Raw genomic sequence first — 108558 nt, 5'->3', positions numbered from 1 at the left:
CGCAGGCGCGGCAGCAGGGGCGGTGACGACCGGTGGCACAGGCGCCTGCTGGGCCGGTGCCGGCACTGCGGCAGCGGTAGCAGCAGGTGCCGGGCTTGCCGGTGCCGGTTCGGCGGCGGCAGGCTGCTCGGCAGCGCCCTGCTCCAACGGCAGCGGCGCGCTCTCAGGCTGCTGGCCAGCGGAAACAGCCTGGTCTTCAGGCTCATCGAGCGGGTGAATCTGGGTGGTACCGTCGGCGCTTTCGACTTCGACGTGCTCCAGGGCGATCTTGGCCAGGTCCTTGCCACGCAGGCTGCCCTGGTCCTGCCACCAGACGAAGCCGCCGCCGACCACGGCCACCAGCAGCAGCAGGCTGACGCCGCGCAGGATATTGTGCGACAGGCGCACCGGCTCTTCGATACGGCCCAGCGAGTGCACGTCGCTACCTTTGGCGTGGGTGCCGGTGTAACGGTCGAAGGCCTCCACCAGGGCAGCCTGGTCCAGGTCCATCAGCTTGGCATAGGCGCGGATATAACCACGGGCGAAGGTATGCCCCGGCAGCTTGTCGAAGGCGCCGGTTTCCACGTGGTTCAACGAACTGACAGTGAGGTTGAGCTTGCGGGCCACCTCGGCTTGTGACCAGTCCCGGTTCTCACGGGCCTGACGCAAAAGCTCACCGGGGTTCTGGCCAGGCGCTACTGCTACTTCGGGATGCGCGGCTTTCATCGTTGCTCCGACAGGTATTGCTGATATTCCGGCGTACCGGGATAAAGTCGTTGTAATTGCTGGCCCAGCTCGGCCAGTGTGCCCTGCTCGTCGAATACCCTGGCAAGGCGGCTGCCCAGCAGCAGGCTACGGGCATCGTGGTCGCTCAACTGGCTGAAACGATCGTAGTAGTCCCGGGCCGGCACATAATGCCTGTTTTCGTAGGACAACTCAGCCATTTCCAGCAACGCTTTCGGTTGCCGCTGGTTGAGTTGCAAAGCTTTCAGCAGATACGCATGCGCCTGGTCGCGGCGCTCGAGCTTCAGAGCCGTCAGGCCCAGGTTCTCGTACACGCGTGAGCGCTCAGGATACAGGGTATCGGCGCTGGCCAGGCGAAACATCTGCTCGGCCTCGGCAAATTGCCCCTGAGCATAAAGGAAACTGCCGTAATTGTTGCGAATTCGCGTATCGCCCGTGCGTGCGTGCAGCGCCTTGCGAAAGTGCGTTTCGGCCAGCGCCGGCTCGCCTTCGGCCTGGAAGACCAGCGCCAGGGCGGCGTGCGCGTCGGCATCACCGCCATCCAGGGCCAGGGCCTTGCCCAGCGGCGCCTTGGCCTGCTCGGTCAAACCCTGTTGCAAATAACCTAGCCCAAGCTGCACATAGGCCCGCCCCGCCTCTGCCCTGCCCTGGCGGCTGGCCAGGGGGTCGCTCGCGCCGCCCGACACGCAGCCGGCCAGCAGCGAAAGCGCAAGGATCGACAGCGCGGCGCGCAGGCTCATGGGCAAGGTCCCGGTCAGTGGCTGGCGGGGCTGTCTTGCAGCTCGGCGTCCGCGGACAGCTGGCGCACAGCGATGTAGCGCTCGCTGCGGCGGGTGCGGTCGTTGACCTGACCGACCAGCTGACCACAGGCAGCGTCGATGTCATCACCACGGGTGGTGCGGGTGGTGACGTTGAAGCCACCGTGGTGCAACAGGTCCTGGAAGCGGCGGATGGCGTTGTTGCTCGGCCGCTCGTAGCCGGAGTGCGGGAACGGGTTGAACGGGATCAGGTTGATCTTGCATGGCACGTCGCGCAGCAGCTCGATCATTTGCGCAGCATGCTCCGGCTGGTCGTTTACATCCTTGAGCAGGGTGTACTCGATGGTCAGCACGCGCTTGCCACCCAGGGTGGACATGTAGCCCATGCACGATTCCAGCAGCATCTTCAGCGGGTACTTCTTGTTGATCGGTACCAGCTTGTTGCGCAGTTCGTCGTTCGGTGCGTGCAGCGACAGGGCCAGCGACACGTCGATGTGCTTGGCCAGCTCGTCGATCATCGGCACCACGCCCGAGGTGGACAGGGTGACGCGACGCTTGGAAATGCCATAGCCCAGATCTTCCATCATGATCTTCATGGCGGCGATGACATTGTCGAAATTCAGCAGGGGTTCGCCCATGCCCATCATGACCACGTTGGTAATGGCGCGGTCGATCTTGGCCGGAACGGTCCCGAAGGATTTGTTGGCAAGCCACACTTGGCCGATCACTTCGGCGGCGGTGAGGTTGCTGTTGAAGCCTTGCTTGCCGGTGGAGCAGAAGCTGCAGTCCAGGGCACAGCCGGCTTGCGACGACACGCACAGGGTGCCGCGATCGTCGGTGGGGATGTAGACGGTTTCGACGCAGCTGCCGGAGGCAACGCGGACCACCCACTTGCGGGTACCGTCGGCGGAAATGTCTTCACTGACCACTTCCGGGCCCCGAATCTCGGCAACGGCCTCGAGCTTTTCGCGCAAGGCCTTGCCGACATTGGTCATGGCGGCGAAATCGTCGACGCCAAAGTGGTGAATCCATTTCATGACCTGACCGGCACGAAAACGCTTCTCTCCGATCGACTCGAAGAATTTTTCCATTTCCTGCAGGGTCAGGCCCAACAGGTTGATCTTGCCAGTCATGTCACTCATGGAATCACCCAAGACCTGCTTCGCTTAGCGAATGCGGTCGCACAGCTCGGTAGCGGAGAAGAAGTAAGCGATTTCGCGGGCAGCCGAAGCTTCCGAGTCGGAACCGTGAACAGCGTTTTCGTCGATGGAAACGGCGAAGTCAGCACGGATGGTGCCAGCGGCAGCTTCTTTCGGGTTGGTGGCGCCCATCAGTTCGCGGTTGGCCAGAACGGCGTTCTCGCCTTCCAGAACCTGAACGATGACCGGGCCGGAGGTCATGAAGGCAACCAGGTCACCGAAGAAGCCGCGCTCTTTGTGCTCGGCGTAGAAGCCTTCGGCTTCGGCTTTGGACAGTTGCTTCATTTTCGAAGCGACGACGCGCAGGCCGGCTTTCTCGAAACGAGTGGTGATCTCGCCGATGACGTTCTTGGCAACGGCGTCAGGCTTGATGATGGAGAAAGTACGTTGAACAGCCATGGAAAACTCCAGAAAAATGAGTGTTGCGAAAAATTAAACCCGCGAATTATACGCGGGTTCCAGGGGATTGCCTAACCTGCAGGACGCGTTCAGTCGGCTTCTTCGATCCAGGCCGCCTGGATGGCCTCGAGCACTTTCTCACCGCCGCGTGACGGATCGTCGCTGAATTCTGGCAAGGCCAGCACCCAGCGGTGCAGATCGACGAAATTCACATAACGAGGATCGACTTCCGGCTTGCTTTCTGCAAGCTGGATGGCGATCTCAAGTACATCAATCCATTTCAGGCTCATGGGGCAAACCTCAGTGCGGCGCTTCGGCGGCGTGGTTGAGCGAATACTTGGGGATCTCGATGACCAGGTCCTGGTCAGCGACGACCACCTGGCAGCCGAGGCGCGATTGAGCCTCCAGGCCCCAGGCCTTGTCCAGCATGTCCTCTTCCAGCTCGTCGGCTTCTTCGAGCGAGTCGAAGCCCTTGCGCACGATGCAGTGGCAAGTGGTGCAGGCCTTGACGCCGCCGCAGGCGCTTTCCATCTCGATGTGATGGTCGTGGGCCAGCTCCAGGATGTTGGTCCCGGGCTCGACTTCCACGGTCAGCCCTTCGGGGCAGAACTTCTCGTGCGGCAGGAATGTCACCAGCGGCATCGGTTACTCCTCGATCTCATTCAGGTTGCGCCCGGCCAGTGCGGCTTTGACCGTCGAATCAAGGCGACGGGCGGCAAATGCGTCGGTCACCTGCGACAGACGCTTGGTCTGTTGCTCGATGGCTGCGCCATCGGTGCCGGCCAGCAAATCACGTAGTTCTTGCATCTGGAATTCGATGGCGTCGCGCTCGTCACTGCTGAGCAGGCGCTCGCCGTCGGCGTCCAGGGCGCCCTGTACCGCTTCGAGCAGGCGCTCGCCGTCCACCTGGTGCTCGCGCAGCTGGCGGGCCTGCTTGTCGGAACCTGCGTGTTCGAAGGAATCCTTGAGCATGCGGGCGATTTCGCCGTCGGTCAGGCCGTAGGACGGCTTGACCTGGATGCTGGCTTCCACGCCCGAGCCCAGTTCGCGGGCGGCGACGCTGAGCAGGCCGTCGGCGTCGACCTGGAATGTGACGCGGATTTTTGCCGCACCGGCGACCATGGCCGGGATGCCACGCAGCTCGAAGCGCGCCAGCGAGCGGCAGTCGCTGATCAGCTCGCGCTCGCCCTGCAGCACATGGATCATCATGGCCGACTGGCCATCTTTATAGGTGGTGAACTCCTGGGCACGCGCCACCGGGATGGTGGTGTTGCGCGGGATCACCTTCTCCATCAGCCCGCCCATGGTCTCGAGGCCAAGCGACAGCGGGATGACATCCAACAGCAGCAGCTCGCCACCTTCGCGGCGGTTGCCGGCCAAGGTATCGGCCTGGATGGCGGCACCGATGGCCACCACCTGGTCAGGGTCGATCGAGGTCAGCGGGGCGCGGCCGAACAGTGCTCCGACGGCTTCACGCACACGCGGTACACGGGTCGAACCACCGACCATGACCACGGCGCTGACTTCTTCCAGCTCGATACCGCTGTCACGCACGGCGCGACGGCAGGCCTTGAGGCTGCGGGCAACCATGGGCTCGATCATGGCTTCGAAGCCGGCGCGGCTCAGCTCGCCCTGCCAGGTGCCATGGCTGACGCTGACCACGTCGGCGTCGGTCAGGGCTTCCTTGGCGGCGCAGGCGGTCTGCAACAGCGCGCGCTGGGTGGCCGGGTCCAGGTCGGACGACAGCCCGGCCTGCTCGATGATCCAGCCAGCGATGGCGTGGTCGAAGTCGTCACCACCCAGGGCGGTATCGCCACCGGTGGCCAGCACTTCGAATACGCCGGCGGTCAGGCGCAAAATGGAAATGTCGAAGGTACCGCCGCCCAGGTCATAGATGGCCACCACGCCTTCGGCGTTCTGGTCCAGGCCATAGGCCACGGCAGCGGCGGTCGGCTCGTTGAGCAGGCGCAGCACGTTCAGGCCGGCCAGGCGCGCAGCGTCCTTGGTGGCCTGGCGCTGGGCATCGTCGAAATAGGCCGGCACGGTGATCACCGCCCCCACCAGCTCACCACCAAGGGTGGCTTCGGCACGCTCGCGCAGCACCTTGAGGATATCGGCGGACACTTCCACCGGGCTTTTCGGCCCCTGCACGGTGTCGATGAACGGCATGTGCGACTCACCGCCAACGAAGCGGTACGGCAGCTGCTCGCCCAGTTGCTTGACGTCGGCCAGGCCGCGCCCCATCAGGCGCTTGACCGACAGCACGGTGTTCAGCGGGTCGCTGGAAGCGGCATCGCGTGCAGCCTGCCCCACTTCGTTGCGCCCTTCGAGGTAGCGCACCGCGGACGGCAGAATGACGTTGCCCTGCGCGTCGGGCAGGGGCTCGCTACGGCCGCTGCGCAGTGCGGCGACCAGGGAGTTGGTGGTACCCAGGTCGATCCCCACCGCCAGGCGGCGCTGATGCGGCTGAGGGCTTTGACCGGGTTCGGCAATCTGCAGTAGGGCCATGCTTATCTGAATACCTTAGGTGCCATCACGGGCAGCACCGGGTTAATCGTCGAGGCGCTCTTCCAGTTGGCGCACTTCTTGGGCGAGCTTGTCGAGGAACTGCATGCGGCGCATCAGGCGTTCGGCCTTGTCGCGCTCGCCTGGGGCGTCCCAGCAGGCGGCAAAGTCCTCGTTCAGTGTGTCCTGGGCGACCTTCAGGCGCTTCTTGAACACGGCCACGCCATCGAGGTCGGCTTCGTCCTGCAGTTCTTCGAGCTCTTCACGCCACTGCATCTGCTGCAACAGGAAGTCAGGGTCGTGGACCGTGACCTCCTGAGGCACTTCGTGGCCGCCGATGGCCAGCAGGTAGCGGGCGCGACGCGGCGCACTGCGCAGTGTCTGGTAGGCGTCGTTGAGGGCCGCGGACTTTTCCAGCGCCACGCGCTGCTCGCGCTCGGAGGCGTCGGCAAAGCGGTCGGGATGGACTTCGCGGGCCAGCTCGCGATAGCGAGTGGCCAGCTTGTCGAGATCCAGGCGGAAGCTTGGCTGGAGGTCAAACAATGCGAAATGACAAGGAGTACCCACAGCCAGCCTCAAACGTTGAAGCTTTCGCCGCAGCCACACTCACCGCGCACGTTGGGGTTGTTGAACTTGAAGCCTTCGTTCAACCCTTCCTTGACGAAGTCCAGTTCGGTGCCATCGAGGTAGACCAGGCTCTTGGGATCGATGATCACCTTGACGCCATGGTTCTCGAACACCTGGTCTTCGTCCGCCAGCTCGTCGACGAACTCCAGCACGTAGGCCAGGCCCGAGCAACCGGTGGTGCGCACGCCCAGGCGAATGCCTTCGCCCTTGCCGCGCCCTTCCAGGGAACGCCGCACGTGGTTGGCGGCGGCTTCTGTCATGCTGATAGCCATCAGGACTCCTTACCTCGCAACAGGCGACTTAGATCAAGCCTTTCTTCTGCTTGTAATCGCGTACGGCTGCCTTGATGGCATCTTCGGCGAGTACCGAGCAGTGGATCTTGACCGGCGGCAACGCCAGTTCTTCGGCCAGCTGGGTGTTCTTGATGGTCTCGGCTTCGTCCAGGGTCTTGCCCTTCATCCACTCGGTGGCGAGGGAGCTGGAAGCGATGGCCGAACCGCAGCCGTAGGTCTTGAACTTGGCGTCTTCGATCACGCCCTGCTCGTTGACCTTGATCTGCAGGCGCATCACGTCACCGCAGGCCGGCGCGCCGACCATGCCGGTACCGACGTCCGGGTCTTCGGCGTTCATCTTGCCGACGTTGCGCGGGTTTTCGTAGTGGTCGATGACCTTTTCACTGTATGCCATGGTGCAATTCCTTCCTCATCAGGGAGCCGCTCTTGCCGGCGACTGCTTAGTGGGCGGCCCACTCGATCTTGGAGATGTCAACGCCGTCTTTGTACATGTCCCACAGCGGCGACAGCTCACGCAGTTTGTTCACGGCCTCGCAGACTTTCTGCGCGGCGTAGTCGACTTCTTCTTCGGTGGTGAAGCGGCCGAAGGAGAAGCGGATCGAGCTGTGCGCCAGCTCGTCGTTGCGGCCCAGGGCGCGCAATACGTAGGACGGCTCGAGCGACGCGGAGGTGCAGGCCGAACCGGACGATACGGCGATGTCCTTCAGCGACATCAGCAGCGATTCGCCTTCGACGTAGTTGAAGCTCAGGTTCAGGTTGTGTGGTACGCGGGCAGTCTTGCTGCCGTTGACGTACAGCTCTTCGAGGTCCGAGACCTGCTTGAAGAAGCGGTCGCTCAGGGCCTTGATGCGTACGTTTTCCGCGGCCATTTCCTGCTTGGCGATGGCGAAGGCTTCGCCCATGCCGACGATCTGGTGGGTCGGCAGGGTGCCCGAACGCATGCCGCGCTCATGGCCACCGCCGTGAATGATGGCTTCCAGGCGTACGCGCGGCTTGCGGCTGACGTACAGCGCGCCGATGCCTTTCGGGCCGTAGACCTTGTGCGCCGAGAACGACATCAGGTCGACCTTCAGCTTCTGCAGGTCGATTTCGACCTTGCCGGCCGACTGTGCGGCGTCAACGTGGAACAGCACGCCGCGCGAGCGGGTCAGTTCACCGATGGCGGCGATATCGTTGATCGAGCCGACTTCGTTGTTCACGTGCATCAGCGAAACCAGGATGGTGTCGTCGCGCAGCGCCGCTTCGACCATGGCCGGGGTGACGATGCCGTCTTCGCCTGGCTCGAGGTAGGTGACTTCGAAACCTTCACGCTCCAGCTGGCGAGCGGTATCCAGGACCGCTTTGTGCTCGATCTTGGAGGTGATGATGTGCTTGCCCTTGGTCTGATAGAAGTGCGCGACGCCCTTGAGTGCGAGGTTGTCGGACTCGGTGGCACCGCTGGTCCAGACGATTTCGCGCGGATCGGCGTTGATCAGTTCGGCAACCTGGCGACGACCGTTCTCGACCGCTTCCTCGGCTTTCCAGCCAAAGACGTGGGAGCGCGAAGCCGGGTTACCGAAGTTCCCGTCGACCAGCAGGCAGTCGGCCATCTTCTGGGCCACGCGTGGGTCGACCGGGGTGGTCGCGGAGTAATCGAGGTAGATCGGCAACTTCATTTGTCTCTCCTATCAGGCGGTGGCGTCGCTCGTCGTCCCGGTGGGATCAATCGACGGCGGACGTCTCAATCTTGTCCAGCTGGGCGGTTCGGCCTGCGACACGACGCAGGTCCTGACGCTGGGCAACTTCCTGCACCTCACGGCGCATGACAAGGTCGGCCAGGCTTATACCGCTGAGGAATTCATGGATCTGCTGGCTGAGGTCGCACCACAGGTGGTGGGTCAGGCAGGTGTCACCGGCATGGCAGTCCCCGAGGCCCTGGCAACGGGTGGCATCGACCGATTCGTTGACCGCATCGATGATCTGGGCCACCTGGATGGTTTCCATGCCCCGCGACAGCTGGTAGCCACCGCCTGGACCACGCACGCTGGAGACCAGGCTGCTGCGGCGCAGCTTGGCGAACAGCTGTTCCAGATAAGAGAGGGAAATGCCCTGGCGCTCGGAAATGTCGGCCAAAGACACCGGCCCATGCTGCGCGTGCAACGCCAGGTCGAGCATGGCGGTCACGGCGTATCGGCCTTTGGTAGTCAGTCGCATGGCTATTGGGTACCACGGGAGTTACAGGATGTGAGCGAGTATGCGATTCCCGAGCATTTAAGTCAACTATTAGACCTAGTGCTTTAGTCGGGTTTGCATCGGGGAGGCGGGCGCGATTGTAGCAGACAGGGGGCGTGAGCACACGCCCCGTATGTCACCATGATTTCAGCGCGGCGCAATCAATGCGACTGAGTGTCGCGCTGAGCCACCTGGGCGACTTCCGTGAAGTCATCTTCCGGCAGGGCCGGCAGTTCCTTGGCGCAGTAATCGCTGCCCATCTTGGTCAGGGCGCCGCACATGCCCTCCAGCCGCTCGTCGACTGCCTGCAGGTGGTCGAGCATCTGGCCGATGGCACGGGCCACCGGGTCGGGCATGTCGCCACTGACACCATAGGCATCGAAGCCGATCTTCTCGGCCATGGCCTTGCGCTTGGCCTCGACCTCATTGTCTTCGCTCTTGACGATGATTCGCCCAGGGATGCCGACTGCGGTGGCGCCGGCCGGCACTGCCTTGGTCACCACCGCATTGGAACCGATCTTGGCCCCGGCGCCGACGGTGAACGGGCCCAGCACCTTGGCCCCCGCCCCTACCACCACGCCGTTTTCCAGGGTGGGGTGGCGCTTGCCCTTGTTCCAGCTGGTGCCGCCCAGGGTCACGCCCTGGTAAAGGGTGACATCGTCGCCGATCTCGGCAGTTTCGCCGATGACGATGCCCATGCCGTGGTCGATGAAGAAGCGCCGGCCGATGGTGGCGCCGGGGTGGATCTCGATGCCGGTCAGCCAGCGACCGAAGTTCGATACCAGGCGGGCCAGCCACTTGAAATCACGCTTCCACAAGGCATTGCCCAGGCGGTGCAGCCAGATGGCGTGCATGCCCGGGTAGCAGGTCAGCACCTCGAAGGCGTTACGCGCAGCCGGGTCACGGTGGAATACGCTTTGAATATCTTCACGCAGGCGTTCGAACATCTGTCAGTCCTTCCGTTTATGCGGCTCGCCCCGGACCACTTTCTGGGTCTCGGTGAGGATGCCGCGCAAAATGCTCATTTCCGAACGTTCGACCGCCACCCGCCCATACAGCCGGCGCAGGCGCGGCATCAGGTGCTTGGGCTTTTCGGGGTCGAGAAAGCCGATACCGACCAGGGTCTTTTCCAGGTGGTCGTAGAACAGCTCCATTTCGTCCATGGTCGCCAGCTCGCTGGCGTCAACCTTCTCGACCTTGCCCGGCGCTGCACCGGCGGCCAGCCAGGCCATGCGCACCTCGTAGGAGAGCACCTGGACAGCGGCGGCCAGGTTCAGCGAGCTGAAGTCGGGGTTGGAGGGAATGTGCACGTGGAAGTGACATCGCTGCAGTTCTTCGTTGGTCAGGCCGGCGTGTTCACGCCCGAACACCAGGGCGATTTCCTCGCCACCATTGGCATGCTCCACCGCCTTGGCCCCGCACTCGCGCGGGCCGATCAGCGGCCAGGGGATGCTCCGCTCGCGGGCGCTGGTGCCCATCACCAGGTTGCAGCCGACCAGCGCCTGCTCGAGGCTGTCGACCACCTGGGCGTTGTCCAGCACATCGTCGGCACCCGAGGCTCGGGCACTGGCATCCACGGCGGGGAACTCTTTCGGCTGCACCAGCACCAGACGCGACAAGCCCATGTTTTTCATGGCACGTGCAGCGCCGCCGATGTTGCCGGGGTGGCTGGTATTGACCAGAACAACACGAATATTTTGCAGCAAGGTGTTGTGCTCACAGATGCAGGAATCAGGGCCTTCGATCTTACAGAACCGACAGACGTAACGCCATGAAAGCAAATGTGACACTTCTGCCGCCGAAGTTTTCTGCTAGAATGATCGGCTTTCTTCTTTAACATCTCCAGGTGACCCGCCCATGCAGCCTATGCTGAATATCGCCCTGCGCGCCGCTCGCAGCGCCAGTGAACTGATTTTCCGCTCCATCGAACGCCTGGATAGCATCAAGGTCGATGAGAAAGAGGCCAAGGACTACGTCTCCGAAGTCGATCGCGCCGCCGAGCAGAGCATCGTCAACGCCCTGCGCAAGGCCTACCCGAACCACTCCATCCAGGGCGAGGAAACCGGCCTGCACGCGGGTAGCGGCGAAGAAGGCAAGGATTACCTGTGGATCATCGACCCGCTGGATGGCACCACCAACTTCCTGCGTGGCATCCCGCACTTCGCGGTCAGCATCGCCTGCAAATACCGTGGCCGCCTTGAGCACGCCGTGATCGTCGACCCGGTTCGCCAGGAAGAATTCACCGCCAGCCGTGGCCGTGGCGCCCAGCTCAACGGCCGCCGCCTGCGTGTCAGCTCGCGCACCAGCCTGGAAGGCGCCCTGCTGGGTACCGGCTTCCCGTTCCGTGACAGCCAGATGGCTGACCTGGACAACTACTTGGGCATGTTCCGCGCCCTGACTGGCCAGACCGCCGGCATCCGCCGCGCCGGCTCCGCCAGCCTGGACCTGGCCTACGTGGCCGCCGGCCGTTTCGACGCCTTCTGGGAGTCGGGCCTGTCCGAATGGGACATGGCGGCCGGCGTGCTGCTGATCCAGGAAGCGGGCGGCCTGGTGAGCGATTTCAACGGTGGCCACGACTTCCTCGACAAGGGCCATATCGTTGCGGGCAACATCAAGTGCTTCAAGGCCGTGCTGACTGCTATCCAGCCGCACCTGCCAGAGAACATGAAGCGCTAAGCGCGGATTGCCGGCAAACAAAAAAGCACCCCTCGGGGTGCTTTTTTTATGCCTGTGGCTTTGCATTATCTGTGCAGGCCTCTTCGCGCCACAGAAATGGCACCAGCCTCGAGGGCAGCGCTATACCTGTGGGAGCGGGCAAGCCCGCGAAGAGGCCGGCTCAGGCAACACAAATCACTGCCCGGCTTCGCTCAGGATCAGCTTGCCATTCTTGTCCAGCGGAATGGTCGACCCGGGCTCGTGATCCATCTTCACCTGCCCCACCTTGTCGCCAATGGTGTACTTCACGTTGTAACCCACCACTTTCTCACTGATGTCGTTGACCGTATTGCAGCGGGTTTGCGTGGTGGTGTAGGTGTCACGCTCCTGCATGCCTTCCTGCACCTTGTTACCGGCATAACCACCACCGACCGCACCGGCCACGGTGGCGATCTTCTTGCCGCTACCACCACCAATCTGGTTACCCAGCAGGCCACCGGCAATGGCACCCACCACGGTACCGGCGATCTGGTGCTGGTCCTTGACCGGCGCCTGCCGCGTCACGGCTACGTCCTTGCAGACCTCACGGGGGGTTTTTACCTGTTGTTTGATCGGTTGCACGTCGGTGACCTGCGCATACTCAGGCCCCTTGTTGACCAAGCTGTAGGTCGCGACAGCACCTCCGGCAGTCACACCGACAGCACCCAGTACCGCACCCACAAGCATTGATTTGTTCACATGAAACTCCTGATCATAACCCGCGGGTCCGACCCGCCTTCTCCCAGCCTTGGAGTAAAAAAAAAGGCGCGAGTTCAACACTCGCGCCTTTTTGGCCGCCAAACGGCGTGGAGCACGCCTTACGGCCGGTCGTCCACACCGTCGGTCTTGGCCGGCGGGATCAGGTCTTCACTGCTCAGGTTCAGCCAGATCAGTACCACGTTGGCGATATAGATCGACGAATAGGTACCGGCCATGACGCCGATGAACAGAGCCAGCGAGAAGCCGAACAGGTTGTCACCACCGAAGAACAGCAGCGCGGCAATGGCCAGCAAGGTAGAAACCGAGGTGGCGATGGTCCGCAGCAGGGTCTGGGTGGTGGAAACGTTGATGTTCTCGATCAGCGAGGCCTTGCGCATGACGCGGAAGTTCTCGCGCACCCGGTCGAACACGACGATGGTGTCGTTCAGCGAGTAGCCGATGATCGCCAGTACCGCCGCCAGCACCGTCAGGTCGAAGGTGATCTGGAAGAACGACAGGATACCCAGGGTCACCACCACGTCGTGGATCAGCGAGACGATCGCGCCCACGGCGAACTTCCACTGGAAGCGGAAGGCCAGGTAGATAAGGATGCCGCCCAGTGCCAGGAGCATGCCCATGCCACCCTGGTCGCGCAGCTCCTCACCCACCTGCGGGCCTACGAACTCGACACGCTTGACCTTGGCCGGGTTGTCGCCACCGGCCTTCTGCAGGGCTTCAGCTACCTTGTTGCCCAGCTGCGGGTCATCGCCCGGCATGCGCACCAGCAGGTCGGTGGTGGCGCCGAAGCTCTGCACCACCGCCTCGTGGAAGCCGGAGTTGACCAGCTCGGCACGCACCGCCTTGAGGTCGGCCGGGCGCTCGTAGGTCAGCTCGATCAGCGTACCGCCGGTGAAGTCCAGGCCGAAGTTCAGGCCCTTCTGCCACCAGCTGAACAGCGCCAGCACGGTGAGGAGCACGGTAACGGCGAACGCGACATTGCGCACGCCCATGAAGTTGATGGTTTTCATCGCAGCTCCCTCAAACCCACAGCTTCTTGATGTCACGCCCGCCGCAGGTCAGGTTGACCATTGCACGGGTCACCATGACGGCGGTGAACATCGAGGTGAAAATCCCGAGGGACATGGTGACCGCAAAGCCCTTGACCGGGCCGGTACCCATGGCGAACAGGATGCCGCCGACCAGCAGGCTGGTCAGGTTGGCGTCGATGATCGCGGTGTAGGCGCGGTTGAAGCCTTCATGAATGGCTCGCTGCACCGACATGCCGGCGTTCAGCTCTTCGCGGATACGCGAGAAGATCAGCACGTTGGCGTCCACCGCCATACCCATGGTCAACACGATACCGGCAATACCCGGCAGGGTCAGGGTGGCACCCAGCAGCGACATCAGCGCCAGCAGCAGGACCATGTTGCCCGCCAGGGCAATGGTGGCGATCACACCGAAGGCGCGGTAGATGGCGATGATGAACAGCGAGACGAACAGCATGCCCCACAGCGACGCATCGATACCCTTGGTGATGTTGTCGGCACCCAGACTTGGGCCGATGGTACGTTCTTCAGCGAAGTACATCGGCGCAGCCAGGCCACCGGCACGCAGCAGCAGGGCCAGTTCGGACGATTCGCCCTGGCCGTTCAGGCCGGTGATGCGGAACTGGCTACCCAGCGGCGACTGGATGGTCGCCAGGCTGATGATCTTCTTCTCTTCCTGGAAGCTCTGGACGGCAACGTCCTTCTCGACGCCGTCGACGGTCTGCTTGACATAGCGGGTGACCGGCTTCTGCTCGATGAAGATCACCGCCATGCTGCGGCCGACGTTGCTGCGGGTAGCGCGGGTCATCAGCTCGCCACCGTGGCCATCCAGGCGGATGTTCACCTGCGGGCGACCTTGCTCGTCGAAGCTGGCCTGGGCGTCGGTTACCTGGTCACCGGTGATGATCAGGCCGCGCTCGACCGCGGCGGAACGGCCGCCCTCACGGAACTCGAACACCTCGGTAGTGGCCTTGGACGCGCCCGGCTCGGCGCCGAAGCGGAACTCCAGGTTGGCGGTTTTACCCAGGATACGCTTGGCTTCGGCAGTGTCCTGCACGCCTGGCAGCTCGACCACGATGCGGTTGGCGCCCTGGCGCTGTACCAGCGGCTCGGCCACACCCAGCTCGTTGACCCGGTTGCGGACGGTGGTGAGGTTCTGCTTGATCGAGTATTCGCGGATCTCGGCGACTTTCGCCTGGGTCAGCGCCAGACGCAGCACGGCGAGCTCGTTGCGCTCGGTGGTGGTCAGGTCGAAGTCATTGAAATTCTTGCGGATCAGGGCACGAGCCTGTTCGCGGGTAGCATCGTCAGCGAAGCCCAGCATGATGCCGCCATCCTGCTGAGGCAGGCTGCGGTAGCGGACGCGCTCTTTGCGCAGCAAGGTCTTGACCTCGCCTTCGTAGACTTTCATGCGGGCGTTCATGGCCTTGTCCATGTCCACTTCCAGCAGGAAGTGCACACCACCGGACAGGTCCAGGCCCAGCTTCATCGGGCTTGCGCCCAGGTTGCGCAACCATTGCGGGGTAGTCTGGGCCAGGTTCAGGGCCACGACGTAATCATCGCCCAGTGCCTTGCGCACTACATCCTTGGCTGGCAGCTGGTCTTCCTGATTGGTCAGGCGGATCAGCCCGCTGCCCTTCTCACCCAGGCTAGCGCCCTTGACGGCGATCTTGGCATCGCCCAGCGCCTTGCTGACGCGATCGAGGTCGGCCTGGTTCACCTGCAGCGCCGAGCTGGCACCACTGATCTGTACCGCCGGATCATCCGGGTAGAGGTTGGGAGCGGAATAAATGAAACCGACCACCAGTACCAGCACGATCAGTGCATATTTCCACAGAGGGTATTTGTTCAGCATCACGCCGCCCGTTCAAGACGCGGGGCGCGTTGCGCGCCCCGACTGGAAAGAAAAACCGGTAACTCAGATAGCCTTGAGCGTACCTTTTGGCAGGGTGGCCGCGATGGCACCCTTCTGGAACTTCAGCTCGACGTTGTCGGAAACTTCCAGTACCACGAAATCATCGGAAACCTTGACGATCTTGCCGGCGATGCCGCCGTTGGTGACAACTTCGTCACCCTTCTGCAAGTTGCTCAGCAGGTTCTTCTGCTCTTTTGCACGCTTGGCCTGCGGGCGCCAGATCATCAGGTAGAAGATGACCAGGAAACCGACCAGGAAAATCCACTCGAAGCCGGTACCGGCTGGGCCGGCGGCGGGTGCTGCGGCGTCCGCGTATGCGGCGGGGATCAAGAAGCTCATTGGGCACTCCTAATGTAATTTTCTAATAATGGATGCGGACAGTCAGTCCAAAGGCGGCACAGGAAGCCCGCGCTTGGCGTAGAAGGCGTCGACAAAGGCGGCCAATTTACCCTGTTGAATAGCCTCGCGTAAACCGGCCATCAAGCGCTGGTAATGGCGCAAGTTGTGGATGGTATTCAGCATGCTGCTCAGCATTTCGCCGCACTTGTCCAGGTGATGGAGATAGGCGCGGGAGAAGTTGGTGCAGGTGTAGCAGTCACAGGTCGGATCCAGCGGCGAATCATCGTGGCGATGGAACGCATTGCGGATCTTGATCACCCCTGTATCGACGAACAGATGACCGTTGCGCGCGTTACGCGTCGGCATCACGCAGTCGAACATGTCGACGCCGCGGCGCACACCCTCAACGAGATCTTCCGGTTTGCCTACCCCCATAAGGTAACGAGGTTTGTCAGCAGGCATCTGGCCCGGCAGGTAATCCAGCACCTTGATCATTTCGTGCTTGGGCTCGCCCACCGACAGGCCACCAATGGCCAGGCCGTCGAAGCCGATGTTTTCCAGGCCTTCCAGCGAGCGCATGCGCAGGTCCTGGTACATGCCGCCCTGGACGATACCGAACAGCGCCGCGGTGTTGTCGGCGTGGGCGTTCTTCGAGCGCTGGGCCCAGCGCAGCGACAGCTCCATGGACGCGCGCGCCACATCGTGCTCGGCCGGGTACGGGGTGCACTCGTCGAAGATCATCACCACGTCCGAGCCCAGGTCACGCTGCACCTGCATCGACTCTTCCGGGCCCATGAACACCTTGGCGCCATCGACTGGCGAGGCGAAGGTCACGCCCTCTTCCTTGATCTTGCGCATGGCGCCCAGGCTGAACACCTGGAAGCCACCGGAGTCGGTGAGGATCGGGCCTTTCCACTGCATGAAGTCGTGCAGGCCGTTGTGCTTCTTGATCACCTCGGTGCCCGGGCGCAGCCACAGGTGGAAGGTGTTGCCCAGGATCATCTCGGCGCCGATGGCCTCGATGTCGCGCGGCAGCATGCCCTTGACCGTGCCATAGGTGCCCACCGGCATGAACGCCGGCGTTTCCACGGTGCCGCGTGGGAAGGTGATGCGGCCACGACGGGCCTTGCCGTCGGTGGCCAGCAGTTCGAAGGACATTCGACAGGTGCGACTCATGCTTGATCCTCGGGCCCGCGTGGCGCCGGATTGCGGGTGATGAACATGGCATCACCGTAACTGAAGAAGCGGTACCCCTGCTCGACCGCCGCCGCGTAGGCGGCCATGGTCTCGGGGTAGCCGGCGAAGGCCGAGACCAGCATCAGCAGCGTGGACTCCGGCAGGTGGAAATTGGTGACCAGCGCGTCGACCACATGGAACGGCCGGCCCGGGTAGATGAAGATGTCGGTGTCGCCGCTGAAGGCCTTGAGCACGCCATCGCGCGCGGCGCTCTCCAGCGAACGCACGCTGGTGGTGCCGACCGCGACCACTCGGCCACCACGGGCGCGACAGGCCTCGATGGCATCGACCACATCCTGGCCCACTTCGAGCCACTCTTTATGCATGTGGTGGTCTTCGATCTTGTCGACCCGCACCGGCTGGAAGGTGCCCGCGCCCACGTGCAAGGTGACGAAAGCCCGCTCGACGCCCTTGGCGGCGATCTTTTCCAGCAGCGCCTCGTCGAAGTGCAGGCCTGCGGTGGGCGCGGCGACCGCACCGGCACGTTCGGCGTACACCGTCTGGTAGCGCTCACGGTCAGCACCCTCGTCCGGGCGGTCGATGTAGGGCGGCAGCGGCATGTGGCCGACGCGGTCGAGCAGCGGCAGCACCTCTTCGGTGAAGCGCAGCTCGAACAGCGTGTCATGGCGCGCGACCATTTCGGCCTCGCCGCCGCCATCGATGAGGATGACCGCGCCTACCTTGGGCGCTTTGCTGGCGCGCACATGGGCCAGCACCCGATGGCTGTCGAGCACGCGCTCGACCAGCACTTCCAGCTTGCCGCCGGAAGCTTTCTGGCCGAACAACCGCGCCGGGATCACCCGGGTGTTGTTGAACACCATCAGGTCTCCGGGGCGCAGATACTCGAGCAGATCGGGGAATTGCCGGTGCGCCAGCGCGCCGCTCGGTCCATCGAGGACCAGCAGACGGCTGCCATGGCGCTCGGCCAGTGGGTGGCGGGCGATCAGGGAATCGGGGAGTTCGAAGGAAAAATCGGCGACGCGCATGATGATGTTCGGTTCGGCAGGGCCGGGAAGTTTAGCCCAATGTGTGAAAATTGACCATGAAAGCCGATTGACCGACCAGCGGTGGCTCTCTATACTGCGCGCCACATGCCCTGATGGCGGAATTGGTAGACGCGGCGGATTCAAAATCCGTTTTCGAAAGGAGTGGGAGTTCGAGTCTCCCTCGGGGCACCAAGATCCGAAAAAAACCGACCTTATGGTCGGTTTTTTTGTGCCTGCGATTTCTTCAAGCGACGCCACTCCCTGTAGGAGCGGCCTTGTGTCGCGAAGGACCGCACAGCGGCCCCAAGGTTCTGACAGTCACCTCAATTCCGCAGCAAATCTTTAAGATTTCCCCTCCTCCCCGTAGTCCATTTCCCAAACATACTCCCTGCCCCTTCCAAGCCATTGCGGTGCTCTGGATCGCATCCTAGTCTCGGCCTGTCGTTGCCATTTCAAGGACCGGCTTTGACAGGCGATCCAGTAACCCCCCATCACTAGAGCGCAGATCAGTAAAGACTCAACAGAAAGTTTCACAATGTGCAACTTTCTGTGCATCGAACAATTTATGGTTCTACACTTTATTTCAATAACCGTGACTTTTTGTAGAACCACCACCATGCGCGATCTCCAACCCTTACGTCGCCTCCATAGGGGCCTGCAGCAGCTAGCTACTGCGCAACGCTACCTGTTCACCCCCGCCGATATGCGGGCCCTGCTACCAGACCTCTCCGACAGTGCCTACCGCACCGTACTGAGCCGTGCCGCCAACGACAGCACCTTGATCCGACTCTGCCGTGGCCTTTACCTCTACACCCCGGCCAAACCCAACCAAGGGCTGGTCCTGTACCACGCTGCCGCACGCCTGCGAGCGAACAACCTGAACTACATCAGCCTGGAGTCCGCCCTCAGCGACGCCGGCGTGATCTCGCAGGTCCCCCTGAATTGGCTAACCCTCATGTCATCCGGACGCACTCAGACCATACGTTGCGGAACATTCGGCACACTTGAGTTCATCCACACCAGGCGTAAGGCCACCGACCTTCAGGGCCAGGTTGACTATGACGAGCGCTGCCGACTATGGCGCGCCAAGCCTGCCCTTGCCCTCGCAGACATGAAACGCGCCAAGCGCAGCCTGGACCTGATTGATTGGGAAATAGCCAATGAACTTGTTTGACCAGCTCGTCCAGCAGGCCCTCACCAACACGCCCGACCTGGCCCCGTTGCAGGTGGTCGTGGAAAAGGAACTGCTGCATCACGACATCATGCGGATCCTGAGCGAAACAGGTCTGTTGCAGGACCTCTGCTTCATTGGGGGAACATGTTTGCGGACTTGCTACGGCTCCCGACGGCTCAGTGAAGACCTCGACTTTACGGGCGGTGCGGATTTCAAACGGGAGGATTTTGCTGCGCTGAAGGAGAACCTCATAGCAAGCCTGAACGACAAGTACGGGCTACAGGTGGATGTAAGCGAACCTACGCGGGAGGAAGGCAATGTGGACACATGGAAGCTACGCGTGCAAACACGTCCCGAAGCACGAAGCCTGCCAGCGCAGAAAATCCATATAGATATCTGTGCAATCCCTTCCTACCAGCCTAGGCCGATGACCTTGTTAAACCCTTATGGGGTCGACATGGGAACCGAAGGATTGATCGTCAAGGCGCAAAGTCTTGAGGAAATCTTCGTTGATAAGTTGCTGGCATTTGCGCTGCGACGGGGCCGTATCAAGAATCGAGATCTTTGGGATATCGCCTGGCTCAGGCAGCGGGCGGTGACGCCCGCTTATGAACTTGCCGAAAGAAAGCTTGGTGATCATGCGACCACTGTTGAAGTATTCCTTCAGCAGGGTGAGGAGCGGGTGGCCAGTTTGGGGCAGGAGCAGACACAGCGAGATTTTCAGAAAGAGATGCGCAGGTTTCTGCCGCTGCAGGTTGTAACGCAGACTGTCGATAATCGGGCGTTCTGGGAGTACGTCGTACAGACGGTAAGGGACCATTTCAGCGAGTTGCGGACGCATCTCGGCCACAAAGGTCGCGATGGAGGCGACTTGACATTCCTGATGTGAATTTTCTGGAGATTCATATTCAGGGGCTGTGTTCAATGGCTCTCTCCCCCTGCGCACTTTATTGAGATGAAAAGCAGGCCGCCGAGAGGGGGGTAAGCGATCCTAGGCACTCGTTTTGATTTTGGTTTTCCTTGACGAGACGCAACGAGGCGGACCAGGATTCCTCTACCCATGCTAGGTTTGAACAGTGGAGGTTCAGAGTGCAAGGTGTCAGAGTCGAGATACCAAGAGAAACGGTGGTTCGGCGTTATATGCCGCTGAACATATTTCAGAAAAACCGACCTTATGGTCGTTTTTTTTTGCCCGTCCGGTCAGCGCCAGCGATCCAGCTGCCCCTGGGCACGGCTGCTGAAAATCGTCAGCAGCTCGCTCAATGTATGCGGTGACGGTTCGGCAGTGCGGGTCACCGCATACAAGGTGATCGGCAATGCCGGGGCCAGCGGACGAACCGCGGTCGCCCCAGGCGCCGCGCCAAGGGCGGTGAAGGGATCGATCACCGCCAGCCCAGCACCGGATTCGACCATCGCTCTGGCCAGTGAATAGGTTTGCACCGCGATGCTCACCCGTGGCGGCGGCTCCACCGCCTTGAGGTAGCTTTCGAGGCGCACCGACAGCGGGTCGGCGCTGGACAGCCCGATCATGGGCGCACCGGCCAGTGCCGCCAACGGCAGCGGCTTGCCTTCATCTTCCAGCGGCCAATAACCTGCCGGTGCCAATGCCACCAAAACCCCGCTGGCCAGCGCCTGCGCCTTGAGCGCTGGGTGATCTGGCTGTTGCAGGGTCAGGGCGACATCGATCTCCCGCATCAACAGGTTCTGCACCAGTTCGCGACTGTGGGCGCTGGACAGCTCGCAGGCGATATCCGGATAACGCTGGGTCCATTCATGAATGGCCGGCGGCAGCAGCGACAGGGCCAGTGCCGGGGTCGCACCGATCCGCAGGCTGTGGCCCGGCGCGCGACGCAGGCTTTGCGCCAGGCGTCGCACCCCTTGCAGGCTCTCCGTGACCTTGTCGACCTCACGCTCCAGCTCCAGCGCTTCGGGCGTGGGCTGCAGCTTGCCGCGCACCCGCAGGAACAACGGAAAGCCCAGTTGCTGCTCGGCGTGCTGCAGCACCTTGGTCACGGCAGGTTGGGAAACGTGCAGCAACTGTGCGGCACCGCTGACCGAGCCGGTCTGGCGGATGGCCTGGAAAATCTCGATATGGCGAAGGCGCATGGCAAGTCCATAACCTTTGTTTATGGCTCAGCGATCTTTATTCATTTTTCGCCACCTGTCACCTGGCCCTAACCTCAGCCTCGTTCCAACCACGACCAAGGACTGACATGGCTCAGCATGTTTGCATCATCGGCGGTGGCGTCATTGGCCTGTCAACCGCTTACGCACTGGTACGCGACGGCTTTGACGTGACGCTGATCGAGGCTCGCGATTCGTTGGGCAGTGAAACCAGCTTCGCCAACGGCGGCCAGCTGTCCTATCGCTACGTGGCGCCCCTGGCCGACGCAGGTGTGCCATTGCAGGCCCTTGGCTGGATGCTGCGCGGTGAATCGCCGCTGCGATTGCGCCCGCGCTTCGATCGTGCGCAGTGGCGCTGGATGGCAGCATTCCTTGGGGCTTGCCGCTCCTCGGTCAACCGCGCCAACGCCGGCCATCTGCTGCGCCTGGCACTGCTGAGCCAGTCGACCTTGCAAGCCTGGCGTGAGGAAGACGGTCTGGGTGGTTTCAACTGGCGACGCAACGGCAAGCTGGTCACCTTCCGCAAGGCCAGCAGCTTCGAGCATGCGCGCAAGAACCTTGCCGCCCCCCAGCAACAACAGGTGCTGTCGCACGCCGACTGTGCCCGTCTGGACCCAGCGCTGGCGGAGGCGCCCTTTGTCGGCGCCATCTATACCCCGGATGAAGAAGTCGGCGATTGCCACAGCTTTTGCCAGCAACTGGCGGCGCGCTTGCAGGCGTCGGGACGCTGCAAGTTCCGCCTGGGCCAGGCGGTGTCCGGAATTCGCCATGCGCATGGCGTAGTGAATGCGATTGAACTGGACGACGAAGTGCTGCCGGTGGAGCACCTGGTGGTTGCGGCCGGCCATCGCAGTGCGTTGCTGGCACTGCCGGGCATCGACCTGCCGCTGTATCCGCTGAAGGGTTATAGCCTGACAGTACCGATCGGCGCCCAGCACCGGGCGCCGGACCTGAGCATCACCGACTACGACCGCAAGATCGTCTACGCCCGGATCGGTGACCAGTTGCGCGTGGCGGCGATGGTCGACATTGTCGGTTTCGATCCGTCGCTGGACCCCAAGCGCCTGGCCTTGCTCAAGCGCCAGGCCCGCGAGACCTTCGCCAATGCCGGTAATTACGACTACGCCATCGAATGGGCGGGCATGCGTCCGGCCACGCCTAGCGGCGTGCCGCTGCTGGGCGCAACGGCGTATCGCAACCTGTGGCTGAACCTTGGCCATGGTGCGCTGGGATTTACCCTGGCCTGCGCCAGCGCACGTCTGCTGAGTGAACTGATCGGCCAGCGCCGCCCCTCCATCGACCTGCAGGGTTTCACCGCCCGTGCGGCTGGTGGAAGTAACCGTACTGCAGCATGTCTCTGATCCCCTCACCTACAACGGAGAATAACAATGCGAAAAATCACGTTGATCGGCTGCACCCTTGGCCTGTTGCTAACCACCCAGGCCCATGCTGACGAAGCAGCGCTGGGGCCTACCCTGAGCAAGATTGCCAGAGCCAACAGCATTACCTTGGGCTATCGCGATGCTTCAGTACCGTTCTCCTATGTGGGCGACCATTCGGGGCAACCCATGGGCTACTCGGTAGACCTGGCGAACAAGATCGTCGAGCGGGTACAGCAGAAGCTCGCATTGCCCCAGCTCAAGGTGAAATACAACCTGGTGACATCGCAAACCCGCATTCCGCTGGTACAGAACGGTACCGTTGACCTGGAGTGCGGCTCGACCGGCGTCACCGCAGAGCGCCAGAAACAGGTGGCGTTTTCCTATGGGTTCATCTATGTCAAAGGCCAGTTGCTGACGGCCAAAGACAGCGGGATCAAGAGTTTCGCCGGCCTGCGCGGCAAGAATGTGGTGACCACCGCCGGCACCACCAACGAACGCTATCTGAAAAGCTACAACGTCGATAACAAGATGGACATGTACGTGATCAGCGCCAAGGACCACGGTGAAGCCTTCCAGATGTTGCAGTCCGGCCGTGCGGCGGCGTTCTACATGGACGATGCGCTGCTCTACGGAGAACGCGCCAAGGCCCGTGATCCGCACAACTGGGTGGTGGTCGGGGAAGAGCAGTCGCGGGAAATCTACAGCTGCATGGTGCGCAAGGATGACCCGCAGTTCCTCGCGCTGGTGAATGCATCGCTGGGCGAACTGTACAAATCAGGGGAAATCAACGGGATCTACAAGCGCTGGTTCGAACAGCCGATACCGCCTAAAGGCCTGAACCTGGAGTTCCCGATGACCAGCGAACTCAAGGCCATCTTTGCCAAGCCGGTGAGTGACCCGCTGGAGTAGCATCCAGACGACCAGCCCCTCTGGCTCACGGCCTCGCCAAGTACTGGAGGCAATGGCCTCAGCCGCTCCGACCGCGCCTTGTTGCCAGCGCAGGAATGACCTGCGATGAAGCTGACCAACCGCCCCGTTCAGCCCTCCGAAATCCCTGTTCTGCTAGCGGGGAACTACATGGGGCTGAACGAGGAGGTCGACACCCAAGGCACGAATGACTTTCAGCACAGTGTCAAAGCGTGGTTTTGCGCCTGGACTGAGTGCCTTGTACAGACTTTCCCTTCCCAACCCACTCTCGGTGGCGATCTGCGTCATTCCCCCGTGCGCGAGCGATATGGCCAAGTGCCCGAATTATTTCCTCGGTATCGCCATCTGCGAGGACCTGACTAAGGTACTCAGTGATGGCCTCATCACTACTCAACAAGGCCGCCATATCAAACGGGATCAACTTTTCGCTCATTTCACACCCATTCAAGTGTTGAAGCGGCCCACTCTGTCGCCTTACCCCTTATATGGGAACTCAGGCATTTCCCATAACGGGGTCAGACTTTTCTCTTCAAGGTCATAAAAAACCTGCAACACTCAACATCCGAACCTTCGCCGCGCCTCGACGTCCGATCCTGCATCACCCGCGTTTCGAGGTCCCCCGCGTGAAAGACATCATCACCCGCAAGTACCGCCTGGTCGTGAAGACCGTCGGCTACATCGGCTGGTCGTTGTTCTGGCTGCTGATCTGGGATGTGCTGGTCACTATCGATTTCATGCTGTTCTTCAACAGCAAGTTCACCCTGCCACTGATCCCGTTGACCTTGCTGGGCTCGGCGCTGGTGGTGCTGGTGAGCTTTCGCAACAGCAGCGCCTACAACCGCTGGTGGGAGGCGCGCACATTGTGGGGGGCGTTGGTGAACAGTTCACGCAGCTTCGCGCGGCAGGCGCTGACCCTGATCGATGACCCAGATGATGGCCTGAACCCGATCAAGGCTACCCTGCTGCGCCGGCATATCGCCTATGTGAACTGCCTGGCGGCACACTTGAAGGGCGAGCGCTGCCCGGATGAACTGATGGCGTTCATCCCGCCTGCGGAATTCGAGCGGCGCAACCGTTCGAACAATTTCGCCAACGACATCCTGAGTGGTTCGGCGGCGTTGCTGGCGCGGGAATACCAGGCCGGGCGACTGGACAGCATTCGCCTGGCAAGGCTGGAGTCGACGCTGGTGGACCTGTCCAATGCCCAAGGTGGCATGGAACGGATCGCCAATACGCCGCTGCCCTACCCTTACGTGTACTTTCCACGGCTGTTCATCACCCTGTTCTGCCTGATCGTACCGGTGGGGCTGGTGGAATCGCTGGGCTGGTTCACGCCGCTGGCTTCGACGGTGGTGGGCTTCATGCTGCTGGCCATCGAGCGGATCGGGACGGACTTGCAGAGCCCGTTCAGGTTCAGTGAGCATCAGATCCAGATGGACAGCATTTGCGAGACGATCGAGCGGAACCTGGAGTCGATGCAACGGGAGGCGCAGTGTGGGGAGTTGGCTTAGTGCCAGACCTCAACGGCCCTATCGCCGGCAAGCCAGCTCCCACAGGGGCCGTGGAATCCCGTGACCTTGCACCGTACCTGTGGGAGCTGGCTTGCCGGCGAAAGGGCCGCAACGCGGCCCCGGCTATCCATCAGGCCCGCACATAGCGCTGGCGCAACACATCACTCAACGCGTCCACCAGTAACACCAGCACCAGCATCCCCATGATCACCGTGCTGGCCTGGGCCTCCTGGAACAGGCTCAAGGTGGTGTACAGCATCTGCCCCAATCCACCTGCACCGACAAACCCCAGCACGCTGGCCATGCGGATATTGTTCTCCCACCGATACAGGCTATAGGCCAGCAACTGCGGCCACAGATTGGGCAAGGTGCCAAAGCAGAATGCCGCCACCTGGCTACCGCCCTGCAAGCGGATGGCCGCCGCCGGCTCCGGCGGTGCGTTCTCCAGCGCCTCGGCAAACAGCCGCCCCAGCACGCCAGCGGTGTGCAGCGCCAACGCCAGGGTACCGGCATTCGGCCCAAGCCCGGCCGCCAGCACCGTCAGCGCGGCCCACACCAGTTCCGGGATGGCCCGCAGGGCATTCAGCAACAACCGCGCACAGGCCTGCAGCGGCCAACCGAAACGGCCAGCGGCCGGCAGCGCCAACAGCATGCCCAGCAGCATGGCCAACAAGGTGCCCAGGCCGGACATGGCCAAGGTTTCCAGCGCCCCGTGCGCAACCGCGCGCAGGTGCCCGGCAGACAGGTCCGGGTGCAGGAAACGCCCGGCATATTCGCCCATCTGCCCCAGCCCGCCGTTGCCGACCAGCGCCTGCAAGTCCAGCTCCAGGTATGTGAACGAGGCCATCACCGCAGCCACGATGGCGCCTAACACCAGCCAATTGATGACCCGGTTCATGCCAGCCTCCAACGCAGGAAGCGGCTGAGCAGGTCGGCCAGCATCACCAGGACCAGGAACGTCAGCAGCATGCTTGCCACTTCCGCTCCAGCGAACATGCGCATCGACAGGTCGATCTGTTGCCCCAGCCCACCAGCACCGACAAAGCCCATCACCACCGAGGCGCGTACGGCGCACTCCCAGCGGTACACGGTGTAGGACACCACTTCGGACACCGCACTGGGCAGGATGCCGTAGAAAAACGCAGCCAGGCGGCCACTACCCGCCTGCAGCAAGGCATGCGCCGGGCGCTGGTCGACCGACTCGAAGATCTCGGCATAGACCTTGCCGAGCATGCCGCTGTAGGTGATGGCAATGGCCAGTACGCCCGCCGTCGGCCCCAGCCCCACGGCCCGCACGAACAGCAACGCCCAGACGATTTCCGGCACACTGCGCAGGAAAATCAGCAACCAGCGCACCGGCAGGCGCAGCAACCGCGACCATAACCCGGCGCAACCGCCACGGGAGGCTGCGCGTAGCGACAGGGCACGGCTGGCCAGCAACCCGGCAGGGACCGCCAGCAGTAACGCCAACGCCATGCCGGCCGTGGCCACGGCCAGGGTCTGCAGGGTGGCTTCATACAGCAGCGAAAGGAAGTCGGCATCGTGTGCCGGTGGCCAGAAGGCACTGGTGAAACTGGCGATCTGCTGGCGGTTCTCTGCCTGCAGCAGCACCCCGGGGTTCAGTTCGCTCAACCGGATGCCAGGCCACAGAACCGCCACCGCCAGCAGGGTCAGCAGCAACCGCGGCAGCAGCGCCGGGTCGCGGGCATCAAGCTTCAGCATCGCGGAATCTGCACGGTCAGGGTCGGCCCCTGGCTTGGCGGTGAAGCCAGTTGTTCGTTGGCGTACAGCGCATCCAGCAACTGCTCGGTCACCGCTTGCGCCGGGCAGTCGAACGCCACCTGCCCTTCGCGGATACCAATCACCCGCGGGAAGTGCGCCAGCGCCAGGTCCACGGCATGCAGGCTCGCCACCAGGGTCACGCCATTGGCCTGGGCGTGGCGGTTGAGCAAGGCCAGGCTGTGGTCGGCCAGCACCGGGTCCATGGCCGACACCGGCTCATCGGTCAGCAACACCTGCGGCCGCTGGTACAGCGCCCGGGCAATACCCACCCGCTGCAACTGGCCACCGGACAATTGCCCGCACTGCACGAACAGTTTGTCGGCCAGGCCCAGCTCGGCCAGGGCTTGGCGCGCCCCCGGCACATCACTGGGGTACAGCAGGTTGAGCAGGCCGCGCAGCACACTCCACTGCCCCAGGCGGCCGGCCAGCACCGCCGTCACCACCCGCTGGCGCGGTGGCAAGGGCGGTGCCTGGTGCACCAGGCCTACCCGCGCACGCAGGCGCTGGCGGGCCCTGGCGGACAGCGCCCAGGGCTGTTCGCCGAGCAGCTCCAGGCGCCCGCTGCTGGGCTGGACGGCGGTCGCCATCAGGTGCAGCAAGCTGGACTTGCCCGCGCCCGAAGGCCCGATGATGGCGACGCGCTCGCCCTGGCCGATGCTCAGGCTCACGGCATCAAGCGCACGCACCTGGCCATGGCGCAGCCCGGTCCCGTGCAGATGAATAGCCACGTTGGAAGCCACTGTCGATGTCACTTGAGCAGGCCGGCCTCGCGTGCAGCCTGTTCGGTGCCCACGTAGTTCTCAGGTTTGGTCTCGATGAAGCGGCTGGCGGCCTGCAGGTCGAGGATCGCCTTGTGCTCCGGGTTGGCCGGGTCGAGGTCGAGGAAGGCTTTCTTGATCTTCTCTTTCAGCGCCGGGTCCATGTTGCCGCGCACGGTCCAGTTGTAGTCGAAGTAGGTCGGGGTGGTGGCGAACACCTTCACCTTGGCGGTATCAACCTTGCCGGCATCCACCAGCTTCTGCCACACGCTGGCGTTGAGCACGCCGCCATCGACCTTGCCGGCCTGCACCCAGGCCACGGTGGCATCGTGGGCGCCGGAGTAGGCAACGCGGCCGAAGTAGTCTTCAGGCTTGATGTTGTCCTGCTTGAGCATGAAGTAACGCGGCATCAGGCTGCCCGAGGTAGACGAGATGGAACCGAAGGCAAACGACTTGCCCTTGAGGTCGGCCAGGCTCTTCACGTCGGGGTTGGCGGTGATGAACTTGGAAGTGAACTGCGCATCCTGTTCACGCTGCACCAGCGGCGTGGCGGCAGGGTCCTTCAGGTGCACCTGCACGAAGGTGAAGCCCCCCAGCCAGGCCAGGTCCAGGCGGTTGGAAGCCAACGATTCGACTACCGCCGGGTAATCGGCCACCGGCACGAACTTCACGTCCATGCCCAGCTGCTTGCCCAGGTATTCGCCCAAAGGCTTGAACTTGCGCTGCAGTTCGGTCGGTGCTTCGTCAGGGATGGCGCTGACCCGCAGGGTGTCGGCAGCCTGGGCGACAACGGCACAGCAAGACAGCACGAGGCCGGCGGCGAGCGCCAGAGGGCGTTTGAGCATGGGGTGTTCTCCGGTTCAATAGCGGGGAAAGGCCGGCTTATGCGCCGACGACGGGAATTATAAGAGGCACAGGCGCAAAGGCCAGCTTTGCTACAATCGCGCATCAAATTGACCTCCTGAGGTGCACATGAGCGAGCCGATTCGCCTGACCCAGTACAGCCATGGTGCCGGCTGTGGCTGCAAGATCTCCCCCAAGGTGCTGGATGTGATCCTCGCTGAAAGCGGCGCCCAGGCCCTGGACCCGAAACTGTGGGTGGGCAACGCCTCGCGCGACGACGCTGCCGTGTACGCGCTGGATGACGAGCGCGGCGTGGTCTCGACCACCGACTTCTTCATGCCGATCGTCGATGACCCGTACGACTTCGGCCGCATCGCCGCCACCAACGCCATCAGCGACATCTACGCCATGGGCGGCGACCCGCTGATGGCCATTGCCATCCTCGGCTGGCCGGTCAACGTGCTGCCGCCGGAAGTGGCCCGCGAAGTGATCCGCGGTGGCCGAGCGGTATGTGCCGAAGCCGGCATCCCGCTGGCCGGCGGCCACTCCATCGACGCGCCCGAGCCGATCTTCGGCCTGGCCGTCACCGGCGTGGTCAGCAAGCGCCACCTCAAGCGCAACGACACCGCCAGCGCAGGCTGCCACCTGTACCTGACCAAGCCACTGGGTATCGGCATCCTCACCACCGCCGAGAAAAAGGCCAAGCTGCGCACCCAGGACCAGGGCCTGGCTCGCGACTGGATGTGCACCCTCAATACCCCCGGCAGCCGCTTCGGCAAGCTTGACGGGGTCAAGGCCATGACCGACGTCACCGGTTTCGGCCTGCTCGGCCACCTGGTGGAACTGGCCGAAGGCAGTGGCCTTACCGCACACCTGGACTATGCCGCCGTCCCGCGCCTGCCCAGCGTCGACCACTACCTGGCCGAGGGCTGCATCCCCGGCGGTACCCTGCGCAACTTCGACAGCTACGGCCACAAGATCGGCGCCCTGAGCGACGACCAGAAGCACCTGCTGTGCGATCCGCAGACCAGCGGCGGCCTGCTGGTGGCGGTTACCCCGGAGGGTGAAGCCGAGTTCCTGGCGGTGGCCGCCGAACTGGGCCTGCAGCTGGCGCCGATCGGCAAGCTGGTCGAGCGACAGACCCACGCGGTCGAGGTGATCTGATGCGCCCCGACTGCACCGACTTCCGCCAGTTGTTCCTCGACGACGTGCCGATGATGGACATGCGTGCACCTGTCGAATTTGCCAAGGGCGCCTTCCCCGGTGCCGTAAACCTGCCGCTGATGAATGACCAGGAGCGGCAAAAGGTCGGCACCTGCTACAAGCAGAAGGGCCAGGCTGAAGCCATCGTTCTGGGCCACAAGCTGGTCAGCGGTGAGATCAAGCAGGCACGCCTGGAGGCCTGGGCAAAGTTCGCCGAGGATCACCCGGAAGGCTACCTGTACTGCTTCCGTGGCGGCCTGCGCTCGCATCTTGTGCAGAAAGTGCTGCGCGATGAGAAGGGCATCCACTACCCCCTCGTCGAGGGCGGCTACAAGGCCATGCGCCACTTCCTGCTGGAGACTACCCAACAGGCGGTCGCGCAATGTGATTTCGTGCTCGTGGGCGGCCTGACCGGCACCGGCAAGACCGATGTGCTGCACCTGCTGGACAACGAGCTGGACCTGGAGGGCTACGCCAACCATCGAGGTTCCAGCTTTGGCAAGCGCGCCACTGCACAGCCAGCGCAGATCGACTTCGAAAACAGGCTGGCCATAGACGTGTTGAAAAAACGCGCCCGGGGTATCGAGCAGTTCGTGCTGGAAGACGAAGGCCGAATCGTGGGCAGCTGCACCGTACCGCTGGAGTTGTACCAGGGCATGCAGCAATACCCGCTGGTGTGGCTGGAAGACAGTTTGGCCAACCGCGTGGAGCGTATCCTGCGCGACTACGTGATCGACCTGAGCGCCGAGTTCGTCAGCCTGCATGGTGAAGAAGATGGCCTTCGACTGTTTGCCGAAACGCTTCTGCAGAGCATGGGCAGGATTCACAAGCGCCTCGGCGGCGAGCGCCATCAGCGGCTGTCGGAAATCCTGCGACAGGCGCTGGAAGAACAGCAGCGCAGTGGTTCGGTGGAGTTGCACCGGGTCTTCATCGAAAGCTTGCTGAGCGAGTATTACGACCCGATGTATGCCTACCAGCGTGCAGCGAAAGCAGAGCGTATCGAGTTTGCCGGGGATGCGGTGGAAGTGCGCGAGTACCTCAAAGCCCGGGCGCTGCGCGAACCGCGCAAGTAAAAACGGGGCCGCTTCGCGCCCCATCGCCGGCAAGCCAGCTCCCACAGGTATTGCACTGCCTGACAGGGCATGCGTTCCCTGTGGGAGCTGGCTTGCCGGCGATAGGGCCAGTACAGACAACCTCACTGCCCAGGGCTGAGCACCCGCTCCAGCTCCGCCGCGCGGTCGCGGGTCATGTCTATCACACAGGACCCACCTTCCAGCTGCGCCATGGTCCCGCCACTGGCCTGCACATGGAACCCGCAATTGCCATCGCGGTAGGCAAGCCAAATACTTGGTCATAAACCCTGCTTGTGGGTATCACAGCGTCTGTGGCTGTTCCGGCGGCATCAGTACCTTGCCCGGTTCGAAGCGCAGCGACGGCATCTGCGTTGCCGCATACAACGCCACGCCAAGCGCCGCGATCAACACCACATCCAGCCAGCTCCAGCCCGGCATGTCGTCGGCGCTACGTGCCCTCCAGCAATGCCAGGCCTGGCCCACACAAAACACCACCATCGCCGCCAGCCACAGGTAGAAACCGGCACCGAAACCGGCCAGGTCATGAAATTCATAGCTCTGATTGTCCGGCAGACGGTCAATTCCAAAGCTGCTGGCCGCCAGATACAAAGCCACCAGCCCGACCAGCAATGCCAGCCGGCGAAAGCGTCGATGGGCAAGGACCGCCAGGGCCAGCAGCGGGTTGGCAAACCACTGGTACAGACCGAAGGGCATGCCCCAGGGCCCATACAACAGCATCTGCAGGGCCGGCATGTGGCGGTCGCCACTCATCAGCGCGCCATCGAAGAACAGTGCGAGCAGGTACAGCAGCAGGCTGGCGCTCAGGTAAAAAGCTGGCAAGAGATCTACTTCCTATGCAACCGGGGGCTCTAGCAGAAGGCCATAAATACCCGAATCGGACAACTCGCCGGCAACACACCAACGCGCACGCAATGTGCCTTCCAGCACGAAGCCCTGGCGCTCCAGAGTGCGTGCCGAACCTTGGTTGCGCGGGTCTATCTCGCCTTCCAGGCGGCGCATGTGCAGGGTGTGGGCGAGGTAGTCGATGAAGCAGGTCAGTGCTTCGTCCATGTAGCCCCTGCCCTGCACCGCGCTGGCGAGGCAGTAGCCGATTTCACCACGACGGGATACATCGTCGATGTTGAACAGCTGGACCATGCCGATCAGTTCGCCGTTGTCACGGCGGTACATGCCAAGCTTGAGCTGGCCGCCATTAGCATAGGCTTCGCGGTCGGCGGCCAGGGCGCTTTCGGCTTCGGCCAGGTTTTGCCAAGGTGCATGATGCCAATAGCGCATGACCTCGGGGTCGGCCATGATCGCCAGCCATTGCGCAGCATCGGCATGGCGCATGGGGCGTAATTGCAGACGCGGGCTGTCGAGGCAGAGGTCACTGGGGAAACTGCGGGGTGGGGTCACGCCGGATCTCCTGTCCATTGCTGAGGAGATGACAGTTTAACGTCAAGCGATCGGTTCAAGCATCCCGGGGCTGCTGCGCAGCCCATCGCCGGCAAGCCAGGCTCCCACAGGTATAGTGCAAGGCTCTGGGCCTGTGGTGTACCTGTGGGAGCCTGGCTTGCCGGCGATGGGCCGCAAAGCGGCCCCAAAAATCGTTCAGGCGCCCCGATTCAATCCCAGTTCCATGTCATTGACCAGCGCCTTGGCCATGGCACTGAGAATCCGTGCCGCGCTGCCGGCGATCTTGTCGCCCTCCATCTCGGCCTCTTCGTTCAAATGCTTGATACAGCCGATCAGCACCGACAATTCATCGAATGCCAGATCGAGCGGGACGTTCGGCTCTACCCGGTACAGCTCGAGGAACTTCTCCACGCCTGCGGTGGTGCAGGATTTGAGGTGATTGCTCATGATGAACTCCAAATGTGTGCTGAAGGCAACCACCTCGATCCTTCTCACAGATTTGGGCGGCAGCCGTGCGCGAGGTGAGAAGCCCGTGTTGGAGTCACCACGGTCAGGCCGAAGCCTGCACGCGCACAGCTGCCATAAGCTGACAAGAGGACTACCAACGACGAGTTCTCACACTCGCTCGCCTTCTGGGCGAACGGTGAAGTTAACGCTGTGGTATTTCCCTGCCTATCAGACGGCAACCGACTGAGCTCGTAGGATAATTCCCAATGCCCGGCCACCTGAAGCATTTGGTTTCAGGTTCAGAATCTTCTTACAGCTGATGGCCTCTTCGCGGGCACGCCCGCTCCCACAGGGACCGCACAGTGTTTGAGTCCTGTGCAGTACCTGTGGGAGCGGGCGTGCCCGCGAAGAGGCCGACAAAGGCAACCAGGATGAATCAGGCCACCTCAGCCCCATCATCCGGCCAATGCGGCTCGTTGGCCCCGGGCGGGGTCAGCGGTGGCAGGCCATACGCCGCCCGCGCATCGTCGCAGCTGGGGTTATGCACCCCACCCTCCCACGACGCCTCGAACTCGCGGCAGGGGCTGGAGCGGTTGGCGTAGATGGTGCACGCCACCTCCTGGCCGATCTCGCCCTGCAGGCTGATGCAGCGGCAGGGTTTGGCATCGGTGCCGATCATGGCAACACGGGTGGGGTTGATCTGTACCACCAGGTCGTCCGGTACAAGGCCCCCGGCAGACTGGCATTCGCCCCAGAAAAAGGACACACGGAAGTACCCGCAGCAGGCGCCGCAGTCAAGGCAAGGGTTGTATTCGGACATGATGGCACGAAGGGAAGGTTGTTGTTATCGGGGCTGGCCCGCGGCGCCATTTTCAATCCAAGCCGGGGCGGCTGGATAGAGGGGGAATGCAAAAATATTTGCCGCTGATCCGGCAATTGAGCATGGACGACCAGCGCCTTCGCCGGCCGCCCGTTCAAGTTAGCGCAATGCCTCGTAGGAAGTGACATCCCAGCGCTGCAGGCCTAGTCCTTCTGTCGGCTCATAGCTATCACCACACACCTTGCTGAAGTGCGTCCGAGCTTCTCCGCAATACACCAGACGGTCGTCCTTTTGACCCTCGGTAAGTACGGTATACGACTTGCTGCGCATGGCCTTGTACTGCCCTTCCGCACCAGCCATGACCATGTGATATTGCATCAACTGGTTGTTGCTCAGGGACAGGCGCTTGTCCAGTTGCACACCCCAGCGGGTCAGGCAGACCTCGGCAAAATGGCGAACGATCAACCCCGGCTCCGCCAGTACCTTGCCGTCACCCGCACCGTCGACGGAGGCGTTGCCCACCAGCGTGGCATGCCGGCCTGGCATGGGGTAGATGCACATCCGCGTATCCGGTTCGACCGAGGGGATCACACAGGCGAAACCTTTGGATCGTTCGTCCCGCGAATAGAAACCCACGTACTCGCGGACATTGCCCGCCAGGGTTACCCGCTGGCTTTGCAGGTTACCGATGCCTGGCACCGGGTCGATGACGAAGATATTGACGGGTATGTCCCGTAATACAGGGTCCTGCGCCATGGCGTTGGCCAGCATGTGGCAACTGATGCCACCCCTGCTCCAACCCACAAGGTTCACCTGGGTCGGCAAGCGCGGCTTGCGGAACAAGCTGATGATGCGCTCCTGCAACTCTTGCGGTGTTGGATGGCGCTCGCCGTAGTCGTAGGTGCGCCAGAACCAGGAGGCTGTGGAAGAAACATCCGGAATGGGTACGCCAGCATCCTTGAGGCGCTCGTACTCCTCCTCGCTCAACTTGGTGCGCTGCCAGCTGCTTTCACCCTTGATCACCTGCAGCACATGGTTGACGTTCTCTTCCCACCCGCGGCCGAACAACTGACCGGTCCAGTTGAAGTAGCCGCCAGGCTCGACGAACAGATTGTCATCCTGGAGGTTGCCGCTGCCGGGGCCGTCAACGGCGATCCAGTGGGCAAATTCGCGGCCCTGGTCATTGCTGGCCAGGGTCGAGACCAGCTCGCCATTCCAGAAGTTGGGGTTGGCGTCGTCGAAGCGGTGGGAACCGGTACCGCAGAAGTAGGCAGTGAAGACACTCATTTGTGGATCTCTGTGGTGAGAAATGAGTGCAGAAAAATAGGTAGATGAATCGGTGGGATGCAGGTGGAAAACTCGCCCTTGAGTCAGTTGGGGCTGCTTTGCAGCCCCAACAGCTTATTTGCGGGCCACCCCATCAGCCCGGAACATCTGCCGGATCCCGCGAATCGCCTGGCGAATACGGTCCTGGTTCTCGATCAGGGCAAAGCGCACATGGTCATCACCATAATCACCAAAGCCGATCCCCGGCGACACGCATACCTTGGCCTCGGCCAGCAGCTTCTTGGAAAACTCCAGCGAGCCCAGGTGCGCGTACTCCGGCGGGATCTTCGCCCACACGTACATCGAGGCCTTGGGGTTCTCGACCATCCAGCCCAGCTCGTGCAGCCCTTTGACCAGCAGGTTGCGGCGCTGGCGGTATTGCTCGGCGATGTCGCGCACGCACTGCTGGTCGCCTTCCAGTGCTGCAATGGCAGCCACCTGCAGCGGGGTGAAGGTGCCGTAGTCGTGGTAGCTCTTGATCCGCGCCAGGGCACTGACCAACTCGGGGTTGCCGACCATGAAACCGATCCGCCATCCGGCCATGTTGTAGCTCTTGGACAGGGTGAAGAACTCCACCGCAATGTCCTTGGCCCCCGGCACCTGCATGATCGACGGGGCTTTCCAGCCGTCGTAGACGATGTCGGCGTAGGCCAGGTCATGCACCACCAGCACGTTGTACTGCTTGGCCAAAGCCACCACGCGTTCGAAGAAGTCCAGCTCCACACACTGGGCGGTGGGGTTGGACGGGAAACCGAGGATCATCATCTTCGGCTTGGGGATCGACTCGCGGATGGCCCGCTCGAGTTCGTTGAAGAAGTCCACACCCGGTACCAGCGGCACCGAACGCACCTGGGCACCGGCAATCACCGCCCCGTAGATATGGATCGGGTAGCTGGGGTTGGGCACCAGCACCGTGTCGCCCTGGTCAAGGGTGGCCAGCATCAGGTGTGCCAGGCCTTCCTTCGAGCCGATGGTGACGATGGCTTCGCTTTCCGGGTCGATGTCGACCTCGTAGCGTTCCTTGTACCAGTTGGAGATGGCCCGACGCAGGCGCGGGATGCCACGGGAGGTGGAGTAGCCGTGGGTGTCTTCACGCTGGGCGACCTGCACCAGCTTCTCGACGATGTGCGGCGGGGTGGCGCCATCGGGGTTGCCCATGCTCAGGTCGATGATGTCCTCGCCACGGCGGCGGGCAGCCATCTTGAGCTCGGCAGTGATGTTGAAGACGTAAGGGGGGAGACGATCGATGCGCGCAAAGCGGCGCGGCGAACCTGGGTTGGCCATGGCTTCCTCTGAGTACGTAAGCGCCCGGAACCGTCCGAGCGACGCTGGCCGATGTGGCGGCCTGAATCAGAAGATAGTGCCGATACAGGATGCTTGTAAAGGACAATTTCCTGTTTTAATAGATCTTTTCAGATGTATTTTTTGAAAATAAGAACTTTATATTCTGCTGTGCCGGCCTCGTTCGCGGGCTTGCCCGCTCCCACAGGATTACTCACCTGCGCCGTACCTGTGGGAGCGGGCGAGCCCGCGAACGAGGCCGGCACAGAAAAACGCCCATAAAAAAACCCCGGCACAGTGGCCGGGGTTTTCGTGAAACAGGCAGCAGTATCAGCGTGCGTATGTCATCAGCACGTCCGCAGCAGTCTGGCTGTCCACACCCATCATCACGCTCAGGGCAGTGACGGTGAGGATGGAGAAGCCGAACACCTTGCGGGCCCACTTGCTGTCGTCCTCGGCCTTGTAGCCACCCCAGGCCATGTACAGCCAGTACAGGCCCATGGCTGCTGCCACGGCCAGGTAGCCGAGGCCGGCGTAACCGCCGAGGGTAAGCATCAAGGTTGCGAGCACGAAGGCCAGCACGTATAGCACGATCTGCTTCTTCGCCGCGAGGATGCCACGTGCCACCGGCAGGACCGGAATGTTGGCAGCGCTGTAATCCTTGAAGCGGAAGATCGCGATGGCGAAGCTGTGCGGCATCTGCCACAGGCTGAACATCACCAGCAGGGTAACCGCAGCCAGGTCGAAGCTGTTGCTCACGGCGCAATAGCCGATCACCGGAGGCATGGCACCAGACAGGCTGCCGACCAAGGTGCCGTGCACCGATTTACGCTTCAGCCACAGGCTGTAGAAACCGACGTAGACGATGAAGCCGATCAGCGCACAGAACGCCGACAGCGGATTGGCCTGGACATACAGCAGGCTGAAACCCGCCACCCCGAGCAGGGTGGCGTAGATCAGCGCGAGGGGCAGCGACATGCCGCCCTGGACCATGACGCGGTTCTTGGTGCGCTCCATCTTGTGGTCGATGTCACGGTCGATGCAGTTGTTGAACACGCATCCGGACGCAACCACCAGCGAAGTACCGATCACCACCGCCAGGAACAGGGCGAAATCCACATGGCCCTTCGAGGCAAGGAAGAAACCGCCTGCCACGGAAAGCACGTTACCGAAAATGATCCCCGGTTTGGTGATTTGGATAAAGTGCTTAACGGACATGCAGTCTTACCTCACTTGGCCAACATTTCGAAGTGGATGCTGAACATGATCCACAGCGACAGGCCGACAAGCAGAGCGATCACCAGGGTGGTGAACAGGAACGTCGAAACGTTGTTGCGTTGCTCTTTCGAGCGGTCCATGTGCAGGAAGTACACGAGGTGCACTACTACCTGGATCACGGCCATGGCAACAATGATCAGAACGGTCAGGTTCTTCGGCAGGCTTGGCGACATGGCCAGGCCGAACGGGATCGCAGTCAGGATGATCGACAGGATGAAGCCGATCATGTACGACTTGACGCTGCCGTGGTTACCTTCGTGATGAGTGTCGTGTGCGTTAGCCATTACAGAACTCCCAGCAGGTAGACGACGGTGAATACGCAGATCCAGACCACGTCCAGGAAGTGCCAGAACAGGCTCAGGCAGCTCATGCGGGTCTTGGCGGTCGGCGTGATGCCGTGCTTGTTGATCTGGTACATCATGATTGCCATCCAGATCAGGCCGGCGGTCACGTGCAGACCGTGGGTACCTACCAGGGCGAAGAAGCCCGACAGGAAGCCACTGCGCTGCGGGCCGAAGCCTTCAGCGATCAGGTGATGGAATTCGTAGATTTCCATCGCGATGAAGCCTGCACCGAACAGGAAGGTCACAGCCAACCAGCCCAGTACGCCAGCTTTCTTGCCATCGAACATCTTCAGCATGGCGAAGCCGAAGGTGATCGAGGACAGCAGCAGGAACAGCGTTTCAACAGCTACGAAATCGAGCTGGAAGATGTCATGACCCGACGGGCCGCCGGCAAAACTGCCGGACAGCACCGCGTAGGTGGCGAAGAGCGACGCAAACAGGATGCAGTCGGTCATCAGGTACAGCCAGAAACCGAGTACGGTCATCTGGCCCGAGTCGTGGTGGTGGTCGTCATGCCCATGGTCGTGACCATGAGCAGCACCGTGCATTACTTGACTGGACATTGATTACACCCGCTCAAACGATTCGACACGTGCGCCGGCAGGCAGAGCACCTGCTTTGGCCAGCGCTTTCATGCGCTCGCCTTCGATGCGCGCCACTTCTTCGGCCGGAACCATGTAGCCCTGGTCGTCACGCGCAGCGTGGCGAACGAAGACAGCGATGGTTGCAACCAGGCTCGCGCCAACCAGCCACCAGATGTGCCAGATGAAGGCGAAGCCGAAGACGGTCAGGAACAGGCCCATGAACAAACCGGTGGCGGTGTTGCTCGGCATGTGGATCGCTTCGTACTTGGCCGCAGGCTTGTAGGCGACACCGGCTTCCTTGGCTTCGTGCCAGGCGTCCAGGCCAACCTTCTCAGGCATGTGGGCGAAGTTGTAGAACGGAGGTGGCGACGAAGTCGACCATTCCAGGGTACGGCCGCCCCATGGGTCGCCGGTCACGTCCAGGTTCTGGTTGCGGTCGCGAACCGATACGTACAGCTGGATCAGCTGGCAGGCGATACCGAACAGGATCAGCACGGCGCCGACAACGGCTACGTACAGGTAGGGTTCCCACAGTGGGTTGTCGGAGTGGTTCAGACGACGGGTCATGCCCATGAAGCCCAGGGCGTACAGCGGCATGAACGCTACGTAGAAGCCCGAGATCCAGAACCAGAAGGCAGCCTTGCCCCACTTCTCGTTCAGGGTGAAACCGAAGGCTTTCGGGAACCAGTAGGCGAAGCCGGCGATGTAGCCGAATACCGCACCACCGATGATCACGTTGTGGAAGTGAGCAATTACGAACAGGCTGTTGTGCAGCACGAAGTCAGCACCTGGAACAGCCAGCAGAACGCCAGTCATGCCACCGATGGAGAAGGTGATCATGAAGCCCAGGGTCCACATGATCGGCGCGGTGAAGCGCAGACGGCCCTGGTAGATGGTGAACAGCCAGTTGAACAGCTTCACACCGGTCGGAATGGAGATCAGCATCGTCGCCAGGCCGAAGAAGGTGTTGACGCTGGCGCCGGCACCCATGGTGAAGAAGTGGTGCAGCCATACGGCGAAGCCCAGCACGGCGATGGCGCCCGATGCGTAGATCATCGAGTGGTGGCCGAACAGACGCTTGCCGGAGAAGGTGGAGGTAACTTCCGAGAACACACCGAAGGCCGGCAGGATCAGGATGTAAACCTCAGGGTGACCCCACGCCCAGAACAGGTTGACGTACATCATCGGGTTCCCACCAAGCTCGTTGGTGAAGATGTGGAAGTCCAGATAACGGTCAACAGTCAGCAGAGCGAGTGCAGCGGTCAGGATCGGGAAGGAAGCCACGATCAGCACGTTGGCCCAGGTGCAGGTCCAGGTGAAGATCGGCATGTCCATCAGTTTCATGCCAGGTGCGCGCATCTTCATCACGGTGACGAGGAAGTTCACGCCGGTAAGCGTCGTACCCAGGCCTGAGAGCTGTAGCGCCCAGATGTAGTAGTCGACACCCACCCCAGGGCTGTACTGAATGCCCGCGAGCGGCGGATAGGCAACCCAGCCGGTTTTGGCGAATTCACCAACGCCCAGCGAGATGTTGACCAGCAGCACGCCTGCCAGCAGCAGGTAGAAGCTCAGGGAGTTCAGGAACGGGAAGGCAACGTCACGTGCACCGATCTGCAGAGGAACCGCCAGGTTCATCAGGCCGGTGAAGAACGGCATCGCCATGAAGATGATCATGATCACACCGTGAGCGGTGAAGATCTGGTCATAGTGTTCAGGCGGCAGGTAGCCTTCGGAGCCACCGGTAGCGGCAGCCAGCTGGGTACGCATCATGATGGCGTCGGCAAAGCCGCGCAGCAGCATGACCATCGCGACGATGATGTACATCACCCCGATTTTCTTGTGGTCGACAGTCGTCAACCACTCGCTCCACAAGTAGGTCCACTTGCGGAAGTAGGTGATAGCACCGACGACAGCGATACCGCCGAGCGCGATCATGGCAAGCGTCACCATGACTATCGGCTCGTGATAGGGTATCGCCTCCAGGCTTAGTTTACCGAACATCTCTTACTCCTCTGCACCGGCAGCTGGTTGCATACTCGATTCCACACCCTTGGTAGTGGCCAGATCTTTGCTGCCTGCTTCTTCGTGGCTCGGACGACCGCGGTTCATGCCTTCGTACTTGTCGACGATCAGCTGGAACTGGTCAGGCGAAGCCTCGCTATACAGCGCGACTGGGTTGTTTTCGCTTGGTTTGGCCAAGGCGTCGTATTCGGCCTTGTCCAGCTTCTTCGGCGACTGCTTGACCTCGGCGACCCACTTGTCGAAGTCTTCCTGAGAGGTGGCAGTAGCCTTGAATTTCATGCCGGTGAAGCCAGCACCGCTGTAGTTGGCGCTGATACCGTCGAACTCGCCGTTTTCGTTGGCGATCAGGTGCAGCTTGGTGGTCATGCCGGCCATGGCGTAGATCTGGCCGCCCAGGCCCGGGATGAAGAACGAGTTCATCACGGCGTCGGAAGTGACGCGGAAGTTGACCGGAGTGTTAGCCGGGAAGACGATCTTGTTGACCGTGGCAATGCCCTGCTCCGGGTAGATGAACAGCCACTTCCAGTCCAGCGCGACCACGTCGATCTGCACCGGCTTCACATCGGAATCCAGCGGACGGTACGGGTCCAGCTTGTGGGTGGAGTGGTAGGTGAAGTAGCCCAGGGCGATGATGATCAGGATCGGGATGATCCACACCGCGGCTTCGATCTTGGTCGAGTGCGACCAGTCAGGGGTGTAGGTGGCAGCCTTGTTGGAAGCACGGTACTTCCAGGCGAAAACCACGGTCATGATAATGACAGGAATCACCACCAGCAGCATCAGGCCGGTAGCGATCAGGATCAGGTTCTTTTGCTCAATGCCGACCTGACCTTTCGGGTCGAGCAGGGTCCAGTTGCACCCACTGAGTAAAAGCATGCCTAAAAAGGGCAATATGCCAAACAGTCTGGGGTAACGCTTTTTACTCATCTCACGACCTCTAGATCAGCTTGCTTCAATGCAATTTGTGTTTTGGTAGCCAACACTTCGTCCTGCCAAGTGCGGCATTTCGCGCCCGTACTCGCTCCTGCCCGGGGTCCGACTGCAGGACCTTGGCGTCAAGCGGGTTAGCGGTGCTTATGGTTTCGTAGGCAACAGGCCTGTACTTCAGACCAAGTCCATTTGGTGCGGGAAAACGCGGAGGGGGGTCCGCCCGGTATCGCCGTTGGGCGAAACTTGACGAAGTCAGCAAAAAGGAGCGCTGGGGCTTCCTTCAATCCTGCGACTTGCAAGCAGTGCCGAACGGAAATTGGGGGCGATTGTAGATAGGTCGCCAACCCTTGACTATGACTTATTGAGCAACAGTCCTTTACAGAATCTGTAACAATGCTGCTCAAAAATTCAACTTCGCGACAGTTTGTCGCACCCCGCTTGATAGGCCCCAAAGCCGCATTCTGCAAGGCCTCTGGGTTGATCTGGATCAAGCGGTGAGCGAATTTTCCCTCTTCTCATGCGGCGTAAAAGACCCCATGCCGTTCGGGACTTTTGTCTAAGCCTGGCGTCGGTTGCGGTAGATCCCGAGCGGAACCAGGACGGCCGTCAGGACGAACGCCACCAGCGCCCATTGCGCCAGCGACAGACCGAGGATCGGCGGGTACGGCGTGCTGCAGAAGCCGTCGACCTGGAACACCAGCGGCCAGAGCTTGGCCAGCGGCAGGTCGTCCACGATCGGCTGCAGGGTGTCGATACCGCAACTGACCATGGGGTTGGCGAGTATATACACATGGTTGCCGGCCGCAACGATTCCGCCAATGGCGCTGAGTACCACCAGTGCCTCGAAGAAGGTCAGGCTGCGGCGCCCGGGCATCGCCGCGGCGATGAAGGCGAACACGGCGATGAACAACAGCGCATAACGTTGCAGGATGCACAGCGGGCATGGTGCCTCGCCCAGGACTATCTGCATGTATAGGGCGCCACCGATCAGCGAAAGGCAGATCAGGCCCAAAAGTACCAGAAAGCGCCGTTCCCGATTCAGGCGCGATGTTTGTTCGTTCATTGCCGGTTCCTTCGATGGATAGTGGCAGCGTGATCCGCCTGCCTGGCGCAAGTCTACACGCTGGGCAGGGCCTTTGAGCGTGTCGAGGAAGCGGCTTGATAGCGCTGCGCAGGGCTATCCGGTGTGGCTGAGACCGGCCGCAACGACGTCGGTTCAACGCCGGGCGGCAAAAAAGCGGCTGCCCGGGTGCCGCGCAGGGGCAAGCCCCTCGACACCCGGGAGTGAAGGATACCGTGATTAAAGGAGGATTAAAGATGAAAGCTGCACAGCCGCTTTCATCTCTCCTTTATATATAGGCAGGAAGGTGAAGTGCGGCCCAGCCGCTGGCAAGCCAGCCCCCAGGCGGCGAATGCGATCGACCGTTTCGTTCTCGATTACCCACGGGCGGGAGCAGTGCTGCAAGGGAGCTGGCTTGCCAGCGGCTGGGATGAATACGCTGCAAGCCTGTACCGGCCTCTTCGCGGACTCGCCCGCTCCCACAGGTACCCCACAGGATTTGAAGTCTGTGGCGTACCTGTGGGAGCGGGCAAGCCCGCGAAGAGGCCAGTGCAGGCGCTACATCACTCCAGCGCAGCCGCCGGCCCGAAGAACTCGTAGCGGCTCTGCTGCTCTGGCACACCCAAGCCCTTCAACTGGCGCTTGACCGCCGCCATGAAGCCCTTGGGCCCGAGGAAGTAGGCATCGACGTCTCGCTCTTGCGGCAGCCACTCGGCCAGCAGGTCCTCGCTCAGCAGGCCCACGGCATCAGCCGCGGCACCACCCTGCGGTTCTGCATAGCAGTAGAAGCGCTTGAGCTGCGGGTGACGCTCGGCCAGCTCGTCGATCCAGTCGCGGAAGGCATGCACGGCGCCGTTGCGGGCGCAGTGAATGAAATGCACCTCACGCTGGGTTTGCAGTGCCGCCTGCAGCATTGGCAGGGTCGGGGTAATACCCACGCCACCGCTGATCAGCACCAGCGGCTTGTCGCTCGCTGCCAGGGTGAAATCGCCAGCCGGCGGGAACAGCTGCAGGGTATCGCCCACCGCCAGCACATCGTGCAGGTAGTTGGAAACCTTGCCACCCGCCTCGCGCTTGACGCTGATGCGGTATTCCTTGCCGTCGCACAGTGCCGACAGGGAGTAGTTGCGGCGCTGCTCGGCGCCGTCGATGTCCAGCTTCAGGCCGATGTACTGGCCAGGCTCGGCCTTGAGCACCGGCTTGCCATCCACAGGGGCAAAGTAGAACGAAACGATTTCGCTGCTTTCCTGCTCACGGCGCACCAGGCGGAATTCGCGGGTACCGCGCCAGCCGCCTTCGGCTTCTTCCTTCTGTTTATAGAGGTTCTCTTCCGCACCGATCAGGATGTCGGCCAGCTGGCCATAGGCCGCGCCCCAGGCGTCGATCACGGCGGGGGTGGCGATTTCCTTGCCCAGCACTTCTTCGATGGCGCGCAGCAGGCAGCTGCCGACGATCGGGTAGTGCTCCGGCAGAATCTGCAAGGCAACGTGCTTGTTGATGATCTGGCCGACCAGGCCGCCAAGCTGCTCCAGCTGGTCGATGTGGCGGGCATACATCAGCACGCCGTTGGCCAGGGCGCGCGGTTGGTCACCGCTGGCCTGGTGGGCCTGGTTGAACAGCGGGCGCACTTGCGGGTACTCGCTGAGCATCATCTTGTAGAAGTGGGTGGTCAGCGCTTCGCCGCCGCTTTCCAGCAGGGGGACAGTGGCCTTGATGATTGCACGTTGTTCGGCATTGAGCATTGCAACAACTCCTGAGCCTGTGGCTTCAAATGACTGCCCGAGCTATTACATCAATCATGCCAACTTTTATCTCCAGCAAAATCAGGGGGTTGACGCAGATCATGTCAAAACGACCCACCTCGACGTATAGTCATATCGACCTACAGGAGTCCATATGACCACGAAGCCCCTGCTCACCACCCTGCTGCCCCTGGTCAGCGACCTTTCCCGCGACCTGCCCGACCAGGAACGCTATCGCCGCCTGCTGCAGGCCATGCGTGGGTTGCTGCCCTGCGATGCCGCCGCGCTGCTGCGCCTGGACGGCGAGTGGCTGGTGCCGCTGGCAGTGGACGGCCTGAGCCCCGATACCCTGGGCCGGCGCTTCCGGGTCAGCGAGCACCCACGCTTCCAGATCCTGCTCAGCAGCGCGGAACCCACCCGCTTCGCCAGCGACTCCGAGCTGCCCGACCCTTACGACGGCCTGGTCAACGCCCCCGATGCCAACCTGGAAGTACATGACTGCATGGGCTGCCCGTTGATGGTCGACGAGCGCCCTTGGGGGCTGGTTACCCTCGATGCCCTCACCCCCGGGCAATTCCAGAGCCTGGAGCTGGGCGCGCTGCAGGCCTTCGCCAGCCTGGCCGCCGCCACGGTCACCGTGGCCGAGCGCATCGAGCACCTGGCCCTGCGCGCAGAAGACGAACACCACCGCGCGGAGATCTACCGCCAGGCCAGCGGCCAGGACAAAGAGCTGATTGGCCAGAGCCCCGCGCACAAGCGCCTGGTGGAGGAAATCCGCCTGGTCGGTGGCAGCGACCTGACCGTGCTGATCACCGGTGAGACCGGCGTCGGCAAGGAGCTGGTGGCCCAGGCCCTGCACCAGGCCAGCAACCGCGCCGACAAACCGCTGGTCAGCCTCAACTGTGCCGCCCTGCCCGACACCCTGGTGGAAAGCGAACTGTTCGGCCATGTGCGCGGTGCCTTCACCGGCGCCCATGGCGAGCGCCGCGGCAAGTTCGAGTTGGCCAATGGCGGCACACTGTTCCTCGACGAAGTCGGTGAGCTGCCACTGACCGTGCAAGCCAAGCTGTTGCGCGTGCTGCAGAGCGGCCAGTTGCAGCGCCTGGGTTCGGACCGCGAACACCGGGTGGATGTGCGCCTGATCGCAGCCACCAACCGCGACCTGGCAGCAGAAGTGCGCACTGGCAACTTCCGAGCCGACTTCTACCACCGCCTCAGCGTATACCCGCTGCATGTGCCGCCGTTGCGCGAACGTGGGCGCGATGTGCTGCTACTGGCCGGCTACTTCCTCGAACAGAACCGTTCGCGCCTGGGCCTGAACAGCCTCCGCCTGAGCAGCGAGGCCCAGGCCGCGCTGCTGGCCTACGACTGGCCAGGCAACGTGCGTGAACTGGAACACCTGATCGGCCGCTCGGCGCTCAAGGCGCTGGGCCAACATTCCGACAGGCCACGCATCCTCACCCTGGAAGCCATCGACCTGGACCTGCGCGCAACGGCAACGCCCGGCACCCCGCCCTCCCCTGCTGTGCCCTTGCCGGCGGCACCGCTACCCGAGGGGGGCCTGCGCGCAGCCGTCGACGACTACCAGCGCCAGGTGATCGAGGCCTGCCTGCAGCGGCACGAAGAAAACTGGGCAGCGGCTGCCCGGGAACTCGGCCTGGACCGCGCTAACCTTAGTCGCCTGGCCCGTAGGCTGGGGCTGCGCTGATTGAAACCAGCGCGGTACCTGTGGGAGCGGCTTTAGCCGCGAAGAATCCAACGCGGTGCATGGCACCGGNNTAAAGCCGCTCCCACAGGGTCCAGAGCATTCCTTGGCTCGGTGCAAAATGACTAAAGCCAAGCCCGAACAGGCCGATAACCGGTTATCCCCTGTTCCCCACGAAGGTCACCATGGCCACGCAAAATGCCCGCGCGGATTCGCTGTCCCTGCTGCTGTTCACCCTGCGCAGCGGCAAGTTGATGGCAATCAACCTGCTCAAGGTCAGCGAGATAATTCCCTGCCCGCCGCTGACCAAGCTGCCCGAATCGCACCCCCACGTGAAAGGCGTGGCGACCCTGCGCGGCAATTCGTTGTCGGTCATCGACCTGTCCCGCGCCATCGGCGAACGGCCGCTGGCCGACCCGGACGGCGGCTGCCTGATCGTCACCGAGATCAGCCGCTCGCGCCAGGGCCTGCATGTACAGGCGGTCAGTCGCATCGTGCATTGCCTGAGCACCGACATCAAACCACCACCCTACGGCTCGGGCAGCCGCTCATTCATCACCGGCGTGACCCGGGTCGACAACACCCTGGTGCAGGTGCTGGACATCGAAAAAGTCATCCACGCCATCGCCCCGCCGGTGCCCGAGCAGCCTCACGGCACCTTGAGCGAGGAAGACGCCAGCCTGCTGGCCGCCGCCAACATCCTGGTGGTGGACGACAGCCAGGTGGCCCTGCAGCAGTCGGTGCACACCCTGCGCAACCTCGGCATCGAATGCCACACCGCGCGCAGCGCCAAGGACGCCATCAACGTGCTGCTTGAACTGCAAGGCACCGCGCAGGAAATCAACGTGATCGTCTCCGACATCGAAATGAGCGAAATGGACGGCTACGCCTTCACTCGCACCCTGCGCGAAACCCCCGATTTCCAGCACCTGTACATACTGCTGCACACCTCGCTGGACAGCGCCATGAGCAGCGAAAAGGCGACCCAGGCCGGGGCCAATGCCATCCTCACCAAGTTCTCCTCGCCGGAGCTGACCGATTGTCTGGTGGTGGCGGCGCGCGCCGTGGTGTTCGCCGAGCGCTGATATATTCGGAGACAAACTCCCCGGCTTGCCGCCGGGGTCGAGTCGGGCATAATTCGCGCCCCTCGCAAGTAACTTGCCGGAATCGCGTATGAAGTTTCTCAGCTCTATCCTGATCAGTTGCGCCCTCTTCAGCGGTATCGCCCAGGCCTCCAGCAGCCAGGCCTGGAACGAGCAGCGCCAGCAGATGCTCAAGGCCTGCCTGGCCGCCAGCCAGTTCAAGGATGCCCACGCCCGCAGCAAGCCCGCCGAGTTCGATGACCAGGTCGGCATGAGCGCCCTGCTGATCGAAGGCGTCTACCCCCAGAAGCACATGCAGCAGCGCACCGGCACCGAGCTGTGCCTGTACGATCGCCAGCACCAGCGCGCCTTTGTCAGCGAGTGGAGCCCGGAAGCCAAGTGACCGACAGCCTGCGCTTCGCCTGTACCGGCTGCGGCAAGTGCTGTACCGGCCACCACGTGCCCTTGACCCTGGCCGAAGCGCGTCGCTGGGCGGACAACGGCGGCCAGGTGGTGGTGCTGATCGAAGCCTTCGTGGCAGACGGCCCTGGCATGCCGGTAAAACAGCGTGATCATGTGCTGCGTCGTTCCTATCCCGTGCCCTGTGGCGACGGCGAGGCGCGCGTATCGGTGACCTTTGCCGCCTTCAACCCCGGGCGCTGCCGCAACCTCGACGACAACGACCTGTGCACCATCTATGACCAGCGGCCGCTGGTCTGTCGCATCTACCCGGTGGAAATAAACCCGCATATCCCGCTGCGGCCAGGCAGCAAGGACTGCCCGCCGGAAGCCTGGCAACAGGGGCCGCAGCTGATTCATGGCAGGCAACTGGTCGATGCCGGGCTGGAGGCGCTGGTGCAGGCCTCGCGCCAGGCCGACCGCGATGACATCGCCGCCAAGGTGGCGGTGTGCCAGGCGCTGGGCATGACCACCAGTGCGCTCAAGGGCAACGGGTTTACTGCCTACTTGCCTGACATGGGCGCGTTCAGCGCGGCCCTGGCCCAGGTACCGGAGGCTGGCCGGGCACAGTGGGCCCTGCATGTGGAGGACGCGGCGCTGGTGGCGAGCTTGCAGGAACATGGTTTGCGCACCACCAACGAGCCCCCGGTGTATTACGCCTTCATCAGCTTCTAGCTATGCCTTTGCAGGGCAACTGCCTTGCTCAAGAACCAAAGCCTGCTGCGGTCCCTGTGGGAGCGGGCGTGCCCGCGAACACCGGCGCAGCCGGTGCCATCCACCGCGTTGTATTCTTCGCGGGCATGCCCGCTCCCACAGGGGTCGCAGTTCGCATGCCAGGTGCGTGGTGGCACGGCAGGCGAAACTGACAGCGCTGTCAGCCAGCGGTCACGCTGCCGACCCGGTTCGGGGGCTATAAGATTGAATACAGCCCACTTCCCTCCCCTCTGGCCAAGGTGCCCGCACCGATGCGACGTCCGTCCCGCCCTGTCATCCTCGCCGCCCTGGCACTCCTGGTCCTGGCGGTAGCGGGTATCTGGTTCGGCCAGCGCCAGCCAGCACCTGCCGCCCGTGCACAAACCGCCATCCCGGTGCGCGTGGTCAGTGTCGTCCAGCAGAACGTGCCGCGCTATGCCAGCGCCATCGGCTCGGTGCTGTCGCTGCACAGCGTCGAGGTGCGCCCGCAAGTGGAGGGGGTACTGACCCAGGTGCTGGTCAAGGAAGGCCAGTGGGTGAAGGAAGGCGACCTGCTGGCCACCCTCGACGACCGCGCCATCCGCGCCAACCTCGACCAGGCCCGTGCCGAACTTGGCCAGAGCCAGGCACAGATCCAGGTAGCCAACGTCGACCTGCAGCGCTACCGCCTGCTGAGTACCGACAACGGCGTTTCGAAGCAGACCCTCGACCAGCAGCAGGCCCTGGTCAACCGCCTGCAAGCCACGGTCAAGGGCAACCAGGCGGCCATCGCCAATACCGAGGTGCAGCTGTCGTACACGCAGATCCGCTCGCCAGTGACCGGCCGGGTGGGTATTCGCAACGTCGACCCCGGCAACCTGGTGCGCACCAGCGATACCCGCAGCCTGTTCAGCGTCACCCAGATCGACCCGATCGCCGTCGAATTCGCCCTGCCGCAGCAAATGCTGCCGACCCTGCAAAGCCTGCTGAAGGCGCCCACCCCGGCACTGGTGCAGGCTTACATGGATGCCGACGGCGAACGCAGCCTGCTCGGTGAAGGCCACCTGGCACTGATCGACAACCAGATCTCCGCCACCACCGGCACCGTGCGGGTAAAAGCCGAGTTCGACAACAAGGACGGCCGCCTGTGGCCGGGCCAGCTGGTCACCATCCGCCTGCGCACCGCCGTGGAAGAAAACGCCCTGGTGGTACCGCCGCCTGTGGTACAGCGCGGCGTCGACGGGCACTTTGTCTACCGCCTGGACGGTGACAAGGTCACCAGTGTGCCGGTCAAGGTGCTGTACCAGGACAGCGGGCTGAACATCATTGCCGGGGTCAAGCCGGGCGAGCGCCTGGTGCTCGATGGCCAGTCGCGGCTCAAGCCCGGTTCGCAGGTCGAGGTGGCCCCCGACGCCCCCGCGCCGTCGGAAATGGCCGACCGCCGGAGCCAGCCATGAACACGCGCAATGGTGTTTCGGCCTGGTGCATCGACCACCCCATCGCCACCCTGCTGCTGACCTTCGCCCTGGTGCTGCTGGGGGCCATCGCCTTCCCGCGCCTGCCGGTGGCACCACTGCCGGAAGCCGACTTCCCGACCATCCAGGTCACCGCCCAGCTGCCCGGCGCCAGCCCGGAAACCATGGCCTCGTCGGTGGCCACGCCGCTGGAAGTGCAGTTCAGCGCCATCCCCGGCATGACCCAGATGACCAGCAGCAGCGCACTGGGCTCGACCAACCTGATCCTGCAGTTCACGCTCGACAAGAACATCGACACCGCCGCCCAGGAAGTGCAGGCGGCCATCAACACCGCCACCGCGCGCTTGCCGCAAGACCTGCCCAACCCGCCGACCTGGCGCAAGGTCAACCCGGCCGACAGCCCGGTGCTGGTGCTGACGGTCAGCTCCAGCCAGATGCCTGGCAACGACCTCAGCGACTACGCCGAAACCCTGCTCGCGCGCCAGCTGAGCCAGATCGACGGGGTCGGCCTGATCAACATCACCGGGCAACTGCGCCCGGCAATCCGCGTGCAGGCGCAACCCGAGAAACTGGCCGCCATCGGCCTGACCCTGGCCGACTTGCGCCAGGCCATCCAGCAGACCAGCCTGAACCTGGCCAAGGGCGCGCTGTACGGCGAACACAGCGTGTCGACCATCGCCGCCAACGACCAGTTGTTCCACCCCGACGACTACGCCCAGCTGATCGTCTCCTACCGTGACGGTGCACCGGTGCACCTGAAGGACGTGGCCAAGGTGATCAATGGCGCCGAGAACGCCTATGTCAAAGCCTGGTCCGGCGACCAGCCCGGGCTGAACCTGGTGATTTTCCGCCAGCCTGGCGCCAACATCGTCGATACCGTGGACCGGGTACTGGCTGCCCTGCCCAAGCTGCAGGAGATGCTGCCAGCCTCGGTCGAAGTGTCGGTGCTGCAGGACCGCACCCAGACCATCCGTGCCTCGCTGCATGAAGTGGAGCTGACCCTGATGATCGCCGTGGCCCTGGTGATCGGGGTGATGGCGCTGTTCCTGCGCCAGTGGTCGGCGACCATGGTGGTGTCCAGCGTGCTCGGCGTATCGCTGATCGCCAGTTGCGCGCTGATGTACATCTTCGGCTTCAGCCTGAACAACCTGACCCTGGTGGCCATCGTCATCTCGGTGGGCTTCGTGGTCGACGATGCCATCGTCGTGGTGGAGAACATCCACCGCCACCTGGAGGCCGGCGACGACAGCCGCACGGCGGCGCTCAAGGGCGCCGGGGAAATCGGCTTCACCGTGGTGTCGATCAGTTTCTCGCTGATCGCCGCGTTCATCCCGCTGCTGTTCATGGGCGGCGTTGTCGGCCGGCTGTTCAAGGAGTTCGCCCTTACCGCCACCGCCACCATCCTGATTTCGGTGGTGGTTTCGCTGACCCTGGCGCCAACCCTGTGCGCACTGTTCATGCGCCGCCCGCCCGGAGAGCACAAGGGCGGTTTCGGCGAGCGGCTGGTCAGGTGGTACGAAAAGGGCCTGGACCGCGCCCTCGCCCACCAGCGCCTGACCCTCGGCGTGTTCGGCCTGACCCTGGCCCTGGCGGTGGCCGGTTACGTGGGTATCCCAAAGGGCTTTTTCCCGCTGCAGGACACCGGCTTCATCCTCGGCACCAGCGAGGCGGCGGCGGATGTGTCGTACCCGTCGATGATCGAGAAGCACCAGGCGCTGGCCAAAATCATCGAGGCCGACCCGGCGGTGCGCGCGTTCTCCCACTCGGTGGGCGTCACCGGCAGCAACCAGACCATCGCCAACGGCCGCTTCTGGATCGCCCTCAAGCCGCGTGGCGAACGCGATGTGTCGGCCAGCGAACTGATCGACCGGCTGCGGCCCAAGCTGGCCCAGGTACCAGGCATCGTCCTGTACATGCGTGCCGGCCAGGACATCAACCTGAGCTCCGGCCCGTCGCGCACCCAGTACCAGTACGTGCTCAAGAGCAACGACGGCATGGCGCTGAACCTGTGGACCCAGCGCCTGACCGAGCGCCTGCGGGAAATCCCGGCGTTCCGCGACCTGTCCAACGACCTGCAACTGGGCGCCAGCGTCACCCGCATCGATATCGACCGCCAGGCCGCGGCACGTTTCGGCCTGACCACCACCGACGTCGACCAGGCGTTGTACGACGCCTTCGGCCAGCGGCAAATCAGTGAATTCCAGACCGAGACCAACCAGTACAAGGTGATCCTCGAACTGGATGCCCGCCAGCGCGGCAAGGCCGAAAGCCTCAACTACTTTTACCTGCGCTCGCCGCTGACCAACGAGATAGTGCCGCTGTCGGCAGTGGCCCATGTGGCGCCGCCCAGCACCGGGCCGCTGTCGATCAGCCACGATGGCCTGTTCCCGGCAGCCAACCTGTCGTTCAACCTGGCCCCGGGCGTGGCCCTGGGCGATGCGGTGACCATCCTCGAGCGCACCCAGCGCGAGCTGGGCATGCCCGACTCCATCAGCGGCAACTTCCAGGGCGCGGCCCAGGCCTTCCAGAGTTCGCTGTCGAGCCAGCCGTGGCTGATCCTGGCTGCGCTGGTGGCGGTGTACATCATTCTCGGCGTGCTGTATGAAAGCTTCGTCCACCCGCTGACGATCATCTCCACCCTGCCCTCGGCCGGCCTCGGCGCACTGATCCTGCTGTGGGCCATGGGCCAGGACTTCAGCATCATGGGGCTGATCGGTGTGGTGCTGCTGATTGGTATCGTCAAGAAAAACGGCATCCTGCTGATCGACTTCGCCCTCGAAGCCCAACGCCGCCAGGGCCTGACCCCGGAGCAGGCGATCCACCAGGCCTGCCTGACGCGCTTCCGGCCGATCATCATGACCACCCTGGCCGCCTTGCTCGGCGCGGTGCCGCTGATGTTCGGCTTCGGCACCGGTTCCGAACTGCGCCAGCCACTGGGCATCGCCGTGGTTGGCGGCCTGCTGGTGAGCCAGGCGCTGACGCTGTTCACCACCCCGGTCATATACTTGGCCCTGGAGCGCCTGTTCCACCGCCGCCAGGCCGCCCGTGCGGCGGCGCCCAGTGCCAGTTAGGACAAGACCATGCGTGTGCTGATCATCGAAGACGAAGAAAAAACCGCCGACTACCTGCATCGCGGCCTCAGCGAGCAGGGGTTTACCGTCGACCTGGCGCGGGACGGCATCGATGGCCTGCACCTGGCCCTGGAAGGTGACTACGCGGTGATCGTGCTGGACGTGATGCTGCCTGGCCTGGACGGGTATGGCGTGCTGCGCGCCCTGCGCGCGCGCAAGCAGACACCGGTCATCATGCTGACCGCCCGTGAACGGGTCGAAGACCGTATCCATGGCCTGCGCGAGGGTGCCGACGACTATCTGGGCAAGCCGTTTTCCTTCCTCGAACTGGTCGCCCGCCTGCAAGCCCTGACCCGCCGTAGCAGCAACCATGAACCGCTGCAGGTGCAGGTGGGTGACCTGTGGATCGACCTGATGGCGCGCAAGGCCACGCGCGCCGGCCAACGCCTGGAGCTGACGGCCAAGGAGTTCTCGCTGCTCAGCGTGCTGGCCCGCCGACAAGGTGAAATCCTGTCGAAGACGGCGATTGCCGAGCTGGTCTGGGACATCAATTTCGACAGCGATGCCAACGTCGTCGAAGTGGCGATCAAGCGCCTGCGCGCCAAGCTCGACGGGCCTTTCGACAACAAGTTGCTGCACACCATCCGAGGCATGGGCTATGTCCTGGAAAACCGTGCGGGGTAATTCCATCGCGCTGCGCCTGTCGGCGCTGTTCATCCTGGTGGCGCTGGGCGTATTCCTGCTGATCGGCTCGGCGCTGTACCGCCAGGTCGACCGCAGCCTCGACCTGCTGCCGCAGGCCGAGCTGGATGCGCGCTTCAGCGTGCTCGAGTCCACCCTCAACCGTTTCGGCACACCGGAGCACTGGGTCAAGATCAACAACAAGCTCAACCTGCTCAGTGAAGAGGACAAGCGCATTCGCTTCTGGGTGGTCAGCAGCAACCCGGCCTACGAATACGGCCACCCCAGCGAGCTGGTCCGCGCATTCGCCGAAGGCGCGCAGGGCATGCGCGACCTGCGCCTGCCCGACCGGCCCTACCCTTACAAGGTGCTGGTCAGCGAACTGCCGGCCCTGGGCGAACGGCCGCCGCTGCGCTTTCTGATTGGGATCGACACCGAAACATTCTGGCAGGCGCAGCACAGCCTGCTGGTGGCGATTGTCGGGCTGGCGGTGCTCGGCGTGCTGCTGGCCTCGCTGCTGGGCTACTGGGTGGCGCGTATCGGCCTGCGCCCACTGCTGGCATTGTCCGTTGAGGCCCAGGCCCTGGCCCCTCCGCGCCTGGACGGGCGCCTGCAGACCCACGCCCTGGCCCCGGAGCTGGCGCAGTTCGCCGGCGCCTTCAACGCCGCGCTCGACCGGGTAAGCCAGGCCTACTCGCGGCTGGAGGCGTTCAATGCCGACGTCGCCCACGAACTGCGCTCGCCGCTGACCAACCTGATCGGCCAGACCCAGGTTGCACTGACCCGCGGGCGCAGCGCCGAGCATTACTTCGAAGTGCTGCAATCGAACCTTGAGGAGCTCGAGCGCCTGCGCAGCATCATCAACGACATGCTGTTCCTGGCCAGTGCCGACCAGGGCAGCAAGGCCACTGCCCTGACCCAGGCCTCGCTGGCCGAGGAAGTGGCGACCACCCTCGATTACCTGGACTACATTCTCGAAGACGCGCAGGTCAGCGTGAGCGTGAGCGGCGATGCCCGGGCGCCCATTGAAAAGGCTCAGCTGCGCCGGGCGCTGATCAACCTGCTGAACAACGCCGTGCAGCACACCGCACCGCACCAGGTGATCAAGGTGCAGATCGATGCCGGGCCGCAGCAGGTCAGCATCGCCGTGAGCAACCCGGGGCCGGCGATCGACGATGAGCACCTGCCGTTGCTGTTCGAACGCTTCTACCGGGTGGATGCGGCACGTAGCAACAGTGGTGGGGGTAACCATGGGTTGGGGTTGGCGATCGTCAAGGCGATTGCGCTGATGCATGGTGGGGAGGTGTTCGTGCGTAGTGCCGCTGGGGCCAATACCTTTGGGATCAGGCTGCCGGCCCATATCTGACCATCCAACGCCGTCCTTTGAGTCTGAAAACAGCCGCAATCTTTGTGGGAGCGGGCAAGCCCGCGAACACGGGCGAAGCCCGTGCCATCCACCGCGGTGCCTGCTTCGCGGGCTCGCCCGCTCCCACAATGAACGCGTAGCGCGTCTAGCATGGGGGTTTGCGGCGAAAGTCCAATTGCTTTTCCTGCGATAATTACCTTTTGCGCAACAGTGCTTATCGCACTTCGCTCTGTTTCAAGTGCATTGAAAGGACTAACTTTACCCCCGTCCTCATTAGCACTTGCACCGCAAGAAGGTAGTTTCAAATGTCCAACAGTATGGGTATTGCCAGCGTCTTCGTCCTGTCTTCCCTGTTGTTGTCGCCCCTGGCCATGGCCGAAGAATCCAATGCTTTCGTCACCCGTAATGCTGAGTTCGCCGCGGTCCACCAAGAGGCCCGCGAAGCCGTAGCCGCACAGCAGGCAGACGCCGCCAAAGACGCAAACCAGACAGCTTCCAAGGTTTCTGTCGATGCCAATGCCGACAGCTGATCAAGCGCTGTCGCTGCTCCCGTTTTCCCTTGGCTACGCCATGGGCACCACCGGTGCCGATATGTTAGCCTTTTAAAGCCGCTGCCGATCAGCGGCTTTTTTTATGTGCTTCAACTATCAGCCAAGCTGTAACGTCCACCTATAAAAAAGACGCACATTCAAAAATAAAAACTGCCCCACCGCCAGACCAAAGGAGCTAGTACCGGTGCCTTCCGCGTTTCGTTTTACCCCGTTGTTCATTGCGTTGACTGCAACGATCCCTTTCGCCGCCCAGGCAGATGAAGACAAGGCTGATGGCTTCATCGAAGGCTCGTCCTTCAACCTGCATTTCCGTAATGCCTACTTCAACCGCGACAACCACAACGCCGGCGTGCGCGACACCCGCGAGTGGGGCCAGGGCGCGGTTGCACGCTTCGAGTCGGGCTACACCCCAGGTGTGGTCGGCTTTGGCCTGGACGCCCACGCCATGCTGGGCCTGAAACTCGACGGTGGCGGCGGCCATGCTGGCACCAGCATCCTGCCGACCCACCAAAAGAACGAAGACGAACTGGGTGCTGCCCCGCACTCGTTCTCCACCGCCGGTGCCGCAGTCAAGCTCAAGGCGTTCGACACCGAGCTGAAAGCCGGTGACCTGTTCCTCACCAACCCGGTGATCGCCGGCGGCGAAACCCGCATGCTGCCGCAGACCTTCCGTGGTGTGAGCCTGACCAACACCAGCATCGACGGCCTGCTGCTCGAAGGCGGCCAGGTGAGCTTCACCAAGCCGTACAACCAGAGCGGCCACCGCCGCATCGACACCTACTACGGTTCGCTGGGCGAGCACGACAAGAGCAAGCACCTGAACTGGGCCGGCGCGTCGTGGAGCGGTACCCCGAATATCACCGCCAACCTGTATGCGGCCGAGCTGAAAGACATCTGGAACCAGTACTACGCCGATTTCGACTACACCTATGTTGTCAACGACCTGGTCAGCCTGAACCCGGGCGTGCACTTCTATCACACCCAGGACACCGGCCAAGCCCTGCTGGGCAAGATCGACAACAACACCTATAGCGTGCATTTCACCGTCAACGCCGGGTTCCACAGCGTCACCGCCGCCTACCAGCGGGTCAATGGCAACACGCCGTTCGACTACATCAACCTGGGCGACAGCATCTACCTGGACAACTCGCGCATGTACTCGGACTTCAACGCACCGAACGAGCGCTCGTGGAAGCTGCAGTACAACTATGATTTCGCTGGCGTGGGCATCCCTGGCCTGACCACGGTGCTGTCGTATTCGCGCGGTGAAGCCGACCTGACCAAGGCCGTCCAGGACCCCACCCACTACGACTACTACCGTGCCGATGGCAAGAACGCCATGCACTGGGAGCGCGACCTGGACGTGAAGTATGTGTTCCAGGAGGGTGACCTGAAGGACCTGTCGGTGCTGGTGCGCTACGCCACCCACCGTGGCAGCCAGGGTTATGCGTCGATCGACAGCAACAGCGACAACGATGAACTGCGGGTGATCGTGGATTACCCGTTGAACGTGTTCTGATCCAGGCCCGCAAGCTAGACATCCAACCTGTGGGAGCGGGCGTGCCCGCGAACACCGGCGAAGCCGGTGCCATGCTCCGCGGCGCCTGCTTCGCGGGCATGCCCGCTCCCACAAGGTTCGCGGTCAATCCAGAATAAGGTATACCGTGATTCCGTCGGACAAATCTTGTCCGACAATCCCCGCTTCCCTAGAATGTCGCCGCCGCGAATGGCCCTGCCCACGCAGTAGCGAGCATGACCACCCGATTACCGCGTTTCGCACACTACAGGTCGCACCCCGAGCTGATCCTCAATCTGGGCAGTTGCCTTGCCGTGCTCGCCATCGTGGCCATCGTCAGCTACCTGCTGGCGCGCGAGCGCGACAATGTCGAGCTGTCGGCAATTCGCTCGTCCAACAATATCGTCCAGCTGATCGAAAGCGACATCCTGCGCAACGTCGAACTCTACGACCAATCGCTGCAGGGCCTGATCTGGGCGGTCGGGCGCAAGGAGCTGCCGGAAATCCCCGGCCCGCTGCGCCAACGCCTGCTATTCAATGAAGCCTTCGTCGACCGCAAGCGCGGTGACGTACTGTGGCTGGACAAGCAAGGCAATGTGGTGGGCGACTCCACCAGCAGCGTGCCACGCAAGGCCAACTTCGGCGACACCGGGGTATTCCAGGCGCACCTGCACAACCCCAACCTCGGCCTGCTGGTGGGCCCGCCATTCAAGGCCAAGCTGGGCGACCTGGACTGGTGCATCAGTTTCAGCCGTCGTATCTCCGATGCCAATGGCGAGTTCACCGGCCTGGCAGCGGGTGCACTGCGCCTGTCGTACTTCAGTGAGCTGTTCCAGCGCCTGGACATTGGTGATGACAGCAGCATCAACCTGCTCAACACCGACGGCCAACTGCTGGCTCGCCAGCCCAGCCGCACGCAAGACCCAGGGATCGGCAGCAACTATGCCGAGCGGCCCAATTTCAAACGCATTCTCAGCGAACAGAGCGGCAGCTTCACCGCCCGCTCCAGCCTCAACGGCAAACCGCGCATGTACACCTTCGCCCGGGTCGCGCAGCTGCCGCTGATCGTACTGGTGGTGCATTCGGCCGAAGACGTGTTCGAGTCCTGGCGCCGTACTGCGATCCTGGTCAGTGTGGCCACCGGGGTGCTCTGTGTGGGTATCCTCTCGCTGACCCTGCTGCTGGGCCGCGAACTGCGCCGCCGCCAAGAGGCCGAACAGGGCCTGGCGACCCTGGCCGCCACCGACAGCCTGACCGGCCTGGCCAACCGCCGCCGCCTGGACCAGGTACTGCGCCAGGAGTGGGCCCGCGCCCAGCGCAACCGCAAGCCGTTGGCGGTGCTGATGGTGGACGTTGACCATTTCAAGGCGTTCAACCAGCGCCACGGCCATGCCGGTGGCGACCATGCCTTGCGCGAAGTGGCCCGGACCATCGAGGAATGCATCCGCCGCCCGGCCGATCTGGCAGCGCGTTACGGTGGGGAGGAATTTCAGGTGGTGCTGCCGGAAACCGACCTGGCCGGTGCGCAGCTGCTGGCCGAGCGCATCCGCGCCAGTGTCGAGGCGCTGGCGCCGTTTGCCGATGATGCCCACTCGGTCACGGTGAGCATCGGCATCGGCCTGTCAGGCACCCAGCACGATCTGGCGAGGGTGCTGGGTGCTGCGGACGAAGCGCTCTACCGGGCCAAGGCCAAAGGCCGCAACCGGGTAGAGGGGCCTGCCGACTAGGCGCGGGCGCGGGCGGCGTTGCGCAGGGCCCTGACCTGGTCATGGTTGCGCTGTACACCTTGCAGCTGTTTTTCCACCAGGGCGTAGGTCTGGTCGCTGGCGGTGCGGCCCAGCTTCACCAGTTTCTCGCGGGCTTCCTTGTAGGCCTTGAGGGCATGGTCCTCGCCCCGCTCCACCTCGTTCAGCACCGCTTCCTCATCCTTGCCAGTGACCATCGCCTTGAGGTTGACCCAACCCCGGTGCAGGTCACCGCTGATGCTGGTGGAGGTTTCCGGGTCGCCACCCAGGCGACGCACCTCGCTCTGCAGTTCGCCGGCCGCATTGGCACACTCACCGGCACGTTGAACGAAGAACGCTTTCAGTTCGGGGTTCTTCACATCATCGGCCGAGGCCTTGAAGCCTTTCTCGCCATCCTTGCTGTACTCGATCAGGTCGTTCAGCACGTCGATCACATCTTTGTTGGGATTGCTCATGGCACAAACTCCTTGGCAGGTGATAGTCATCTGTAACGGAGCAGTGTTCGTGCCAAGCCTTTAATCTCAATAAAATACTTCAAAATCAATCAGATACGAACACCAGAGCAGAACCTGAAAATGGCGTTCTGCATGATTGCCGCTTGGGCCTTCGTGCAGATTGCAGTATGGTCGGCGCTTTTCAACAGCCAGGTGCGCCGATGATGAAGCCGGAAACCCTCGAACTACTGGTGACCCGCACCATGCCATTTGGCAAGTATCAGGGGCGAATCATTGCCGACCTGCCGGGGGATTACCTGGCCTGGTTTGCGCGCAAGGGTTTCCCGGCGGGGGAATTGGGTGGGTTGCTGGCGCTGATGCACGAGATCGATCACAACGGGCTGGGTGATCTGCTTGTGCCGTTGCGGCAGAAGCATCGGCGGTGACCTGTTCCGGCCTCTTCGCGGGCACGCCCGCTCGCACAGGGTCACTGCAAGCTTCAGGATCATGCAGTACCTGTGGGAGCGGGCGTGCCCGCGAAGAGGCCAGTAAGGCCCGCTGAAATCTCTAACCCTTCACCGGCGCTACCGCCAACTCCACCCGCTCGCTCTTCTTGATCACCGCATACACCACCGCCGTCAGCAGGCTACCCGCCACGATCGCCAACAAGTACAGCAGCGCATGGTTGATCGCATTGGGGATCAGCAGCACGAACAGGCCGCCATGCGGCGCCATCAGCTTGCAGCCGAAGTACATCGACAATGCCCCGGTCAATGCCCCGCCGGCCACGCTGGCCGGTATCACCCGCAGCGGGTCCTTGGCGGCAAACGGGATCGCCCCTTCGGAGATGAAGCACAGCCCCAGCGCCAGGGCCGCCTTGCCCGCTTCACGCTCGCTCTGGGCAAACTTGCGTCGGGCCAGGAAGGTGGCGATACCCAGGCCAATCGGCGGCACCATGCCGGCGGCCATGGTCGCCGCCATCGGCGCATAGCTCGACGAGGCCAACAGCCCCACCGAGAAGGCATAGGCGGCCTTGTTGATCGGCCCGCCCAGGTCGACGCACATCATGCCGCCCAACAACAGGCCCAAGAGGATGGCATTGGTGGTACCCATGCTGTCGAGAAAATGCGTGAGCCCTTCCAGCATCGCCGCCACCGGCTGGCCGACCACGTAGATCATCACCAGGCCGGTGAACAGGCTGGCCAGCAGCGGAATGATCAGGATCGGCTTGAGTGCCTCCAGGCTGCTGGGCAGGCGCGCCCAGCGGGCAATGGCCTTGGCGCTGTAGCCGGCGAGGAAGCCGGCGACGATACCACCGATGAAACCGGCGCCCAGGGTGCTGGCCAGCAGGCCGCCGATCATGCCGGGCGCCAGCCCCGGGCGGTCAGCGATGGACCAGGCGATATAGCCCGCCAGCAGCGGCACCATCAGCTTGAACGCAGCCTCGCCGCCGATCTGCATCAATGCCGCCGGCAAGGTGCCCGCTTCTTTGTAAGCCTCGATACCGAACACGAACGACAGGGCAATCAGCAGGCCGCCAGCCACCACCATCGGCAGCATGAACGACACGCCGGTGAGCAGGTGCTTGTATACCCCGGTCTTCTCGCCCTTCGCTGGCGTGCTCGCCGCTGCAGCATCGCTGCTGTTTTCCACCTTGGCTTCGGCCAAGGCCTTGTCCAGGGTGGCACGGGCCTGCTTGAGGGCGATACCGGTGCCACAACGGTAGATGCGCTTGCCGGCGAAACGCGCAGTGGGCACTTCGATGTCGGCGGCCAGCAGCACAACATCGGCTGCGGCGATGGCTTCGGCGGACAAGGGGTTGCGCGCACCGACCGAACCCTGGGTCTCGACGGTGAGCTGGTAGCCCAGTTGCTGCGCGGCCTGCTGCAAGGCTTCTGCGGCCATGAATGTATGCGCGACGCCAGTCGGGCAAGCCGTGACGGCGACGATGCGTGCGCCTGCGTTGCCAGCTTCGGCCGCAAGGCCGGGCACCGCGGCCAGCAGCCGGGCATTGGCCGCCGCCTCATCAAGGAAGCCTTCGCGGTCGGCCAAAGCCTGGGACGGCGTGCTCTGGTACACGCGCTTGCCGACGAAACGTGCCAGGTCCACCGGGCCGGTGCTGACCACCAGCACCCAATCGGCCTCGGCTATCTGCGCGGCGCTCAGTTGCCGCTCGGGGTGGCCGGCATCCTGTACTTCGACGCTGGTGCTCCAGCCGCGCCGCTGGGCAGCGGCGGACAGCAAGCGCGCGCTCAGCACGCTCGACACCTGGCCGTTGGGGCAGGCAGTGACAATGGCAATGTTCATCGGCAACCCTCTTGTTGTTCTGTCAGTTGCACGGCGGCTTCCAGACGCGCCAGTTGCTCGCGGTCACGGATGCCGAAACCAACCTGGGTAACAGCCTGTGCAGCGATCGCGGTGGCACGGGTCAATGTCTGCGCCGGGGCTTCGCCCTGCAGCAGGCCGTGGACCATGCCGGCCACCAGCGAATCACCTGCGCCCACCGTGCTGGCGACCTGCACCTTGGGCGGGCAAGCATGTACGGCATGGTCATGGGTAAACCAGCTGACGCCCTGCTCGCCCGCCGACACCACCACGTGTTCGACGCCACTGGCCAGCAGGCGCTCGGCAGCAGCGCGCTGCTGCGCCGGGTTATCCACAGCCAGGCCGAGCACCTCGCCCAGCTCTTCGGTATTGGGCTTGACCAGCCAGGGCGAGCTCTGCAGGCCGGCACGCAGGGCTTCGCCGCTGCTGTCCAGGGCCACCTTGAGGCCTTGCGCCTTGAGCTGTTCGAGCAACTGACGGAACCAGTCGGCACTGATCCCGCGCGGCAGGCTACCAGCCACCACCACCGCGTCGTGGCCCGGGGCAATCTGCGCCAGGCGGCGCAGCAATGCACTGCGTGCCGCTTCGTCGACTTCCGGGCCTTGGCCGTTGATGTCGGTGACACGGCCATCAGCCTCGACCAGCTTGATGTTGCTGCGGGTTTCGCCCGGTACGCGGACAAAGCAGTCGACGAAGCCGCGCCAGTCGATCAGCGCCTCGAAGGGCTGCAGGTTGTCACGCCCGAGGAAGCCGCCAACAGTGACGCTGTGCCCCAGGTCGGCCAGTACCTGGGCAACGTTCAGCCCCTTGCCCGCGGCGTGGCTGTGCTGCTCCTGGCTGCGGTTGACCTGCCCCGGGCGCAGGGTATCCAGGCCGATGGTGATATCCAGCGCCGGGTTCAGGGTGAGGGTGAGGATCTTGGCCATTCAGTAACGCTCCACCAGCGCGCGAACCGCTGCGGCGCTGTCCTGTTGCAGGGCCTCGCGCGCCAGGGCGCGGGCCGTCTGGTGATCGGCCTGGCGGACCAGGGCCTTGACTTCGGCAATGCTGCGCGCGGCGACGCTGAGTTCGTCCACGTCCAGGCCCAGCAGCACGGCCACCGCCTGCGGGTCGGCCGCCAGCTCGCCGCACACGCCCACCCACTTGCCATGGGCATGGGCGGCGCGCACGGTCATGTCGATCAGGCTGAGCACCGCCGGGTGCAGGCCGTCGGCCTGGGCCGAGAGGCTGGGGTGGCCACGGTCGATGGCCAGGGTGTACTGGGTCAGGTCGTTGGTGCCGATGCTGAAGAAGTCCACTTCGCGCGCCAGCTGTGGTGCCAGCAGCGCTGCCGAGGGCACCTCGACCATGATGCCCAGCTGCAGGTCGGCTACCGGGATCTCGGCGCGCAGGCGCTCGACCATGGCGCGCGCCTCGCGCCATTCATGCACCTGCCCGACCATCGGGAACATGATGCGCAACGGGCGCTGGTCGGCCGCGCGCAGCAAGGCGCGCAGCTGGTCCTCCATCACCTGCGGGCGCTGCAGGGTCAGGCGTACGCCGCGCACACCGAGGAACGGGTTCTCCTCGGCAGCGATCGGCCAGTACGGCAGCGGTTTGTCACCGCCGACATCAAGGGTGCGCACCACCAGCGGGCGCCCGTCGAGGCCATCGAGCACGCGGCGGTACTCGGCTTCCTGGGTCGCTACGTCCGGGGCCTGGGTGTGGGCCATGAAAATCAGCTCGGTGCGCAGCAGACCCACGCCTTCGGCGCCCTGCTCCACCACCTTGGCGATGCCGTTGCTCTCGCCGATGTTGGCAAACACCTCGACAGCGTGACCATCACGGGTGACCGCCGGCTCGAAGCGGTTGGCCCAGGCGGCCTGCAAGCGCTGCTCGCGCAGGTCGCGTTCGGCCAGGGCCCGTTGCAGTTCATCCGCCGGCGGCGCCACGCTGACCACGCCACGCTGGCCATCGAGCAGCAACGGCGTGCCACTGTCCAACAGCAGTATCGACGCCCCCGCGCCCACTACCGCCGGAATGCCCAGGGCACGGGCGACGATGGCGCTGTGGGCGGTGGCGCCACCCTGGGCGGTGACGATACCGGCGACGCGGCTCGGGTCCAGCCGGGCGACATCGGACGGGCCGACTTCGGTCATCACCAGCACGTAGGGTTGCTCGGGTTCAGCCTGGGCCTGAACGCCACACAACTGCGCCAGCACGCGGCGGCCGATGTCACGCAGGTCGGCAGCGCGTTCGGCGAGCAAGGCATCGTGCAGAGACTCCTGCTGGCGCGCCGCCGCCTCGATCACTGCCATCCAGGCTGCCGCGGCGCTTTCGCCCTGGCCCAGGCGCTGCTCCACATCATCGGCCAGGGCCGGGTCGGCGAGCATTTCCTGGTGGGTGACGAAGATTTCGCCAATGGCCTTGTCGCTGCGCTGGACCAAGGCCTGCAGCTCGCCATTGACAGTCGCCACGGCTTCACGCAGCTTCTGCCGCTCCAGGGCGCAGGACTCACCGCGCAGGGGATAGTCGAACTCACGCTCGACACACACATGCGCCGGGCCACTGGCAATGCCGGGCGCCGCACCCACGCCGTGGATGCGGCTACCGGCCGCGGGCGCTTGCAGCACTTCGGCCGCTGCGCCGGCTACGGTCGCCGCGCTCTGTGGCAGTGGCTCCACCTCTTCGCCCAGGCCTTGTTCGATGGCGGCCAGCAGCACCGGCAAGGCATCCGCGGCGATGGCTGGCTCAGCCACCAGTTCCAGCGCCTGGCCACGTCGAGCGCCGAGACTGAGCAGCTTGCTCAGGCTCTTGACCGACACCGCTGGCTGCGCGCTGTCGACCAGGCGTATACGGATTTCCCCCTCGAAACCTTTGGCCAGCTGCGCCAATACCTTTGCCGGGCGGGCGTGCAAACCGTGCGGGTTGGCCAGCACGACCCGCGCGCTGGGCCAGTCCGCCGGCGCCTCACCGCCCAGCACTTCCAGTACCGCGCGGCTGCTGGTGGCCTGGTAGAGCATCTGCCCGCGGCCTTCGATCAGCACTTCACACAGGCGCTCGAGCAAGGCCTGGTGGGCCGCACCGAGGCTGGCCAGGCAGAACAGGCCGTTGAGCGGCTGGTCGCGGTAACGCAGCGGCTGCTGCGGGGTGATGAAGGCCAGGCCCGGCTGGCGCACCTGGCGCTCGCTGTGCAGCCACCACAGGCCCTCGCCCAGCGGCAGCGGCTCGGCCTGCTGCAGCACGGCGGCAAAACCGCTGTCGACGCAGTCGGCGCGCTGCAACAGCCGGGCGCCGCGCCAGGCCAGTTCATCGAAGTCCTCGGCCGCCAGGTTCAGGCCGACCAGTTGTGCATCCAGCGCCAGTTCCTGCGGCGCGCCCTGCAACAGTTTCAGCAACGCCTCGGCGGAGCCGGCGCGGCGCAATGCTTCGGCCAGGTCGGTCTCGCCCAGGGCACGGGTCAGCAGTTGCAGCAGGCGCAGGTGCTCGTCGGAACGGGCGGCGATGCCGATGGCAAGGTAGACCATCTGGCCATCACCCCAATCCACGCCCTCGGGAAACTGCAACAGGCGCACGCCGGTGGCGTACACCAGGTCACGGGTCTGCGGCGTGCCATGAGGGATGGCAATGCCCTGCCCAAGGAAGGTGGAGCCTTGTGCCTCTCGGGCCTGCAGCCCTTGCAGGTATCCCTCGGCGACCAGGCCATCGGCGACCAGCCGGTCGGCCAGCAGGCGCAATGCCTCGGCCTTGTCGGCGGCCTTCTGGCCCATGGCTATCTGCTCCTTGGCGAGCTCGAGCATGACCTTCTCCTTTTGCAGTTCCCGGTCGGGTACTGGAGTATTGTTGTGAAATTCACCTGAACGGCCAGTTCAACAGCCTTGCACGGATGGCAGCCGAGGCAGAAAATTCGGCAGCTGAAACGATTAATCTGACCAGACGGCCACGTTACTCGATAATCTGCCGAGGAAAAAGCCCCATCCTGTCGGACAATTGCGACAATGGTCGTCTGCGCGTGGCGCCCTCGCCGGGTCAAACTACCCGGTCAGGGCTCACAGCCAGCCCCGGTAATAACAAGGAAAAATTCGGTGAAACTCAGCGATATCGCCCGTCTGGCCGGTGTGTCCGTGACCACTGCCAGCTACGTCATCAATGGCAAGGCCGAACAGCAGCGCATCAGCAACAGCACTGTCGAGCGGGTACGCGCGGTGGTCGAGGCCCACGGCTTCACCCCCAACCCGCAGGCCGCTGGCCTGCGCAGCCGGCATACCCGCACCCTGGGCTTCATTCTCCCGGATCTGGAGAACCCCAGCTACGCCCGCATCGCCAAGCAGCTCGAACAAGGCGCCCGCGCCCGCGGCTACCAGTTGCTGATCGCCAGCAGCGACGACCAGCCCGACAGCGAGCGCCAGTTGCAGCAGCTGTTCCGCGCCCGCCGTTGCGATGCACTGTTCGTCGCCAGCTGCCTGCCGCCAGAGGACGACAGCTACCGCGAACTGCAGGACAAAGGCCTGCCGGTGATCGCCATCGACCGCCGCCTGGACCCTGCGCACTTCTGCTCGGTGATCAGCGACGACCGCGACGCCAGCCGCCAACTGGCCGCCAGCCTGCTGAGCGCCGCCCCGCGCAGCATCGCACTGATCGGCGCACGCCCCGAGCTGTCGGTCAGCCAGGCACGTGCCGGCGGCTTCGACGAAGCCCTGCAAGGCTATGCCGGCGAAGTTCGCCGCTATCAGGGCGAAGCGTTCAGCCGTGAGTGCGGCCAGCGCCTGATGCAGCAGTTGATCGACGACCTTGGTGGCCTGCCGGATGCCCTGGTGACTACCTCCTACGTGCTGCTGCAAGGGGTGTTCGACACCCTGCAGGCGCGCCCTGCCGACTCGCGCCAGCTGCAGCTGGGTACGTTTGGCGACAACCAGTTGCTCGACTTCCTGCCGCTGCCAGTCAATGCCATGGCCCAGCAGCATGGCCTGATTGCCGCCACCGCCCTGGAACTGGCACTGGCCGCGATCGAGGACAAACGCTACGAACCTGGCGTGCATGCTGTCGGTCGAACGTTCAAGCAACGCATTACAGCGGCCTGAACATGCGCCTGATCGACACCCACACCCACCTGGACTTCCCCGACTTCGACGCCGACCGCCCGCGCCTGCTGGCCAACGCGGCGTCGCGCGGGGTTGAGCGGATGGTGGTGCTGGGGGTGTACCAGGCGAATTTCCAGCGGGTGTGGGACCTGGCCTGTGCCGACCAGCGCCTGTTCGCCGCGCTCGGCCTGCACCCGATCTACCTTGACCAGCATCGCCCGGAGCACCTGGCGCAGCTGCGCGAGTGGCTGGAGCGCCTGCACGGCGACCCACGGCTATGTGCCGTGGGCGAGTTCGGCCTGGACTATTACCTCGAAGACCTGGACAAGGCCCGCCAGCAGGCGCTGTTCGAAGCGCAACTGCAGATGGCCTGCGACTTAGAACTGCCCGCCCTGCTGCACGTGCGCCGCAGCCATGCCCAGGTGATCACCACGCTCAAGCGCTACAAGCCAGCGCGGGCGGGGGTGATACACGCGTTTGCCGGCAGTTACGAAGAGGCCCGCGAGTACATCAAGCTGGGCTTCCGGCTTGGGCTTGGCGGTGCGGGTACCTGGCCGCAGGCCCTACGGCTGCGCAAGACCCTGGCGCGGTTGCCGCTGGACAGCGTGGTGCTGGAGACAGATGCGCCGGACATGGCGCCGGTCATGTTCCCGGGGGTGAGGAACAGCCCGGAGCACCTGCCGGAAATTGCCGGGGCGCTGGCGCAGGTGATGGGTGTGGATGTCGCGGAGCTGGCTGAAGCCAGCACCCGCAATGCTTGCGAGTTGTTTGGCTGGTAGCTGAAGTGCTGGCACCTGCGTGGGCCTCTTCGCGGGCTTGCCCGCTCCCACAGGGACCGCGCAAATCTTCAGACCGGCGCAGTACCTGTGGGAGCGGGCAAGCCCGCGAAAAAGCCAGCGAGCCAGTTCAGACAAGCACCGTCCACAGCGCAAACCCGGCATACCACAGCACCGCACAGCGCAGCAGCAGCTCCCACAGGCTGTCCAACCGCCCCAGCCCTCGCTGGCTGTCTTCTTCCTCGGGAATGTCATCGGCAATGCGCCCGACCCGGGCCACCAGGTGTGCGGCGCTGATGTGCCAGTTGAGCACCTCGTGCAGCATCACCCGGGTGACCGCGAGGAAGTTGCCGACCAGGGCAAAACTCAAGGCCAGCACCCGTACCGGCAGCCAGTCCATGATATGCCTGAGCTGCTCGGCACGAGCCTTCAACGTCGGTTGCTTGCTGTGTTCGCCACACAGCGCCAGCAGGCGGTAGGCCAGCGCGGCACCCGGGCCCAGCACGAAGTACCAGAAGATCACCGCGAAAAAGCCCTGGTACACCTGCCACAGCAGGTTGCCCTGCACCCGCACCAACAGGCTGTGCGGTTCGTCGGCCGCCAGCCCCAGGTCGCGCTCGGCCACATGCAAAGCGGCCTGGTCATCACCACGCCGCCAGGCATCGCGGAACGGCCCCAACGATGCCTTGGCATCGCCGCGGCCCAGGCTGTAGATCAGCACCAGCAGGTGCACCGGCAATGCCAGCAAGCCATACGCCACCGGGTCCAGCACATGCAGCAGCAACACCAGCAGCGCTACCGGTGCCAGTACCAGGATGGCCAGCGTCCACCACGGGTGCACCTTGCCGCTGCGCTCCAGGCGCACCAGTTCGCCAAGGAAGAACCCATCGCGCTGCACCTGATGGCGCAGGGCCGAGAACTTCTCGACCCACAGCGCCAGCAACAACACCAGAAAACTCATGCCTTGTCCTCGTTTTGCTGCAGCGCATCGCGGTAGCGGGGCCAGTCGAAGGCCGGGCCGGGGTCGGTCTTGCGCTGCGGGGCAATGTCGCTATGGCCCTGGATGCGGCCCAGGTCGATGGCCGGCCAGGCACCGCGGATGTGCCGGGTAAGTTCCTCCAGCACCCTGTACTGGGCATCGGTATAAGGCAGGTCGTCGGTGCCTTCCAGTTCGATGCCGATGGAGAAATCGTTACAGCCTTCACGCCCGTCGAAGCACGACACACCGGCGTGCCAGGCGCGGTCGAGCAACGACACGAACTGGGTCACCGCACCGTCACGCTCGACGAACAGGTGCGCCGACACGGTCAGGTGGTTGATGCTGGCGAAGTACGGGTGTTCGTCGGGGTCCAGGCGGTTCTGGAAGAATTGCTGGACCTTGCCGGTGCCGAAGCAGGCAGGCGGCAGGCTGATGTTGTGGATCACCAGCAGGGAAATCGATTCGCCTTCGGGGCGGGTATTGAAGTTCGGCGAGGGGCAGTGGGTGATTCCGATTCCGTGGAACCAGCCAGTGGCACGGTCCAATTGCATGGGGCAGATCCTGAAAACGCCGTGAACAGGTCAACAGTATGCCCTGCGGCCAACGGCGTTTGCATGTGAATCATTGTAATGCTGTGGGAGCGGGCGTGCCCGCGAACACCGGCGCAGCCGGTGCCATCCACCGCGGCGCTTGTTTCGGGGGCACGCCCGCTCCCACAGAGATCGTGCCAGCTTGCAGATATTGCGCAAGACAGTTGTGCCTACCGCCGCAGCCTGTCGAGCACCGCCTCCAGCGCCCGCTCGAACAACAGCCCGTCATCCAGCACTCGCACGTCGCCTCGGTGCAGTGCCTGGGCCAGGCTGGCACCACTCCATTCGCGCACTTTCATGCCGGTGCGGTTGGCGAACACCAGCCGGTCGCTGCTGTCGATGCGTGCCACCAGTTTGCAACGCAATGGTTCGTCCTCGTCCAGCACCTCGACCCAGGTACCGATACGCAGGCGCTGCACCTGGCGCAGCGCCACAGCCTGCCCGTCGGCAAACTGCAACGGAGCACAAGCGGGTTCTTCAGCAATCGCCAGGACGATGTCCTCGTCCACCAGCACCTCGCTCAGGGGTTGGCCCTCACCACCGGGCGCCACCGCGGTACCCGCGCAGGCACGCAGGTGCAGCTGCTCCAGTTGCAGGAAGAATTCGCGGGTCGCTGCCGAGTCCAGGGCCACGCTGGACAGGCCATCGCGCAGTGCCTTGAGCAGGCCCGGAACCTGCTGCAGCAAAGCATGTGGCTCGTGCGGCGGGGTGATGCTGGCCAGCAGCGTGTCCATCGTCTGCAAGGCGTCTCGCCAGGCCTGGGATGCCTCGCCCTGCTTGAGCCAGGCCAGCAGCAGTACCTGGCTCCAGGCCTGCACCAGCATCTGTACCACCACCTGCGGCAATAACCGGCCGCGCAGCCGCTGGTTGAGTGCATGCTGCACCTGCTGCCTGGCCTGCAAGGCTCGGGCACGCCCTTCTTCGGCGTCACGGGTACGTTGTTCAAGAAGCTCGTTGCGCCGCCGCTCGTCCTGGTTGAAAGCGAGGAAGTCTTCGAGCAGTTCGGCGAAAAGGCTGGCATCTTCGGCAAAATCATTGAGCAGGCGCTGAACGATACGCTCCACCCGCAGGTGCAGGCTGTCGCGCATGCCGTCGCTGCCGCATTCCCAACCGATTGCCGCGCCAGCGATCTCGTTGAGCAGGCGGCGGGCCGGGTGGCTGGCCCGACTGAACAGCCCCTTGTCCAGCAGGGCTACCTTCAGCAGCGGAATATGCAGGCGCCCGATCAGCGCACGCAGGCTGGCCGGCAGGTTGTCGTCGTCCTGGATGAAGGCGAACAGCAGCCCAACCAGGTTGATCATGTCCTCGTCGGCCACATCGATGCGCCGGCGTGTGCCGCTGCGCACGCTGACCCGCAGCAGCAGTTGTTCAAGCTGTTGCCCAAGCTCGAAATCATCGGCCTCGTGGGTAGCGGGCACGTAGTGCTGCAAATGCGAAAGCAGGCGCAGCAGGTCGGCGGTGCTGATTGGCTGGGCGGCGGCCACCGCCTGCAAACGAGGCGCGAACTGCCCGCGCGCCGGGGCCAGCAGTGTTTGCAACGAGGCAAAGAAAGCCTGCCCTGCCGCGTCCGCGCCCACCTCGTGCCCCAGGTTCGCCGGCCCGCGTCGTGCGTTCATGCGCCGGTCTTCGGCGCGCCGGCGCGGTGCCGTTGGCAACTCGGGCAACACACCGGCAGCGGCCAGCAACTGGTTGGCTTCGCCATAGATCACATCGGCATCGCGCAACACATAGCGCTCGAACAGTTTCAGCAGGACCAGCTTGACCCGCAGGCAAACCCCCAGGTTGCGGCCAGCGTCGAGGAAGTAGCCGCACAGCGCTGCGGGCCCCAGCGGGTTGTGCTGCTCGTGCAGGGGGCGGTCGAGCAGTACCTGCAAGCGCAGGCCCAGTTGCTGCAGGGCAATGCCGTCGCGTGACAGCACCCGCGCGACCATGCCTTCGATCGCGGCGGCCCGCTCCACCTGGGCCTTGCTGCGCAGGTTGCCCGGCTCGACCAGGTGCGCCAGCAGGTCGACCTGGCCGATACGGGCAAAGGCCTCATAGAACGTGTCGAGAAAACCGCGCTCGATGCTCTTGCGCTTCAGGCGCAGGTCGCGCATGGCCTCGAAGTACAGGTTCTGGTCACTGCGGTCGAAGGCCTTGTCGGCCATCTCGAAGAGGGTGTCGTCGGCGTTGTCGAACAAGTCCTGCAGGCCCTGACGCAACTGCAAGGCGGCCTTGTCCCGCACCTGCAGGAGCAACACCGGAAGGCAAGGCAGAGGCGCACGCCCGCCTCGATCGATGGCTGCCGCCAAGGGCACCACCTTGCCTTCTTTTTGCATCCTGTACTCCTTGCAGGGTGTCTCGCCCGAAGGGGCTGAAGATCGTCAAAGTCATGACGCCAAATACTGGTCACCATTATCGGTAAAAACCCGCACAGCTGCCAGCGCCGTTTCACTGGCTGGCTAATGACCCTGATTTACCCCGCTTGCTCACACCGGCCGACCAAAGGTCATCGCCAAGGCGACTGTACACACCGGCCCCCTGCCCTATAATCGCCGGCATCTAGCTTGTGGAGCCGACCATGCCGAACCTACGCCTTGCCGACCTGACCGCTGAAATCGAAGCCAACGTGCGCCGTGCGCTGTTGGAGGACATCGGCAGTGGCGATATCACAGCGCAGCTGATCCCGGCGGAGCGCCTGGCCAAGGCGACCATCATCACCCGCGAAGACTGCGTGATCGCAGGCACCGCATGGGTCGATGCCGTGTTCCGCCAACTCGACCCGCGCGTGGCCGTGCACTGGCAGGTGGCCGATGGCGAGCGCGCCACGGCCAACCAGCCGCTGTTCCATCTGGAGGGCCCCGCGCGTTCACTGCTCAGTGGTGAGCGCAGTGCACTGAACTTCCTGCAGATGCTGTCGGGGGTCGCCACCCGTGCGCGCTTCCTGGCCGACCTGGTGGAAGGCACCCAGGTGCGCCTGCTGGACACCCGCAAGACACTGCCGGGCCTGCGCCTTGCGCAAAAGTATGCAGTGACTTGCGGCGGTTGCGACAACCACCGCATCGGCCTGTACGACGCCTTCCTGATCAAGGAAAACCACATCGCCGCCAGCGGCGGCGTGGCCGCGGCCGTGGCGGCGGCGCACCGTATTGCGCCGGGCAAGCCGGTGGAAATCGAAGTGGAAAGCCTCGACGAACTGCGCCAGGCACTGGCCGCAGGTGCCGACATCATCATGCTCGACGAGCTGAACCTGGAAGAGATGCGCGAAGCAGTGCGCATTACCGCGGGCAAGGCCAAGCTGGAAGCCAGTGGCGGGGTCAACGAGACGACCTTGCGGGTGATTGCCGAGACTGGGGTGGACTACATCTCGATTGGTGCCATGACCAAGGATGTGAAGGCGGTGGACCTGTCGATGCGGTTGAGCCTGTGAGCTGATCGCAGGCATGAAAAAACCGGCCTCACGGCCGGTTTTTTCTTTGGGGGCGCAAAGCGCCCCGGCGATTCAGAATCAGAACGAAGCGTTGGCCAGCCCGTCCAGGTAACGCTCGACATCCAGCGCCGCCATACAGCCCGCACCGGCCGAGGTAATGGCCTGGCGGTAAACGTGGTCAGCCACGTCACCGGCGGCGAACACGCCCTCGACGTTGGTGGCGGTGGCATTGCCTTCACGGCCGCCGTTGACCACCAGGTAGCCGTCCTTGAGGGTCAGCTGGCCTTCGAACAGCGAGGTGTTCGGGGTGTGGCCAATGGCGATGAACACGCCGTCGACCTTGATTTCGTCGCTGCTGCCGTCGTTGTTCTTCAGGCGCGCACCGGTCACGCCCATGTTGTCACCCAGCACTTCGTCCAGGGTGGCGTTGAGCTTGAGCTCGATCTTGCCTTCGGCCACACGGGCGTGCAGCTTGTCGACCAAAATCTTCTCGGCGCGGAAGGTATCGCGACGGTGTACCAGGGTCACCTTGCTGGCGATGTTGGCCAGGTACAGTGCCTCTTCCACGGCAGTGTTGCCGCCGCCCACCACGGCAACCGGCTTGTTGCGGTAGAAGAAGCCATCGCAGGTGGCGCAGGCCGAAACACCCTTGCCCATGAAGGTTTCTTCCGACGGCAGGCCCAGGTAGCGGGCGCTGGCGCCAGTGGCGATGATCAGCGCGTCGCAGGTGTATTTGCCGCTGTCACCCTGCAGGGTGAAGGGCTTGTTGGCCAGGTCGACGGCGTTGATGTGGTCGAAGACGATTTCGGTTTCGAAACGCTCGGCGTGCTCCTGCATGCGTTGCATCAGCGCCGGGCCGGTCAGGCCATGGGGGTCGCCCGGCCAGTTGTCGACTTCGGTGGTAGTGGTCAGCTGGCCGCCGGCCTGCATGCCGGTGATCAGCAGCGGCTTGAGGTTGGCACGGGCGGCATACACCGCGGCGCTGTAACCGGCAGGGCCGGAACCGAGAATGATGACGCGCGAATGACGTACTTCAGACATGTCGAACTCCTGTCGAGCGGGCCGCAGGGCCGGCATCGGTGCACCGGCTGCGCCAGCAGGAAAATTAAAAAGGACCCACGCAGCACTTGGGGAAGGCTACAACGCGCAGGCCCAGAAAGCGGAAAGTTGAGCGCACTGTAGCGAGGTCGCAAAGATTAAGGAAATATCCTTCGACAATCCACCTCATAGGCATCGTCTATTCAGCGATTTCATCGATAGCCAAGCCCTGCTGCTTTTGTTACAGCCCGTTTCCCGCCCGCTGCCCGCCTTTCGTCGGCGCGGCAAACTCGGTAAGGTCAGCGCGTTTTCCTTCTCTGCGGAGTCTCTCGATGCAAGCCCCTGTCCTCTCTGGCCCCCAGTACCTGCGCGAAGGCCTGAAACTGGTGCTGAGCCCCAACCTGCGGTTGTTCGTGCTGCTGCCGCTGGCGGTAAACCTGCTGCTGTTCGGCGGCCTGATCTACTTCGCCGGGCATCAATTCGACCTTTGGCTTGATGCCCTGATGCCGACGCTGCCGGATTGGTTGAGCTTCCTCAGCTACATTCTCTGGCCGCTGTTCGTTGCCTTGTTGGTGCTGATGGTGTTCTTCACCTTCACCCTGGTAGCCAACATCATTGCCGCGCCTTTCAATGGTTTCCTGGCGGAAAAGGTCGAGGTGGTGGTGCGTGGGCAGGACAACTTCCCGGCATTCAGCTGGGGCGAACTGGTGGCCATGGTGCCACGTACCTTCGGCCGTGAAATGCGCAAGCTGGGCTACTTCCTGCCGCGGGCCATCGGCCTGTTCATCCTGTCGCTGATCCCGGTGGTCAACGTGGTGGCGGCGCCGCTTTGGCTGATCTTCGGTGTGTGGATGATGGCTATCCAGTACATCGACTACCCGGCGGACAACAACAAGATGAGCTGGCAGGACATGCTCGCCTGGCTGCGCCAGAAACGCTGGCAGAGCCTGGGCTTTGGCGGCATTACCTACCTGGCGTTGATGATCCCGCTGGTGAACGTGCTGATGATGCCGGCGGCGGTGGCCGGGGCCACGTTGTTCTGGGTGCGGGAACGGAACTGACCCTGTGGGAGCGGGCGTGCCCGCGAACACGGGCGAAGCCCGTGCCATCCACCGCGGCGCCTGTTTCGCGGGCGTGCCCACAGGAAACGCGCAGGCATTGAAAACTGGGTGACGCTGTTACTGCCCCAACCGGCTGGAAAACTGCCCCACCACATCCACCACCCGCTTGGCTCCGTCCTGGATCTCGACAATCACGCTCCCTGTCTCGTCCGCCAGCGCCAGCCCCTGCTCGGCCTGGCGCTTGCTGGTGTCGATGATCGCCACTGCCGCCTGGGCCAGTTGCTCGTTCTGCTGCACCACCCGGGCGATTTCCTCGGTGGCGGTGCTGGTGCGCGAGGCCAGCTGGCGCACTTCATCGGCAACCACGGCAAACCCCCGCCCCTGCTCGCCGGCGCGGGCCGCTTCGATGGCCGCGTTCAACGCCAGCAGGTTGGTCTGCCCGGCAATGTCGCTGATGGTCTTGATGATCGAGCCAATCACCCGCGATTGGGTATCCAGCGCCTGGATGCCCTCTGCCGCCTCTTGCATCGAAGCTTCCAGCCCGCGCATCACGCTGACGCTCTGGGTGACCACATCGGTGGCCTTGCGGGCGCTGGCATCGGTACCCAGCGAGGTGTTGTAGGCAACATCCGCAGCCTCGGCCACCGCCTGCTCCTGGTTGACCTGCTCGGTGATGACGGTAGCGAATTTGACCACCTTGTACAGCACGTCATGGGCATCGAAGATGGGGTTGTACGAAGCCTCCAGCCAGACCACCCGGCCATGGGCATCGATACGCTTGAAGCGGTCGGCAACGTACTCGCCACGGCGCAGCTTGTCCCAGAACGCCTGATAGCCGGCCGAGTTGGCCTCCTCCGGCTCGCAGAACATGCGGTGATGCTTGCCACGGATCTGCTCCAGGCTGTAACCGACGGTGGCCAGGAAGCGTTCGTTGGCGGTAAGCACGGTGCCATCGAGATCGAACTCGATCACGGCGGTGGAGCGCATCAGCGCCTTGATCAGGCTTTCGTGCTCGCGGGAGGTCTCGATGGTGCGGGTAAGGTCGCTGGAGTGCAGCGTGAAATACTTGATGCGCCCCTCGCTGTTCTTGACCGGCTGCAGGATCGACCGTAACCAGGCCTCCTGGCCATTGCCGCGCAGCAGGCGGAATGCACCGTTCAGGTGTTCACCGCGGCTGATCGCGCCTTTCATGCGCTGGTAGAAATCCAGCGTCTTCACATGGGCGGGGACGATGTCCTCGATGTTGCGCCCAAGCAATTGTTCGGCACGGTAGAGCATCTCGCTCTCGAAGTTGCCGTTGACCATCTCGATCCGCCCCTGGGGGTCGAGTTGCAGTACCAGCATCTCGCTGTCGAGGCTACTCTTGACCTGTTCGATGGACATCAGGTCTTCGCGCAACTGCCGGATTTCTTGCTTGAGCTTGTTGTTGAACATCACCGCTCTCCTGGAGCGCATCGTCGAATGCATCTTCATCGGCTGCCGGTGCCCCCTCTTGAGCACCCTTGCAAGGAAAAATTCACAAGGCGAAAAGCGTCGGCGATCAGGCGTCATCTGTACGTCACATGGCAGTCACATTGGCGCAATCCAGCAGGCGGACACTTTTTGTCATGAATACACCCGCCCTACGCATTACCCTGGTCAGCGAAACCTTCCCACCCGAGATCAACGGCGTGGCCAATACCCTTGGCCGGCTCAGCGAAGGGTTGCGCCAACGCGGCCATGAGATCGAAGTGGTGCGCCCGCGCCAGGCCGGTGAAGCACCACTGCACAACGACCCGAACCTGATGCTGTGCCGTGGCTGGCCCCTGCCTGGTTACCCGGGCTTGCAATGGGGCGAGGTGTCGATGCACAAGCTGTTGCGCCGCTGGCGACGGCAGCGCCCGGATGTGCTGTACATCGCCACCGAGGGGCCGCTTGGGCTCAGCGCACTGCGCGCGGCCCGGCGCCTGGGGGTAGCGGTGGTCAGCGGCTTCCACACCAACTTCCCGCAGTATTCCGGCCAGTACGGGCTGGGCCTGCTGACGCGCCTGCTCACCAACTACCTGCGCTGGTTCCATCGGCGCACGGCGACCACCCTGGTACCCAGCCTCAGTCAGCGCCTGGAGCTAGAACGTCGCGGTTTCGAACGCCTGGAGCTACTGGCCCGGGGGGTCGATGCCTGCCTGTTCAACCCGGCCCGGCGCAGCCCCGCATTACGGGAAAGCTGGGGGCTCGGCCCTGACGACATCGCCGTGCTGCATGTCGGGCGGCTGGCGGCAGAAAAGAACCTGGGTTTGCTGCGGCCAAGCCTGGAGGCCCTGCAGAAAACTTATCCACACAAACGCCTGCGCCTGATCATGGTGGGTGACGGCCCGCAGCGTGCCGCTCTCGAACAGCAGGTACCGAATGCCGTGTTCTGCGGCGCCCAGCGAGGCGAGGTGCTGGCCGAACACTATGCCAGCGGTGACCTGTTCCTGTTTCCGAGCCTGACCGAAACCTTTGGCAATGTGGTGCTCGAAGCCATGGCCTCGGGGTTGGCGGTGGTCGCCTATGACGAGGCGGCCGCCGCGCAGCATATTCGCCATGGCCATAGCGGTGCGCTGGCCATGCCGGGGGATCAGGCGGCTTTCATCGATGCAGCCTGCTGGTTGCTGGAGGAAGAAGAGACCTTACGGCGGGTTCGCCTGAATGCGAGAAAGCATGCCAGCCGCCAGGGCTGGCCGGCGATTGTCGAGCAGTTCGAGGGGTATCTGTTCAGTGCCTGTCGGCAAACCGGCTCAGCTGTTGAAAAAACCAAGAGCGCTACGCTGGTGATCAAGCCTGGCTCGACAGCACCTCGCGGCTGAGCGATCGCCAGGGCGCTTCGCGCCCATCGCCGGCAAGCCAGCTCCCACAGGGATCGCAGGAACCTTGAGCCTGACGCTGTACCTGTGGGAGCTGGCTTGCCGGCGATGGGCCGCAAAGCGGCCAGGGATAATCAGGTCAATGCCTTCTCGATAGCCTGTACCACCGCTGGATCATCCGGTGCCGTGCGCGGCGAAAAACGCGCCAGTACCCGCCCGTCCTTGCCTACCAGGAACTTCTCGAAGTTCCAGGTAATGTCCCCCGGGAACTCCGCCCCCTCACCCGCCAGCAGGCGGTACAGCGAGTGGCGCTGCGGCCCGTTGACCTCCAGCTTGCCACCCAGCGGGAAGCTCACCCCGTAGTTGAGGCTGCAAAACTCCTGGATTTCCTTTTCGCTGCCAGGCTCCTGGCCGGCAAACTGGTTGCACGGCAGGCCAAGCACGTTGAAGCCCTTGTCCTTGTAAACCTGGTAGAGGTTCTCCAGGGCCTTGTATTGCGGCGTGAGACCACACTTGGAGGCAACGTTGACCACCAGCACCACTTGGCCCTTGAACGGTGCGAGGGGCAGCTCCCCGCCGTTCAACGCGTCCAGTTTCAGGTCGTGAAATGCACTCATGATGAATCCCCTCTCAGGTTCCCGGTTGCCGCGCAGGTGAATTCCGCCCACTAAAAAGGCGCTCGTCCAAACCGTCCACCTCCCGTAGGAAGGCAAATCGGCTTGCCCGAGCGCCTGGCGACTTTCTGAGCTTAGCGCAGAAAATCAGTGGTGATGGCCACCTTCACCGTGGATGTGGCGGTGAGCGATTTCTTCGTCGCTGGCATCACGCACGTTGACTACCTTGACCTGGAAGGTCAGGCGCTGGCCGGCCAGCGGGTGATTGCCGTCGACAGTCACGTCGTCGCCGTCGATGTCGCGGATGGTGACGATCTGCATCTGGCCATCCGGCGCCGAAGCGTGGAACTGCATGCCCACTTCCAGCTCGTCGACACCTTCGAACAGGCTGCGGTTCAGGGTGCTGACCAGCTCGGCCAGGTACTCGCCGTAGGCATCTTCCGGCTCGATGGAAACGTTCAGCTCGTCACCGGCCTGCTTGCCTTCCAGGGCTTTTTCCAGGCCCGGGATGATGTTGCCGGCACCGTGCAGGTAAACCAGCGGTGCACCGCCGGCGGAGCTGTCGATGGTCTCCCCGGCGTCGTTGGTCAGGGTATAGTCGATGGAGACAGCCTTGTTGGCGGCGATCAGCATGGGGCAAGACCTTTTGCAAAAGTATGTAGAGCGGACAAGTGTAACCAAGCCATCGCCCGATTGCGAACGCACTGCGGACGAGCAACGGCCCATCAGTCGGATCACCGGCTTCCACCAGGACGAAGAGGGCCACTGGGTGGCCGAACTGTCCTGCGGCCACACCCAGCACCTGCGCCACCAGCCGCCGTGGCAGGCACGCCCCTGGGTGCTCGACCCGGCCCAGCGCGCGCAACGCATCGGCCAGCCTTTCGCTTGCGGCTGGTGCGCACAAGGGGCCGATAGCGCTACCCTTGGCCGTTAATTTCTTGCACCGCTTATTTCGAGAAGCACGCATGCAGACATTTTTCATTGCGCCGACCGATTTCGGTGTCGGCCTGACCTCCATCAGTCTGGGCCTGGTGCGCACCCTGGAGCGCGCCGGGCTGAAGGTCGGCTTCTTCAAGCCGATCGCCCAGCCCCACCCGGGTGACACCGGCCCCGAACGCTCCACCGAGCTGGTCGCCCGCACCCACGGCATCAAGCCCCCGGTGCCGCTGAGCCTGGCCCATGTCGAGCGCATGCTCGGCGATGGCCAGCTGGACGAGTTGCTCGAAGAAATCATCCGCCTGTACCAGCAAGCCTGCATCGGCAACGACGTGGTGGTGGTCGAGGGCATGGTGCCCACGCGCCACGCCAGCTATGCGGCGCGGGTCAACCTGCACCTGGCCAAGAGCCTGGATGCCGAGGTGATACTGGTATCTGCACCGGAAAACGAAGTGCTCAGCGAGTTGTCCGGCCGGGTCGAACTGCAGGCCCAGCTGTTCGGCGGCCCGCGCGACCCGAAGGTGCTCGGGGTAATCCTCAACAAGGTGCGCACCGACGAAAGCATGGCGGACTTTTCCACCCGCCTGCGCGAGCACTCGCCGCTGCTGCGCGGCAACGACTTCCGCCTGCTGGGCTGCATCCCCTACCAGCCCGAACTGAACGCCCCGCGCACCCGCGACGTGGCCGACCTGCTGGGTGCCCAGGTGCTCAATGCCGGTGACTACGAGCAGCGGCGCATGAGCAAGATCATCATCTGCGCGCGCACCGTGGCCAACACGGTGCCTCTGCTTACCTCGGGTACCCTGGTGGTGACCCCGGGCGACCGCGACGACATCATCCTCGCCGTCAGCCTGGCGGCAATCAACGGTGTACCGCTGGCCGGCCTGCTGCTGACCAGCGACGGCAAGCCAGACCCACGCATCCTGGGCTTGTGCCGCGGCGCCCTGCAGGCCGGCCTGCCGATCCTGTCGGTCAGTACCGGCTCGTACGATACCGCCAACCAGCTCAACTCGCTTAATCGCGAAATCCCGGTAGACGACCGCGAGCGCGCCGAATTCATCACCGACTTCGTCGCCAGCCACCTCGATGCCGCCTGGCTGCACCAGCGTTGCGGTACCCCGCGCGAACTGCGCCTGTCGCCGGCAGTGTTCCGCTACCAGCTGATCCAGCGGGCGCAGCAGGCCAACAAGCGCATCGTCCTGCCGGAAGGCGCCGAGCCGCTGCTGGTGCAGGCTGCGGCCATTTGCCAGGCCCGCGGCATTGCCCGCTGCGTGCTGCTGGCCAAGCCCGAGGATGTAGATGCCGTGGCGCGCGCCCAGGGCATCACCTTGCCGCCGGGCCTGGAAGTCCTCGACCCCGAGGTGATTCGCGGGCGCTATGTGGAACCGATGGTCGAGCTGCGCAAGAGCAAGAACCTCAATGCACCAATGGCCGAGCAGCAACTGGAAGACCCGGTGGTGATCGGTACCATGATGCTGGCCCTGGACGAAGTGGACGGCCTGGTCTCGGGCCTGGTGCACTCCACCGCCAACACCATCCGCCCGGCCCTGCAGCTGATCAAGACCGCACCGGGTTCGAGCCTGGTGTCGTCGGTGTTCTTCATGCTGTTCCCCGAGCAGGTGCTGGTGTACGGCGACTGCGTGATGAACCCGCACCCAAGTGCTGTCGAACTGGCCGAAATAGCCCGGCAGAGTGCCGAATCGGCGCAGGCCTTCGGCATCGCGCCACGGGTGGCGATGATCAGTTATTCAAGCGATTCGGCCAGCGACGAGGAAGTCGAGAAAGTGCGCGAAGCGACCCGCCTGGCACAGGGCGCGGCGCAGGAGCTGCTGATCGACGGACCGTTGCAGTATGACGCAGCGGCCAACCCGGCGATTGCACGGGAACTGGCGCCGGGCAGCCCGGTAGCCGGGCGGGCGACGGTATTCGTGTTCCCTGACCTGAATACCGGCAACACGACCCACAAGGCGGTGCAACGCAGCACCGACGGGGTCAGCCTGGGGCCGATGCTGCAAGGGTTGCGCAAGCCGGTGAACGACTTGCCGCGCGGGGCTCAGGTTGACGATATCGTGCATACCATTGCCCTGACAGCGATTCAGGCGAGCGTGGCGGGCTAAAAGCTGGGGCTGCTTTGCAGCCCCTGTGGGAGCGGGCATGCCCGCGAAGCAGACACTGTGGTGCATGGCACCGGCTTCGCCGGTGTTCGCGGGCATGCCCGCTCCCACAGGGCCGCAAAGCGGCCCCGGCGGTCAATCAGGGATACTGCTGAACCTGACCTTGCTGGTCATACTGCTGACCCGGAATCGGCTTCAGGTTCACTTCCACCCGACGGTTCTGCGCGCGACCATTGGCGTCGGCGTTGCTGGCGATCGGCTGGTCCGGGCCCATGCCACGTACGGTGATACGCGAGGCATCCACACCCTGCGAGGTCAGGTAGGTGCTGACCGCCTGCGCACGGCGCTGGGACAGGTCCATGTTGTGCTGGCGGCTGCCAGTGCTGTCGGTGAAACCGATCACTTCGATGGTGTTCTGGTTGAACTGCTTGAACGAGCCGGCCAGGTTGTTCAGCGGCGAGTAGAAGCTTGGCGCGATGTTGGCCGAGTCGGTGGCGAAAGTGATGTTGCCCGGCATGATCAGCTTGATCTGGTCACCCTGGCGCTGCACTTCCACGCCGGTGTTGGCCATCTGCGCGCGCAGCTCGGCTTCCTGCTTGTCGGCGTAGTAACCATAACCGGCTGCGGCGGCACCTACGGCGGCGGCGCCGATCAGTGCACCCTTGCCACGGTTGTTGTGGTCGATGGCGGCACCGGCGATAGCACCGGCCAGCGCGCCCAGGCCGCCGTACTTGGCGGTCTTGCTCATCCCTGTGGAGCCCTGCGCCTGCCCTTGGCTGTCATAAGGGTTCTGCCCGGCACAGCCGGTCATCAGGGCAGCGGCGGTTGCGACGATAATCAGACGACGCATGGTGAACATGGACAAGCTCCTACTGAATTCATGAATGCGGCAGATCATAAAGGGATCTATGCCAGCCTTGGATTGCATCGGCAACAAAAAATTCCATGAAAGTGCCTTCATGTGCCATCAGGCACGCACGAAGGGGTTTTCGCGCATTTCGTCGCCCAGGCGGGTATCAGGCCCGTGGCCGGTCACCACGATGGCCTCCTCGTCCAGCCGATACAGCCGCTCCTTGATCGAACGGACGATGGCCCCTGGTCGCCACCCCACAAATCGGTACGGCCAATGCCTCGGCGGAACAGGGTATCGCCGGCGATCAGCAGCTTGGCATCGGCAAACCAGAAGCTCATCGAGCCCGGCGTGTGGCCTGGCGTATGCAGGGCCACGCCACAACCGCAGGCCAGCTCCTCGTCATCCCCCAGCCAGCGGTCTGGCGCAGGTACCGGAGTGTAGGGCACGCCGAACATCTGGCACTGCATTTCCAGGTTGTCCCACAGCGCCTGGTCGTCCTTGTGCAGGTGCAGCGTTGCGCCGGTCAGTTCCTTGAGCTTGCCCGAGGCAAGGAAGTGATCGAAGTGAGCGTGAGTGTGGATGATGCTCACCAGCGTCAGCCCGTGGGCCAGCAGGCGAGCAAGGATCTTGTCCGGGTCACCGCCCGGGTCGACGACGATGGCCTTTTTGGTAAGCGGGTCGCCGATCAGGGTGCAGTTGCACTGCAGGGGGCCTACGGGGAAGGTTTCGCGGATGAGTGAAGACGGGGGTTGGGTCATTGACGTTCTCATGAGGAAAGCGCAGCGTGCTAAAAGCGTCGAGTCTATTTATTCAATCAAGCGCAGGCAGGTCGCCGGGATTACAAGCTGCCCCCTGAGGCAAACGAAAAACCGGCCAATAGGCCGGTTTTCAGACTAATACGAGTGTGCAGCAAGGCGCATATCCCAGGGCCTGACGTGCTGTCGTTCAGGACGGGATTCCTGCCAGAGGGCCTGCGGGCTCAAGCTCTGCCCCCTTCGCCTTCGCGACCTGCAGGAACCGGAGCTGGTTACTGGAGACTCGACCACCAAGACGTCTGGCTTCAGCCTCGAATTTTGCAATGGCAAGCAACTCTACCTGTCTCGTTTTGGATCGCATGGTTACCTCCAAAAGCTTGATCGACGCAATCGATGTTATTAGGGATCAACCTGGATCACAAGCCGACCCTCGGCGGTCCAGGTGAAGCCAAGCGCCTCATAAACTGACATTGCGCCCTCAATAGGGTCTTGTATTTCAATCTCTTGACAACCCAACATGCGAGCGTAGAAGTCTATCGATGTCAGCGCCAAACCAGCGATCTCTCCCCGGAGTGGATGCCACCTGCTGGGATTACCTTGGAGCAGAATGACCTTGATACATAAGCGACTCTTTCTAGGGCTTGCATAGCAGAGACCACAGAGCTCGCTTCCGAACCAGATGGCAAGATCGAACCCTTTGGGATCGCTATCCTTCCAGTCGACAATTTCCTCCCAAGGAAACATACACCCACTTGTCAGCCATTCCAGGCTAGCACTGACGGCCTCGTGCGTTATGGGCTCTATCCGGACTTGATCCAGCTCGACATCTCGGCTCAGTAGTTCTGGCTGCCGACACAGCAATTCATGAGTGAGGGTTCTGGCTTGGGATCGAAATATTTGGTATCGGAGTTTGCTGATTCGCCTTCTCATGCAAGCCCCACATTCGAAATGGAGCCTCCGTCCATTTAGAACTCACAACCTACTGGTTGCATGCGGTCCCACGCCCGCATGTCTTTCGGTTGCGGGGCATTGAAGTCGCACTGACCGAGGAGCGACGCAAGGTCATAACGGTTTGCGCCGAAGCCCGCATTCTTCTGATGCTCATTCGCTCGGAAGCTTTCAATCGGTGAGCAGTGGTTCAACTTCTGGGTAAATCTCTTCATAACCGCTCTGCTGGTAGTCATCGAAAACCGAATAATTACCAGCGTGAACGCCGATGAAAAAGAGCTCAAAAGCCCGTTTGGTTTAGATCAGATTGCTCCTACAACTCACGACGAAGCGTCGCCGCTGTACTAGCAGGAAGCGTTGCTTGATGTGTCAATACGGGCCGTGCTCTGCAAGCTTCTCTCAAGGCAAGAACAACCTGAACAACCCACCCCCAAGCGCGCCGCCATTGGAGATCTCGATCCGCCCGCGCACCCCGCCGCTTTCATGCAGTGCCGCGATCCGCGCCGCAAAATACAGGCCCAGGCCGGTACTGCCGCTGGTCGAGTCGATACCCTGGATGAATTCTTCCTGGCGTTCGAGCATGCGCTGTGGATAACCCGGGCCGTCATCGTTGACGCAGATGGCCAGCTGGTTGTCTGCCTCTTCGATGGTGATCAGCAAGGCATGCGCGGCAAAGCGGGTGGCGTTGGTGATCACGTTGGCGATCACCGAGGCCACCAGCTCGCGGTCGAAGAAGCCCAGCGGGTTGTCGGTGTCGATGCGCCAGGTGGCAAGGATGTCCTTGTGCTTGAGCACTTCCTCGTGCGCAGCCAGCTGGGCTTCGATGAAATCGTCCAGTTCGTGGTAGTCCGGGCACACCGGCAACTGGTTCACACCCAGTTTGTACAACCCCAGCAACTGCACCAGCATGCCATTGAGGTGGCGAAACTCATGCTCCATCACCCCCTGCTCGGCACCACCGCGCAGTTCCTCGGGCAAGCGCTGCATCCACTGGTTGTGGGACTGGATCAACGCCGACAGGGAATTCTTCAGGTCGTGCACGGTGGAGGCGATCACCGTGGAAAAATCCAGCCCCTGGTTGTCTTGATTCATGCGCCGAACACTCGGATGTGCAGTTTGCGATAGCGGTCGTAGCGGTTGTCGCTGGCGGGGATGCCGGCCACGCTGGTCAGGGCGTCGCGGCACTCCTGCATGATCGCGGGCTGAGGGCTGTCTCCGCCGATGCGCAGCAGCGCCTGGGCAGTGTTGAGGGCGATGCTGATGTTCTTCGGCTGCAAACCCAGCGCCTTGCGGAACAGCTGCAACGCCTCGCCGAGCTGCCCCCCCTGGTAACTGCGCACACCCTGGCGATTGAGGGTGACCGCTTCGGTAATGGCGTTGAGCACGCTGGGGTCGTCCGTCAGCTTGCCGACCCTCTCCATGACCTTGGGGTCGTCGCCATAACTTTCCACACAGCTCCTCAGCACGCCGATGGCGGCGGCTTCCTGCCCCATGGCCTGCAACTGCGCGGCAACGGTCAGGGCCGAATCGACCGAAAAGAACTGGTTCATCTTGTCCAGGCGCTGGATCGCCTGTTCGGTCAGCTTGGCAGCCGTTTCAGGGTCGCCGGCCTGCTGCAGGCTGGCGGCCTTCATCATGCGGGCACGCACCTGCAGGCCCTGGTCCTCGGGGTTTTCCTTGGCTACTTCGCTCAGCGTGCTGTTGATCTCGACCCGGGTGCGCGCATCCAGGCCAAAGCCGGCATTCCTGCTCATCAGCGCCTGCACCAGCCCCAGGTTGTTCTCGGGGTCCTTGTAGCGTGAGCTCTGGCCCTGGTTCACCGCATGGCGGAACGCTTTCGAGGCACTCTCGAAGTCTTCGTTTTCCAACGCCAGCTTGCCCAGCGTCGACTGCCGGCGCACCGACAGCGGCGACAGGCGCACGGCTTCTTCAAGCATGTTCTGCGCACGCCTGGTTTCGCCTTGGGCCACCAGCACCTCGGCCATGCCATCGTACAGGCCTGGCATGATCGGGAAGGCTTTGAGCGCTTGCTCATACACGCCCTGGGCCTGGGCATTCTGGCCGCGCTTGTGCATCAGGCTGCCCAACGCCGAGTACACCCACGGCTGCGGGCGGCTGGCCAGAATGGCCTTGAGGAACTTCTCCAGCTCCTCGAAACGGTTGAGGTTGCCCAAGGCATCGGCCCGATAGCGCAGGCACAGCGGGGCCAGGCGTGGGTCGCGCTTGCACAGCTCGGCGCAGGCCGCCAGCACTTCGGCCGGTCGATTGCGATCCAGGGCCTGCAGGATCGGCTTGAGCAGGGTCTTGCGCTGGTACAGCTTCTCCACGCGCTGGGCCAGGCCAACCCGGTTGAACGGCTTGGTCAGGTAGGCATCAGGCTCGTGCTCGATGGCGCTGAGGACAATGGCCTGGCTGCTCTCGGCCGTGACCATGATGAATATGCACTCATGGCTGATGTGCTTGTCGAGGATCAGGTCTTCGAGCACCTGCTGGCCGTTCTTCTTGCCGTCACCCAGGTGGAAGTCCTGCAGGATGACGTCATAGCGCTTTTGCGCGCACATGCGCAGCGCCTGCTCGCCGCTGTCGGCGGTGTCCACGTCACGTACGCCCAGCTCGCGCAGCATGGAACGGGTCGACGTGCGAAAGTCGGTAAAGTCGTCGACGATCAGAAAGCTCTTTTGCCCGTACTGCAGCATCAACACGACCTGCCTTGGAATGATTGAAAAATCGCGCGAGGCGATGCCACCGATAGCTGTATCGGCAGCTGGTCGGGAAAGATGAGGATAGAGCGTTGGCGGCCACGGACCACGGCCTGGCGCCATCACTTTAGCGAGCTAAGCCCTGCAGGGCTTTTGTCACGCCAGCATTCCCAGGGACTTGGCCTTGGCCACCGCCTGGGTACGCCGCTCCACTCCCAGCTTGCTGTTGATATGGCTGGCGTGGGTTTTCACCGTGTGCAGGGAAATGAACAGCCGCTCGCTGATCTGCTGGTTGGAACAGCCCTGGGCAATCAGCTCGAGCACGGCCAGCTCGCGGCTACTCAGGGCTTCGCCGCTGCCGCTGCCGGTGCTGGTGCTCGGCAGCGGTGGCAGGCGCTTGAGCAGCTCGGCCTGCACCGAGCAGGCGGCAACTGCCTGCAGCTGTTCGAGAAGCCACTGCGGGTGCTGCTCCAGCAAAGGCTGGAACGGTTGCAGCACGCCGCCTTGGGCTGCCTCCAGCAACCGTGGCAACAACTGGGCGGCCTGCTCTTCCCGACCTTCGCCCAGCAACAAGCCGAGCCACTGGCACAGGGCACTGACGCTGAGCATCATGCCGCCACTGGCCTGGCCGCGCTCGACCAGGCTGGCCAGGCGTTGCGCCGCGTCATCGCTACGCGACTGGATACACTCGAGCGATGCCTGCTGCAAGGCGATGTGCAACGGCAGCAACGGGTGGAACTCCGGGGCCGCCGCCGGTTGCTCGCCGCCATAGGTCTGGCCCAGGCGCAGCAGCCAGGACTCGGCCAGGTCGATGCGCCCCTGTGCCAGCCACAACTCGCATTTGACCAAGGTGATCATGGCCAGGTAGTAGACCGGCGGCACATCCCAGATGTGCATCAGCCGCTCGGCCTCGGCCAGTTCGGCAAAAGCCTCGGCAAAGTGCCCTTCCCGGCCATCGAGCGTAGCGATCACGCAGTGGCCGATGAGCACGCTGATATCGCGGCAGGCCCGCGCCTCGCCCAGCCCCGCACGCAAGCGGGCACGGCCCTGGGACGGCTGCAGGCGCGATACCAGCAGGTAGCCTTCGTAAAGCGTCAGGCGGGCGCGCACGGCATACAGCCGCTGTGCCGACAGCCCTTGCAGGCGTTGCAGCCCCTCGCGCGCTTCGTCCAGTGCGCGCAACACCTCGCCACGGGCATGCAGCACCCGCGCCCGGTCGTAGTGGGCCAGGGCCTCGAACAATGGGTTGCCAACGCGCTGGGCCAGCTCCAGGGCCTCACGGTTCCAGCCGCGGGCCCGCCAGAAATCGCCATCGGCAATCGCCAGGTTGGACAGCGTCGACAGGCACACCAGGCGTTGGCCATAACGCTTGCTCGGCAGGCTCTGCAGCGCTTCGCCGCAATAGGCCAGGGTGCGCTCGCGGTCGCCACGGCCACGGGCGATCACACCACTCAGCGCCAGCCACTGGGCCAGCATGGACTTTTGCGCGGTCGCCGAGGGCGCGGGCAGGAAGCGGCTGAGGTAACCCGCCAGCTCCTCGGCCGCGTCCAGCTGGCACGCCAGGCCCAACGCCCAGCTGTACAGCACGATGAGCCGCGGCGTGCTGATCAGCAGGCTGTCGGGCAGGTCCATCTTCCAGCGCAGCAACATGCCGACGTTCTGTTCGGCCAGCAGTTGCTCCTCGGACAGGCTCTGCACCAGGTCGGCGGCGACATCGAGGTGACCGGCCCGCAGCGCCTGCTCCACCGCTTCGTCCAGCAAGCCCTGGCTTTCGAACCAGCGGCAGGCACGCAACTGCAGGCCGGCCAGCGGCTCGCTGGCCTGGCGGCTGCGCAGCAGGTCGGAGAACAGGTGGTGATAGCGGAACCAGTGGCCATGCTCGTCCAGCGGCACCAGGAACACCTGGTGCGCCTGCAAGAAGCGCAGGATCGCGGCGCTGTCGTGGCGGCCGCGCACGGCATCGCACAACGGGGCGCAGAAACGCTCCTGGCATGCCGTTTCGTACAGGAAGGCCTGCACATCGGCGGGCAGCATGTCGATGACTTCTTCCAGCAGATAGTCGCGGATCAAGCCCTCACCACCATGCAAGGCCTGTGGCAAGGCCTGCTCGTCAGCGGACTCGCTGGCCGCCAGTTGCCAGAAACGCAACCCGGCCACCCAACCGTCGCTGCGCTGGATCAGGTTGTCCAGGGCCTGGCCACGCAGCCCGGTGGGTTGGCGACCGATCACCGCCAGCGACTCTTCGGCGGTAAGGCGCAAGTCCTGTTCGTTAAGCTCGACCAGTTGCCGCGACAGGCGCAGGCGCGCCAGGTGCCAGTCCGGGCGCTGGCGGCTGGTGACCAGCAGCACCAGGCCGGGGGGCAGGTGATTGAGGAAGAACTGCAGGCAGCGGTCGAGCACCGGCCCCTGGGCCAGGTGATAGTCGTCCAGCACCAGCAACAAGGGCGTATCGGCTTGCAGGTACAGCGCCAGCTCGTCGAGCAGGCCGTCGAGCCATTCCTCGAAGGCGAACGGCTGGTGGCGCTGGCGCATTTTCAGCAGGCCCATGGCCTGGCCGCCCAGCGCCGGACAGTACTGCTGCAGGCCTTCGAGCAGGCGTTCGAGGAAGCGGCCAGGGTCGGCATCCCGTTGGCTCAGGCCCAGCCACAGGCTACGCCAGTGCTCGGGCAGCGCTTCGCAAAATTCGATGGCCAGGGAGCTTTTGCCGAAACCCGCCGGAGCATTGACCAGCAACAGCCGCCCGCCGAGGCCGGCTTGCAGCCGCTGGCACAGGCGCAGGCGCGGCACATGGCCGTCCGGCAAGGGCGGCCGGAAGAAACGCCCGTCCAGCAGGCCCAGGGCCTGGCTGGCGAATCCATGCGTACGGGACAGATCTGTCATGGCCGGCTCGTTCTGGTTGGAAGACTACGGCGGTATGGATGCTTGCGAGACTAGCGGGTAACGCTGCGCATTTGAAGATGATGGGCGCAATTCCCCTGGAAAAGACTGCGACAAAAAGCAACATGGCTGATGGACAGGGGCTGGGGCGGGGGTTTGAGGAGGTATTCAGCAGGTTTATTGCTGTACCGGCCTCTTCGCGGGCATGCCCGCTCCCACAGGGATTGCACAGTTTTCAAGTCCAGTGCAGTACCTGTGGGAGCGGGCGAGCCCGCGAAGAGGCCAGAACAGGAAAATGAAACGCCCCGGTCAAGCCGGGGCGCTCCGAGGTTGCGTGATACTTAGCGAATACCCGACTGGCGCAGTGCCGCTGGCTGGAAGTCCGCCTTGCTGGCGCTGAAGCCGAAGTCGTAGGCGCGCTTCTCTTCGTTCTTCATGCCCAGGGCCAGGTAACGGCCCGACTGCAGGTCGTAGATAGTCTCCAGGGTGTACCACGGCACTTCCACGTTGTAGTACGGCTGGGCATGTGCCTCGGACACGCGCCACAGCTGGCCACGGCCGTCGTACTGGTCAATCACCGCAGCCTGCCAGGTGTCCTCGTCGATGTAGAAGTCACGCTTGGCATAGATGTGCCGCTGGCCCGGCTTGAGGGTCGCGACCACGTGCCATACGCGGCGCAGCTCGTAACGGGAAAGGTCCTGGTTGATGTGCCCGGCCTTGATGATGTCGGTGTACTTGAGCTTGGGGTCGTCGAGCTTGAAGGCGTTGGACGCGATGTACATCTCCTTCTTGCCTTCCAGCTTCCAGTCATAGCGGTCCGGCGCACCGTTGAACATGTCCAGGTTGTCCGAGGTGCGCAAACCGTCGGCGGCGGTACCCGGGCCGTCGTACGACACTTGCGGTGCCTGGCGCACGCGGCGCTGGCCTGCGTTGTAGATCCACGCCTTGCGCGGTTCCTTCACCTGATCGAGGGTTTCGTGCACCAGCAGCACGGTACCGGCCAGGCGCGCGGGCGCGGTCACCTCCTGCTTGAAGTAGAACAGGATGTTGCCCGGGTTGTTCGGGTCGTAATCCTTCATCTTGTCGCGGAAGACGAACTGGTCGGAGAAGTACACAGGGTTGAAGGAGCCGTTCTGCTGCGGCGTAGCCTGGGTCACCAGGCGGCTGACACTGCCACCCCGGTAGCGGGTGATGTGGTTCCAGATCACCTCCAGGCCGCTTTTGGGGATCGGGAACGGTACAGCCGTGCGGAAGTTGCTCAGGCCGTTGCCGCCTTCGACCAGGGTGGTCTTGGTGGCGTTCTCCTTGATGGCGGCGAACACATCGGCCGGCACCGTGGAACCGCGATGGGTCTTGAATACCGGGATCTTGAAGGTATCCGGGTAACGCTTGAGCATGGCCAGCTGGCCCGGCGAGAGCTTGTCCTTGTACTGGTCGGCGTTCTGCGCGGTGATGGTGAACAGCGGCTTGTCGCTGCCGTATGGGTCGGACAGGAAGCCCTTGCCGTCGACACTGCCCGCGCTCTTCGACAGCGGCTCCCACGGGCCGATCGAGCCATCGGCGTTGCCGGCCTTTTCGGCACCCATCGGGGTCAGGGTACTGCCCAGCTTGGCCGCCTCGTCGGCGGATACTGCAGCCATGACGCTGGTCGCCAGCAGGGACAGGCCCAGCACACCGGCTTGCAGCAGACTTCTGGTCTTGTTCATGTCGTGTCGTCCTGGATCTGTATGCTTAGAAGTTCACGCCGAAGCTGAGGGCGACGAAGTCGCGGTCATCCACGGTGGTGTACTTGCCGTCGAAGAAATTGGTGTACGACAGGCTCGCCGTGTAGGTGTTCTGGTACTCGGCGTCCAGGCCCAGGCTGACGGCCTTGCGGCCCTCCTCGAAGTTGGCGCCTGGGCCAGGCGAATAGCCGGAAACGTCATGCGACCAAGCCACGCTGGGTTTCAGGTTGACCCCGGCGAAGACGTCGTTGTAGTCCCAGATTGCGCGAGCGCGGTAACCCCATGAAGTAGTGGTGGTGAAACCATCGTTTTCGCAGTTGCGGGTCAGGTTGGCGGTCGACGAGCCAAGCCCCGAGCCATTGATGGTGCTGCCGTTGAGAATGGCGCAGGTACCGTTCGGCAGCGGGCCGGGGCCGTAGACCGGGTCACGCCCGTAACGCGCCTTGCTGGTGCTTTCCAGCCCGCCCACATGGGTGACACCTACTTCACCGACCACGGTGAGGCGGCTGGCCCCCATTACCTGGTCGAAGAAGTGGGTGAAGGTGGTCTGGAACTGGGTGATTTCCTTGCGCCGGTAGCCATGCAGGTCCTGCCCGGGTGTACCGGTCAGCACCGACGCATTATTGAAGGGCGGTCGATCGATAGGCGTTACCCCGGCGAACAGAATGTCCGTGGAGTTGAGCTGCACCGGAGCATTGGGGCGGTAGCTGAGCTCGCCGCTCCAGGCCGTGCCGGTGGGCAACGTGGTGGAGAAACTCAGGCCATACAGGCGAATGTCTTCCGGATACTCGACGAAGTACTCGGAGTTGCCGGCGATGATCAGCGGCGCCAGCGCACGCACCCCAGGTGGCGCGAGTGGGTTGTTCACCAAATCGAACAGGCCCTGTGATGCCCCGGTAGCACTGAAGATCGGTGCCCGGCTGTGGTAGTTCATGAAGTAGGCGCCGAACTCGGTATCCAACGGCTCGAACATGTAGCGGAACGCCACCCCGAACTGGCCGCTGTCACGGGCATCGCGGTCGGCACCTCGGCGTACCCTGACGCCCTCGCTATTGACGTCCACGCCAAAAGCCGACAGGCCGGCAAGCGCCTGCGGCGACAGTGCCCGGCTGCTATTGAGCACGCGCAGGTTATCGGTACAGCCGTCGGCAATGATGTCCGGCTGGGAGAAGAAGGTGCCGCAGTTGTCGACGACCGTCTGGTCCCATTCGATCTGGTAGAAGGCCTCGGCCGACAGGTTGTCGGTCAGGCTCTGCGAAACGTAGAACATGTTGACCGGAATCAGGCCTTCCTTGATCTCGGCCCCCGGGCGGCGGAACGCCGAGACGTCGATCGGGTTGATCGAGTTGATGCCGCCACCGATGAAGGTACTTTCACCCCAGCTCACCACCTGCTTCCCCAGGCGCACCGAGCCAGGCTGATCGCCGATGGAGTAGTTGTGGTAGACGAATGCGTCGAGCAGTTCGGCACCGGACGATTTGGCGCCTTCCTTGCGGTTGGAGTCGCTGATGTCCTTGAACTCGCGGCCTTCGTCCTTCAGTTCGAAGTCGTACCAGTACTTGCCGCGGACGAACACGCCGGTGTCGCCGTACTTGAGCTCCAGGTCATGGATGCCCTTGAAGATCTTGGAGAAGGTTTCGCCCTTCTTGAAGTTCAGGTGGCCATCGTCGGATGTCTGCGACAGGCCCTTGCCGCCGTTGTTCACCCCGATCAGGTTCTTGTTGGGGTTGGCCGTCGACCAGCTGGCGCCGATGGAGAGCGACGAGTCGAACTGGCCTTCGATTTCACCAATGTTGAAACTGACAGCGAAAGCAGGACTTGCGAGCGTGGAAGCAAGGCTGACAGCCAGGGGCAACTTGGCCCGGCGCCAGAACAGGTTTGCAGATTTCATCGACGCTACTCCATGTACTTTTTTTGTTATGGCAGTGAGTCCTTTCAAGAACGGCCCGAGCGACCGGTTTGCAGGCTTGCGCCCGCGGCGACACGGCTTGCGCATGTCGCCTTCCCCCATTCCTGAAAATCCCCTGGCCCCGACTATAGCCAGCAAGGCACAGGCGCTTGATCCCTCTAAAGTGTGATTTGCGCTCCGTGCGGCCAACTCGCTGCCATGTTGCCCCGGCTGCGCGCTGGCAGTGCTAAAGGATGGCGTATTTCTGCCGTTTGGCAAGGCTGCGCCCCTCTAGCATGCGGGTCGCGTGCTGCGGTACGCGACCCGCATGGCGGTTACAGCGTGGAGAGGAACGCGCTGTTGCTGGCCTGCCACTGGACGATGTCCTGGCGGATGCGTTTCTTGTCGAGCTTGCCGACACTGGTCTTGGGAATTTCAGTAACAACGGCGATCTGGCTTGGAATCGCCCACTTGTTGATGTGCCCTTGCTCGACGAACGGCTTGAGATGTTCCTTCAGTGCCTTGGCGTCGATGACCTGGTCTTCGCGCACCACCAGCAGGGCAAACGGGCGTTCACCCCACTGCGGGTCGGCCACCCCTACCACCGCCACTTCGCGCACGGCCGGGTGGCGGCTGATCAGGTCTTCGAGGTCGAGTGAGGAAATCCATTCGCCACCGGTCTTGATCACATCCTTGATGCGGTCGCGGATGTCGATGTAGCCCATGCCGTCGAGCGTGGCGACATCGCCGGTGTGCAACCAGCCACCCTGCCACAGTTCTTCGCTCTTCTCCGCCTCCTTGAAGTAGCCCATGGTCAGCCACGGCGCCCGTAGCACCAGCTCGCCCTGGGTTTCACCATCGGCAGGCAGGAAGTTGCCGTCGCCGTCGACGATGGCCGCCTCGACCAGCGGCACCGGCACGCCGGCCTTGATGCGGTAGGTGACGCGCTCATCCTCGCTGCCGGCCTGCAGTTCGTCGTTCAGGTGGGCGGCGGAAATCAGCGGGCAGGTCTCGGACATGCCATACGCGGCCGTCAGCTGGATGCCACGTGCCAGGGCGGCCTGGTACAACGAGCGGTTGAGTGCGCTGCCGCCGATGATGATCTTCCAGCCGCCGAAGTCCTGACCTTGGGAGGTCGGGCAGTTGAGCAGCATCTGCAGGATGGTCGGCACGCAATGGGAGAAGGTGACCTTCTCTTCGCGCCACAGCTTGACCAGCATGTCCGGCTCGTAGCGCCCCGGGTACACCTGCTTCATGCCGAGCATGGTGGCAGCGTAGGGAATGCCCCAGGCGTGCACATGGAACATCGGCGTGATGGGCATGTACACGTCGTTGCTGCCCAGCAGGCGCACGCTGTCGATGCTGCCGGTCACCGAAGCTTCGGCCAGGGTATGCAGCACCAGTTGCCGGTGAGTGAAGTACACCCCCTTGGGGTTGCCGGTAGTGCCGGTGGTGTAGAAGGTGGTGGCCACCGAGTTCTCGTCGAAGTCCGGGAAGTCGTAGCGCGGGCTGGCAGCGGCCAGCAGTTGTTCGAACTCGCCCACCAGGTTGGGCAGCTCGGCTGTCTTGTCCGGGCCGTCGGTCAGCAGCACGGTCTTGTCGACGGTGGTCAGTTGCCCCGCGATGGCCTGGTACAGGCCGACGAAGTCGCTGTTGACCAGCACCACGCGGTCTTCGGCGTGGTTCATGGTGTAGAGAATCTGCTCGGGCGACAGGCGCACGTTGATCGTGTGCACCACCGCGCCGATCATCGGGATGGCGAACATGCATTCCAGGTAGCGGTGGCTGTCCCAGTCCATCACTGCCACGGTGTCACCGGCTTTTACCCCGGCTTCGGTCAGCACGTTGGCCAGACGCGCGATGCGCTCGTTGAGTTGTGGGTAGGTCAGCCGCAACTGGTCGCGGTAGACGATTTCGCGGGTCTTTTCATAGCGGCTGCCAGACATCAGCAGGCGCTTGATCAGCAGGGGGTAGGCGTAGGCGCCCTCGGCGGGCTTGATGATGCGGGTCTGCAACATGGGTATCCCTTTTCTGAAAAGCGGGCCGGACAAGTCTGGGAACTACTGTAGTTCGCCAATGTGACGGCTAAATCAGCCGAAGGAATGATTTGCATGATGAAGGTATGAGTGGCGGGCGTTGACGGGCGGCAAGGTTGAACTAGACACTGCGGCGGCAGCTTCAGGATTTGTGCTGGAGCCAAAGGCCCTTTCGCGGGCACGCCCGCTCCCACAGGTACTGCACACCCCGCAGGTTGGTGGGGTCCTGTGGGAGCGGGCATGCCCGCGAATGGCCACAACACCAATACCCCGCCCAGCCTCGGAGAACTTCATGCCCAGCCCGCGTCGCGCCGTGTTTCTCGATCACCAGTCCCTGGACCTGGGCGATCTCGACCTCTCGCCCCTGAAGCAGCAGTTCGAAGAGTTCGAGCTGTTCGCCGCCACCCGCCCGGAGCAGGTCGCCGAACGCCTGCAGGGCGCGGTGGCGGTAGTCAGCAACAAGGTCATGCTCGACGCCGCGACCCTGGCCGCCAACCCGCAACTGAAGCTGATCCTGGTGGCCGCCACCGGCACCAACAATGTCGACCTGGCAGCCGCGCGCGCTCAGGGCATCACCGTGTGCAACTGCCAGGGCTATGGCACACCGTCCGTCGCCCAGCACACCCTCGCCCTGCTGCTGGCCCTGGCCACCCGCCTGTGTGACTACAACCAGGCGGTAGCCGACGGCCAGTGGGCCAAGGCCAGCCAGTTCTGCCTGCTGGACTTCCCAATCGTCGAGCTGGAGGGTAAGACCCTTGGCCTGCTCGGCCACGGTGAACTGGGCGGCGCGGTGGCGAGGCTGGCCGAAGCCTTCGGCATGCGCGTGCTCAGCGGGCAGATCCCCGGTCGCCCGGAACGCACCGACCGTTTGCCACTGGACGAGTTGCTGCCGCAAGTCGACGCCCTGACCCTGCACTGCCCGCTGAACGAGCACACCCGACACATGCTCGGGGCCCGCGAACTGGCCCTGCTCAAGCCCAACGCGCTGGTGGTCAACACCGCCCGCGGCGGCCTGATTGACGAGCAAGCGCTGGCCGACGCCCTGCGCAGTGGCCACCTGGGCGGTGCCGCCACCGACGTGCTGAGCGTGGAGCCGCCGGTCAATGGCAACCCGCTGCTCGTACCCGGCATCCCGCGCCTGATCATCACCCCGCACAGCGCCTGGGGCGCGGTGGAATCGCGCCAGCGCATCGTCGGCCAGCTCAGCGAGAACGCCCAGGCCTTCTTCGCCGGGCAGCCACGCCGCGTGGTCAGCTGAGCCCGACGCCCGCCTCTGCTACACTGCGCCACTTTTTTCCAGGAGGCGTCGTCCATGGACCCGCGCAGTGAAGTGTTGCTCCGCCAGGCAGAGCTGTTCCAGGGCCCGCTGCTGCTCGCCGGCGCCCCCGCCGACGGCCTGCTCGGCCAGTTGCCCCAGGCCCGGGCCTGGACCTGGCATGCGGGCGACCAGGCCATGCTCGAAAGCCGCTTCGCCGGGCGCAGCCACTATGGGGTCGAGCCCCCTGAAGTGGCTTTCGACAGCGCCGTGCTGTTCCTGCCCAAGTCCCGTGAACTGGCCGCCTACCTGCTCAACGCCCTGGCCTCGCGCCTGGCTGGCCGCGAGCTGTACCTGGTTGGCGAGAAACGTGGTGGCATCGAGGGCGCGGCCAAGCAGCTGCAGGCCTTTGGCAAGCCGCGCAAGCTCGACAGCGCCCGCCATTGCCAGCTGTGGCAGGTGACCATCGAGCACGCGCCAGAAGCCAAGCCCCTGGAAAGCCTGGCCGAACGCTTCGAGCTCAGCCTGGAAGACGGCCCACTGCAAGTGGTCAGCCTGCCCGGTGTGTTCAGCCATGGCCGTCTCGATCGCGGTACCGCCCTGCTGCTCAAGCACCTCGACGGCCTGCCGAGCGGGCATGTGCTGGACTTCGGCTGCGGTGCCGGGGTGCTGGGCGCCACGGTCAAACGCCGTTATCCACAAAACCGGGTGACCCTGCTGGATGTGGATGCCTTCGCCGTGGCCGCCAGCCGCCTGACCTTGGCCGCCAATGGTCTGGAAGGCGAAGTGATCAGCGGCGACGGCATCGACGCGGCGCCGACCGAGCTGAGCCTGATCCTGAGCAACCCGCCGTTCCACACCGGGGTGCACACCAACTACCAGGCATCGGAAAACTTGCTGAAAAAATCGGCCGTTCATCTACGAAAAGGTGGCGAAATGCGCCTGGTTGCCAACAGCTTCCTGCGCTACCAGCCACTGATCGAAGGGGCGCTGGGCAACTGCCAGGTACGCGACGAGGCGGACGGTTTCCGCATCTACCAGGCAACACACGGATAAAAACAGCGCTTGCCGAAAGCGTTTTGCCTAGGCAGAATCCGCACCGTCCTAGGGGAGTAGTCTCCCGCGAGCGCCCAGCTCGCCCGGTACGCGTCAACATACTTGGTCCACAGACCATGGCGCGTGCGACCCACCATGCCAGCCTGCATGGCGAGATCCGCATAGACGGATCCAGGGTTTGACAAGACCTATGACACGCACACCTTACCCGGGGCGGGGAGGCTGTACGTGTCATAGCCGTGTCGACCCGCCCCCGTAGGAATCCTGATGCTGGAATCTCTGTTGGTCCCCACCGCCATCGTTGCCCTCGCCGAAATTGGCGACAAGACGCAACTGCTCGCGCTCATACTCGCTGCCCGCTTCCGCAAGCCCTGGCCGATCATCGCCGGCATCATCGCCGCCACCCTGGCCAACCATGCCGCGGCCGGTGCCGTGGGCGCGTGGGTCGGCAGCTTCTTCAGCGACTCGGCACTGCACTGGATCCTGGCTGCGAGCTTCACCGCCACTGCGCTGTGGACCCTGGTTCCGGACAAGATGGATGACGACGAGAACCCGGCGCGCCGCTTCGGGCCGTTCCTGACCACGCTGATCGCGTTCTTCCTGGCTGAAATCGGTGACAAGACCCAGGTCGCCACGGTGATGCTGGCAGCACAGTATCCGTACCTGATCATGGTCATTATCGGTACCACCCTGGGCATGCTGATTGCCAACGTGCCGGTGGTTTTGGCGGGTAACTTCGCGGCGGACAAACTGCCGCTGACGCTGATCCGTCGCCTGGCGGCCACGGCGTTCTTCGTGCTGGCGATCGTGGCGGTGTATTCGGCGATGAAAGCCAGTGGCTGGGTGGGTTGACTGCTGACGGGGGCCGCTCTGCGGCCCAATCGCCGGCAAGCCAGCTCCCCCAGGGTACTCGATCGGCCTCAAGGCCTGTGCAATACCTGTGGGAGCTGGCTTNNCCGGCGATTGGGCTGCAAAGCAGCCCCTTACGGTCTTACTTCTTGGCCGCCTGATACAGCGGCATCACCTTAGGAATGGCCGCCTGCAACGAAGCAATGCGGCTCTGGGACGCCGGGTGAGTGCTCATGAACTCAGGCGGTGCGCCTTCGGAAGCCTGGCTCATCTTGTTCCACAGGGTGATCGCGGCATTCGGGTCGTAACCGGCACGCGCCGAGAGTTCCAGGCCGATCAGGTCGGCTTCGTTCTCGTTGGCCCGGCTGTTGGGCAGGGTCATGGCATAGTTCACCACGGTATCGGCCATGGCCATGCTACCCTGGCCGAGGCCAAAGAGGGCACCGGCGCCCTGGCGCGCCATTTCCACGCCATACGCCTTGGACATCGCCTCGCGGCTGTGCTCACGCAGTGCGTGGGCGATCTCGTGGCCCACCACCGCAGCAATTTCCGCATCGGTGAGCTTGAGCTGATCGATCAGGCCGGTGTAGACGATGATCTTGCCGCCCGGGCCGCAGTTGGCGTTGAGCTCGTCGCTCTTGATCACGTTGACTTCCCAGTTCCATTGCGCGGCATCCGGGCGGAACTTGGGGGTCTGGGCGATCAGGCGGTTGGCAATTACCTGCACACGCTTGGCAACAGCGCTGGACTTGTCGAGCACGCCTTTGTTCGATGCTTCACCCAGGGTCTGCTGGTACGACTGGGCGTACATCTGGTTGACCTCATCGGTCGAGAGCATGCTGAACATGTACTGCTGGCGCTCGACGCCGACAGCACCGCCGCTGGTGGTATTCACCGCCTGGCAGCCGGCTAGCAGGATGCCAGCACTCAACAGGCTGACGACAAAAGACTTACGCATGAAAACACTCCCTTTTTACATGCGCCGTATCGTAGGCCGAGTCGCTTGGGGCCGCCATAGCCACACGGAAGAATTTATTTGCCTGCACCGGCCTCTTCGCGGGCACGCCCGCTCCCACAGTGAATACAGTAAACCTGAAGGCCGTGTAATACCTGTAGGAGCGGGCATGCCCGCGAAGGGGCCGGTGCGGGTAGCCCCTCAAGCCGGGGTCAGGCACTCCGGCGCATCCAGCTTCGGGTCATTGACGAAATGCGCCAGGGCCCGCTCGCGCAGCGTCGCCGGCGGGCTGGCCAGCAATTCATGCAGGCGGGCCAGCGGCGTGTCCGGGTCAAGCCAGGCCGCCTGCCCCGCCTCGTCCAGTATCAGCGGTCGACGCTGGTTCATCGCCGCCTGGGTCACCACCGCACAACTCAGCCAAACCTGGTCCTGCACCGGGTAGGCCTCCCACACGGCGGCGAAGTACAGCGATGCGCCCTCCCCCGGGGTCAGCCAGTACGGGCGCTTGCGCACGCTACCGCGCCATTCGTAAAAGCCGTTGGCCGGCATCAGGCAGCGGCGCTGGCGAAACGCATCGCGAAACATCGGCTGCTCGGCCAGGGTTTCGGCGCGGGCATGGGCGGGGGTACGGGACAGGTCGGTGAGCCACGCCGGGGTCAGCCCCCAGCGCGCCTTGGCCAGTTGCAGCTGGCTGTCGAGCTGGCGCTGGATCAGCACCGAAGCCCCGGGCGAGATGTTCCATTGGGCGGGCTGGCCAACGGGAAAGCCCGGCAGACTGGCAAGAGCCTGGGGCCAGCGAAACAGGGCGTAACGTCCACACATGGGCGAATTCAGAACCTAGCAGATCAAGGTACCGGGGAAACTCTCCGGTTCGTCACCAACCAGTGGCTGGGCGTCATTGTACGCATCGATCAGCTGCCGTGCGTACTCGGCCTGCTCATCAGCCACGGCAAGCCCCAGCAAACCCTGCATCGGCAGCTCACCGGCGGCACCGACCAGGTCACGGCCAACCAGGTGCGCCTCGATCCCCTCGCTGGCGAGCATGCCCGCCAGCATTTCCGCCTCGAGCAGGCTTTCCGGTTCGTAGATGCGCTGCATCAGTCATTCTCACCGAATACATCCAGCATCCACTCCTCGCCATGAACTTGCAGCACGAAGCGGATAGGCTTGCAGCATACCTGGCAGTCCTCGATGTACTCCTGATCGCCACCGGACAGGTCCACCGTGGTTTCGACTTCTTCGCCACAATAAGGGCAATCGTAGATAGCAGTTTCCAGCATCGCGGCCTCCGGGGTGACTTATGCGTATAATTGCCGGTCTGTTTACAGGGCCTGTGTGTGTCCGAGCCGTTTTTCGGAGCCCGTCCCTACCTTATTACCCTAGCCGTTTCCAACAAGAGAGCATGATGGGCGAATTCGATGCCATCCGACCGTACGACGACGCTGAGGTCCCTGCCGTTCTGGCACGCCTGCTCAGCGACCCGGCATTCCTCGATATCCTCACCCACTTCCGCTTCCCGCGTGCGGCCGGTGCTCTCGGCTGGTTGCTCAAACCGCTGATCGCCCGCCGCCTGCGCAAGGAATTCGCCGGTGTCACCTGTGTCTCGACCTTGCAGGACAAAGTCGAGTACTACGTCGACCAGACCATCGACCGCGCCACCGACGGCGTCACCTATTCGGGCGTGGAGCAGCTCAAGGCCGGCACCGCCTACCTGTTCCTGGCCAACCACCGTGACATCGTCATGGACCCGGCCTTCGTCAACTACGCGGTGTACCACGCCGGCCTGCCCACGCCGCGCATCGCCATTGGCGACAACCTGCTGCAAAAGCCGTTTGTCAGCGACATGATGCGCCTGAACAAGAGCTTCATCGTGCACCGCTCGATCAGTGGGCGCCGCGAAAAGCTGGCGGCCTATCAACTGCTCTCGGCCTACATCAATCATTCGATCCGCAACGACGCCACGTCGATCTGGATCGCCCAGGCCGAAGGCCGGGCCAAGGACGGTGACGACCGCACCGATTCGGCGATCCTCAAGATGTTCCACATGAGCCGCAAGGACGAGCCGTTCGGCGCGGTGATCCAGAGCCTTAACCTGACACCGGTTTCGATCAGCTACGAATATGACCCGTGCGACCAGGCCAAGGCCCGCGAGCTGTACATCCGCGCCACCACCGGCACCTACAAGAAGGCGCCGGGCGAGGACGACAACAGCATCGCCAAGGGCATTACCGGCTACAAGGGCCGGGTGCACATCAACTTCGCCCCGCCGGTGACCGAGTACCACGAGGACACCAAGCAGCTGGCAGTGGAAATCGACCGGCAGATCCTCGGTGGCTACCGGCTGTTCCCGGTGCACTACCTGGCCTATGCGATGTGGGATGGCAAGGATGAGGCGCTACAGGTGCCGAGCGCCGAGAAGGTGTTCCCGGCTGATGAACTGGCCCGGGCCAAGGAAGAATGGCAACGCCGCCTGGATGCCTGCCCTGAGGAGCAGCGGCCGTACCTGGTGTTGCAGTATGCGACGCCGGTGCGCAACCAGTACCAGGTCAGGCAGCAGGCACCGGTTGCCTGAGCGATCCTAGGGCTGCCTTGCAGCCCATCGCCGGCAAGCCAGCTCCCACAGAGACCGCATTTCCCTCAGGCTTGTGTAATCCTGTGGGAGCTGGCTTGCCGGCGATGGGCCGCAAAGCGGCCCCGGAATCTCAGACCCAGGTACTGAACCAGGACAACAGCAGCGCCATCGCCAGGCACGAAAAACCGAGAATGTAGAAGTACCGCGGTACCCGCAGGTCGAACGCGTCCACCACCCCGTCGTCCACCGCCATGTATTCGCGGGTCTCGGCCTCGCGCCGCCGCGCACTGTGCAGCAGCAACCCGCCCGGGCAGGTCAGCAGCAGCGCCAGCAGATTGATCAGCTTGGTCGGGTGGGCGGCCAGGAACCCCCAGAGCACTTGCAAGGACATCACGCAACCTCGGTATGAGCGACGGCAAAGGCCGGCATTCTACCCAAGTCATGCCCAGACGCCCGGCCCAGGCGACAAAGTGTCATCAAATTTCATCTGGCATGGCATGAAGATTTGCCGGCCTCTTCGCGGGCACAGACAACAAAAAACCCGCTGCCTGGAACACAGGCAGCGGGTTTTGTTTTACAGCTGAAGGCTTACTGCCCCAGCACTTGACCGATGGTCGGGTCCTTGAACATGCGGGTCAGGGCATCGCTCAGCACATCGCCCACCAGCTGGGTGTTGGTTTCCTGGTTCGGCGCCATGCCGAAACGCTGGTCCAGCGAAGCGCCGTAACGGCCACTGTAGCGGCGGCCGCCATTGGACACGTCGGCACGGAAGGTGGCGCCAATGGTAGCCTCGGTCACGTACAGGTTGTCTTTCGGCGACTGGTACTTCAGCTCCGCCAGGGTCACGGTCAGCTGCGGCGCGTTGTAGGCGTTCGGCGTCGGGGTGAAGCCGAGCAGGCGCACGGCGGCTTCGGCCTGGGCCTGCAGCTTGGGCACGATGTCGTTACCGCTGACGCTGATGGTGCTGGTCTCGGGGTACATGCCACCGCGAGTGCCCAGGGACTGCGAGGCCCGGCCATCAACCACACGGACCACTACCGGCTGGCCATGGCCGACCGGGGCGAGCTGGGCCTTGAGCGTGGGTTGCGGATTGAGTTGTTGCGGGCTGTGGGCACAACCGACCAGGCTGAGGCTGGCCACGGCGATCAAACCGAACAACAGACGTTGCAACATGCGCGTTACTCCAGAAAAAGCGGCGAAGGCCCACAGTATACCTAGCCACGCATCGACCAGTCATCGGCCTGGCCCGCTTGTCACAATCGTTTCATCGCCGCGCCCTTATCCTTGCGCCAAGCCCTAACGCACAGGACTCGCTGCCATGGCCTCGCTCTGGACCCTGCTCTTCCAACGCCCGCGCCACAACACCTATGCCCGCCTCGACGCGAACGGCAAATGCCTGGCCTTCAAGCAATGCAGCCAGGCGCCCAGCGGCAGCGGCTGGGTCCAGATCGGCGAAATCCAGCTCGCCTGGCTGGGCCGCGAACTGCCCGCCAGTGCCCGGGTTTGCGCCCGCGCAAGCCGCCGCTGGCACCAGCGCATCCTCGCGGCCTGACAAACGCTGCAATAAAAACCACGAATGGCGACATTTCTGCCCGCGACATCGCTATAATCTCCCCCCGATTATAAGGACGTCTCCTGATCGGGCCCCGCACTCGCCGATTGACCCCGGCAACTTCAACGCTTCGCCCACAGAGAGCCTTCCACTCAGGTCTTGCATCGGCTGTCGTGCCTGCTTTTCCGGCCCTTCACACTGCATGAACCTGCGGGTTGCCATCGCGCAGTCCCCTTTTGAGGTTCACGTCTCCAAAAGAGCGTGAAAAAACGGTTTTCACAACTTCACAAGAGTGTGGCGAGCAAATGAACAGTCTGGCATGTGCAAAAGCGGCAGATGTGTCCCGAACAGCCCTGAACAGGCGGCAAATGCGCTCATCCCGTATGAGTGTCTGAGCCGTTCCATAACGCACGCACGACACCTTGACCATAAGTCGAATTGCCGCACCCGTGGCAAACCGCGTTCAATACGCGAACCCGAAGACTGATTGGCGGTGTCCGCGGAAGTTGCAAGAACTGCGAAAAGTCGGACATGGCGACCCTGGCGAACCCAGGTCCTATGCTGTCAATTAGGTAGCTGTAGATTGTGGAGACGCGTTAAATGGCGCAGAACGAATCGGTTGATGTGGTACTGGTAGGCGCGGGCATCATGAGTGCCACCCTGGCCGTACTGCTCAAGGAGCTCGACCCGACCCTGAAGCTTGAGGTCGTGGAGGCGATGGACTCCGGAGCCGCGGAAAGCTCCAACCCCTGGAACAACGCAGGCACCGGCCACGCCGGCCTGTGCGAGCTTAACTACACGCCCCAGGCCGCCGATGGCAGCATCGACATCAAGAAGGCCGTGCACATCAACACCCAGTTCGAGGTTTCGCGCCAGTTCTGGGCCTACCTGAGCAAAAAGGGCAACTTCGGCTCGGCACGTGCCTTCATCAACCCTGTCCCGCACCTGAGCTACGTCGAGGGTGACAAGGGTGTTTCCTTCCTCAAGAAGCGCTATGAGCTGCTCAAGCAGCACCATGCCTTTGCGGACATGGAATACACCGAAGACAAGGCCGTGATGAAGGACTGGATGCCGCTGATGATGCCAGGCCGCCCAGCCGACCAGCACATCGCCGCCACCCGCGTGCTCAAGGGCACCGACGTCAACTTCGGCGCCCTGACCAACAAGCTGCTGAAGCTGCTGGGCGACTCGCAGGACGCTCAGGTCAAGTACAGCAAGAAGGTCGTCGGCCTGCGCCGTAACGGCAAGGGCTGGACCGTGAGCATCAAGGACGTCAACAGCGGCGGCAGCCGTGAAGTGGACGCCCGCTTCGTCTTCCTCGGCGCCGGTGGCGCGGCCCTGCCGCTGCTGCAGCTGTCGGGCATTCCGGAAAGCAAAGGCTTCGGCGGCTTCCCGGTCAGCGGCCAGTGGCTGCGTTGCGACAACCCGGAAATCGTCAAGCAGCACCAGGCCAAGGTCTACAGCCAGGCTGCGGTCGGCGCCCCACCGATGTCGGTACCGCACCTGGATACCCGCGTGGTCGATGGCAAGAAATCGCTGCTGTTCGGTCCATATGCCGGCTTTACCACCAAGTTCCTCAAGCACGGTTCGCTGATGGACCTGCCGCTGTCGGTGCGCATGGGCAACATCGGCCCGATGCTGGCCGTGGCCCGTGACAACATGGACCTGACCAAGTACCTGGTCAGCGAGGTGATGCAGTCGATGGAGCAGCGCCTGGAAGCCCTGCGTCGCTTCTACCCGCAGGCCAAGGCCGAAGACTGGCGCCTGGAAGTGGCTGGTCAGCGCGTGCAGATCATCAAGAAAGACCCGAAGAAAGGCGGCGTTCTGCAGTTCGGTACCGAGCTGGTCTCGGCCCAGGACGGCAGCCTGGCTGCACTGCTCGGCGCATCGCCGGGTGCTTCGGTAACCGTGTCGATCATGCTGGAACTGATCGAGCGCTGCTTCCCCGAGCAGGCCAAAGGTGCCTGGGCTGCCAAGCTCAAGGAAATCTTCCCGGCTCGCGAGAAGACCCTGGCGACCGATGCTGCCCTGTACCACAAGATCAGTGCCGACAACGACGTGGCGCTGGACCTGGTGGAAAGCAGCCCGGCGGCCAAGCATTACGCCTGATTCGGCCGGTAACGAAAAAACGCCCCTCGGGGCGTTTTTTTGTGCCTGGCTGCTCATTGACCTGTGCCGGCCTCTTCGCGGGCATGCCCGCTCCCACAGGTTTTGGCGTCGCCCTCAGGCTGTGCACCATCCCTGTGGGAGCGGGCGTGCCCGCGAAAGGGCCGTCACAGGTTAAAAATCAGCCACGGGCCTTGGCGATGATCTGGATGTAATCCGACGCATTGCGCTGGTCGGCAATCTGCTCGACAAACGTCTTGCCGTGCTCGTCCTTGCCATCCAGGTCCAGCCCAGCCTCGACGAAGAAGCCGACAAAACGCTCGAAATCGTCGATGCGCAGGCCGCGGTAGGCCTTGACCAGCTTGTGCAGCGACGGCGAAGTCACGCCATCGGCCGGCTCGAACTGAAGGAACGACTTGATGTAGTCGTCGCTGATCTCGTCACCGATTACCTGTTTCTTGTCTTTACGCATTGCCGACTCCAACTGGACCATCACGAAATTTCGAAGGCCGGCAGTGTACCCCCCGCAGGCCGGGCGCCTCAACGCGTACGTACGGTACCGGTGTGCAGGTCGGCCCAGACGTGGCCGTTGCCGTACGTGAGGAACTGCACATACAGCGTCTCGTTGCGCAGCAGGTCCATGATCACGCGGTAGTCGCTGAGCGGGTAATTCAGGCTCAGGGTGCGGGTTTTCTCGTCATATACGGGTTTCTTCAGGCTTTTGGCCGCTTCACCGTCAAAGGTCAGCAGCACCTGGGCGATGGTCGCGCCCTTGCTCAGCGGCTTGCCCTTGAGGCGCACCTGCAACGACGAGGTGATCGGGATCGGCTGCTGGTCGGACTGGCGCTGGGTACCCACTACCACCGAGTAGTCGGTCACTTGCAGCAGTTGCTGGCCGGTCGGCGCTTCCTGGCGCAGGGACTGGTCGTCAGGTGGCAGGAACTGGCTGTGCAGCGGTGCGGCGGCGAGTGGCAGGCTGACCGCCAGCAGGAGGGGAAGAAACGCACGCATGTGAGGCTCCTTGAATGAAGGAGCACTCTAGCATGCTGTGTCTGGGCTGTACCGGCCCTATCGCCGGCAAGCCAGCTCCCACAGGTACCGCGCTATCCATGTGGGAGCTGGCTTGCCGGCGATGGGGCCGGTGCAGGCAACATCAATCGAACTGCGCGCGCATCCAGCCCTGGTACTCGGCCACGCCTTCTTCACCTTCGCGCGGAGCCCAGTACGCATGTTCGCCTTCACCCACCGGCCGATACGGCCCGGCCTTGCACTCGAACAGGATGCTGTCCGGCTCCAGCACCACCAGCCCATGGTAAATACCAGGCGCGAGGTCCACACCCAGGCAGTCGCCGCCCGCCTGCAGCACTCGCTTGTCGGTGACCGCCCCCTGCTCATCGAAGAGCAACAGGCCTAAGCGCCCCTTGAGCGCAATCAGCGTTTCAGCCTTGTCGGCGCTCAGGTGGCGATGCGGCGGGATATAGGTGCTCGGTTGCAGCCCGACCGCCATGCGGTGGCAAGGCTCTTCCATCTCATGGAAATTGTGATGCTGCCGCCCGCGTGGGTTGGCGGCAGCCTGTGCGGCCAGCCCGGCGAACAGCGATTGGTCGATGAACGCAGGCTGGCGCATGATCACAGCCCCTTTACGGCGAAGATGCCGTTGGCGTTGCGCCAGTAGCCTTTGTAGTCCATGCCGTAACCGAAGATGTAGCGGTCGACGCAGGGCAGGCCCACGTAGTTGGCCTTGAGCTCCGGGCTGGCCTTGCGGTCATGGTCCTTGTCGATCAGTACCGCGGTGTGCACCGAGCGCGCGCCGGCATGCTTGCAGAACTCGATGATGGCGCTGAGGGTGTGGCCTTCGTCGAGGATGTCATCGACGATCAGTACATCACGGTCGATGAACGACACTTCGGGCTTGGCCTTCCAGAACAGCTCGCCGCCGCTGGTCTGGTTGCGGTAGCGGGTGGCGTGCAGGTAGCTGGCTTCCAGTGGGAACTGCAGGTGGGTCAGCAGTTTGCCGGAGAAGATCAGGCCGCCGTTCATCACGCAGAACACAACCGGGTTCTTGTCGTGCAGGTCCTTGCAGATCTGCTCGCCGACTTTGGCGATGGCCGCTTCGACTTCGGCTTCGGTGTACAGGCAGTCAGCTTCACGCATGACTTGACGGATATGCTCGAGATCGGCGGACATGGCGCTCTCCGGGGGTGCATTTTGGAAAAGCGGGCAAAGGTACGCATCCGCTCGTCACAGATCAAGCATTTATGGACTAACGTCCAGAATGACCAGACGACAGCACAGGCTGAATAGATTAATCTAGCGCGGTTTTTTTGCCCGCCTTTCGGAGCCCCCCCTATGCCCACTCGTGAGATCCGCCATCCGCTGATCCGCCACAAGCTCGGCCTGATGCGCCGTGCCGATATCAGCACCAAGAATTTTCGCGAACTTGCCCAGGAAGTCGGCGCGCTCCTGACCTACGAAGCCACCCAGGACCTGCCGCTCGAAACCTACGAGATCGACGGCTGGTGCGGCAAGGTGCAAGTTGAAAAAATCGCCGGCAAGAAGATTACCGTGGTGCCGATCCTGCGTGCCGGCATCGGCATGCTCGACGGCGTGCTCAGCCTGATCCCGGGTGCCAAGGTCAGCGCCGTCGGCGTTGCCCGCAACGAGGAAACCCTCGAAGCCCACACCTACCTGGAAAAGCTCGCGCCGGACATCAACCAGCGCCTGGCCCTGATCATCGACCCGATGCTGGCCACCGGCGGTTCGATGGTCGCCACCATCGACCTGCTGAAGAAGGCCGGTTGCAAAGAGATCCGCGCCATGGTCCTGGTCGCCGCGCCAGAAGGCATCGAAGTGGTGGAAAAAGCCCACCCGGACGTGCAGATCTACACCGCCTCGATCGACCAGCGCCTGAACGAACACGGCTACATCGTGCCGGGCCTGGGCGATGCCGGTGACAAGATCTTCGGCACCAAGCAAAAGGACGCCTGACCATGCAGGACGGCTTCAACGACCCGCTCTGGCGCCAGGTCGTTTCGGGCGCGCAGATGCTCTTCGTGGCATTTGGCGCGCTGGTGCTGATGCCACTGATCACCGGCCTCGATCCGAACGTCGCGCTGTTCACCGCCGGTATCGGCACCCTGCTGTTCCAGCTGGTCACCGGCCGCCAGGTACCCGTGTTCCTGGCCTCGAGCTTTGCCTTCATCACCCCGATCATCCTCGCCAAGGGCCAGTTCGGCCTGGCCGAGACCATGGGCGGCGTGATGGCCGCAGGTTTCGTGTACACCTTCATGGGCCTGATGGTGAAAATCAAAGGCACTGGCTTCATCGACCGTATGCTGCCGCCGGTGGTGATCGGCCCGGTGATCATTTCCATCGGCCTGGCCATGGCGCCGATCGCCGCCAACATGGCGATGGGCAAGGCCGGTGACGGCAGTGTGCTGCTGCCCTACAAGACCGCCATGATGATCTCGATGCCAGCCCTGCTGACAACGCTGATCGTTGCCGTGTTCGGCAAGGGCATCTTCCGTCTGGTGCCGATCATTGCCGGCGTGCTGGTAGGCTTTGCCCTGTCGTTCGCCTTTGGCGTGGTCGACACTGCCAAGATCGCCGCCGCACCGTGGCTGGAGCTGCCAAACTTCACCGCGCCAGCGTTCAACTGGCAGGCCATCCTGTTCATCGTCCCGGTTGCCCTGGCACCGGCGATCGAGCACATCGGCGGGGTGATCGCGGTCGGCAGCGTGACCGGCCGTGACTACCTGAAGAAGCCCGGCCTGCACCGCACCCTGCTGGGCGACGGCCTGGCCACCACCGCAGCCGGCCTGTTCGGCGGCCCGCCCAACACCACCTATGCCGAAGTGACCGGCGCGGTGATGCTGACCAAGAACTACAACCCGAAGATCATGACCTGGGCGGCGGTCTTCGCCATCACCCTGGCCTTCATCGGCAAGTTCGGCGCACTGCTGCAAAGCATCCCGGTACCGGTGATGGGTGGCATCCTGTGCCTGCTGTTCGGCTCGATCGCGGCGGTGGGCATGAACACCATGATCCGCCACAAGATCGACCTGGCCGAAGCCCGCAACCTGGTGATCGTGTCGGTGACACTGGTGTTCGGTATCGGCGGCGTACTGATCGGCAGTGGTGATGGCCCGGATGACTGGGGCCTGAAGGGCATCGCCCTGTGCGCCATCGTGGCAATCGCCCTGAACCTGATCTTGCCGGGCAATGATGGCTGGAAGCACAAGAAGCTGGATGATCAGTTGCCTTGATCCAGCTTTAGCCTGATCTGGCCTCTTCGC

The 108558-nt window shown here is 63.3% G+C and carries 100 protein-coding genes, 1 tRNA gene, 5 pseudogenes and 1 riboswitch; of the genes and pseudogenes, 36 read left to right on the top strand and 70 right to left on the bottom strand.

All coding sequences use genetic code 11. From position 1 onward, the window contains the following. From B2790_RS11540 to trmJ, 14 genes are all read right to left on the bottom strand, one after another. Positions 1–705, bottom strand: a 705-nt coding sequence (locus B2790_RS11540; protein ID WP_286918872.1) for a helix-turn-helix domain-containing protein, incomplete at its 3' end; no start/stop codon positions are given. After that, positions 702–1463 (bottom strand): type IV pilus biogenesis/stability protein PilW, encoded by a 762-nt coding sequence (gene pilW / locus B2790_RS11535; protein ID WP_274119726.1) that lies wholly within the window; start codon positions 1461–1463, stop codon positions 702–704. The genes B2790_RS11540 and pilW, both read right to left, overlap by 4 nt. A gap of 14 nt (positions 1464–1477) precedes the next feature. After that, entirely contained in the window at positions 1478–2623 is a 1146-nt protein-coding gene (rlmN, locus tag B2790_RS11530) for a 23S rRNA (adenine(2503)-C(2))-methyltransferase RlmN (RefSeq protein WP_046615810.1), read from the bottom strand. Positions 2624–2647: 24 nt separating this feature from the next. Continuing rightward, positions 2648–3079, bottom strand: a complete 432-nt coding sequence (gene ndk, locus B2790_RS11525) for a nucleoside-diphosphate kinase (RefSeq protein ID WP_013971021.1) — start codon at positions 3077–3079, stop codon at positions 2648–2650. Positions 3080–3168: 89 nt separating this feature from the next. Beyond that, complete coding sequence (gene iscX / locus B2790_RS11520) at positions 3169–3369, bottom strand: Fe-S cluster assembly protein IscX (RefSeq protein ID WP_003257859.1); 201 nt, start codon at positions 3367–3369, stop codon at positions 3169–3171. 10 nt (positions 3370–3379) lie between these two features. Continuing rightward, positions 3380–3721 carry an ISC system 2Fe-2S type ferredoxin gene (gene fdx / locus B2790_RS11515; protein WP_025337773.1) on the bottom strand — a complete coding sequence of 114 codons (342 nt, stop codon included), beginning with the start codon at positions 3719–3721 and terminating at the stop codon, positions 3380–3382. A 3-nt stretch (positions 3722–3724) separates the two neighbouring features. Beyond that, a complete protein-coding gene (gene hscA / locus B2790_RS11510; protein WP_286918871.1) occupies positions 3725–5587 on the bottom strand; it encodes a Fe-S protein assembly chaperone HscA in 1863 nt (620 codons plus the stop codon). A gap of 42 nt (positions 5588–5629) precedes the next feature. Beyond that, on the bottom strand, positions 5630–6151 hold the full coding sequence (hscB, locus tag B2790_RS11505) for a co-chaperone HscB (RefSeq protein WP_015269012.1): 522 nt from the start codon (positions 6149–6151) through the stop codon (positions 5630–5632). Positions 6152–6159: 8 nt separating this feature from the next. Continuing rightward, positions 6160–6483: an iron-sulfur cluster assembly protein IscA gene (gene iscA, locus B2790_RS11500; RefSeq protein WP_003257854.1), complete on the bottom strand. Its 324-nt coding sequence runs from the start codon at positions 6481–6483 to the stop codon at positions 6160–6162. 28 nt (positions 6484–6511) lie between these two features. Then, positions 6512–6898 carry a Fe-S cluster assembly scaffold IscU gene (gene iscU / locus B2790_RS11495; protein ID WP_003248539.1) on the bottom strand — a complete coding sequence of 129 codons (387 nt, stop codon included), beginning with the start codon at positions 6896–6898 and terminating at the stop codon, positions 6512–6514. A gap of 46 nt (positions 6899–6944) precedes the next feature. Next, positions 6945–8159, bottom strand: a complete 1215-nt coding sequence (locus tag B2790_RS11490) for an IscS subfamily cysteine desulfurase (protein ID WP_013971017.1) — start codon at positions 8157–8159, stop codon at positions 6945–6947. Positions 8160–8205: 46 nt separating this feature from the next. Next, the gene (iscR, locus tag B2790_RS11485; RefSeq protein ID WP_286918870.1) at positions 8206–8697 is read right to left on the bottom strand and encodes a Fe-S cluster assembly transcriptional regulator IscR; all 492 of its coding nucleotides are present in this window, start codon (positions 8695–8697) and stop codon (positions 8206–8208) included. A gap of 179 nt (positions 8698–8876) precedes the next feature. After that, complete coding sequence (cysE, locus tag B2790_RS11480; RefSeq protein ID WP_046615813.1) at positions 8877–9662, bottom strand: serine O-acetyltransferase; 786 nt, start codon at positions 9660–9662, stop codon at positions 8877–8879. A gap of 3 nt (positions 9663–9665) precedes the next feature. Next, complete coding sequence (gene trmJ, locus B2790_RS11475) at positions 9666–10421, bottom strand: tRNA (cytosine(32)/uridine(32)-2'-O)-methyltransferase TrmJ (protein ID WP_031325634.1); 756 nt, start codon at positions 10419–10421, stop codon at positions 9666–9668. A 151-nt stretch (positions 10422–10572) separates the two neighbouring features. Between trmJ and suhB the strand changes: the two genes are divergently transcribed. Next, positions 10573–11391, top strand: a complete 819-nt coding sequence (suhB, locus tag B2790_RS11470; protein ID WP_025337769.1) for an inositol-phosphate phosphatase — start codon at positions 10573–10575, stop codon at positions 11389–11391. A 174-nt stretch (positions 11392–11565) separates the two neighbouring features. On the opposite strand, the gene B2790_RS11465 is transcribed toward suhB, so the two are convergent. The 6 genes from B2790_RS11465 to queA all read right to left on the bottom strand — a co-directional run bounded on the left by B2790_RS11465 (position 11566) and on the right by queA (position 17630). Continuing rightward, positions 11566–12108 carry a glycine zipper 2TM domain-containing protein gene (locus B2790_RS11465; RefSeq protein ID WP_013971012.1) on the bottom strand — a complete coding sequence of 181 codons (543 nt, stop codon included), beginning with the start codon at positions 12106–12108 and terminating at the stop codon, positions 11566–11568. A gap of 119 nt (positions 12109–12227) precedes the next feature. Beyond that, positions 12228–13136, bottom strand: a complete 909-nt coding sequence (gene secF / locus B2790_RS11460) for a protein translocase subunit SecF (RefSeq protein ID WP_013971011.1) — start codon at positions 13134–13136, stop codon at positions 12228–12230. Between the two features lie 10 nt (positions 13137–13146). After that, the gene (gene secD, locus B2790_RS11455) at positions 13147–15009 is read right to left on the bottom strand and encodes a protein translocase subunit SecD (RefSeq protein ID WP_025337767.1); all 1863 of its coding nucleotides are present in this window, start codon (positions 15007–15009) and stop codon (positions 13147–13149) included. 63 nt (positions 15010–15072) lie between these two features. After that, entirely contained in the window at positions 15073–15408 is a 336-nt protein-coding gene (gene yajC, locus B2790_RS11450; protein WP_003259111.1) for a preprotein translocase subunit YajC, read from the bottom strand. A 42-nt stretch (positions 15409–15450) separates the two neighbouring features. After that, positions 15451–16566, bottom strand: a complete 1116-nt coding sequence (gene tgt / locus B2790_RS11445; RefSeq protein ID WP_013971009.1) for a tRNA guanosine(34) transglycosylase Tgt — start codon at positions 16564–16566, stop codon at positions 15451–15453. Positions 16567–16580: 14 nt separating this feature from the next. Continuing rightward, a complete protein-coding gene (queA, locus tag B2790_RS11440) occupies positions 16581–17630 on the bottom strand; it encodes a tRNA preQ1(34) S-adenosylmethionine ribosyltransferase-isomerase QueA (RefSeq protein ID WP_085665013.1) in 1050 nt (349 codons plus the stop codon). A gap of 107 nt (positions 17631–17737) precedes the next feature. Here queA and B2790_RS11435 point away from each other — a divergent pair. The 3 genes from B2790_RS11435 to B2790_RS11425 all read left to right on the top strand — a co-directional run bounded on the left by B2790_RS11435 (position 17738) and on the right by B2790_RS11425 (position 19693). Next, positions 17738–17822 (top strand) — tRNA-Leu (locus B2790_RS11435). Positions 17823–18246: 424 nt separating this feature from the next. Next, positions 18247–18804 carry a type IV toxin-antitoxin system AbiEi family antitoxin gene (gene abiEi / locus B2790_RS11430; RefSeq protein WP_075046883.1) on the top strand — a complete coding sequence of 186 codons (558 nt, stop codon included), beginning with the start codon at positions 18247–18249 and terminating at the stop codon, positions 18802–18804. Beyond that, positions 18791–19693 carry a nucleotidyl transferase AbiEii/AbiGii toxin family protein gene (locus tag B2790_RS11425; RefSeq protein WP_075043825.1) on the top strand — a complete coding sequence of 301 codons (903 nt, stop codon included), beginning with the start codon at positions 18791–18793 and terminating at the stop codon, positions 19691–19693. The genes abiEi and B2790_RS11425 overlap by 14 nt, the downstream gene beginning before the upstream one ends. Positions 19694–20004: 311 nt before the next feature. Here the strand turns inward: B2790_RS11425 and B2790_RS11420 are convergent, their stop codons facing one another. Then, complete coding sequence (locus tag B2790_RS11420) at positions 20005–20910, bottom strand: LysR family transcriptional regulator (RefSeq protein WP_075043824.1); 906 nt, start codon at positions 20908–20910, stop codon at positions 20005–20007. Positions 20911–21017: 107 nt separating this feature from the next. Between B2790_RS11420 and B2790_RS11415 the strand changes: the two genes are divergently transcribed. Together B2790_RS11415 and B2790_RS11410 are read left to right on the top strand one after the other, a co-directional pair. After that, complete coding sequence (locus B2790_RS11415; protein WP_286918869.1) at positions 21018–22289, top strand: D-amino acid dehydrogenase; 1272 nt, start codon at positions 21018–21020, stop codon at positions 22287–22289. Positions 22290–22316: 27 nt separating this feature from the next. Then, a complete protein-coding gene (locus B2790_RS11410) occupies positions 22317–23219 on the top strand; it encodes a transporter substrate-binding domain-containing protein (RefSeq protein WP_286918868.1) in 903 nt (300 codons plus the stop codon). A 153-nt stretch (positions 23220–23372) separates the two neighbouring features. Here the strand turns inward: B2790_RS11410 and B2790_RS11405 are convergent. Next, a pseudogene (locus tag B2790_RS11405) lies at positions 23373–23670 on the bottom strand (addiction module antidote protein). Positions 23671–23860: 190 nt separating this feature from the next. Between B2790_RS11405 and B2790_RS11400 the strand changes: the two are divergent. Next, the gene (locus B2790_RS11400) at positions 23861–24748 is read left to right on the top strand and encodes a bestrophin family protein (protein WP_075043821.1); all 888 of its coding nucleotides are present in this window, start codon (positions 23861–23863) and stop codon (positions 24746–24748) included. Between the two features lie 130 nt (positions 24749–24878). Here the strand turns inward: B2790_RS11400 and phnE are convergent, their stop codons facing one another. From phnE to B2790_RS11380, 4 genes are read right to left on the bottom strand one after another with little or no spacing between them, the layout of a single operon-like run. Then, complete coding sequence (gene phnE / locus B2790_RS11395; protein WP_274078542.1) at positions 24879–25646, bottom strand: phosphonate ABC transporter, permease protein PhnE; 768 nt, start codon at positions 25644–25646, stop codon at positions 24879–24881. Further along, on the bottom strand, positions 25643–26470 hold the full coding sequence (locus B2790_RS11390) for a PhnE/PtxC family ABC transporter permease (RefSeq protein WP_286918867.1): 828 nt from the start codon (positions 26468–26470) through the stop codon (positions 25643–25645). Before B2790_RS11390 ends, phnE begins: the two co-directional genes overlap by 4 nt. Further along, positions 26464–27258 carry a phosphonate ABC transporter ATP-binding protein gene (locus B2790_RS11385; RefSeq protein WP_286101072.1) on the bottom strand — a complete coding sequence of 265 codons (795 nt, stop codon included), beginning with the start codon at positions 27256–27258 and terminating at the stop codon, positions 26464–26466. Before B2790_RS11385 ends, B2790_RS11390 begins: the two co-directional genes overlap by 7 nt. A 20-nt stretch (positions 27259–27278) precedes the next feature. Next, positions 27279–28133, bottom strand: a complete 855-nt coding sequence (locus B2790_RS11380; RefSeq protein ID WP_286101071.1) for a putative selenate ABC transporter substrate-binding protein — start codon at positions 28131–28133, stop codon at positions 27279–27281. 127 nt (positions 28134–28260) lie between these two features. Between B2790_RS11380 and selD the strand changes: the two genes are divergently transcribed. Further along, complete coding sequence (selD, locus tag B2790_RS11375) at positions 28261–29295, top strand: selenide, water dikinase SelD (RefSeq protein ID WP_286918866.1); 1035 nt, start codon at positions 28261–28263, stop codon at positions 29293–29295. Further along, entirely contained in the window at positions 29295–30407 is a 1113-nt protein-coding gene (mnmH, locus tag B2790_RS11370; RefSeq protein WP_046615825.1) for a tRNA 2-selenouridine(34) synthase MnmH, read from the top strand. Before selD ends, mnmH begins: the two co-directional genes overlap by 1 nt. A gap of 122 nt (positions 30408–30529) precedes the next feature. On the opposite strand, the pseudogene B2790_RS11365 reads toward mnmH, so the two are convergent. The 14 genes and pseudogenes from B2790_RS11365 to hmpA all read right to left on the bottom strand — a co-directional run. Beyond that, positions 30530–30676 (bottom strand): annotated as a pseudogene (locus tag B2790_RS11365) (lysozyme inhibitor LprI family protein); the annotation flags it as partial. 31 nt (positions 30677–30707) lie between these two features. Beyond that, a complete protein-coding gene (locus B2790_RS11360; protein ID WP_286101070.1) occupies positions 30708–31247 on the bottom strand; it encodes a hypothetical protein in 540 nt (179 codons plus the stop codon). Between the two features lie 12 nt (positions 31248–31259). After that, a complete protein-coding gene (locus B2790_RS11355; protein WP_286918865.1) occupies positions 31260–31823 on the bottom strand; it encodes a GNAT family N-acetyltransferase in 564 nt (187 codons plus the stop codon). A 195-nt stretch (positions 31824–32018) separates the two neighbouring features. Further along, positions 32019–32270, bottom strand: coding sequence for a DUF3077 domain-containing protein (locus tag B2790_RS11350; protein WP_274396536.1), 252 nt, complete (start codon positions 32268–32270; stop codon positions 32019–32021). 436 nt (positions 32271–32706) lie between these two features. Continuing rightward, positions 32707–33090 (bottom strand): YkgJ family cysteine cluster protein, encoded by a 384-nt coding sequence (locus tag B2790_RS11345; protein WP_003259127.1) that lies wholly within the window; start codon positions 33088–33090, stop codon positions 32707–32709. 159 nt (positions 33091–33249) lie between these two features. Next, on the bottom strand, positions 33250–34377 hold the full coding sequence (locus B2790_RS11340; protein WP_286918864.1) for a hypothetical protein: 1128 nt from the start codon (positions 34375–34377) through the stop codon (positions 33250–33252). 114 nt (positions 34378–34491) lie between these two features. Beyond that, positions 34492–35700: an alanine transaminase gene (alaC, locus tag B2790_RS11335; RefSeq protein WP_025337748.1), complete on the bottom strand. Its 1209-nt coding sequence runs from the start codon at positions 35698–35700 to the stop codon at positions 34492–34494. A 327-nt stretch (positions 35701–36027) separates the two neighbouring features. Then, a complete protein-coding gene (cyoE, locus tag B2790_RS11330; protein ID WP_025337747.1) occupies positions 36028–36915 on the bottom strand; it encodes a heme o synthase in 888 nt (295 codons plus the stop codon). A gap of 11 nt (positions 36916–36926) precedes the next feature. After that, complete coding sequence (gene cyoD, locus B2790_RS11325; protein WP_003259128.1) at positions 36927–37259, bottom strand: cytochrome o ubiquinol oxidase subunit IV; 333 nt, start codon at positions 37257–37259, stop codon at positions 36927–36929. Further along, the gene (cyoC, locus tag B2790_RS11320) at positions 37259–37882 is read right to left on the bottom strand and encodes a cytochrome o ubiquinol oxidase subunit III (protein WP_025337745.1); all 624 of its coding nucleotides are present in this window, start codon (positions 37880–37882) and stop codon (positions 37259–37261) included. The genes cyoD and cyoC overlap by 1 nt, the downstream gene beginning before the upstream one ends. A gap of 3 nt (positions 37883–37885) precedes the next feature. After that, on the bottom strand, positions 37886–39904 hold the full coding sequence (gene cyoB / locus B2790_RS11315; protein ID WP_025337744.1) for a cytochrome o ubiquinol oxidase subunit I: 2019 nt from the start codon (positions 39902–39904) through the stop codon (positions 37886–37888). Between the two features lie 3 nt (positions 39905–39907). After that, positions 39908–40852 carry a ubiquinol oxidase subunit II gene (cyoA, locus tag B2790_RS11310; RefSeq protein ID WP_015268993.1) on the bottom strand — a complete coding sequence of 315 codons (945 nt, stop codon included), beginning with the start codon at positions 40850–40852 and terminating at the stop codon, positions 39908–39910. A gap of 559 nt (positions 40853–41411) precedes the next feature. Further along, complete coding sequence (locus tag B2790_RS11305; protein WP_025337743.1) at positions 41412–41918, bottom strand: disulfide bond formation protein B; 507 nt, start codon at positions 41916–41918, stop codon at positions 41412–41414. Between the two features lie 560 nt (positions 41919–42478). Then, positions 42479–43657: an NO-inducible flavohemoprotein gene (hmpA, locus tag B2790_RS11300; protein WP_075043809.1), complete on the bottom strand. Its 1179-nt coding sequence runs from the start codon at positions 43655–43657 to the stop codon at positions 42479–42481. Between the two features lie 154 nt (positions 43658–43811). Between hmpA and norR the strand changes: the two genes are divergently transcribed. The 11 genes from norR (at position 43812) to B2790_RS11245 (ending at position 57962) form a co-directional block, all read left to right on the top strand. Further along, complete coding sequence (gene norR, locus B2790_RS11295) at positions 43812–45365, top strand: nitric oxide reductase transcriptional regulator NorR (RefSeq protein WP_075043808.1); 1554 nt, start codon at positions 43812–43814, stop codon at positions 45363–45365. A 182-nt stretch (positions 45366–45547) separates the two neighbouring features. Beyond that, positions 45548–46447, top strand: coding sequence for a chemotaxis protein (locus B2790_RS11290; RefSeq protein WP_274078941.1), 900 nt, complete (start codon positions 45548–45550; stop codon positions 46445–46447). A gap of 88 nt (positions 46448–46535) precedes the next feature. Next, positions 46536–46847: a hypothetical protein gene (locus B2790_RS11285; RefSeq protein WP_025337739.1), complete on the top strand. Its 312-nt coding sequence runs from the start codon at positions 46536–46538 to the stop codon at positions 46845–46847. Then, on the top strand, positions 46844–47578 hold the full coding sequence (locus tag B2790_RS11280; RefSeq protein ID WP_274396521.1) for a YkgJ family cysteine cluster protein: 735 nt from the start codon (positions 46844–46846) through the stop codon (positions 47576–47578). Before B2790_RS11285 ends, B2790_RS11280 begins: the two co-directional genes overlap by 4 nt. Before the next feature lie 290 nt (positions 47579–47868). After that, complete coding sequence (locus tag B2790_RS11275) at positions 47869–49032, top strand: efflux RND transporter periplasmic adaptor subunit (protein ID WP_274396519.1); 1164 nt, start codon at positions 47869–47871, stop codon at positions 49030–49032. Continuing rightward, positions 49029–52121: a multidrug efflux RND transporter permease subunit gene (locus B2790_RS11270; protein ID WP_286918863.1), complete on the top strand. Its 3093-nt coding sequence runs from the start codon at positions 49029–49031 to the stop codon at positions 52119–52121. The genes B2790_RS11275 and B2790_RS11270 overlap by 4 nt, the downstream gene beginning before the upstream one ends. 9 nt (positions 52122–52130) lie before the next feature. Next, positions 52131–52805, top strand: coding sequence for a heavy metal response regulator transcription factor (locus B2790_RS11265; RefSeq protein ID WP_025337735.1), 675 nt, complete (start codon positions 52131–52133; stop codon positions 52803–52805). After that, positions 52780–54168 (top strand): heavy metal sensor histidine kinase, encoded by a 1389-nt coding sequence (locus B2790_RS11260; RefSeq protein ID WP_085587400.1) that lies wholly within the window; start codon positions 52780–52782, stop codon positions 54166–54168. Before B2790_RS11265 ends, B2790_RS11260 begins: the two co-directional genes overlap by 26 nt. A 305-nt stretch (positions 54169–54473) precedes the next feature. Next, positions 54474–54698 (top strand): hypothetical protein, encoded by a 225-nt coding sequence (locus tag B2790_RS11255; protein ID WP_085587397.1) that lies wholly within the window; start codon positions 54474–54476, stop codon positions 54696–54698. 205 nt (positions 54699–54903) lie between these two features. Then, a complete protein-coding gene (locus B2790_RS11250) occupies positions 54904–56238 on the top strand; it encodes an OprD family porin (protein ID WP_075043801.1) in 1335 nt (444 codons plus the stop codon). Between the two features lie 233 nt (positions 56239–56471). Further along, positions 56472–57962: a GGDEF domain-containing protein gene (locus B2790_RS11245; RefSeq protein ID WP_286918862.1), complete on the top strand. Its 1491-nt coding sequence runs from the start codon at positions 56472–56474 to the stop codon at positions 57960–57962. On the opposite strand, the gene B2790_RS11240 is transcribed toward B2790_RS11245, so the two are convergent. Continuing rightward, positions 57959–58435, bottom strand: a complete 477-nt coding sequence (locus B2790_RS11240) for a ferritin-like domain-containing protein (protein WP_137163009.1) — start codon at positions 58433–58435, stop codon at positions 57959–57961. The two genes, B2790_RS11245 and B2790_RS11240, sit on opposite strands and share 4 nt — an antisense overlap. A gap of 203 nt (positions 58436–58638) precedes the next feature. Between B2790_RS11240 and B2790_RS11235 the strand changes: the two genes are divergently transcribed. Continuing rightward, positions 58639–58860, top strand: coding sequence for a DUF3820 family protein (locus B2790_RS11235; protein ID WP_016713256.1), 222 nt, complete (start codon positions 58639–58641; stop codon positions 58858–58860). Between the two features lie 121 nt (positions 58861–58981). On the opposite strand, the gene B2790_RS11230 is transcribed toward B2790_RS11235, so the two are convergent. Genes B2790_RS11230 through ptsP form a run of 3 tightly spaced genes read right to left on the bottom strand, consistent with a single transcriptional unit; the run spans position 58982 to position 64518 of the window. After that, positions 58982–60721: a PTS fructose-like transporter subunit IIB gene (locus B2790_RS11230; RefSeq protein WP_137163008.1), complete on the bottom strand. Its 1740-nt coding sequence runs from the start codon at positions 60719–60721 to the stop codon at positions 58982–58984. Next, a complete protein-coding gene (pfkB, locus tag B2790_RS11225) occupies positions 60718–61665 on the bottom strand; it encodes a 1-phosphofructokinase (RefSeq protein ID WP_025337728.1) in 948 nt (315 codons plus the stop codon). Before pfkB ends, B2790_RS11230 begins: the two co-directional genes overlap by 4 nt. After that, a complete protein-coding gene (ptsP, locus tag B2790_RS11220; protein WP_286918861.1) occupies positions 61666–64518 on the bottom strand; it encodes a phosphoenolpyruvate--protein phosphotransferase in 2853 nt (950 codons plus the stop codon). 285 nt (positions 64519–64803) lie between these two features. Here ptsP and cra point away from each other — a divergent pair, with 285 nt between their 5' ends. Together cra and B2790_RS11210 are read left to right on the top strand one after the other, a co-directional pair. After that, on the top strand, positions 64804–65799 hold the full coding sequence (gene cra, locus B2790_RS11215; protein ID WP_025337726.1) for a catabolite repressor/activator: 996 nt from the start codon (positions 64804–64806) through the stop codon (positions 65797–65799). 2 nt (positions 65800–65801) lie between these two features. Then, on the top strand, positions 65802–66578 hold the full coding sequence (locus tag B2790_RS11210; protein WP_286918860.1) for a TatD family hydrolase: 777 nt from the start codon (positions 65802–65804) through the stop codon (positions 66576–66578). Between the two features lie 127 nt (positions 66579–66705). Here the strand turns inward: B2790_RS11210 and ampE are convergent, their stop codons facing one another. The 3 genes from ampE to B2790_RS11195 form a co-directional block, all read right to left on the bottom strand. Continuing rightward, on the bottom strand, positions 66706–67536 hold the full coding sequence (gene ampE, locus B2790_RS11205) for a regulatory signaling modulator protein AmpE (protein WP_025337724.1): 831 nt from the start codon (positions 67534–67536) through the stop codon (positions 66706–66708). After that, positions 67533–68105 carry a 1,6-anhydro-N-acetylmuramyl-L-alanine amidase AmpD gene (gene ampD / locus B2790_RS11200; protein WP_137163003.1) on the bottom strand — a complete coding sequence of 191 codons (573 nt, stop codon included), beginning with the start codon at positions 68103–68105 and terminating at the stop codon, positions 67533–67535. Before ampD ends, ampE begins: the two co-directional genes overlap by 4 nt. A gap of 209 nt (positions 68106–68314) precedes the next feature. Further along, positions 68315–70462, bottom strand: coding sequence for a DUF1631 domain-containing protein (locus B2790_RS11195; RefSeq protein WP_286918859.1), 2148 nt, complete (start codon positions 70460–70462; stop codon positions 68315–68317). 242 nt (positions 70463–70704) lie between these two features. On the opposite strand from B2790_RS11195, the gene nadC reads away from it, so the two are divergent. Further along, entirely contained in the window at positions 70705–71553 is an 849-nt protein-coding gene (gene nadC / locus B2790_RS11190) for a carboxylating nicotinate-nucleotide diphosphorylase (RefSeq protein WP_046616049.1), read from the top strand. A 78-nt stretch (positions 71554–71631) separates the two neighbouring features. On the opposite strand, the gene trxB is transcribed toward nadC, so the two are convergent. Further along, positions 71632–72594, bottom strand: coding sequence for a thioredoxin-disulfide reductase (gene trxB, locus B2790_RS11185; RefSeq protein WP_025337720.1), 963 nt, complete (start codon positions 72592–72594; stop codon positions 71632–71634). A gap of 329 nt (positions 72595–72923) precedes the next feature. On the opposite strand from trxB, the gene cysZ reads away from it, so the two are divergent. Continuing rightward, entirely contained in the window at positions 72924–73652 is a 729-nt protein-coding gene (gene cysZ / locus B2790_RS11180) for a sulfate transporter CysZ (RefSeq protein ID WP_085587379.1), read from the top strand. A 117-nt stretch (positions 73653–73769) separates the two neighbouring features. Here the strand turns inward: cysZ and B2790_RS25000 are convergent. Both B2790_RS25000 and B2790_RS24995 read right to left on the bottom strand, forming a co-directional pair. Then, positions 73770–74129, bottom strand: a pseudogene (locus tag B2790_RS25000) (methyl-accepting chemotaxis protein); the annotation flags it as partial. 228 nt (positions 74130–74357) lie between these two features. Next, a pseudogene (locus B2790_RS24995) lies at positions 74358–74957 on the bottom strand (PAS domain-containing protein); the annotation flags it as partial. 302 nt (positions 74958–75259) lie between these two features. Between B2790_RS24995 and B2790_RS11170 the strand changes: the two are divergent. Beyond that, positions 75260–76477, top strand: a complete 1218-nt coding sequence (locus tag B2790_RS11170; protein ID WP_286918857.1) for a glycosyltransferase family 4 protein — start codon at positions 75260–75262, stop codon at positions 76475–76477. 131 nt (positions 76478–76608) lie between these two features. Here the strand turns inward: B2790_RS11170 and B2790_RS11165 are convergent, their stop codons facing one another. Then, complete coding sequence (locus tag B2790_RS11165) at positions 76609–77091, bottom strand: glutathione peroxidase (protein ID WP_274396480.1); 483 nt, start codon at positions 77089–77091, stop codon at positions 76609–76611. Between the two features lie 144 nt (positions 77092–77235). Continuing rightward, on the bottom strand, positions 77236–77721 hold the full coding sequence (locus tag B2790_RS11160) for an FKBP-type peptidyl-prolyl cis-trans isomerase (protein ID WP_003259610.1): 486 nt from the start codon (positions 77719–77721) through the stop codon (positions 77236–77238). Here B2790_RS11160 and B2790_RS11155 point away from each other — a divergent pair. Together B2790_RS11155 and pta are read left to right on the top strand one after the other, a co-directional pair. Continuing rightward, positions 77720–78022, top strand: coding sequence for a DUF3565 domain-containing protein (locus B2790_RS11155; protein ID WP_015268965.1), 303 nt, complete (start codon positions 77720–77722; stop codon positions 78020–78022). The two genes, B2790_RS11160 and B2790_RS11155, sit on opposite strands and share 2 nt — an antisense overlap. 31 nt (positions 78023–78053) lie before the next feature. Then, positions 78054–80141 carry a phosphate acetyltransferase gene (gene pta / locus B2790_RS11150; RefSeq protein WP_274396478.1) on the top strand — a complete coding sequence of 696 codons (2088 nt, stop codon included), beginning with the start codon at positions 78054–78056 and terminating at the stop codon, positions 80139–80141. 136 nt (positions 80142–80277) lie between these two features. On the opposite strand, the gene B2790_RS11145 is transcribed toward pta, so the two are convergent. The 8 genes and pseudogenes from B2790_RS11145 to B2790_RS11110 form a co-directional block, all read right to left on the bottom strand. Further along, positions 80278–80997, bottom strand: a complete 720-nt coding sequence (locus B2790_RS11145) for an OmpA family protein (RefSeq protein WP_286918856.1) — start codon at positions 80995–80997, stop codon at positions 80278–80280. 108 nt (positions 80998–81105) lie between these two features. Further along, positions 81106–81749 (bottom strand): annotated as a pseudogene (locus B2790_RS11140) (MBL fold metallo-hydrolase). Between the two features lie 1344 nt (positions 81750–83093). Then, positions 83094–83786, bottom strand: a complete 693-nt coding sequence (locus B2790_RS11135) for a sensor histidine kinase (RefSeq protein ID WP_025337711.1) — start codon at positions 83784–83786, stop codon at positions 83094–83096. Beyond that, positions 83783–85390 carry a tetratricopeptide repeat-containing response regulator gene (locus B2790_RS11130; protein WP_137162998.1) on the bottom strand — a complete coding sequence of 536 codons (1608 nt, stop codon included), beginning with the start codon at positions 85388–85390 and terminating at the stop codon, positions 83783–83785. The genes B2790_RS11135 and B2790_RS11130 overlap by 4 nt, the downstream gene beginning before the upstream one ends. Positions 85391–85549: 159 nt before the next feature. Next, on the bottom strand, positions 85550–88273 hold the full coding sequence (locus tag B2790_RS11125) for a LuxR C-terminal-related transcriptional regulator (protein ID WP_286918855.1): 2724 nt from the start codon (positions 88271–88273) through the stop codon (positions 85550–85552). Between the two features lie 338 nt (positions 88274–88611). Next, positions 88612–89976 (bottom strand): DUF1329 domain-containing protein, encoded by a 1365-nt coding sequence (locus B2790_RS11120; protein WP_286918854.1) that lies wholly within the window; start codon positions 89974–89976, stop codon positions 88612–88614. A gap of 25 nt (positions 89977–90001) precedes the next feature. Beyond that, positions 90002–91885 (bottom strand): DUF1302 domain-containing protein, encoded by a 1884-nt coding sequence (locus B2790_RS11115; RefSeq protein WP_286918853.1) that lies wholly within the window; start codon positions 91883–91885, stop codon positions 90002–90004. Positions 91886–92217: 332 nt separating this feature from the next. Continuing rightward, positions 92218–93900, bottom strand: coding sequence for a fatty acid--CoA ligase (locus B2790_RS11110; RefSeq protein WP_286918852.1), 1683 nt, complete (start codon positions 93898–93900; stop codon positions 92218–92220). Between the two features lie 310 nt (positions 93901–94210). Here B2790_RS11110 and B2790_RS11105 point away from each other — a divergent pair, with 310 nt between their 5' ends. The 3 genes from B2790_RS11105 (at position 94211) to B2790_RS11095 (ending at position 97081) form a co-directional block, all read left to right on the top strand. After that, a complete protein-coding gene (locus tag B2790_RS11105) occupies positions 94211–95176 on the top strand; it encodes a 2-hydroxyacid dehydrogenase (protein ID WP_286918851.1) in 966 nt (321 codons plus the stop codon). Positions 95177–95230: 54 nt separating this feature from the next. After that, on the top strand, positions 95231–96229 hold the full coding sequence (locus B2790_RS11100) for a class I SAM-dependent methyltransferase (protein ID WP_286918850.1): 999 nt from the start codon (positions 95231–95233) through the stop codon (positions 96227–96229). Between the two features lie 39 nt (positions 96230–96268). After that, positions 96269–96409, top strand: a riboswitch (yybP-ykoY riboswitch). Positions 96410–96496: 87 nt separating this feature from the next. Next, positions 96497–97081 carry a TMEM165/GDT1 family protein gene (locus tag B2790_RS11095; RefSeq protein WP_013970934.1) on the top strand — a complete coding sequence of 195 codons (585 nt, stop codon included), beginning with the start codon at positions 96497–96499 and terminating at the stop codon, positions 97079–97081. 139 nt (positions 97082–97220) lie between these two features. Here the strand turns inward: B2790_RS11095 and B2790_RS11090 are convergent, their stop codons facing one another. From B2790_RS11090 to B2790_RS11075, 4 genes are all read right to left on the bottom strand, one after another. Continuing rightward, positions 97221–98036, bottom strand: a complete 816-nt coding sequence (locus B2790_RS11090; RefSeq protein WP_025337703.1) for a M48 family metallopeptidase — start codon at positions 98034–98036, stop codon at positions 97221–97223. Positions 98037–98234: 198 nt separating this feature from the next. Next, positions 98235–98855, bottom strand: a complete 621-nt coding sequence (locus B2790_RS11085) for an SOS response-associated peptidase (RefSeq protein WP_286918849.1) — start codon at positions 98853–98855, stop codon at positions 98235–98237. Between the two features lie 15 nt (positions 98856–98870). Then, the gene (locus tag B2790_RS11080) at positions 98871–99131 is read right to left on the bottom strand and encodes a putative signal transducing protein (protein ID WP_025337701.1); all 261 of its coding nucleotides are present in this window, start codon (positions 99129–99131) and stop codon (positions 98871–98873) included. Further along, complete coding sequence (locus B2790_RS11075) at positions 99131–99313, bottom strand: CPXCG motif-containing cysteine-rich protein (protein ID WP_012270508.1); 183 nt, start codon at positions 99311–99313, stop codon at positions 99131–99133. Before B2790_RS11075 ends, B2790_RS11080 begins: the two co-directional genes overlap by 1 nt. Before the next feature lie 125 nt (positions 99314–99438). On the opposite strand from B2790_RS11075, the gene B2790_RS11070 reads away from it, so the two are divergent. After that, positions 99439–100605, top strand: coding sequence for a 1-acyl-sn-glycerol-3-phosphate acyltransferase (locus B2790_RS11070; RefSeq protein WP_025337700.1), 1167 nt, complete (start codon positions 99439–99441; stop codon positions 100603–100605). 130 nt (positions 100606–100735) lie between these two features. On the opposite strand, the gene B2790_RS11065 is transcribed toward B2790_RS11070, so the two are convergent. Continuing rightward, on the bottom strand, positions 100736–100996 hold the full coding sequence (locus B2790_RS11065) for a hypothetical protein (protein ID WP_046616028.1): 261 nt from the start codon (positions 100994–100996) through the stop codon (positions 100736–100738). Positions 100997–101193: 197 nt separating this feature from the next. Further along, positions 101194–101778 carry a YajG family lipoprotein gene (locus B2790_RS11060; RefSeq protein ID WP_013970929.1) on the bottom strand — a complete coding sequence of 195 codons (585 nt, stop codon included), beginning with the start codon at positions 101776–101778 and terminating at the stop codon, positions 101194–101196. Between the two features lie 145 nt (positions 101779–101923). Here B2790_RS11060 and B2790_RS11055 point away from each other — a divergent pair, with 145 nt between their 5' ends. Next, positions 101924–102157, top strand: a complete 234-nt coding sequence (locus B2790_RS11055; RefSeq protein WP_025337699.1) for a hypothetical protein — start codon at positions 101924–101926, stop codon at positions 102155–102157. A 600-nt stretch (positions 102158–102757) separates the two neighbouring features. Then, positions 102758–104266 (top strand): malate dehydrogenase (quinone), encoded by a 1509-nt coding sequence (mqo, locus tag B2790_RS11050; RefSeq protein WP_013970927.1) that lies wholly within the window; start codon positions 102758–102760, stop codon positions 104264–104266. Positions 104267–104444: 178 nt separating this feature from the next. On the opposite strand, the gene B2790_RS11045 is transcribed toward mqo, so the two are convergent. From B2790_RS11045 to B2790_RS11030, 4 genes are all read right to left on the bottom strand, one after another. Next, positions 104445–104735 (bottom strand): PA4642 family protein, encoded by a 291-nt coding sequence (locus tag B2790_RS11045; protein WP_286918848.1) that lies wholly within the window; start codon positions 104733–104735, stop codon positions 104445–104447. Positions 104736–104803: 68 nt separating this feature from the next. Next, positions 104804–105274 carry a hypothetical protein gene (locus B2790_RS11040; protein ID WP_013970925.1) on the bottom strand — a complete coding sequence of 157 codons (471 nt, stop codon included), beginning with the start codon at positions 105272–105274 and terminating at the stop codon, positions 104804–104806. A 142-nt stretch (positions 105275–105416) separates the two neighbouring features. Next, positions 105417–105890: a WbuC family cupin fold metalloprotein gene (locus B2790_RS11035; protein WP_286918847.1), complete on the bottom strand. Its 474-nt coding sequence runs from the start codon at positions 105888–105890 to the stop codon at positions 105417–105419. Positions 105891–105892: 2 nt separating this feature from the next. Further along, positions 105893–106450, bottom strand: coding sequence for a hypoxanthine-guanine phosphoribosyltransferase (locus tag B2790_RS11030; protein WP_003256346.1), 558 nt, complete (start codon positions 106448–106450; stop codon positions 105893–105895). Between the two features lie 162 nt (positions 106451–106612). Here B2790_RS11030 and upp point away from each other — a divergent pair, with 162 nt between their 5' ends. Beyond that, positions 106613–107251: a uracil phosphoribosyltransferase gene (upp, locus tag B2790_RS11025; RefSeq protein WP_011532223.1), complete on the top strand. Its 639-nt coding sequence runs from the start codon at positions 106613–106615 to the stop codon at positions 107249–107251. A gap of 2 nt (positions 107252–107253) precedes the next feature. Then, entirely contained in the window at positions 107254–108528 is a 1275-nt protein-coding gene (locus tag B2790_RS11020) for a uracil-xanthine permease family protein (protein ID WP_025337694.1), read from the top strand. The last annotated feature ends 30 nt before the right edge of the window (positions 108529–108558 follow it).

This window comes from Pseudomonas sp. UBA6753, assembly GCF_002453565.1.
In the GTDB taxonomy this organism is placed as follows: domain Bacteria; phylum Pseudomonadota; class Gammaproteobacteria; order Pseudomonadales; family Pseudomonadaceae; genus Aquipseudomonas; species Aquipseudomonas putida_Z.
Note: the sequence above shows the minus strand (reverse complement) of the source record. Positions and strands in the feature narration are given on the sequence as shown.

What these genes read in the sequence shown, in the direction of transcription:
- B2790_RS11060 (WP_013970929.1), bottom strand. Translation starts at nt 101,778, where the DNA reads ATGTTGCAACGTCTGTTGTTCGGTTTGATCGCCGTGGCCAGCCTCAGC.
- ampD (WP_137163003.1), bottom strand. Translation starts at nt 68,105, where the DNA reads ATGCAATTGGACCGTGCCACTGGCTGGTTCCACGGAATCGGAATCACC.
- iscX (WP_003257859.1), bottom strand. Translation starts at nt 3,369, where the DNA reads ATGAGCCTGAAATGGATTGATGTACTTGAGATCGCCATCCAGCTTGCA.
- B2790_RS11195 (WP_286918859.1), bottom strand. Translation starts at nt 70,462, where the DNA reads ATGCAAAAAGAAGGCAAGGTGGTGCCCTTGGCGGCAGCCATCGATCGA.
- B2790_RS11020 (WP_025337694.1), top strand. Translation starts at nt 107,254, where the DNA reads ATGCAGGACGGCTTCAACGACCCGCTCTGGCGCCAGGTCGTTTCGGGC.
- iscU (WP_003248539.1), bottom strand. Translation starts at nt 6,898, where the DNA reads ATGGCATACAGTGAAAAGGTCATCGACCACTACGAAAACCCGCGCAAC.
- pfkB (WP_025337728.1), bottom strand. Translation starts at nt 61,665, where the DNA reads ATGGCCAAGATCCTCACCCTCACCCTGAACCCGGCGCTGGATATCACC.
- B2790_RS11410 (WP_286918868.1), top strand. Translation starts at nt 22,317, where the DNA reads ATGCGAAAAATCACGTTGATCGGCTGCACCCTTGGCCTGTTGCTAACC.
- B2790_RS11210 (WP_286918860.1), top strand. Translation starts at nt 65,802, where the DNA reads ATGCGCCTGATCGACACCCACACCCACCTGGACTTCCCCGACTTCGAC.
- norR (WP_075043808.1), top strand. Translation starts at nt 43,812, where the DNA reads ATGACCACGAAGCCCCTGCTCACCACCCTGCTGCCCCTGGTCAGCGAC.
- B2790_RS11260 (WP_085587400.1), top strand. Translation starts at nt 52,780, where the DNA reads ATGTCCTGGAAAACCGTGCGGGGTAATTCCATCGCGCTGCGCCTGTCG.
- upp (WP_011532223.1), top strand. Translation starts at nt 106,613, where the DNA reads ATGCCCACTCGTGAGATCCGCCATCCGCTGATCCGCCACAAGCTCGGC.
- B2790_RS11230 (WP_137163008.1), bottom strand. Translation starts at nt 60,721, where the DNA reads ATGAACATTGCCATTGTCACTGCCTGCCCCAACGGCCAGGTGTCGAGC.
- cyoB (WP_025337744.1), bottom strand. Translation starts at nt 39,904, where the DNA reads ATGTTCGGTAAACTAAGCCTGGAGGCGATACCCTATCACGAGCCGATA.
- mnmH (WP_046615825.1), top strand. Translation starts at nt 29,295, where the DNA reads ATGCGCCCCGACTGCACCGACTTCCGCCAGTTGTTCCTCGACGACGTG.
- B2790_RS11305 (WP_025337743.1), bottom strand. Translation starts at nt 41,918, where the DNA reads ATGAACGAACAAACATCGCGCCTGAATCGGGAACGGCGCTTTCTGGTA.
- B2790_RS11265 (WP_025337735.1), top strand. Translation starts at nt 52,131, where the DNA reads ATGCGTGTGCTGATCATCGAAGACGAAGAAAAAACCGCCGACTACCTG.
- B2790_RS11155 (WP_015268965.1), top strand. Translation starts at nt 77,720, where the DNA reads ATGGGGCAAGACCTTTTGCAAAAGTATGTAGAGCGGACAAGTGTAACC.
- B2790_RS11105 (WP_286918851.1), top strand. Translation starts at nt 94,211, where the DNA reads ATGCCCAGCCCGCGTCGCGCCGTGTTTCTCGATCACCAGTCCCTGGAC.
- B2790_RS11125 (WP_286918855.1), bottom strand. Translation starts at nt 88,273, where the DNA reads ATGACAGATCTGTCCCGTACGCATGGATTCGCCAGCCAGGCCCTGGGC.
- B2790_RS11095 (WP_013970934.1), top strand. Translation starts at nt 96,497, where the DNA reads ATGCTGGAATCTCTGTTGGTCCCCACCGCCATCGTTGCCCTCGCCGAA.
- B2790_RS11065 (WP_046616028.1), bottom strand. Translation starts at nt 100,996, where the DNA reads ATGTCCTTGCAAGTGCTCTGGGGGTTCCTGGCCGCCCACCCGACCAAG.
- B2790_RS11070 (WP_025337700.1), top strand. Translation starts at nt 99,439, where the DNA reads ATGGGCGAATTCGATGCCATCCGACCGTACGACGACGCTGAGGTCCCT.
- B2790_RS11415 (WP_286918869.1), top strand. Translation starts at nt 21,018, where the DNA reads ATGGCTCAGCATGTTTGCATCATCGGCGGTGGCGTCATTGGCCTGTCA.
- B2790_RS11240 (WP_137163009.1), bottom strand. Translation starts at nt 58,435, where the DNA reads ATGAGCAATCCCAACAAAGATGTGATCGACGTGCTGAACGACCTGATC.
- selD (WP_286918866.1), top strand. Translation starts at nt 28,261, where the DNA reads ATGAGCGAGCCGATTCGCCTGACCCAGTACAGCCATGGTGCCGGCTGT.
- nadC (WP_046616049.1), top strand. Translation starts at nt 70,705, where the DNA reads ATGCCGAACCTACGCCTTGCCGACCTGACCGCTGAAATCGAAGCCAAC.
- B2790_RS11345 (WP_003259127.1), bottom strand. Translation starts at nt 33,090, where the DNA reads ATGTCCGAATACAACCCTTGCCTTGACTGCGGCGCCTGCTGCGGGTAC.
- B2790_RS11130 (WP_137162998.1), bottom strand. Translation starts at nt 85,390, where the DNA reads ATGCTGCAGTACGGGCAAAAGAGCTTTCTGATCGTCGACGACTTTACC.
- B2790_RS11170 (WP_286918857.1), top strand. Translation starts at nt 75,260, where the DNA reads ATGAATACACCCGCCCTACGCATTACCCTGGTCAGCGAAACCTTCCCA.
- rlmN (WP_046615810.1), bottom strand. Translation starts at nt 2,623, where the DNA reads ATGAGTGACATGACTGGCAAGATCAACCTGTTGGGCCTGACCCTGCAG.
- tgt (WP_013971009.1), bottom strand. Translation starts at nt 16,566, where the DNA reads ATGTCCTTCGAACTGCTGGCCACCGACGGCAAGGCCCGTCGTGGCCGC.
- B2790_RS11380 (WP_286101071.1), bottom strand. Translation starts at nt 28,133, where the DNA reads ATGCTCAAACGCCCTCTGGCGCTCGCCGCCGGCCTCGTGCTGTCTTGC.
- fdx (WP_025337773.1), bottom strand. Translation starts at nt 3,721, where the DNA reads ATGCCGCTGGTGACATTCCTGCCGCACGAGAAGTTCTGCCCCGAAGGG.
- B2790_RS11245 (WP_286918862.1), top strand. Translation starts at nt 56,472, where the DNA reads ATGACCACCCGATTACCGCGTTTCGCACACTACAGGTCGCACCCCGAG.
- B2790_RS11090 (WP_025337703.1), bottom strand. Translation starts at nt 98,036, where the DNA reads ATGCGTAAGTCTTTTGTCGTCAGCCTGTTGAGTGCTGGCATCCTGCTA.
- B2790_RS11055 (WP_025337699.1), top strand. Translation starts at nt 101,924, where the DNA reads ATGGCCTCGCTCTGGACCCTGCTCTTCCAACGCCCGCGCCACAACACC.
- pta (WP_274396478.1), top strand. Translation starts at nt 78,054, where the DNA reads ATGCAGACATTTTTCATTGCGCCGACCGATTTCGGTGTCGGCCTGACC.
- cyoD (WP_003259128.1), bottom strand. Translation starts at nt 37,259, where the DNA reads ATGGCTAACGCACACGACACTCATCACGAAGGTAACCACGGCAGCGTC.
- B2790_RS11255 (WP_085587397.1), top strand. Translation starts at nt 54,474, where the DNA reads ATGTCCAACAGTATGGGTATTGCCAGCGTCTTCGTCCTGTCTTCCCTG.
- cyoE (WP_025337747.1), bottom strand. Translation starts at nt 36,915, where the DNA reads ATGTCCGTTAAGCACTTTATCCAAATCACCAAACCGGGGATCATTTTC.
- B2790_RS11135 (WP_025337711.1), bottom strand. Translation starts at nt 83,786, where the DNA reads ATGAATCAAGACAACCAGGGGCTGGATTTTTCCACGGTGATCGCCTCC.
- cysZ (WP_085587379.1), top strand. Translation starts at nt 72,924, where the DNA reads ATGCAAGCCCCTGTCCTCTCTGGCCCCCAGTACCTGCGCGAAGGCCTG.
- secD (WP_025337767.1), bottom strand. Translation starts at nt 15,009, where the DNA reads ATGCTGAACAAATACCCTCTGTGGAAATATGCACTGATCGTGCTGGTA.
- suhB (WP_025337769.1), top strand. Translation starts at nt 10,573, where the DNA reads ATGCAGCCTATGCTGAATATCGCCCTGCGCGCCGCTCGCAGCGCCAGT.
- abiEi (WP_075046883.1), top strand. Translation starts at nt 18,247, where the DNA reads ATGCGCGATCTCCAACCCTTACGTCGCCTCCATAGGGGCCTGCAGCAG.
- B2790_RS11285 (WP_025337739.1), top strand. Translation starts at nt 46,536, where the DNA reads ATGAAGTTTCTCAGCTCTATCCTGATCAGTTGCGCCCTCTTCAGCGGT.
- B2790_RS11080 (WP_025337701.1), bottom strand. Translation starts at nt 99,131, where the DNA reads ATGCAGCGCATCTACGAACCGGAAAGCCTGCTCGAGGCGGAAATGCTG.
- B2790_RS11115 (WP_286918853.1), bottom strand. Translation starts at nt 91,885, where the DNA reads ATGAAATCTGCAAACCTGTTCTGGCGCCGGGCCAAGTTGCCCCTGGCT.
- B2790_RS11100 (WP_286918850.1), top strand. Translation starts at nt 95,231, where the DNA reads ATGGACCCGCGCAGTGAAGTGTTGCTCCGCCAGGCAGAGCTGTTCCAG.
- B2790_RS11085 (WP_286918849.1), bottom strand. Translation starts at nt 98,855, where the DNA reads ATGTGTGGACGTTACGCCCTGTTTCGCTGGCCCCAGGCTCTTGCCAGT.
- phnE (WP_274078542.1), bottom strand. Translation starts at nt 25,646, where the DNA reads ATGAACCGGGTCATCAATTGGCTGGTGTTAGGCGCCATCGTGGCTGCG.
- B2790_RS11040 (WP_013970925.1), bottom strand. Translation starts at nt 105,274, where the DNA reads ATGCGTGCGTTTCTTCCCCTCCTGCTGGCGGTCAGCCTGCCACTCGCC.
- B2790_RS11120 (WP_286918854.1), bottom strand. Translation starts at nt 89,976, where the DNA reads ATGAACAAGACCAGAAGTCTGCTGCAAGCCGGTGTGCTGGGCCTGTCC.
- trxB (WP_025337720.1), bottom strand. Translation starts at nt 72,594, where the DNA reads ATGTCTGAAGTACGTCATTCGCGCGTCATCATTCTCGGTTCCGGCCCT.
- B2790_RS11490 (WP_013971017.1), bottom strand. Translation starts at nt 8,159, where the DNA reads ATGAAGTTGCCGATCTACCTCGATTACTCCGCGACCACCCCGGTCGAC.
- B2790_RS11390 (WP_286918867.1), bottom strand. Translation starts at nt 26,470, where the DNA reads ATGCTGAAGCTTGATGCCCGCGACCCGGCGCTGCTGCCGCGGTTGCTG.
- B2790_RS11270 (WP_286918863.1), top strand. Translation starts at nt 49,029, where the DNA reads ATGAACACGCGCAATGGTGTTTCGGCCTGGTGCATCGACCACCCCATC.
- B2790_RS11420 (WP_075043824.1), bottom strand. Translation starts at nt 20,910, where the DNA reads ATGCGCCTTCGCCATATCGAGATTTTCCAGGCCATCCGCCAGACCGGC.
- B2790_RS11350 (WP_274396536.1), bottom strand. Translation starts at nt 32,270, where the DNA reads ATGAGCAATCACCTCAAATCCTGCACCACCGCAGGCGTGGAGAAGTTC.
- cyoC (WP_025337745.1), bottom strand. Translation starts at nt 37,882, where the DNA reads ATGTCCAGTCAAGTAATGCACGGTGCTGCTCATGGTCACGACCATGGG.
- ndk (WP_013971021.1), bottom strand. Translation starts at nt 3,079, where the DNA reads ATGGCTGTTCAACGTACTTTCTCCATCATCAAGCCTGACGCCGTTGCC.
- queA (WP_085665013.1), bottom strand. Translation starts at nt 17,630, where the DNA reads ATGCGCGTCGCCGATTTTTCCTTCGAACTCCCCGATTCCCTGATCGCC.
- B2790_RS11235 (WP_016713256.1), top strand. Translation starts at nt 58,639, where the DNA reads ATGAAGCCGGAAACCCTCGAACTACTGGTGACCCGCACCATGCCATTT.
- B2790_RS11110 (WP_286918852.1), bottom strand. Translation starts at nt 93,900, where the DNA reads ATGTTGCAGACCCGCATCATCAAGCCCGCCGAGGGCGCCTACGCCTAC.
- hmpA (WP_075043809.1), bottom strand. Translation starts at nt 43,657, where the DNA reads ATGCTCAATGCCGAACAACGTGCAATCATCAAGGCCACTGTCCCCCTG.
- B2790_RS11145 (WP_286918856.1), bottom strand. Translation starts at nt 80,997, where the DNA reads ATGTTCACCATGCGTCGTCTGATTATCGTCGCAACCGCCGCTGCCCTG.
- yajC (WP_003259111.1), bottom strand. Translation starts at nt 15,408, where the DNA reads ATGAGCTTCTTGATCCCCGCCGCATACGCGGACGCCGCAGCACCCGCC.
- B2790_RS11425 (WP_075043825.1), top strand. Translation starts at nt 18,791, where the DNA reads ATGAACTTGTTTGACCAGCTCGTCCAGCAGGCCCTCACCAACACGCCC.
- iscR (WP_286918870.1), bottom strand. Translation starts at nt 8,697, where the DNA reads ATGCGACTGACTACCAAAGGCCGATACGCCGTGACCGCCATGCTCGAC.
- B2790_RS11275 (WP_274396519.1), top strand. Translation starts at nt 47,869, where the DNA reads ATGCGACGTCCGTCCCGCCCTGTCATCCTCGCCGCCCTGGCACTCCTG.
- B2790_RS11340 (WP_286918864.1), bottom strand. Translation starts at nt 34,377, where the DNA reads ATGAGTGTCTTCACTGCCTACTTCTGCGGTACCGGTTCCCACCGCTTC.
- B2790_RS11045 (WP_286918848.1), bottom strand. Translation starts at nt 104,735, where the DNA reads ATGCGTAAAGACAAGAAACAGGTAATCGGTGACGAGATCAGCGACGAC.
- iscA (WP_003257854.1), bottom strand. Translation starts at nt 6,483, where the DNA reads ATGGCTATCAGCATGACAGAAGCCGCCGCCAACCACGTGCGGCGTTCC.
- B2790_RS11030 (WP_003256346.1), bottom strand. Translation starts at nt 106,450, where the DNA reads ATGTCCGCCGATCTCGAGCATATCCGTCAAGTCATGCGTGAAGCTGAC.
- B2790_RS11075 (WP_012270508.1), bottom strand. Translation starts at nt 99,313, where the DNA reads ATGCTGGAAACTGCTATCTACGATTGCCCTTATTGTGGCGAAGAAGTC.
- B2790_RS11035 (WP_286918847.1), bottom strand. Translation starts at nt 105,890, where the DNA reads ATGCGCCAGCCTGCGTTCATCGACCAATCGCTGTTCGCCGGGCTGGCC.
- cyoA (WP_015268993.1), bottom strand. Translation starts at nt 40,852, where the DNA reads ATGAGTAAAAAGCGTTACCCCAGACTGTTTGGCATATTGCCCTTTTTA.
- secF (WP_013971011.1), bottom strand. Translation starts at nt 13,136, where the DNA reads ATGAAAACCATCAACTTCATGGGCGTGCGCAATGTCGCGTTCGCCGTT.
- alaC (WP_025337748.1), bottom strand. Translation starts at nt 35,700, where the DNA reads ATGGCCAACCCAGGTTCGCCGCGCCGCTTTGCGCGCATCGATCGTCTC.
- B2790_RS11165 (WP_274396480.1), bottom strand. Translation starts at nt 77,091, where the DNA reads ATGAGTGCATTTCACGACCTGAAACTGGACGCGTTGAACGGCGGGGAG.
- pilW (WP_274119726.1), bottom strand. Translation starts at nt 1,463, where the DNA reads ATGAGCCTGCGCGCCGCGCTGTCGATCCTTGCGCTTTCGCTGCTGGCC.
- B2790_RS11160 (WP_003259610.1), bottom strand. Translation starts at nt 77,721, where the DNA reads ATGCTGATCGCCGCCAACAAGGCTGTCTCCATCGACTATACCCTGACC.
- mqo (WP_013970927.1), top strand. Translation starts at nt 102,758, where the DNA reads ATGGCGCAGAACGAATCGGTTGATGTGGTACTGGTAGGCGCGGGCATC.
- cysE (WP_046615813.1), bottom strand. Translation starts at nt 9,662, where the DNA reads ATGTTCGAACGCCTGCGTGAAGATATTCAAAGCGTATTCCACCGTGAC.
- ptsP (WP_286918861.1), bottom strand. Translation starts at nt 64,518, where the DNA reads ATGCTCGAGCTCGCCAAGGAGCAGATAGCCATGGGCCAGAAGGCCGCC.
- hscA (WP_286918871.1), bottom strand. Translation starts at nt 5,587, where the DNA reads ATGGCCCTACTGCAGATTGCCGAACCCGGTCAAAGCCCTCAGCCGCAT.
- ampE (WP_025337724.1), bottom strand. Translation starts at nt 67,536, where the DNA reads ATGAGTTTTCTGGTGTTGTTGCTGGCGCTGTGGGTCGAGAAGTTCTCG.
- B2790_RS11290 (WP_274078941.1), top strand. Translation starts at nt 45,548, where the DNA reads ATGGCCACGCAAAATGCCCGCGCGGATTCGCTGTCCCTGCTGCTGTTC.